Annotated in this window: 105 protein-coding genes and 3 tRNA genes (1 of these 108 only partly in view); 63 read left to right on the top strand and 45 right to left on the bottom strand. The window is 45.6% G+C overall.

Annotated elements, in window-relative coordinates:
- Both nagE and glnS read left to right on the top strand, forming a co-directional pair.
- On the top strand, positions 1 to 370 hold the final stretch of the coding sequence (gene nagE / locus NL646_RS08775; protein WP_005454584.1) for an N-acetylglucosamine-specific PTS transporter subunit IIBC. The gene continues 1202 nt to the left of window position 1, outside the view; the window shows 370 of its 1572 coding nt (coding positions 1203-1572); its start codon lies beyond the left edge, outside the window; the stop codon is at positions 368 to 370.
- A gap of 235 nt (positions 371 to 605) precedes the next feature.
- On the top strand, positions 606 to 2276 hold the full coding sequence (gene glnS, locus NL646_RS08770; RefSeq protein WP_253664098.1) for a glutamine--tRNA ligase: 1671 nt from the start codon (positions 606 to 608) through the stop codon (positions 2274 to 2276).
- A gap of 129 nt (positions 2277 to 2405) precedes the next feature.
- On the opposite strand, the gene fcrX is transcribed toward glnS, so the two are convergent.
- On the bottom strand, positions 2406 to 2855 hold the full coding sequence (gene fcrX / locus NL646_RS08765; protein WP_005489847.1) for a ferric iron uptake transcriptional regulator FcrX: 450 nt from the start codon (positions 2853 to 2855) through the stop codon (positions 2406 to 2408).
- Between the two features lie 199 nt (positions 2856 to 3054).
- Here fcrX and NL646_RS08760 point away from each other — a divergent pair, with 199 nt between their 5' ends.
- Positions 3055 to 3558: a DUF4442 domain-containing protein gene (locus NL646_RS08760; protein ID WP_017448749.1), complete on the top strand. Its 504-nt coding sequence runs from the start codon at positions 3055 to 3057 to the stop codon at positions 3556 to 3558.
- Positions 3559 to 3608: 50 nt separating this feature from the next.
- Here the strand turns inward: NL646_RS08760 and fldA are convergent, their stop codons facing one another.
- The 3 genes from fldA to NL646_RS08745 all read right to left on the bottom strand — a co-directional run bounded on the left by fldA (position 3609) and on the right by NL646_RS08745 (position 5292).
- Complete coding sequence (fldA, locus tag NL646_RS08755; RefSeq protein ID WP_005489824.1) at positions 3609 to 4142, bottom strand: flavodoxin FldA; 534 nt, start codon at positions 4140 to 4142, stop codon at positions 3609 to 3611.
- Between the two features lie 48 nt (positions 4143 to 4190).
- Positions 4191 to 4412 carry a DUF2788 domain-containing protein gene (locus NL646_RS08750; protein ID WP_005461613.1) on the bottom strand — a complete coding sequence of 74 codons (222 nt, stop codon included), beginning with the start codon at positions 4410 to 4412 and terminating at the stop codon, positions 4191 to 4193.
- Positions 4413 to 4524: 112 nt separating this feature from the next.
- Entirely contained in the window at positions 4525 to 5292 is a 768-nt protein-coding gene (locus tag NL646_RS08745) for an alpha/beta fold hydrolase (RefSeq protein ID WP_024702835.1), read from the bottom strand.
- A gap of 92 nt (positions 5293 to 5384) precedes the next feature.
- Between NL646_RS08745 and seqA the strand changes: the two genes are divergently transcribed.
- Both seqA and pgm read left to right on the top strand, forming a co-directional pair.
- Positions 5385 to 5927, top strand: coding sequence for a replication initiation negative regulator SeqA (seqA, locus tag NL646_RS08740; protein ID WP_005489857.1), 543 nt, complete (start codon positions 5385 to 5387; stop codon positions 5925 to 5927).
- 94 nt (positions 5928 to 6021) lie between these two features.
- Entirely contained in the window at positions 6022 to 7668 is a 1647-nt protein-coding gene (pgm, locus tag NL646_RS08735) for a phosphoglucomutase (alpha-D-glucose-1,6-bisphosphate-dependent) (RefSeq protein ID WP_017448748.1), read from the top strand.
- Between the two features lie 64 nt (positions 7669 to 7732).
- Here the strand turns inward: pgm and NL646_RS08730 are convergent, their stop codons facing one another.
- Entirely contained in the window at positions 7733 to 8503 is a 771-nt protein-coding gene (locus NL646_RS08730) for a DUF1853 family protein (protein ID WP_020904110.1), read from the bottom strand.
- A 137-nt stretch (positions 8504 to 8640) separates the two neighbouring features.
- On the opposite strand from NL646_RS08730, the gene NL646_RS08725 reads away from it, so the two are divergent.
- Positions 8641 to 9399: a Nif3-like dinuclear metal center hexameric protein gene (locus NL646_RS08725; protein ID WP_253664097.1), complete on the top strand. Its 759-nt coding sequence runs from the start codon at positions 8641 to 8643 to the stop codon at positions 9397 to 9399.
- An 81-nt stretch (positions 9400 to 9480) separates the two neighbouring features.
- On the opposite strand, the gene NL646_RS08720 is transcribed toward NL646_RS08725, so the two are convergent.
- A complete protein-coding gene (locus NL646_RS08720) occupies positions 9481 to 10770 on the bottom strand; it encodes a citrate synthase (RefSeq protein ID WP_005455487.1) in 1290 nt (429 codons plus the stop codon).
- 395 nt (positions 10771 to 11165) lie between these two features.
- On the opposite strand from NL646_RS08720, the gene sdhC reads away from it, so the two are divergent.
- The 8 genes from sdhC to sucD all read left to right on the top strand — a co-directional run bounded on the left by sdhC (position 11166) and on the right by sucD (position 20850).
- Positions 11166 to 11558 carry a succinate dehydrogenase cytochrome b556 subunit gene (gene sdhC / locus NL646_RS08715; RefSeq protein ID WP_005496079.1) on the top strand — a complete coding sequence of 131 codons (393 nt, stop codon included), beginning with the start codon at positions 11166 to 11168 and terminating at the stop codon, positions 11556 to 11558.
- Positions 11552 to 11896, top strand: coding sequence for a succinate dehydrogenase, hydrophobic membrane anchor protein (sdhD, locus tag NL646_RS08710; RefSeq protein ID WP_005455480.1), 345 nt, complete (start codon positions 11552 to 11554; stop codon positions 11894 to 11896). Before sdhC ends, sdhD begins: the two co-directional genes overlap by 7 nt.
- Positions 11897 to 13663: a succinate dehydrogenase flavoprotein subunit gene (gene sdhA, locus NL646_RS08705; RefSeq protein WP_005455465.1), complete on the top strand. Its 1767-nt coding sequence runs from the start codon at positions 11897 to 11899 to the stop codon at positions 13661 to 13663.
- Between the two features lie 14 nt (positions 13664 to 13677).
- Positions 13678 to 14388: a succinate dehydrogenase iron-sulfur subunit gene (locus NL646_RS08700; protein WP_005455467.1), complete on the top strand. Its 711-nt coding sequence runs from the start codon at positions 13678 to 13680 to the stop codon at positions 14386 to 14388.
- A 169-nt stretch (positions 14389 to 14557) separates the two neighbouring features.
- Complete coding sequence (sucA, locus tag NL646_RS08695; protein WP_005496076.1) at positions 14558 to 17383, top strand: 2-oxoglutarate dehydrogenase E1 component; 2826 nt, start codon at positions 14558 to 14560, stop codon at positions 17381 to 17383.
- A gap of 28 nt (positions 17384 to 17411) precedes the next feature.
- Positions 17412 to 18617 carry a 2-oxoglutarate dehydrogenase complex dihydrolipoyllysine-residue succinyltransferase gene (odhB, locus tag NL646_RS08690; protein WP_005455502.1) on the top strand — a complete coding sequence of 402 codons (1206 nt, stop codon included), beginning with the start codon at positions 17412 to 17414 and terminating at the stop codon, positions 18615 to 18617.
- Between the two features lie 194 nt (positions 18618 to 18811).
- Positions 18812 to 19978, top strand: a complete 1167-nt coding sequence (sucC, locus tag NL646_RS08685) for an ADP-forming succinate--CoA ligase subunit beta (RefSeq protein WP_005496074.1) — start codon at positions 18812 to 18814, stop codon at positions 19976 to 19978.
- Positions 19978 to 20850 carry a succinate--CoA ligase subunit alpha gene (gene sucD, locus NL646_RS08680; protein ID WP_005486020.1) on the top strand — a complete coding sequence of 291 codons (873 nt, stop codon included), beginning with the start codon at positions 19978 to 19980 and terminating at the stop codon, positions 20848 to 20850. The genes sucC and sucD overlap by 1 nt, the downstream gene beginning before the upstream one ends.
- A 137-nt stretch (positions 20851 to 20987) precedes the next feature.
- Here sucD and znuB read toward each other — a convergent pair whose 3' ends face one another.
- On the bottom strand, positions 20988 to 21773 hold the full coding sequence (gene znuB / locus NL646_RS08675) for a zinc ABC transporter permease subunit ZnuB (RefSeq protein WP_005455500.1): 786 nt from the start codon (positions 21771 to 21773) through the stop codon (positions 20988 to 20990).
- Positions 21766 to 22554: a zinc ABC transporter ATP-binding protein ZnuC gene (gene znuC, locus NL646_RS08670; RefSeq protein ID WP_025498707.1), complete on the bottom strand. Its 789-nt coding sequence runs from the start codon at positions 22552 to 22554 to the stop codon at positions 21766 to 21768. The genes znuB and znuC overlap by 8 nt, the downstream gene beginning before the upstream one ends.
- Positions 22555 to 22632: 78 nt before the next feature.
- Between znuC and znuA the strand changes: the two genes are divergently transcribed.
- From znuA to NL646_RS08645, 5 genes are all read left to right on the top strand, one after another.
- A complete protein-coding gene (znuA, locus tag NL646_RS08665) occupies positions 22633 to 23511 on the top strand; it encodes a zinc ABC transporter substrate-binding protein ZnuA (RefSeq protein WP_253664096.1) in 879 nt (292 codons plus the stop codon).
- 210 nt (positions 23512 to 23721) lie between these two features.
- Positions 23722 to 27093 carry an AraC family transcriptional regulator gene (locus tag NL646_RS08660; protein WP_253664095.1) on the top strand — a complete coding sequence of 1124 codons (3372 nt, stop codon included), beginning with the start codon at positions 23722 to 23724 and terminating at the stop codon, positions 27091 to 27093.
- Between the two features lie 878 nt (positions 27094 to 27971).
- Positions 27972 to 28199 carry a FeoA family protein gene (locus tag NL646_RS08655; protein ID WP_005455496.1) on the top strand — a complete coding sequence of 76 codons (228 nt, stop codon included), beginning with the start codon at positions 27972 to 27974 and terminating at the stop codon, positions 28197 to 28199.
- Positions 28199 to 30475 (top strand): Fe(2+) transporter permease subunit FeoB, encoded by a 2277-nt coding sequence (gene feoB, locus NL646_RS08650; protein ID WP_024702829.1) that lies wholly within the window; start codon positions 28199 to 28201, stop codon positions 30473 to 30475. Before NL646_RS08655 ends, feoB begins: the two co-directional genes overlap by 1 nt.
- Positions 30472 to 30702 (top strand): FeoC-like transcriptional regulator, encoded by a 231-nt coding sequence (locus NL646_RS08645; protein ID WP_102590531.1) that lies wholly within the window; start codon positions 30472 to 30474, stop codon positions 30700 to 30702. Before feoB ends, NL646_RS08645 begins: the two co-directional genes overlap by 4 nt.
- Positions 30703 to 30820: 118 nt before the next feature.
- On the opposite strand, the gene NL646_RS08640 is transcribed toward NL646_RS08645, so the two are convergent.
- The gene (locus tag NL646_RS08640; protein ID WP_253664094.1) at positions 30821 to 31249 is read right to left on the bottom strand and encodes an HIT domain-containing protein; all 429 of its coding nucleotides are present in this window, start codon (positions 31247 to 31249) and stop codon (positions 30821 to 30823) included.
- 125 nt (positions 31250 to 31374) lie between these two features.
- Complete coding sequence (gene argS, locus NL646_RS08635; protein WP_253664093.1) at positions 31375 to 33108, bottom strand: arginine--tRNA ligase; 1734 nt, start codon at positions 33106 to 33108, stop codon at positions 31375 to 31377.
- A 220-nt stretch (positions 33109 to 33328) separates the two neighbouring features.
- On the opposite strand from argS, the gene NL646_RS08630 reads away from it, so the two are divergent.
- The gene (locus tag NL646_RS08630; RefSeq protein WP_253664092.1) at positions 33329 to 33928 is read left to right on the top strand and encodes a VOC family protein; all 600 of its coding nucleotides are present in this window, start codon (positions 33329 to 33331) and stop codon (positions 33926 to 33928) included.
- A 73-nt stretch (positions 33929 to 34001) separates the two neighbouring features.
- Here NL646_RS08630 and purU read toward each other — a convergent pair whose 3' ends face one another.
- Positions 34002 to 34835, bottom strand: coding sequence for a formyltetrahydrofolate deformylase (purU, locus tag NL646_RS08625; RefSeq protein ID WP_253664091.1), 834 nt, complete (start codon positions 34833 to 34835; stop codon positions 34002 to 34004).
- A 217-nt stretch (positions 34836 to 35052) separates the two neighbouring features.
- Here purU and NL646_RS08620 point away from each other — a divergent pair, with 217 nt between their 5' ends.
- The 7 genes from NL646_RS08620 (at position 35053) to rnd (ending at position 42531) form a co-directional block, all read left to right on the top strand.
- Positions 35053 to 36963: an ATP-dependent DNA helicase gene (locus NL646_RS08620; protein WP_253664090.1), complete on the top strand. Its 1911-nt coding sequence runs from the start codon at positions 35053 to 35055 to the stop codon at positions 36961 to 36963.
- Positions 36964 to 37019: 56 nt separating this feature from the next.
- Positions 37020 to 37721: a tRNA (adenosine(37)-N6)-threonylcarbamoyltransferase complex dimerization subunit type 1 TsaB gene (gene tsaB, locus NL646_RS08615; protein ID WP_017448733.1), complete on the top strand. Its 702-nt coding sequence runs from the start codon at positions 37020 to 37022 to the stop codon at positions 37719 to 37721.
- Positions 37722 to 37772: 51 nt separating this feature from the next.
- Entirely contained in the window at positions 37773 to 38078 is a 306-nt protein-coding gene (locus tag NL646_RS08610; RefSeq protein ID WP_005478797.1) for a hypothetical protein, read from the top strand.
- A 39-nt stretch (positions 38079 to 38117) separates the two neighbouring features.
- The gene (locus tag NL646_RS08605) at positions 38118 to 38675 is read left to right on the top strand and encodes a Slp family lipoprotein (RefSeq protein WP_005496050.1); all 558 of its coding nucleotides are present in this window, start codon (positions 38118 to 38120) and stop codon (positions 38673 to 38675) included.
- 5 nt (positions 38676 to 38680) lie between these two features.
- Positions 38681 to 39535, top strand: coding sequence for an alpha/beta fold hydrolase (locus tag NL646_RS08600; RefSeq protein WP_253664089.1), 855 nt, complete (start codon positions 38681 to 38683; stop codon positions 39533 to 39535).
- Between the two features lie 106 nt (positions 39536 to 39641).
- On the top strand, positions 39642 to 41333 hold the full coding sequence (gene fadD / locus NL646_RS08595; RefSeq protein WP_005455511.1) for a long-chain-fatty-acid--CoA ligase FadD: 1692 nt from the start codon (positions 39642 to 39644) through the stop codon (positions 41331 to 41333).
- 79 nt (positions 41334 to 41412) lie between these two features.
- Positions 41413 to 42531, top strand: a complete 1119-nt coding sequence (rnd, locus tag NL646_RS08590; protein WP_021447616.1) for a ribonuclease D — start codon at positions 41413 to 41415, stop codon at positions 42529 to 42531.
- A gap of 87 nt (positions 42532 to 42618) precedes the next feature.
- Here the strand turns inward: rnd and minE are convergent, their stop codons facing one another.
- Genes minE through minC form a run of 3 tightly spaced genes read right to left on the bottom strand, consistent with a single transcriptional unit; the run spans position 42619 to position 44377 of the window.
- Positions 42619 to 42882 (bottom strand): cell division topological specificity factor MinE, encoded by a 264-nt coding sequence (gene minE, locus NL646_RS08585; protein ID WP_005458079.1) that lies wholly within the window; start codon positions 42880 to 42882, stop codon positions 42619 to 42621.
- A gap of 2 nt (positions 42883 to 42884) precedes the next feature.
- A complete protein-coding gene (minD, locus tag NL646_RS08580) occupies positions 42885 to 43697 on the bottom strand; it encodes a septum site-determining protein MinD (protein WP_005458081.1) in 813 nt (270 codons plus the stop codon).
- A 17-nt stretch (positions 43698 to 43714) separates the two neighbouring features.
- Complete coding sequence (gene minC / locus NL646_RS08575; RefSeq protein WP_024700951.1) at positions 43715 to 44377, bottom strand: septum site-determining protein MinC; 663 nt, start codon at positions 44375 to 44377, stop codon at positions 43715 to 43717.
- 197 nt (positions 44378 to 44574) lie between these two features.
- On the opposite strand from minC, the gene NL646_RS08570 reads away from it, so the two are divergent.
- The 4 genes from NL646_RS08570 to NL646_RS08555 all read left to right on the top strand — a co-directional run bounded on the left by NL646_RS08570 (position 44575) and on the right by NL646_RS08555 (position 48399).
- Complete coding sequence (locus tag NL646_RS08570; protein ID WP_005460544.1) at positions 44575 to 44859, top strand: YcgL domain-containing protein; 285 nt, start codon at positions 44575 to 44577, stop codon at positions 44857 to 44859.
- Positions 44860 to 44903: 44 nt separating this feature from the next.
- Positions 44904 to 45875, top strand: coding sequence for a lytic transglycosylase domain-containing protein (locus NL646_RS08565; RefSeq protein WP_005479026.1), 972 nt, complete (start codon positions 44904 to 44906; stop codon positions 45873 to 45875).
- A gap of 74 nt (positions 45876 to 45949) precedes the next feature.
- Entirely contained in the window at positions 45950 to 46894 is a 945-nt protein-coding gene (locus NL646_RS08560) for a LysR family transcriptional regulator (RefSeq protein WP_005460577.1), read from the top strand.
- A 305-nt stretch (positions 46895 to 47199) separates the two neighbouring features.
- Positions 47200 to 48399, top strand: a complete 1200-nt coding sequence (locus tag NL646_RS08555) for a NupC/NupG family nucleoside CNT transporter (RefSeq protein ID WP_005479028.1) — start codon at positions 47200 to 47202, stop codon at positions 48397 to 48399.
- 68 nt (positions 48400 to 48467) lie between these two features.
- Here the strand turns inward: NL646_RS08555 and folD are convergent, their stop codons facing one another.
- A complete protein-coding gene (gene folD / locus NL646_RS08550; protein ID WP_253664088.1) occupies positions 48468 to 49328 on the bottom strand; it encodes a bifunctional methylenetetrahydrofolate dehydrogenase/methenyltetrahydrofolate cyclohydrolase FolD in 861 nt (286 codons plus the stop codon).
- A gap of 203 nt (positions 49329 to 49531) precedes the next feature.
- On the opposite strand from folD, the gene NL646_RS08545 reads away from it, so the two are divergent.
- Together NL646_RS08545 and NL646_RS08540 are read left to right on the top strand one after the other, a co-directional pair.
- Positions 49532 to 49608 (top strand) — tRNA-Arg (locus tag NL646_RS08545).
- Positions 49609 to 49774: 166 nt separating this feature from the next.
- Positions 49775 to 51466 (top strand): class I SAM-dependent methyltransferase, encoded by a 1692-nt coding sequence (locus tag NL646_RS08540; protein ID WP_253664087.1) that lies wholly within the window; start codon positions 49775 to 49777, stop codon positions 51464 to 51466.
- 95 nt (positions 51467 to 51561) lie between these two features.
- On the opposite strand, the gene NL646_RS08535 is transcribed toward NL646_RS08540, so the two are convergent.
- From NL646_RS08535 to NL646_RS08455, 17 genes are read right to left on the bottom strand one after another with little or no spacing between them, the layout of a single operon-like run.
- Positions 51562 to 52785, bottom strand: a complete 1224-nt coding sequence (locus NL646_RS08535; RefSeq protein ID WP_021452981.1) for a beta-ketoacyl-ACP synthase — start codon at positions 52783 to 52785, stop codon at positions 51562 to 51564.
- Positions 52782 to 53507, bottom strand: a complete 726-nt coding sequence (gene fabG, locus NL646_RS08530; RefSeq protein WP_086581909.1) for a 3-oxoacyl-ACP reductase FabG — start codon at positions 53505 to 53507, stop codon at positions 52782 to 52784. Before fabG ends, NL646_RS08535 begins: the two co-directional genes overlap by 4 nt.
- Positions 53504 to 53968, bottom strand: a complete 465-nt coding sequence (locus NL646_RS08525; RefSeq protein WP_029823415.1) for a hotdog family protein — start codon at positions 53966 to 53968, stop codon at positions 53504 to 53506. The genes fabG and NL646_RS08525 overlap by 4 nt, the downstream gene beginning before the upstream one ends.
- On the bottom strand, positions 53961 to 55148 hold the full coding sequence (locus NL646_RS08520) for a beta-ketoacyl-[acyl-carrier-protein] synthase family protein (protein WP_025625694.1): 1188 nt from the start codon (positions 55146 to 55148) through the stop codon (positions 53961 to 53963). The genes NL646_RS08525 and NL646_RS08520 overlap by 8 nt, the downstream gene beginning before the upstream one ends.
- A gap of 20 nt (positions 55149 to 55168) precedes the next feature.
- The gene (locus NL646_RS08515) at positions 55169 to 55780 is read right to left on the bottom strand and encodes a DUF3261 domain-containing protein (protein ID WP_140278870.1); all 612 of its coding nucleotides are present in this window, start codon (positions 55778 to 55780) and stop codon (positions 55169 to 55171) included.
- Positions 55777 to 58119, bottom strand: a complete 2343-nt coding sequence (locus NL646_RS08510) for an MMPL family transporter (protein WP_253664086.1) — start codon at positions 58117 to 58119, stop codon at positions 55777 to 55779. Before NL646_RS08510 ends, NL646_RS08515 begins: the two co-directional genes overlap by 4 nt.
- On the bottom strand, positions 58091 to 58711 hold the full coding sequence (locus NL646_RS08505; RefSeq protein ID WP_140067102.1) for an outer membrane lipoprotein carrier protein LolA: 621 nt from the start codon (positions 58709 to 58711) through the stop codon (positions 58091 to 58093). The genes NL646_RS08510 and NL646_RS08505 overlap by 29 nt, the downstream gene beginning before the upstream one ends.
- Positions 58711 to 59157 (bottom strand): thioesterase family protein, encoded by a 447-nt coding sequence (locus NL646_RS08500; protein WP_005388315.1) that lies wholly within the window; start codon positions 59155 to 59157, stop codon positions 58711 to 58713. Before NL646_RS08500 ends, NL646_RS08505 begins: the two co-directional genes overlap by 1 nt.
- A complete protein-coding gene (hutH, locus tag NL646_RS08495; RefSeq protein ID WP_070225909.1) occupies positions 59157 to 60710 on the bottom strand; it encodes a histidine ammonia-lyase in 1554 nt (517 codons plus the stop codon). Before hutH ends, NL646_RS08500 begins: the two co-directional genes overlap by 1 nt.
- Positions 60694 to 62400: a glycosyltransferase gene (locus NL646_RS08490; protein ID WP_031416564.1), complete on the bottom strand. Its 1707-nt coding sequence runs from the start codon at positions 62398 to 62400 to the stop codon at positions 60694 to 60696. The genes hutH and NL646_RS08490 overlap by 17 nt, the downstream gene beginning before the upstream one ends.
- Positions 62393 to 62761 (bottom strand): hypothetical protein, encoded by a 369-nt coding sequence (locus NL646_RS08485; RefSeq protein WP_021449611.1) that lies wholly within the window; start codon positions 62759 to 62761, stop codon positions 62393 to 62395. The genes NL646_RS08490 and NL646_RS08485 overlap by 8 nt, the downstream gene beginning before the upstream one ends.
- A 10-nt stretch (positions 62762 to 62771) precedes the next feature.
- A complete protein-coding gene (locus NL646_RS08480) occupies positions 62772 to 64172 on the bottom strand; it encodes an AMP-binding protein (RefSeq protein ID WP_180797593.1) in 1401 nt (466 codons plus the stop codon).
- 4 nt (positions 64173 to 64176) lie between these two features.
- Complete coding sequence (locus NL646_RS08475) at positions 64177 to 64737, bottom strand: hypothetical protein (protein ID WP_025498687.1); 561 nt, start codon at positions 64735 to 64737, stop codon at positions 64177 to 64179.
- Positions 64737 to 64994, bottom strand: coding sequence for an acyl carrier protein (locus NL646_RS08470; RefSeq protein WP_005460583.1), 258 nt, complete (start codon positions 64992 to 64994; stop codon positions 64737 to 64739). The genes NL646_RS08475 and NL646_RS08470 overlap by 1 nt, the downstream gene beginning before the upstream one ends.
- A gap of 15 nt (positions 64995 to 65009) precedes the next feature.
- Positions 65010 to 65270, bottom strand: a complete 261-nt coding sequence (locus NL646_RS08465; protein ID WP_005457487.1) for a phosphopantetheine-binding protein — start codon at positions 65268 to 65270, stop codon at positions 65010 to 65012.
- Positions 65271 to 65283: 13 nt separating this feature from the next.
- On the bottom strand, positions 65284 to 66051 hold the full coding sequence (locus NL646_RS08460; RefSeq protein ID WP_015296424.1) for a 1-acyl-sn-glycerol-3-phosphate acyltransferase: 768 nt from the start codon (positions 66049 to 66051) through the stop codon (positions 65284 to 65286).
- Positions 66048 to 66776 carry a beta-ketoacyl synthase chain length factor gene (locus NL646_RS08455; RefSeq protein WP_140067100.1) on the bottom strand — a complete coding sequence of 243 codons (729 nt, stop codon included), beginning with the start codon at positions 66774 to 66776 and terminating at the stop codon, positions 66048 to 66050. Before NL646_RS08455 ends, NL646_RS08460 begins: the two co-directional genes overlap by 4 nt.
- A 76-nt stretch (positions 66777 to 66852) precedes the next feature.
- Between NL646_RS08455 and NL646_RS08450 the strand changes: the two genes are divergently transcribed.
- The 4 genes from NL646_RS08450 to NL646_RS08435 all read left to right on the top strand — a co-directional run bounded on the left by NL646_RS08450 (position 66853) and on the right by NL646_RS08435 (position 70534).
- Positions 66853 to 67251 (top strand): lipoprotein, encoded by a 399-nt coding sequence (locus NL646_RS08450; protein WP_005460588.1) that lies wholly within the window; start codon positions 66853 to 66855, stop codon positions 67249 to 67251.
- Between the two features lie 10 nt (positions 67252 to 67261).
- On the top strand, positions 67262 to 68347 hold the full coding sequence (locus tag NL646_RS08445; protein ID WP_140067098.1) for a methyltransferase: 1086 nt from the start codon (positions 67262 to 67264) through the stop codon (positions 68345 to 68347).
- A gap of 8 nt (positions 68348 to 68355) precedes the next feature.
- Positions 68356 to 69600 (top strand): NAD(P)/FAD-dependent oxidoreductase, encoded by a 1245-nt coding sequence (locus tag NL646_RS08440; protein ID WP_140067096.1) that lies wholly within the window; start codon positions 68356 to 68358, stop codon positions 69598 to 69600.
- 193 nt (positions 69601 to 69793) lie between these two features.
- Positions 69794 to 70534, top strand: coding sequence for a transglycosylase SLT domain-containing protein (locus NL646_RS08435; RefSeq protein WP_020904060.1), 741 nt, complete (start codon positions 69794 to 69796; stop codon positions 70532 to 70534).
- On the opposite strand, the gene NL646_RS08430 is transcribed toward NL646_RS08435, so the two are convergent.
- The gene (locus NL646_RS08430) at positions 70524 to 71843 is read right to left on the bottom strand and encodes a hemolysin family protein (protein ID WP_005488844.1); all 1320 of its coding nucleotides are present in this window, start codon (positions 71841 to 71843) and stop codon (positions 70524 to 70526) included. The genes NL646_RS08435 and NL646_RS08430 overlap by 11 nt on opposite strands.
- Before the next feature lie 217 nt (positions 71844 to 72060).
- On the opposite strand from NL646_RS08430, the gene NL646_RS08425 reads away from it, so the two are divergent.
- From NL646_RS08425 to NL646_RS08385, 9 genes are all read left to right on the top strand, one after another.
- On the top strand, positions 72061 to 73296 hold the full coding sequence (locus NL646_RS08425) for a DEAD/DEAH box helicase (RefSeq protein WP_020840278.1): 1236 nt from the start codon (positions 72061 to 72063) through the stop codon (positions 73294 to 73296).
- Positions 73297 to 73547: 251 nt separating this feature from the next.
- Positions 73548 to 74210, top strand: coding sequence for a TrkA family potassium uptake protein (locus NL646_RS08420; RefSeq protein ID WP_005460581.1), 663 nt, complete (start codon positions 73548 to 73550; stop codon positions 74208 to 74210).
- Positions 74207 to 75574 carry a TrkH family potassium uptake protein gene (locus NL646_RS08415; protein ID WP_029855899.1) on the top strand — a complete coding sequence of 456 codons (1368 nt, stop codon included), beginning with the start codon at positions 74207 to 74209 and terminating at the stop codon, positions 75572 to 75574. Before NL646_RS08420 ends, NL646_RS08415 begins: the two co-directional genes overlap by 4 nt.
- 295 nt (positions 75575 to 75869) lie before the next feature.
- A complete protein-coding gene (locus NL646_RS08410) occupies positions 75870 to 78854 on the top strand; it encodes a M6 family metalloprotease domain-containing protein (protein ID WP_253664085.1) in 2985 nt (994 codons plus the stop codon).
- A 175-nt stretch (positions 78855 to 79029) separates the two neighbouring features.
- Positions 79030 to 79842, top strand: coding sequence for a sugar transporter (locus tag NL646_RS08405; protein WP_253664084.1), 813 nt, complete (start codon positions 79030 to 79032; stop codon positions 79840 to 79842).
- Positions 79843 to 80020: 178 nt separating this feature from the next.
- Complete coding sequence (locus tag NL646_RS08400) at positions 80021 to 81490, top strand: protein adenylyltransferase SelO (RefSeq protein WP_069498574.1); 1470 nt, start codon at positions 80021 to 80023, stop codon at positions 81488 to 81490.
- Positions 81491 to 81692: 202 nt separating this feature from the next.
- Positions 81693 to 82691 (top strand): TRAP transporter substrate-binding protein, encoded by a 999-nt coding sequence (locus NL646_RS08395; RefSeq protein ID WP_005479018.1) that lies wholly within the window; start codon positions 81693 to 81695, stop codon positions 82689 to 82691.
- A gap of 88 nt (positions 82692 to 82779) precedes the next feature.
- A complete protein-coding gene (locus NL646_RS08390; RefSeq protein ID WP_005479032.1) occupies positions 82780 to 83454 on the top strand; it encodes a TRAP transporter small permease in 675 nt (224 codons plus the stop codon).
- Positions 83455 to 83457: 3 nt separating this feature from the next.
- Positions 83458 to 84819, top strand: coding sequence for a TRAP transporter large permease (locus tag NL646_RS08385; protein WP_005495990.1), 1362 nt, complete (start codon positions 83458 to 83460; stop codon positions 84817 to 84819).
- 47 nt (positions 84820 to 84866) lie between these two features.
- On the opposite strand, the gene NL646_RS08380 is transcribed toward NL646_RS08385, so the two are convergent.
- The 3 genes from NL646_RS08380 to NL646_RS08370 form a co-directional block, all read right to left on the bottom strand.
- Complete coding sequence (locus NL646_RS08380; RefSeq protein WP_021451574.1) at positions 84867 to 85049, bottom strand: hypothetical protein; 183 nt, start codon at positions 85047 to 85049, stop codon at positions 84867 to 84869.
- A 76-nt stretch (positions 85050 to 85125) separates the two neighbouring features.
- A complete protein-coding gene (locus NL646_RS08375; RefSeq protein ID WP_253664083.1) occupies positions 85126 to 86463 on the bottom strand; it encodes a sigma-54 dependent transcriptional regulator in 1338 nt (445 codons plus the stop codon).
- A gap of 4 nt (positions 86464 to 86467) precedes the next feature.
- Positions 86468 to 88270 carry an ATP-binding protein gene (locus NL646_RS08370; protein ID WP_253664082.1) on the bottom strand — a complete coding sequence of 601 codons (1803 nt, stop codon included), beginning with the start codon at positions 88268 to 88270 and terminating at the stop codon, positions 86468 to 86470.
- Positions 88271 to 88316: 46 nt separating this feature from the next.
- On the opposite strand from NL646_RS08370, the gene NL646_RS08365 reads away from it, so the two are divergent.
- From NL646_RS08365 to NL646_RS08330, 8 genes are all read left to right on the top strand, one after another.
- Positions 88317 to 88502 (top strand): hypothetical protein, encoded by a 186-nt coding sequence (locus NL646_RS08365; RefSeq protein ID WP_005482581.1) that lies wholly within the window; start codon positions 88317 to 88319, stop codon positions 88500 to 88502.
- A 293-nt stretch (positions 88503 to 88795) separates the two neighbouring features.
- Positions 88796 to 90100, top strand: coding sequence for a trigger factor (tig, locus tag NL646_RS08360; RefSeq protein ID WP_005460612.1), 1305 nt, complete (start codon positions 88796 to 88798; stop codon positions 90098 to 90100).
- 105 nt (positions 90101 to 90205) lie between these two features.
- A complete protein-coding gene (gene clpP, locus NL646_RS08355) occupies positions 90206 to 90832 on the top strand; it encodes an ATP-dependent Clp endopeptidase proteolytic subunit ClpP (RefSeq protein ID WP_005460620.1) in 627 nt (208 codons plus the stop codon).
- A 71-nt stretch (positions 90833 to 90903) separates the two neighbouring features.
- Positions 90904 to 92184 carry an ATP-dependent protease ATP-binding subunit ClpX gene (gene clpX / locus NL646_RS08350; protein WP_005460618.1) on the top strand — a complete coding sequence of 427 codons (1281 nt, stop codon included), beginning with the start codon at positions 90904 to 90906 and terminating at the stop codon, positions 92182 to 92184.
- Between the two features lie 131 nt (positions 92185 to 92315).
- Positions 92316 to 94667: an endopeptidase La gene (lon, locus tag NL646_RS08345; protein WP_005493728.1), complete on the top strand. Its 2352-nt coding sequence runs from the start codon at positions 92316 to 92318 to the stop codon at positions 94665 to 94667.
- 192 nt (positions 94668 to 94859) lie between these two features.
- Entirely contained in the window at positions 94860 to 95132 is a 273-nt protein-coding gene (locus NL646_RS08340; RefSeq protein ID WP_005382341.1) for an HU family DNA-binding protein, read from the top strand.
- 199 nt (positions 95133 to 95331) lie between these two features.
- The gene (ppiD, locus tag NL646_RS08335) at positions 95332 to 97191 is read left to right on the top strand and encodes a peptidylprolyl isomerase (protein WP_078531612.1); all 1860 of its coding nucleotides are present in this window, start codon (positions 95332 to 95334) and stop codon (positions 97189 to 97191) included.
- A 150-nt stretch (positions 97192 to 97341) separates the two neighbouring features.
- On the top strand, positions 97342 to 97626 hold the full coding sequence (locus NL646_RS08330) for a ComEA family DNA-binding protein (protein ID WP_021449594.1): 285 nt from the start codon (positions 97342 to 97344) through the stop codon (positions 97624 to 97626).
- Between the two features lie 90 nt (positions 97627 to 97716).
- On the opposite strand, the gene rrtA is transcribed toward NL646_RS08330, so the two are convergent.
- Positions 97717 to 98268, bottom strand: a complete 552-nt coding sequence (gene rrtA / locus NL646_RS08325) for a rhombosortase (RefSeq protein ID WP_253664081.1) — start codon at positions 98266 to 98268, stop codon at positions 97717 to 97719.
- 3 nt (positions 98269 to 98271) lie between these two features.
- Here rrtA and NL646_RS08320 point away from each other — a divergent pair, with 3 nt between their 5' ends.
- Positions 98272 to 98886, top strand: coding sequence for a tRNA-uridine aminocarboxypropyltransferase (locus NL646_RS08320; RefSeq protein ID WP_005482520.1), 615 nt, complete (start codon positions 98272 to 98274; stop codon positions 98884 to 98886).
- Positions 98887 to 98892: 6 nt separating this feature from the next.
- Here NL646_RS08320 and NL646_RS08315 read toward each other — a convergent pair whose 3' ends face one another.
- The 3 genes from NL646_RS08315 to NL646_RS08305 all read right to left on the bottom strand — a co-directional run bounded on the left by NL646_RS08315 (position 98893) and on the right by NL646_RS08305 (position 102129).
- Complete coding sequence (locus tag NL646_RS08315; RefSeq protein WP_041954079.1) at positions 98893 to 100227, bottom strand: anti-phage deoxyguanosine triphosphatase; 1335 nt, start codon at positions 100225 to 100227, stop codon at positions 98893 to 98895.
- Between the two features lie 12 nt (positions 100228 to 100239).
- Positions 100240 to 100824, bottom strand: a complete 585-nt coding sequence (yfbR, locus tag NL646_RS08310) for a 5'-deoxynucleotidase (RefSeq protein WP_005482513.1) — start codon at positions 100822 to 100824, stop codon at positions 100240 to 100242.
- Positions 100825 to 100914: 90 nt separating this feature from the next.
- Positions 100915 to 102129, bottom strand: a complete 1215-nt coding sequence (locus NL646_RS08305) for a pyridoxal phosphate-dependent aminotransferase (RefSeq protein WP_005456922.1) — start codon at positions 102127 to 102129, stop codon at positions 100915 to 100917.
- Between the two features lie 216 nt (positions 102130 to 102345).
- Here NL646_RS08305 and NL646_RS08300 point away from each other — a divergent pair, with 216 nt between their 5' ends.
- The 7 genes from NL646_RS08300 (at position 102346) to NL646_RS08270 (ending at position 109915) form a co-directional block, all read left to right on the top strand.
- The gene (locus NL646_RS08300) at positions 102346 to 103653 is read left to right on the top strand and encodes an isochorismate synthase MenF (RefSeq protein WP_253664080.1); all 1308 of its coding nucleotides are present in this window, start codon (positions 102346 to 102348) and stop codon (positions 103651 to 103653) included.
- Positions 103650 to 105365 carry a 2-succinyl-5-enolpyruvyl-6-hydroxy-3-cyclohexene-1-carboxylic-acid synthase gene (menD, locus tag NL646_RS08295; protein WP_253664079.1) on the top strand — a complete coding sequence of 572 codons (1716 nt, stop codon included), beginning with the start codon at positions 103650 to 103652 and terminating at the stop codon, positions 105363 to 105365. The genes NL646_RS08300 and menD overlap by 4 nt, the downstream gene beginning before the upstream one ends.
- Positions 105352 to 106146, top strand: coding sequence for a 2-succinyl-6-hydroxy-2,4-cyclohexadiene-1-carboxylate synthase (gene menH / locus NL646_RS08290; protein WP_253664078.1), 795 nt, complete (start codon positions 105352 to 105354; stop codon positions 106144 to 106146). The genes menD and menH overlap by 14 nt, the downstream gene beginning before the upstream one ends.
- 26 nt (positions 106147 to 106172) lie before the next feature.
- Complete coding sequence (menB, locus tag NL646_RS08285; RefSeq protein WP_005482536.1) at positions 106173 to 107039, top strand: 1,4-dihydroxy-2-naphthoyl-CoA synthase; 867 nt, start codon at positions 106173 to 106175, stop codon at positions 107037 to 107039.
- 126 nt (positions 107040 to 107165) lie between these two features.
- Complete coding sequence (gene menC, locus NL646_RS08280; RefSeq protein ID WP_005456942.1) at positions 107166 to 108155, top strand: o-succinylbenzoate synthase; 990 nt, start codon at positions 107166 to 107168, stop codon at positions 108153 to 108155.
- Positions 108140 to 109582, top strand: a complete 1443-nt coding sequence (gene menE, locus NL646_RS08275; protein WP_253664077.1) for an o-succinylbenzoate--CoA ligase — start codon at positions 108140 to 108142, stop codon at positions 109580 to 109582. Before menC ends, menE begins: the two co-directional genes overlap by 16 nt.
- A 144-nt stretch (positions 109583 to 109726) precedes the next feature.
- Positions 109727 to 109915: a hypothetical protein gene (locus NL646_RS08270; RefSeq protein ID WP_020904044.1), complete on the top strand. Its 189-nt coding sequence runs from the start codon at positions 109727 to 109729 to the stop codon at positions 109913 to 109915.
- Here NL646_RS08270 and NL646_RS08265 read toward each other — a convergent pair.
- The 3 genes from NL646_RS08265 to NL646_RS08255 all read right to left on the bottom strand — a co-directional run bounded on the left by NL646_RS08265 (position 109908) and on the right by NL646_RS08255 (position 113451).
- Complete coding sequence (locus NL646_RS08265) at positions 109908 to 110840, bottom strand: YeiH family protein (RefSeq protein WP_253664076.1); 933 nt, start codon at positions 110838 to 110840, stop codon at positions 109908 to 109910. The two genes, NL646_RS08270 and NL646_RS08265, sit on opposite strands and share 8 nt — an antisense overlap.
- A 128-nt stretch (positions 110841 to 110968) precedes the next feature.
- Positions 110969 to 112843: an MFS transporter gene (locus NL646_RS08260; RefSeq protein WP_253664075.1), complete on the bottom strand. Its 1875-nt coding sequence runs from the start codon at positions 112841 to 112843 to the stop codon at positions 110969 to 110971.
- Between the two features lie 17 nt (positions 112844 to 112860).
- Positions 112861 to 113451 (bottom strand): TetR/AcrR family transcriptional regulator, encoded by a 591-nt coding sequence (locus tag NL646_RS08255; RefSeq protein WP_005456899.1) that lies wholly within the window; start codon positions 113449 to 113451, stop codon positions 112861 to 112863.
- A gap of 289 nt (positions 113452 to 113740) precedes the next feature.
- Between NL646_RS08255 and NL646_RS08250 the strand changes: the two genes are divergently transcribed.
- Positions 113741 to 114613 carry a Tim44 domain-containing protein gene (locus NL646_RS08250; RefSeq protein ID WP_005495957.1) on the top strand — a complete coding sequence of 291 codons (873 nt, stop codon included), beginning with the start codon at positions 113741 to 113743 and terminating at the stop codon, positions 114611 to 114613.
- A gap of 473 nt (positions 114614 to 115086) precedes the next feature.
- On the opposite strand, the gene NL646_RS08245 is transcribed toward NL646_RS08250, so the two are convergent.
- Together NL646_RS08245 and NL646_RS08240 are read right to left on the bottom strand one after the other, a co-directional pair.
- Positions 115087 to 115171 (bottom strand) — tRNA-Tyr (locus tag NL646_RS08245).
- A gap of 81 nt (positions 115172 to 115252) precedes the next feature.
- Positions 115253 to 115337 (bottom strand) — tRNA-Tyr (locus tag NL646_RS08240).
- Between the last annotated feature and the right edge of the window lie 6 nt (positions 115338 to 115343).

The raw sequence follows: 115343 nt of genomic DNA, 5'->3' as shown, positions 1-115343 counted from the left end.
CTTCTTCACATTCAGCTTCGCAATCCGCGCGTTTAACCTAAAATCGCCAGGCCGTGAAGATGATGATAGCCAAGCAGCAGCACCAGCAGGTGAAGCAAAAAGTGGTGACCTAGCTCGTCAATACCTAAAAGCGCTAGGTGGTCATGACAACCTAACTTCAATTGACGCATGTATCACTCGTCTACGTCTAACTCTGAAAGATCGTTCAGTAGCTGATGAAGAAGTGTTGAAGAAACTAGGTGCGAAAGGTGTTGTTAAACTAGGTGAAAACAACCTTCAAGTTATCCTTGGTCCTCTAGCAGAAATCGTTGCTGGCGAAATGAAAGCAATCGGCGCAAACGAAGACCTATCGAATGTAAAACTACCATAATTACATCGAACTGATATTTGATTAGAGACCTCCTTCGGGAGGTCTTTTTTTGTTTCAGTGCTTTGAATCTGCTGTGCATTCACGCGAACTCGATAAATATTGCCGTTTTAGCGCGAGTTCTTGTTGTCTAATGGCTTAGAATTGTGGATCATTAGAAACAATGTACTCTGTAAAACCATATCGGATACAGAGTTCCGTTTTCTCTGACAATACTTATATTTTTGAGGTGCTATAGATGAGTGAAGCTGATGCTCGTCCATCAAACTTTATTCGCCAGATCATTGATAAGGATCTAGCGGATGGCAAACACACTAGCGTGCATACTCGATTCCCGCCGGAGCCAAATGGCTACCTGCACATCGGTCATGCTAAGTCTATCTGTTTGAACTTCGGTATTGCTCAGGACTACCAGGGTCAATGTAACTTACGTTTCGACGATACAAACCCTGAAAAAGAAGACATCGAATACGTTGAGTCTATCAAGAAAGATGTAAACTGGTTAGGCTTCGAGTGGGATGGTGAAGTATGTTACTCATCAAACTACTTCGACAAGCTTTACGAATATGCAATTGAATTGATTAACAAAGGCTTAGCGTACGTAGATGAGCTAAGTCCAGAGCAGATTCGTGAGTACCGTGGCACGCTAAAAGAGCCAGGTAAGCCAAGCCCATACCGCGACCGTTCTGTTGAAGAAAACTTAGCGCTATTTGAAAAAATGCGCGCAGGTGAATTTGAAGAAGGTAAAGCGTGTCTTCGTGCGAAGATCGATATGGGTTCGTCATTCATGGTTATGCGTGATCCAGTGCTATACCGTGTACGTTTTGCTACTCACCATCAAACGGGTGATAAGTGGTGCATTTACCCAATGTACGACTTCACACACTGTATCTCTGATGCGCTAGAAGGCATTACGCACTCTATCTGTACGCTAGAGTTCATGGACAACCGTCGTTTGTACGACTGGGTATTAGACAACATCACAATTGATTGTCGTCCTCATCAATACGAGTTCAGCCGTCTAAACCTAGAATACACAGTGATGTCTAAGCGTAAGCTAAACCAACTAGTAACCGAAAAATTGGTTAACGGTTGGGATGATCCTCGTATGCCAACAGTATCTGGTTTACGTCGTCGTGGTTTCACACCTGCGTCAATCCGCGAATTCTGTAAGCGTATCGGCGTGACGAAGCAAGAAAACATGATCGAGTTTAGCTCGCTTGAATCTTGTATTCGTGACGACCTAAACGAAAATGCACCTCGTGCGATGGCTGTGTTGGACCCTGTTAAAGTTGTTATTGAGAACTTTGAAGAGGGCGCTGTAGAAAATCTAACGCTGGCTAACCATCCAAATAAACCTGAAATGGGTGAGCGTGAAGTACCGTTTACTCGTGAAGTTTGGATCGAGCGTGAAGACTTCCGTGAAGAAGCGAATAAAAAGTACAAGCGTCTAGTTCTTGGTAAAGAAGTTCGTTTACGTGGTGCTTACGTGATCAAAGCTGAGCGTGTTGAAAAAGACGCGGAAGGCAACATCACAACGATTTACTGTACTTACGATCCCGAAACGCTAGGCAAAAACCCAGCAGATGGTCGTAAAGTTAAAGGCGTAATTCACTGGGTATCTGCGGATAAAGCGCTACCAGCAGAAATTCGCCTATACGATCGTTTGTTCACTGTTCCAAATCCTGCAGCAGCAGAAGACTTCGCTTCAACCATTAACCCTGATTCACTCGTTGTGATCAACGGTTTCGTTGAGCCAAGCCTGGCATCTGCAGAAGCAGAGCAAGGCTACCAGTTCGAGCGTATGGGTTACTTCTGTGTGGATTCTAAAGATTCAACTGCAAATAACCTAGTGTTCAACCGCACGGTTGGCCTACGTGATACATGGGCGAAAATTGAGAACCAATAATCTCAATCGTTACCTATAGAAAAATGCCAGCAATTGCTGGCATTTTTGTTTTTGGATTAAGCAAAACAAAAAGTACAGATACAAAAAACGCCAGCTTTAACTGGCGTTTATTTTTAATCTACAAGCAAATTATTTTGCAGGTTTGTGCGCATCTGGGTTTTCTTTGCAACCACCGTCACTGCATTTACCGTATAGGTATAAGCTGTGGTTTGTTAGCGTCACATTGTACTTAGCTGCGATTTCGCGTTGGCGCTCTTCAATGATGTCGTCAGAAAACTCAATTACTTCACCACAGTCTAGACATACTAGGTGGTCGTGGTGATGTTGAGTTGACAATTCGAAGACTGACTTGCCACCTTCAAAGTGGTGACGAGTAACAATACCTGCATCGTCGAATTGGTTTAGAACGCGATAAACAGTTGCTAGACCTATCTCTTCACCTAGATCAATCAGCTTTTTGTACAAATCTTCAGCACTGATGTGCTGGCAGTCTGGCTGCTGAAGTACTTCTAGAATTTTTAGCCTTGGAAGGGTAACTTTTAGACCCGCATCCTTCAGCGCCTGATTATTATCTGACATATACTTTCCCGTTGGATCATCTGCAGCGATTTAACAGAATTCAATATTCCTACCATTATAGGCGAAGCGCTAAAAACATTAAACCACGAACTTCAAAGGGTTAATAGAATCTTTTTGTAAATTGGAAATGGGTCGATTATATTACAGATCTGACCAGTTACAATTTTGTAACATGAGCTTAGAGAGGGCACGGACTGCAATGAATAAGCGACTCGCGAAGATTTATAAACCAGGGATTGTGAAATTTGCGTTGAATGTATGGCCACCATTTTGGGGGGCCGGAATTAAAATCTTACATATTTCTGAAGACTTCCGAATGGTTAAAGTTCGTTTGAAACTTCGCTGGTGGAACAAAAATGCCAATCGTACACAGTATGGAGGCAGTATTTTTTCCTTAACCGATCCCATTTACTCTCTCATGTTGATGGGTATTCTACGTGAAGAGTATTACGTGTGGGATAAAGAGGCGAGCATCAACTTTATCAAGCCAGGACAAAGCGATTTGTTTGCTGAGTTTAAGATCACGGATGGCATGCTAGACGAGATCTATCAGATGACTCGAAACGGCGAAAAGTGCTTTCCTGAATTCATTACGCATGTAAAAGACAAACAAGGGAATGTGGTATCTGAAGTTCAGCGCAAGTTATATGTGAGAAAGAAGCCTCAATATCGAGAAGAAGAGGCGGTAACGGAAGCGCCTTAATTTAATGCTATAAAAAAGACCTCTAATCGGAGGTCTTTTTTAATACTTACTTAGCCTTCTAGCTCAGCTAGGCACATTTCTTCGTAAATCTGCTTAACCCAGTTTTCGACGCGTTGGTCAGTCAACTCAGGTTGACGGTCTTCATCAATACATAGACCTACGAATTGGCTGTCGTCGCCTTCAACAAGTGCTTTTGAAGCTTCAAACTCGTAGCCTTCAGTTGAAGTATGACCAAGAATTGTGCCGCCTTTAGACTCAACGATGTCACGCACTGTACCCATCGCATCGCAGAAGTATTCTGCGTAGTCTTCTTGGTCGCCACAGCCGAAGATAGCCACTAGCTTAGTAGAGAAATCGATCTGCTCAAGTTCAGGGAAGAAATCATCCCAATCACATTGTGCTTCGCCGTAGTACCAAGTAGGGATACCTAGAAGAAGAAGATCAAAGTTATCAATGTCTTCTTTGCTGCTTTTCGCGATGTCTTGAACGTGAACTAGATGTTTGCCTAGTTGCTTTTGAATCATCTTTGCAACGGCTTCAGTATTACCTGTGTCGCTACCGAAGAAGATACCTACACTTGCCATAGAGTCTATACCTTTACATTGTTTGTTATGGGCAATGGTACTGAGGGTTTAACCTAACCCCGAGCCTTCCCAAGTGAGCTGAATAATACCTTTTGCAATAAAGCCAGCACAGCCTAGGAAAAGGACTAACCATACAATACGACGGCCAAAAACAGGTACATTGCCTTGCTTTAGCACATCTTTTATTGCCATCCCGATGAAAAAGAAGATAGCAGCAAAAAGAAGATCGAGCCCAATAGACTCGAGCATATCCATATAGTCGTAAAGCATTTTAGTCCTTCATGCCGAAAAATCTTGGGCGCACTATACCACTGTTACACAGCATTGTTAATGCACTACAAGGAGGGTTATTTCAATAATCTATTGTTGCTTTTCGAATTTGTTAACTCGAAATGTATTTCCGGATCACTCGCATCACTTCAGCTGGTTTTTCTGCGTGTAACCAATGGCCTGTGTTGGCAATAATGTGTGCTTTAGCTTGTTTGAATTGTCGTTGTACTGACGGTTGGTGCTCTGGCATTAAGTAGTCCGAATCTCCGCCTTTAATGAAGAGTGTCGGGATCTCGGTAGGAGCAATATCTTGCCAGCCAATGATCTCAGCATAGTTACTTAATAAACTGTTGACGTTAAATCGCCAAGCCATATGGTCTTCGTTTTTAAACAGCGATTTTGAGAGAAATTGCCTAACGCCATCCATCTCAATGTGTTGAGCTAATATTTCTAACGTTTGTTGACGGTTCGCAGGTTTTTCTTTGATAACGGCCAGCAAACCATCAAATACGTTGTCGTGACGATTGGTCTGGTAAGCTACTGGTGCCATGTCCAATACGACCAACTGTTTCACAAGATTTGGTGCTATATCAGCGAGTTTCATCGCGACTTTACCGCCCATTGAATGGCCGACGATTATCGATGGCTCAACGTTTAAGTGCTGAAGAAGCGTCGCGACATCTTGTGCCATGTCAGTGTAGTTATGAGTATCAGAGTGGAAAGAGAGACCGTGATTGCGTAGGTCGATACTGATCACTGAGTGATCTTCAACAAGATCACGAGCCAATAGGCCCAGATTACTTAAACTACCAAACAATCCGTGAATCAAAACAACTGTTTGGCCTTGGCCTTCCTGCTTATAGTTGAGTAATGCTGACATTTTATCTTATTCGTGATGGGTTTAACGTGGAGTATCCGAAAGGATCTCGTTATAATCCCCCAGAGTTTAAACATTGAGAATGTGAAAAGCGAATGAAAACAATTGAGGTTGATGAGGATCTATACCGTTACATTGCTAGCCAAACTAAGCATATCGGTGAAAGCGCCTCGGATATTTTGCGACGCCTTTTAAACCTTGATGGTCAGTTGCAGGTAGCAGAATCAGCACCAGCAGTAGAGAAGCCACAAGGGATTGTAGTAAGTAAAGATGCGGGCAAAGCAGAATCTATTGATGTAGTGAAAGAGATGCGTTCGCTGCTAATTTCTGATGAGTTTGCCGGTCTAAAAAAAGCGATTGATCGCTTTATGTTAGTACTATCGACCTTACATAAGTTAAATCCAGAAGGCTTCGCACAAGCGACAAACGTAAAGGGACGTAAACGCGTTTACTTTGCAGACAATGAAGAAACCTTACTGGCCAATGGTAACACCACCAAGCCTAAAGCCATTCCAGGTACGCCGTTTTGGGTTATCACAAACAACAATACCAGTCGTAAGAGACAAATGGTTGAACAAGTGATGACGCACATGGAGTTCCAACCTGACTTGATAGAAAAAGTAACAGGTTCAATCTAAGAAACCTGATAGAAGCCTCATAATGCGTCGCAGTTAGCGGATATTATGAGGCTTTTTTGTAATTTTATTATTTTTAAAAGAAAGGATGTCAAACATGGCTATGCACCCTCGTGCTGGGCAAAAAGCGCAGCAGGAAGATCTCCATAATATTCCAGCGTTAGTTGCTAACTACTTCTTACTTCAGCCTGATGCTAATAATGCGGAACATAAGGTTCAATTCGGTACTTCTGGTCACCGTGGCACAGCAGACAAGCAAACTTTTAATGAAAACCACATTCTTGCTATCGCACAAGCAGTTGCAGAAGTACGTGCCAAGCAGGGGACTACAGGGCCGTTGTTTGTGGGCAAAGATACCCACGCGTTGTCAGAACCTGCGTTTTCAAGCGTAATCGAAGTTTTGATTGCGAATGGTGTAAAAGTCATCGTACAGCAGGATAATGGCTACACACCAACACCTGGCATTTCTCACGCTATCTTAACTTACAATCTAAAGCATGATGAGAAAGCGGATGGCATCGTTATCACACCGTCTCATAATCCACCACAAGATGGCGGTATTAAGTACAATCCAACACATGGCGGTCCAGCAGAAGCAGAATTGACTCAAGCGATTGAAGATCGTGCGAACGAGATCATTGCTGGTGGCCTAAAAGATGTGAAGCGTCTAGCGTTAGCAGAAGCGAAAGCATCTGAGCTATTCGTAGAGATGGATTTGGTGAAGCCTTACATCGATGACTTAGTAAATGTTATCGATATGGAAGCGATCCAGAAATCGAAGTTGAAAATTGGTGTGGATCCACTTGGTGGCAGCGGCATTGATTACTGGCGTCAAATCGGCCAAGCATACAACTTAGATCTGACCTTGGTCAGCGAAGCGATTGATCCATCATTCCAGTTCATGTCGCTTGATAAGGACGGCGTGGTTCGTATGGACTGTTCTTCTCCATACGCAATGGCTGGTCTGCTAGCCCTGAAAGATGAATACGATCTTGCGTTTGGTAATGATCCAGACTATGACCGTCATGGTATCGTGACGCCGAAAGGTTTGATGAACCCGAACCATTTCTTAGCGGTTTGTATCGACTACCTATACCGTCATCGTGATGCGTGGAGTACAGATGTTGCGGTTGGTAAGACGCTGGTTTCAAGTGCACTTATCGACCGAGTAGTAGCCGATTTGGGTCGTGAACTGTGTGAAGTGCCTGTCGGCTTCAAGTGGTTTGTCGATGGCCTTTACACTGGCAAGTTTGGTTTTGGTGGTGAAGAGAGCGCAGGTGCCTCTTTCCTACGTAAAGATGGAACACCATGGTCAACAGATAAAGACGGCATCTTACTATGTTTGTTAGCGGCAGAGATTACTGCGGTAACGGGTAAAAACCCACAAGAGTACTACGAAGAGCTTGCCGCTAAACATGGTGAGTCTAAGTACAATCGTATTCAAGCGGTAGCGAATGGACCTCAAAAAGACGTGTTGAAGAAACTGTCGCCAGAAATGGTTGCAGCAGAAACACTGGCAGGTGATCCGATTACGGCGCGTCTAACACACGCTCCTGGTAACGGTGCGGCGATTGGCGGATTGAAAGTGACGACTGAAAATGGTTGGTTTGCTGCTCGTCCATCGGGTACGGAAGACATCTACAAAATCTATTGTGAGAGCTTCAAGGGTGAAGAACACCTAAAACAAATTGAAGCTGAAGCACAAGAAATTGTGAATCAAGTATTTGCAGCTGCAGGCTTGTAATTAAACCTACTCTGACAAAAAGGCGACCAGATGGTCGCCTTTTTTACAACTCGTCGTTAACTCTCTATTTATGAGCGTTTGGATTTTGTGGCCAATTATCTGGCACGATGAACCAGAACTCTCCATCTGCTGTTTGTGCATGCTCAAATCGCTCCATTGGTTTTTCAATCGGCTGAGAAAAATCATCCGTACCAATAGCCCAGTTGGGTTTGCTTAAGTGGTAAAGCGGTTTATTGATCAAACTCCATTGGCTTTGATAACACCAATATCCACTGATTTGGCTTGGATTGAGAGCAAAGCCTAAGCACTCTTTCGGTGGTACTTCATTAGAAAATGGATTGATGTAAAGTCGCCCTTGCATCAACAAGCGTTCCTTTGGAGACTGATCCAGAGGAAGCATTTGTCTAAATTCAGGCCTTTCGCTCATTTTCAATTGGTGGGAGAGCATTCTATCCAGTTTTGTATGCAATTGATCGTGCGCGTTAGGGCCATACCAAACACCTTCATGTAAAAGATAAAACTTAATCGCTACTTCCCAATGTTCTAGTTGGTCCAATGTTCTATTTTTAAGTATGAGATCTATCGCACCGATGGTTTTTCCGTCGCTATCGTTGAGTTGAATTTCTTCTGCAACAATTTCATATTGTTCTGAATTCGCAAGTGCAGCGGTACATAAATGCTGATACAAAAAACCTAGTCTCGGGTTCCCTTGGTACTCTTCAGATTCATCCAGAGGTTTAATCGATAAGTCTTCCAATGTTGCGAAAGGAGGGAGCAACTGAAAAAGAGGAGGAGAAGAGGTGATCCATTGATAAAGACGTTGCAGTTGATTCATCCTGATTCCTTAATGATGTTGATAAAGCAGCGAGCCTCGTTATTGTAACTAAATTTGGTTAGTAGAATAGGGTAGCTAGCATCAGTGTCATAGTTCGATATACACTTTGAGGTACTCGCTCGAAATTGGAAGTGATAATGAATAATTTACAGTTAGAAAAGATTCTCAACAGCAAACTCTCGCCCGAGTTAATTAAAGATTACGCGCCAAATGGCTTACAGGTTGAAGGCTGTCCACAGATCAAGCGCGTAGTTACTGGAGTAACTGCTTCTCAAGCATTAATTGATAAAGCGATTGAACTCAGAGCCGATGCGTTATTGGTCCACCATGGTTATTTTTGGAAAGGGGAGCCAGAACCCATTCGCGGTATGAAAGGTAAGCGCATTCGTAGCCTAATTAAAAGTGACATTAATCTGTACGGCTACCATCTACCGCTCGACATTCATCCTGAACTTGGTAACAACGCAGAGCTTGCTCGTCTTCTTGATCTTGAAATCGACGGTGGGTTAGAAGGTCATCCGCAGTCTGTCGCCCTGTTTGGACGCTTGAAAAAACCGATGACTGGTTCTCAATTTGCGAGCAAGATCAACCAAGTCCTTAATCGAGAGCCTCTACATATCGCTCCAGATAATGCGGAGAAAATGATCGAAACAGTTGGTTGGTGTACTGGCGGTGGACAAGATTTCATTGAACTTGCGGTTCAGCATGGATTAGATGCATTCATTTCTGGCGAAATTTCGGAGCGAACAACTTACACCGCTCGTGAGATGGACATCCACTATTTTGCTGCGGGTCACCATGCAACAGAGCGTTATGGCATCAAAGCACTTGGTAAGTGGTTAGCCGATGAATACGGTTTAGATGTCGAGTTTGTGGATATTGATAATCCAGTGTAGCGTGTATTTTTATCGTTAAAACTAAAAAGGGTTGAGACTTACATCTCAACCCTTTTGTTTATCTGATAACTCTAGTAACGATTATTCGCGCTCATGAAGCGGCGAAAATTCACGTTGCGTCTCGCCTTTGTAAAGCTGACGTGGGCGACCGATACGGTTTAGTGGGTCGCTGTGCATCTCGTTCCAGTGGGCAATCCAACCAATAGTACGAGAAATCGCGAAGATAACCGTAAACATTGATACAGGAATACCGATCGCTTTCAGAATGATACCTGAATAGAAATCTACGTTCGGGTACAGTTTCTTAGAAACAAAGTATTCATCAGAAAGAGCGATACGCTCAAGTTCCATTGCTACGTCCAGTAGAGGATCTTTAATGTTCAGCTCTTTTAGAACTTCGTGACATGTTTCGCGCATTACGGTCGCACGTGGATCGTAGTTCTTGTAAACACGGTGACCGAAGCCCATCAAACGGAATGGGTCATCTTTGTCTTTCGCACGTTCCACGTACTCTGGAATGTTATCCACGCTGCCGATTTCTTCTAGCATCTTCAGACATGCTTCGTTTGCGCCACCGTGAGCTGGGCCCCAAAGTGATGCGATACCAGCGGCAATACATGCGAATGGGTTTGCACCAGAAGAACCGGCTAAACGGACTGTTGATGTCGACGCGTTTTGCTCGTGATCTGCGTGAAGTGTGAAGATTTTATCCATCGCACGAGCAACAACAGGGTTCACTTCATACTCTTCACATGGGTTAGCAAACATCATGTGTAGGAAGTTTTCCGCGTAGCTCAAATCGTTGCGTGGGTAGATAAATGGCTGACCAACAGAGTATTTGAAACACATTGCAGCCAGAGTTGGCATTTTAGATAGCAGACGATAAGCCGCAATTTCACGGTGCTCGTCGTTATTGATATCAAGTGAATCGTGGTAGAAGGCTGCAAGAGCACCAACCACACCACACATTACTGCCATTGGGTGAGCATCACGACGGAAGCCATGGAAGAAGCTTGCGATTTGCTCGTGTACCATTGTGTGACGAGTAACAGTCGTTTTGAATTGCTCGTATTGTTCTCGGGTAGGGGCTTCACCGTAAAGAAGGATGTAACATACTTCTAGGTAATCTGCGTTATTGGCTAATTGATCAATCGGGTAACCGCGGTGCAAAAGAATACCTTTGCCGCCATCGATGTAAGTGATTGATGATTCACAAGATGCAGTGGCAAGAAAACCTGGGTCAAAAGTAAAGTAACCATTGGCTCCCAGTTTACGAACGTCAATTACAGGTGTACCTAGCGTACCGTCCATAATTGGCAGTTCGATTGGCGCTTGACCTTCAACATGAAGGGTCGCTTTCTTATCCGCCATAACAATCTCCTTTGTTTATTATTTAATCCGTCCAGGATGTTTATGTGCCATTTTTGTACTGTTGTTAAAGCTTAAAGTCAATTTTTCTCCATCTTTGTGTGCACTTGTTATGATTTTTCTCATGAAAATCGTTAAAAATCTGTTCTATGTAGCATAATTTGTTACACCAATTGTATTAGAATGTTGCTCGCCGTATATTGGCAAAGAAAATTTTAGTTAAATCCTTATAAATTCGGGGCTAGAAACAAAAGTGAGGTTTGTTTGTGGACTCCGGTTGTTAACAAAGTGTTTACAATTATCTCTGAGCTTATTGCGATAATTTGTTAATCAAATGTTAACTTTTGTACGTTTGGAAGCTGAAATTGGTTATAACAATAAATGCTCAATGGAGCTGAGTGAGCAAGCCCGTGAAAGAAAGAAAGTCAAGACCTGTTAATTTAGATTTACAGACCATTCGCTTTCCTATCACAGCAATCGCATCGATCCTGCACCGTGTGTCTGGGGTAATTACGTTTGTTGCGGTGGGTATATTACTTTGGTTACTGTCCATTTCTCTGTCATCCCCTATGGGTTTTATGGAAGCCGCAGATATCGTTGATGGCTTCTTCGTAAAATTCATCCTGTGGGGTATCCTGACTGCACTTGCCTACCACATCGCTGGTGGTATTCGTCATTTGCTGATGGATCTAGGTCATTTTGAAGAACTAGATTCAGGCGCGATGAGCGCGAAAGTTGCCTTTGGTGCAACTGCAGTATTATCACTATTGGCGGGGATCTTGGTATGGTAAAACACGTATCTTCATTTGGTCGTAATGGTGTACACGATTTCCTACTGATTCGTGCAACGGCCATCATTATGACGCTATACACGATTTATCTGGTTAGCTTCTGTGCATTTTCAGATATCTCTTACGCATCATGGACCCAATTCTTTGGTGGTACTTTCACCAAAGTCTTCACCATGTTGGCGCTTGCATCTGTTCTGATTCATGCATGGATCGGTATGTGGCAAGTGTTCACCGACTACATTAAGTGCGCGAAACTTCGTGGTGCACTTCAACTTGGTGTGATTGCCGTTTTATTCGGTTATGTCTTCTCTGGTCTATTTATTCTGTGGGGTGCGTAAGTGTCTATTCCAGTTCGTGAGTTTGATGCCGTAGTAATCGGCGCTGGTGGTGCAGGTATGCGCGCTGCACTACAAATTTCGGAACAAGGCCTTTCTTGTGCTTTGTTGTCTAAAGTATTCCCAACCCGTTCTCATACTGTATCTGCTCAAGGCGGTATCACAGTTGCGCTTGGTAACTCGCATAAGGACGATTGGCAATGGCACATGTACGACACAGTAAAAGGTTCTGATTACATTGGTGACCAGAACGCGATTGAATACATGTGTAAAAATGGTCCTGAGTCAGTTATCGAGCTAGAAAAAATGGGTCTTCCATTCTCTCGTTTTGATAACGGTACCATCTACCAACGTCCATTCGGCGGTCAGTCAAAAGAGTTTGGTGGTGAGCAGGCGGCGCGCACAGCAGCTGCAGCAGACCGTACAGGTCACGCTCTTCTTCATACGCTTTACCAACAAAACGTCAAACATAAGACAACCATCTTTTCTGAATGGTACGCTTTGGATCTTGTGAAAAACCAAGATGGCGCAATCATGGGTTGTACTGCGATCTGTATGGAAACGGGTGAAATCTGTTACTTCAAATCGAAAGCAACAATTCTAGCTACTGGTGGTGCAGGTCGTATTTACGCATCGACAACTAACGCGCACATCAACACGGGTGATGGCGTTGGTATGGCACTTCGTGCAGGCGTTCCAATGCAAGACATGGAAATGTGGCAGTTCCACCCAACGGGTATTGCTGGCGCGGGTGTTCTTGTGACAGAAGGCTGTCGTGGTGAAGGTGGTTACCTTCTAAACAAAGACGGCGAACGCTTTATGGAACGTTACGCTCCAAACGCGAAAGACCTTGCTGGTCGCGACGTTGTTGCTCGCTCTATGATGATTGAAATCCGTGAAGGCCGCGGTTGTGATGGCCCTTGGGGTCCACATATCAAGTTGAAACTTGATCACCTTGGCAAAGAAGTACTTGAATCACGTTTGCCAGGTATCTGTGAACTGTCTCGTACATTCGCACACGTTGATCCAGTGAAAGAACCAATTCCAGTAATTCCAACTTGTCACTACATGATGGGTGGTGTTCCAACTCAAGTTTCTGGTCAAGCGATTAAGCAACTTGCGGATGGCAGCGAAGCGGAAGTTCAAGGTCTATACGCTTGTGGTGAAATTGCTTCTGTATCTGTACACGGTGCAAACCGTCTAGGTGGTAACTCACTACTAGACTTGGTGGTATTTGGTCGTGCAACAGGCCTACACCTAGGTGAGACTCTTGCTGCTCAAGTTGAAGCTCGCCCTGCAACTGAATCAGACATCGAAGCTTCTCTAGCGCGCACTATGCGTTGGGAAAACAGCACTGGTGGCGAAGATCCAGTACAAATCCGTAAAGACCTACAACGCTGTATGCAAAACAGCTTCTCTGTATTCCGCGAAGGTGATGCAATGGCGACGGGCCTAGAAGAGTTGAAGGTAATTCGTGAACGTCTGAAAGATGCTCACTTAGCCGACAAATCTTCTGAGTTCAACACGCAACGTATTGAGTGTCTAGAACTAGATAACCTGATGGAAACCGCGTTCTCAACAGCAGTTGCAGCAAACTACCGTACAGAAAGCCGTGGTGCTCATGCTCGCTTCGACTTCCCTGAGCGTGATGATGAGAACTGGCTATGCCACTCTATCTACAACCCGGAAACCGAAGCGATGACAAAGCGTGATGTAAACATGACGCCAGTACACCGTGACGCGTTCCCACCGAAAGTACGTACATACTAAGGGAGGATATGAATATGAAACTGAACTTCTCTTTGTACCGTTACAACCCGGACGTAGATACTAAGCCTTACATGAAAGAGTACACACTTGAGGTAGACGAAGGCTCAGACATGATGGTGCTTGATGCATTGATTCTGCTAAAAGAGCAAGATCCAAGCATCGCATTCCGTCGTTCTTGTCGTGAAGGTGTGTGTGGTTCTGATGGTTTGAACATGAACGGCAAAAATGGTCTGGCATGTATCACTCCATTATCGGCTCTACAAGGTGACAAGATCGTCATTCGTCCTCTACCGGGTCTACCTGTAGTGCGCGATCTTATCGTTGACATGACGCAGTTCTATGATAACTATGCAAAAGTTAAGCCTTTCTTAATTGATGACGGTGCTCTACCGCCATCACGTGAGAACCTGCAATCTCCAGATGAGCGTGCGCATTTAGATGGATTGTACGAATGTATCATGTGTGCATGTTGTACAACTTCTTGTCCGTCATTCTGGTGGAACCCAGATAAGTTTATTGGCCCTGCAGGCCTACTTGCGGCTTACCGCTGGTTGATTGATAGCCGAGATACAGCAACAGATGAACGTTTGTCTGATCTTGATGATGCATTTAGCGTTTTTCGTTGCCATGGCATCATGAATTGTGTAAGTGTTTGTCCTAAGGGACTAAATCCGACGAAAGCCATCGGTCACATTAAGTCGATGCTGGTGAATCGCTCGGTTTAATTACTCGCAAGCCATAAAGTTGCAGTAAAGTGAGCACGCAACGTACTGACTTTGCTGCAGCCTTCAAGCACGAGTAAAAGGATACTAAAATTGCCGGCTATTTCGGTCGGCTTTTATTAGCTCGGCGTAAGACCGAAGCAAACGTGAAAACTACTGGTTAAGGGAAAATATGCACAACGGCGTGATGAAGGCATGGCTCGAGTCTTCACACTTGGCTGGCGCCAATGCAACGTATGTAGAGGACCTCTACGAACTGTATCTAAGTGATCCCGATCTGGTAAGTGAGGAGTGGAAACGTGTTTTTGAGGGCTTGCCTAAGCCATCAGAAGAAGTGGCAGAACAGCCGCATTCACGTGTCCGTGACTACTTCCGACGACTCGCTAGAGAAACAAAGCATTACAATGTCCAAGTTAGTGATCCAGATGTCGATGCAAAACAAGTAAAAGTTCTACAGCTTATCAACGCATACCGCTTCCGCGGACACGAGGCTGCAGAATTGGATCCACTAGGTCTGTGGCAACGTCCACCTGTGGCGGAGCTAGACCCAGCATTTCATAATCTTACCGAAGACGACTTCGAAGAAACTTTCAACGTAGGTTCTTTTGCTGTTGGGCAAGAAACCATGAAGTTGAAAGACATCTACGCAGCCCTCAAGAAAACTTACTGCGGTTCCATCGGTGCTGAATACATGCACATGACTGACACAGAGCAAAAGCGTTGGATCCAACAACGTCTTGAGTCTGTCGTAGGCCAGCCATCATTCAACCAAGATGAAAAACGCACGTTCCTTGAAGAGTTGACTGCAGCGGAAGGCCTTGAGCGTTATTTAGGCGCAAAATTCCCTGGTGCGAAGCGATTCTCTCTTGAAGGTGGTGATGCGCTTATCCCAATGACGAAAGAACTGATTCGTCATGCGGGTAAGAGTGGCATGCGTGAAGTGGTTATTGGTATGGCTCACCGTGGTCGTTTGAACATGCTGGTGAACGTACTGGGTAAGAAACCACAAGATCTATTTGATGAGTTCGCGGGTAAGCACGATGAAACGTGGGGTACCGGTGACGTTAAATACCACCAAGGTTTCTCTGCAGACTTCGCAACTCCTGGTGGCGATGTTCACTTAGCGCTTGCGTTTAACCCATCTCACTTAGAAATCGTAAACCCAGTGGTTATCGGTTCCGTGCGTGCACGTCAAGACCGTTTGGGTGACAACCACGGCAGCAAAGTTCTTCCTATCACTATTCATGGTGACTCTGCGATTGCTGGCCAAGGTGTAGTGGCTGAAACGTTCAACATGTCACTTGCTCGTGGTTTCTGCGTTGGCGGTACGGTTCGTATTGTTGTAAACAACCAGGTTGGCTTTACAACGTCTAACCCGCGTGACACTCGATCAACCATGTATTGTACTGACATCGCTAAGATGGTTCAGGCTCCGATTTTCCACGTTAACGCCGATGATCCAGAAGCGGTTGCTTTTGTTACTCGCATTGCATTGGATTACCGCAACGAGTTCAAGCGTGATGTCGTGATTGATTTGGTTTGTTACCGCCGTCATGGTCACAACGAAGCGGATGAACCGAACGCAACTCAGCCGTTGATGTACCAAAAAATCAAAAAGCACCCAACTCCTCGTAAACTGTACGCCGATGTTCTGATTGATAAGAATGAGTCGGATATTGAAACTGCAACGCAGTTGGTGAACGAGTATCGTGATGCACTTGACCGCGGTGAAGTCGTGGTGAAAGAGTGGCGTCCGATGGCATTGCATTCTGTAGACTGGTCTCCTTACTTAGGACACGAGTGGGATATGCAATGGGAATCGACCTACGATAAGCAACGCCTTGTCGAACTAGGTAATCGTTTATGTCAGTACCCGGAAAGCCACAAGCTGCAAAGCCGAGTAAACAAGCTGTACAACGATCGCTTAGCAATGATGACAGGTGAGAAGGCTATTGACTGGGGTATGGCTGAAACATTGGCTTACGCGACATTGGTAGACGATGGTAAGCGTATCCGTATTTCTGGTCAGGACTCAGGTCGTGGTACTTTCTTCCATCGTCACTCAGTTCTTCACAACCAATCAGATGCAAGCACTTACATCCCGCTAGCGAATATCCATGACAAGCAGGGGCCTTTCCAAGTTTTTGACTCTGTGTTGTCGGAAGAAGCTGTTCTTGCATTTGAGTACGGTTATGCAACAGCTGAACCTGGCGGTTTAACCATTTGGGAAGCGCAGTTTGGTGACTTCGCTAACGGCGCACAAGTGGTTATTGACCAATTCATTTCGTCTGGTGAGCAAAAGTGGGGACGTTTGTGCGGCCTGACGATGCTTCTGCCTCATGGTTACGAAGGCCAAGGTCCGGAGCACTCATCTGCTCGTCTAGAGCGTTACCTTCAATTGTGTGCTGAGCAAAACATGCAGGTCGTTGTACCATCAACGCCAGCTCAGGTGTACCACATGATTCGTCGTCAAGTAGTACGCCCAATGCGTCGACCATTGATTGTAATGTCTCCTAAATCATTGCTTCGTCATCCTCTTTGTACTTCGACTCTAGAAGACCTTGCAGAAGGTACGTTCCAAGCAGCGATCCCTGAAGTGGATAACTTGGAGCCAAGCAAAGTGAAACGCGTCGTGTTCTGTTCGGGTAAGGTGTATTTCGACCTTCTTGAGCAGCGTCGCAACAACGAGCAAGAAGACGTAGCAATCGTGCGTATTGAGCAGCTTTACCCATTCCCGATGGAAGAAGTACAAGCGGCTATTGCTCAATACACTAACGTCGAAGACTTCGTGTGGTGTCAGGAAGAGCCTCAGAACCAAGGTGCTTGGTACTGTAGTCAACATAACTTCCGTGCCGCTATTCCTGCAGGTGCAGATCTTAAATACGCAGGTCGCCCAGCTTCTGCTTCGCCAGCAGTTGGCTACATGTCGGTGCACTTGAAACAACAAAAAGCGTTGGTTGAAGACGCTCTGAACGTGAACTCAAAAACTTCGGACTAAGAACTAGAAGTTAAAGGAAGAAACAGATATGACAATTGAAATTCTGGTTCCAGATTTACCTGAATCAGTTGCTGATGCAACCGTGGCGACATGGCACAAACAACCAGGCGACACCGTAGAGCGTGATGAAGTTCTGGTTGATATTGAAACTGACAAAGTTGTACTAGAAGTGCCAGCTCCAGAAGCCGGCGTTTTAGAAGCCATTCTTGAAGTAGAAGGTGCAACGGTACTTTCAAAGCAACTTCTTGCTAAATTGAAAGCCGGCGCTGTTGCGGGCGAGCCAACCGCAGACAAAACAGAAGCAACAGAAGCTTCTCCAGATAAGCGTCACAAAGCGACACTGACTGAAGAAAGTAATGATGCACTTAGCCCTGCCGTTCGTCGTTTACTTGCGGAACATGGTCTAGAAGCACACCAAGTTAAAGGTACTGGTGTTGGCGGTCGTATTACTCGTGAAGATATCGAAGCGCATCTAGCAAACGCTAAAGCGGCTCCAAAAGCTGATGCTCCAGCAGTTGAAGCACCAGCAACCGCTCGTAGTGAGAAGCGTGTGCCAATGACTCGCCTACGTAAGACGGTTGCAAACCGCCTATTGGAAGCGAAAAACAGCACCGCAATGCTAACGACGTTTAACGAAGTGAACATGAAGCCAATCATGGATCTTCGTAAGCAATACAAAGACCAGTTCGAAGAGCGTCACGGTATTCGTCTTGGCTTCATGTCTTTCTATGTGAAAGCAGTGACAGAAGCACTAAAACGTTACCCAGAAGTAAATGCATCAATCGATGGTGATGATATCGTTTACCACAATTACTTTGACATTAGCATGGCGGTATCAACGCCACGTGGTCTAGTAACTCCAGTGCTAAAAGACTGTGACAAGCTTGGTTTTGCAGATGTTGAAAAAGGCATCAAAGAGCTAGCGATCAAAGGTCGTGATGGCAAGTTAACAGTAGATGAGTTGATGGGGGGTAACTTCACTATCACTAACGGTGGTGTGTTCGGTTCTCTAATGTCTACGCCTATCATCAACCCACCGCAATCGGCAATCCTTGGTATGCATAAAATCCAAGAACGCCCGATGGCTGTAAACGGTAAAGTTGAAATCCTACCGATGATGTACCTAGCGCTATCTTACGACCACCGTTTGATCGATGGCCGTGAGTCAGTTGGCTTCCTAGTAACGATTAAAGAGCTACTAGAAGATCCAGCGCGTCTCCTATTAGACGTTTAATATCGCTAAAACGTCTAGTTACCTTGGGTGGCTAGACGTTGAAAATTTCAATGGCTAGACTAGCTCAACGTCTGGCCTTCATTTGAATCACTCAGTGATTTACTTGAGAAGACCCTACAGACGTACAAGCAGCCAAGACTGCAGCGTTATGGAAATAATAAATCCCTCAAGGGAAAAACAAACGGAATATCGAAATGAATTTGCATGAATACCAAGCCAAACAGCTGTTTGCAGAATTCGGTTTGCCTGTGCCAGAAGGCTACGCATGTGATACACCACAAGAAGCGTTTGAAGCAGCAGGCCGTATCAGCACAGCAAAGAAAGTAGTCAAGTGTCAGGTTCACGCTGGTGGCCGCGGTAAAGCGGGTGGCGTAGAGCTTCACGACACTAAAGAAGGTGTAAAAGAGTTTGCGCAAAAGTGGCTAGGTAAAAATCTAGTAACTTACCAAACAGATGCAAATGGTCAGCCAGTTACAAAAATCCTTGTTGAAGAAGCGTCAAACATTGCCAACGAACTTTACTTAGGTGCGGTAGTTGACCGTGCTAGCCGTAAGATCGTTTTCATGGCTTCTACAGAAGGCGGTGTGGAAATCGAAAAAGTTGCGGAAGAAACGCCGGAGCTAATCCACAAAGCAGCCATCGATCCACTAGTAGGCCCTCAAGCTTACCAAGGTCGTGAGCTTGCGTTCAAACTTGGTCTTGAAGGTGACCAAATCAAACAATTCGTTAAGATCTTTATGGGTCTTGGCACTATGTTCTCTCAGTACGACCTTGCTCTACTAGAGATCAACCCGCTTGTGATTACTGCTGAAGGCAACCTGCTATGTCTTGACGGTAAGATCAACATCGACTCAAACGCACTTTACCGTCAGCCTAAGCTACGTGAAATGCACGATCCATCACAAGAAGATGAGCGTGAAGCGCACGCAGCTCAATGGGAACTGAACTACGTAGCACTAGATGGCAACGTTGGCTGTATGGTTAATGGTGCAGGCCTAGCAATGGGTACGATGGATATCGTAAACCTACACGGCGGCAAACCAGCGAACTTCCTAGATGTAGGTGGCGGCGCAACTAAAGAACGCGTTGCTGAAGCATTCAAGATCATCCTATCTGATGACAACGTGAAAGCGGTACTCGTAAACATCTTCGGTGGTATCGTTCGTTGTGACATGATCGCAGAAGGTATTATTGGCGCGGTTAAAGAGGTAGGTGTAAACGTACCTGTTGTTGTTCGTTTGGAAGGTACTAACGCGGACCTTGGTCGCGAAGTTCTTGCTAATTCTGATGTTGATATCATTGCTGCTGAGTCGCTAACGGATGCTGCTCAGAAAGTTGTTGCTGCTGCGGAGGCTAAATAATGTCTGTATTAATTAACAAAGACACTAAAGTAATCTGTCAGGGTTTCACTGGTGGTCAAGGTACTTTCCACTCAGAGCAAGCTATCGCATACGGTACGCAAATGGTTGGTGGTGTGTCTCCAGGTAAAGGTGGCCAAACTCACCTAGGTCTACCTGTATTCAACACAGTACGCGAAGCAGTAGAAGCGACTGGTGCAACTGCAACAGTAATCTACGTTCCAGCACCTTTCTGTAAAGATGCAATCCTAGAAGCGATTGATGCGGGTATCGAGCTAATCGTAACCATCACTGAAGGTATTCCTACAACAGATATGATCGACGTGAAAGTGAAGCTAGAAGAAACTGGCGTTCGTATGATCGGTCCTAACTGTCCGGGTGTTATTACTCCAGATGAGTGTAAGATCGGTATCATGCCTGGTCACATCCACAAGAAAGGTAAAGTAGGTATCGTATCTCGCTCTGGTACTCTGACTTACGAAGCAGTTAAACAAACTACAGACGAAGGCTTCGGTCAGTCTACGTGTGTTGGTATCGGTGGTGACCCAATCCCAGGTTCAAACTTCATTGATATTCTAAAACTGTTCCAAGAAGACCCAGAAACTGAAGCGATCGTAATGATCGGTGAAATCGGTGGCACAGCAGAAGAAGAAGCGGCGGCGTTCATTAAAGAAAACGTAACTAAGCCAGTTGTTTCTTACATCGCTGGTGTAACTGCTCCTCCAGGTAAACGTATGGGCCACGCTGGTGCGATTATCTCTGGTGGTAAAGGTACTGCGGAAGACAAATTTGCTGCACTAGAAGCGGCAGGCGTTAAGACGGTTAAGTCTCTAGCAGACATCGGCCAAGGTCTACGTGAAGTAACGGGTTGGTAATTTCTGACTCGTCAAATAAAAAGCCTGGCATTGCCAGGCTTTTTTGTATCTGATCTTGTATTGATTTTGTATGTAAGCTTGCAATAGCACTGAGAATTCTTAATCACCAGCTCCGTTTGCTTAACCTGTGCTTATAACTAAGCTTTCCGCTGAATCAGTTGGCTCAGCATAAACAAAGAAGTCGCACTGATCACCACTGATGGGCCTGCTGGTGTGTCGAAGTGCCAAGACAGACTCAGTCCCATTAGAACTGAAATCGCACCTATGATGGATGCGAAGAATGCCATTTGTTCTGGTGTAGAAGACAACTTGCGCGCTGTTGCTGCTGGGATGATCAGTAGTGAAGTCATGATAAGGGCACCGACAAACTTCATACCTACCGCAATCACTACGCCCACCATCAGCATCAAGACCAGACGAATTAAATCTGTGTTCACACCTTCTACAGCGGCTAGCTCTTCGCTGACGGTACTTGATAATAACGGTCGCCAGAATATGTACAAACATGCACTAACGGCAATTACGCCGGCATAAATAAACATCAAATCTTCTGGTGATACAGCTAATAAATCACCAAATAGGTAACTCATTAGATCGACACGAACATTGTCCAAAAAGCTTACTGACACCAAACCGATAGACAAAGAGCTGTGAGCCAGAATTCCGAGTAGGGTATCTGTGGCCACCAGTTGCTGCCTTTGCAGTGTTACAAGGAGTACCGCTAATGCTAAACAGCAGACTAGCAGCGCAAGATAGAGGTTAACGTTCAGTAAGAACCCGAGAGCGAGCCCCATTAACGATGCATGGGCAAGAGTGTCACCGAAGTAGGCCATTTTGCGCCATACAACAAAAGACCCGAGTGGACCTGCGATGATTGCAATACCAATACCAGCGAGAATAGAAGGTAGAAGAAACTCAATCATGGTGATGATGTCCGTGGCTATGGTTAGAGCACGAGGTAGCGTCGCCCGATACTGGAGAGCCAGACAAATCGTGATGGTGATGCTCGTGGTCGTGATGATAAAACGCGAGTGATTCTCTCGCTGCGTTACCAAACAATGCTATGTAAGAAGGATGCTGAGTGATCGTTGCTGGTGATCCCGAACAACAAACGTGGTGGTGCAAACAAATCACATCGTCTGTTTTTGCCATGACCAAATGCAAATCATGAGATACCATAAACACAGCGCAATCGAAGCGGTGACGGATGCTTTCAATCAAATCGTATAGATCGATTTGTCCTTGAACATCAACACCTTGAGCTGGTTCATCAAGAACCAACAAGTCAGGGCGTTGTAGCAGCGCGCGGGCGAGTAGGACGCGTTGGTTTTCACCACCGGAAAGGCGGTGCATGTTGCTCTTAATTAAGTGCTCTGCGCCAACTAGTCTTAATGCATCAAGGCATTCTTGTTTGCTGTACTTTCCTGCTAAATTTAAGAAACGGATAACGTTTAGCGGCAAAGAGTCGTTGAGTTTCAGTTTCTGAGGCACATAACCAATTTTTAGCTTTTTCGCTTTAACCAATTTTCCGCTAGTCGGCTTTTGAAGCCCTAAAATGACTTTAACTAACGTGGATTTTCCCGCTCCGTTGGGACCGATTAGGGTTGTGATTTTGCCCTTTTCTAATTCCATGCTGATGTTATCAAGAACTCTGCGATCATCGAACTCGACGCACAATTGTTCAAGACTGACTAATGAAGACATGAATGAAACTCATTTGCAAAACTATAATGTTATAATGTAACATTATCGCACTTTCTACGCCATATCCCAAGTAAAACTATGAAAAGAGCTTTAATTCTTGCTGCTTCAGCAATGTTAACCTTGCCAGCGCAGGCGATAACAGTACTTACAAGCATTAAACCGATCCAACTGATGGTGACTGAACTGACGGAAGGCGTCACTACTCCTGAAGTGCTAGTTCAGTCAAACGCATCACCACACGATTATTCGCTGCGACCTTCTGATGTAAAAAAAGTCGCGTCTGCGGATTTGGTGATTTGGTATGGTCATGATTTGGAACCGTTTCTTGAAAAAGTCGTATCAAATAGATCTAGTACACTGACGCTAAGCGAAATACCAAATCTAGCGCTTCGTGAGTTTGATAGTGCGCATTCGCATGATCATGACGGTCATGACCACGGTAGCCACGACCCGCACTTTTGGTTGGGTATTAAACCGGTTAAACAGGTCGCCCAAGCTGTTGTGAACAAATTGGTGGAAATCGATCCAGCTAATGCGAAAACGTACAGCAACAATCTTGTTAAATTTGAAGAACAGCTTGCGGCTAAAGATAAGGAAATAGAGCAGCAGTTAGCACCAGTGAAGAACCAAGGATACTTCGTTTTCCATGATGCGTACGGTTATTTTGAAGAGCGTTACCAGTTAAATAATCTAGGACACTTTACGGTGACTCCCGACCGAAAGCCGGGTGCCAAGACGCTGATTCAGATCAGAAAAACATTGGGAGCAGGTAACGTGGCTTGTGTGTTTTCTGAGCCTCAGTTTACACCAGCCGTTGTCGAGAGTGTGTTGCGTGGCAGCAATGTGGCCAAAGGCGAGCTTGACCCATTAGGCAGCACGATCAAAGTGGAGCGAGGCAGTTACTTTAACTTGTTAGGCAACATGGCTGACAGCTTTGAGCAATGTTTGGCTAAATAGGGGTAATTAGTTGTAGTTTTGCGGATGAAATGTCTCTTTTACGTGATCTAGCAGTAAGAATTACAACCTTTGGCAAGACGAACCTTTTCTATAAAAGGAATTGAGATATCATTATCAATAATTAGCGGCTCAAAATAACCCTACTCACAAGAGCTACGGAAGGCCTATAGGGAGTTGAGTTGATATAAATTGATATATAAGGTTTTCGTCTTGCTTCGCCAACTTGTCCTGATTTTCTGGGGACTCTTCATATCATCTCAAGCATTTGCGCTGAACAACGCAAATGCCATATTTTACCCTTTGCCTACTCAGGTTAAGGGCACTTTTATTGCTGCGAAAAAATTGTTCTTGGGCGAACAAGGTGGGCTATGGATTCATGATGTACATGGCCGCGTTCTTTTTTATGACGGCCAGAATGTTCTGCCAAAATCAGGCAGTTTTTTGCAAACGACCGCAAAGCAGCTTGCGTATCATCAAGGGTCATTCTGGACCTTTGTCGAAAATGAGGTTTATCAGACCTACCCAAACAAAGAAAGGCAGTTGGTCTTTAGCCTTAACCCCGGGTCGCAAATTAGAAAAATAGGTTCATCAGGTGATTATATTTGGGTAAGTGATGGCGCACATTTTTATACCTACAACATCAAAACCAATGAACTTGATTCATTTTCACTGCTTCAACTTTATCAACATAGCAATAATAGTTATGTGTACATCAATGATGCGATTCTGGTCGAAACCAAATGGGCGTTGGCTACAACATCTGGTGTCTATCTCTCTGAAGGTAATAAATTTGATCATGTGATTTCATCCGGTCAAAACTACATTGAAAAAGTGTATTACTCGCATACGAGACGCGAGATATTGGTCGGCACCTTAAAAGGCGCGTTGATCTTCAATATTTACGAGCCGAACAAAGAGATCGTCAAAATTGGCGGCTCCCACGTACTGACGTTTTCAGAGACCAATCAAGAGTATTGGGTTGGTACTGAGCACGGTTTGTATCTCTACTCGTTTTTAACTGGTGAAGTTACTGAAGTTGAGCCTGCGAGCTTCTTAGAGTTAGAGCTCGATAGCACTAAAATTTATTCCTTACTTAGCGACAACATGGGCGGAATGTGGATAGCGACCAACCAAGGCATTCGTTATTACTCTTTGTTCAGCAAAAAATTTGAGCGAGTCACCTTTAGTAGTTATGACTCGCAAACCTTATCTGGTCGTATCAGACAAACGGTAACAGGGCCAGATGGTGTGCTTTGGTTTGCCGATGACCGCAAACTGTATCGTTCTGGCGCGGAAGGGATTGTAAAAGTATTAGAATTAGATTCTCAAATTAACGAATTTGCGTTCCAACGAGGCATGTTATGGCTTGCCACTTCAAAAGGCTTGGAGATATTCCAATTGGAGGGGCTGAAAAAGGTTAGCTTCCCTTATTTACAAGTAATGGCTGGGCATGCTGTTGAGCATATTGCTCTAGACGACACAAACCGTTTGTGGGTATCCAGCGGTTACCAACTTTACAACGTTGATATCGACAAGCAATCCGTCAGAAACTTTGGTAGCGAATGGATCGTGAGTCAGTACTTACCAGCTAAAGTGACGCGCCTATATGATACCGAAGATAAGCTTTTTATTGGTACGGACCACGGTATTTATGAATACGATGATGAACGTATTCGTTTCAATCGTTTCTCGGAAAAATATGGCGAGTCGCTAGATATAGTGACAGCGGCGGATGGCTCTCAGTGGTTTGCCTTCTCCTATGGGTTGTTTAAAACAGTGGCTGGTGGAGAAGCCAAGCAAGTCTTAGAGATGAGTGTTGCGAATGCTCGTCCGGCGTGTTTGATCAGTGATGCGAAAGGTGTGTGGCTTGCATCTTCTGTTGGGTTGAGTTACTACCGATTGTCCGGTGAGTTAGTTAAACATTATTCATCTGCATCGGGCTTGATTAATAATGAGTTTATTCCTGGGATATGTAGCGTAGTGAAACGCACAGAAGATGGTGAACGTGAACTTGTTTTAGGCTCAAAATATGGATTAGTTAAAGCGGAGGCTTCAAAACTATTGGTGTCAAACCCGCCAGAATCCCGCTTTATTGTTAGCCAAGTGATGCTTGAAAACGATGTAATCCAAGTGGGGAGTTCCGACCTTGATGGGATTAAACTACCTTATGGCTCTTCGCTGAGTTTCCTCTTTGGCATCATGCCTAAACCGGATAGCCAGAACCTGTACTACCGCTTAAACGAAGACGATCGATGGCAGACCTTAGAAGGGGGGCAGTTAACCTTAGAGCACCTCAACTCTGGGGAATACCACCTTCAAGTGAGTAACGAGTCACAGGTAACGGCGGGCGTTGTTGGCTTAGAGTCTCGTTTTGAAGTGCTTAAACCATGGTATCTATCCCAGCTTGCGATATTAGGCTTTCTCGTCTCAATTTCTACGCTTATCGGCCTTATCATGTACTGGCGTTCACGATATGTTATGCAAGCAAACCGAGAGCTTGCTGCTCAGGTCACTCTAAAGACCAACCAACTAAGGCATCAAAGCCGCGTATTATTGACGAGTAATCAACAATTAAGAAAGCAAATTCAGGTTAGAAATCTATTAGTTGACCATGTTGCTCAGTCTATAAAAACCAGCGTCGATTATATCTCGTCAAAATTGCCAGTGGAGAGAGACTCCATCACTCAGGATCACGTATCAAAAACTTACTGGCAGCTAAATGAGCTTAAAAGTGCTCCAGGTGATGCGAGTAACGGCAGTCAAAACTACAACCTAAGCCAAATTACGCAATCTGTGGTGGATGTGTGGCGAGACGATTTCGCCAAAGCGGGGATCTCTGTGGAGTTAGAGGATGAGAACAAGTCTAGCCGTATTGCTCTAGAGAGTTTTAATCTGGATGTTATCTTCAACAGTATCTTTGCCAACATCATCAAGCGCTCTTTCCGAGGTCAAGCCGTAAAAGTGATGCTAGAAGAGGGACGGGACATTGTCTCACTCAGCTTTTTGGATTACGGAACGCAATTGCCAAATAAACTTTCTCTAAGTCGTCCTGCGAATAACAATGTGGACTTGAGTATCGACAATCTTTCGCAACTGGTTACGGTGAGTGGAGGGCACTTAGCGGTGTTCACTTCTGATGCGCAGAATAAAATTGAGATTACTTGGCCGATGGCAAAAGAGTTGAGCCATGTTGAGGAAGTTTTACCAGAATTTGTGCCAGAAAACATCGTCGAAGAGAAAGCCAGTCCAGAAAATGAGTGGCTACAAAAGGTCTATCAGTTAGTTGCTGAGCATTACCATGACCCTGATTTTGGCACTGCGACAGCGGCTAAGATGTTATTTATGTCTGAACGTAGTTTACAACGCCGCTTTAAGTCGGCCTCGTCAAGAACGTTAAAAGATTATTTAACGGAGGTACGGTTAGAAACTGCTTGTGAACAGTTACTCGCAGGTGAAAAAATCAGTGAAGTGGCTTTCAATTGCGGTTTCAATGATCCCTCTTACTTCAGCCAGAAGTTCAAGTTGCACTTTGGTTTACCTCCATCAAAGTTCGCGATGGAACAAGACAGTCACGCAAATTAGCCTCCAATCTTTCGAGCATCGTTAATAGTTACAGCATGGATGTTATCTAAATCACCTCCTCACGTTTAGCGGCGTGATTCGTTCTGATACCGCAAATAAACCATTCTAGTCGCCTCGGGTTACGCAGCGTTCTGTTTTTTGAGTTGTTCTGAGTAAGTAAAGCATCTGTACTTTCTTAAGTAGTTCGCAGCACCAAAGAGCTGCAATGCCTTTGTGTTGTTAGGCTAGAGTTTTTTTGCCTAATTTAGGCGTTGTGATAGGTAAGTGAAACATCAATGCACAGTGTTGTAGCAGTTTGTTTTCGCCAAACAGCACATATAAATAGGATATAGAAAGCTTAACTAAAGTGCTTCTAGTTACAGGAGGTTGGTTGTTAAAGGTTTAAATCGGGAGTAGAAAAGAAGTGAAAAAAAATATCGTGGTATAGCCGGGGGGACTATACCACGGGTGTCAATGACACCTTCGCTTGCTGCCGGAGTGACATGTTGCCATGCCACCTCTGGAATTCTTTTAAGAGGTTGCCCTCTCGATGGAATAACTATACGAGACCTTACTTATTTTTCTTATAAAAATAACGACAGGTTGATATGAGAAAAGCGACAATGTTGATTTTTTATTTTAAGTCATTGATTTTAAATCGGAATATTTATTCTGCTTAGGCGGTGTTAAGTTTTTGTTTCTTTTTTATGGTTTTCAAAATGTCGATTTTGACGAAAATGACGAGGTGAAACTTAACGGAGTTAACGTTCAAAATATGAAAGGCAATTATGGAATCTTTGATTTCACACAATGAATGGAAGGGTATAGAGGAGTATTATCGCAGCCTAAATACTCTTAAATAATAATATTTATCATTAGCAATACTCTTAAGGGCCACTATGAAATTATCAGAAATTAAACCTGGCGATACGGTGACAATTCGTTTGTTAGATGGTCTTTCATCAGATATTAGAAAAAAGCTTATGGTAATGGGGCTACTTCCGAACACAGAAGTTAAGGTGATCAGACGCGCGCCGATGGGAGACCCGCTACAAGTTGAGGTACGCGGTGTATCTGTTGCATTAAGAGAAACCATTGCTCAAAAAATTGAAGTGGAGCGAGTGTAATGCAGTATCAAGTTCTTACTGTAGGTAACCCAAACAGCGGTAAAACTACTCTTTTTAATGGTTTGACTGGTGCCAAACAGCAAGTCGGTAACTGGGCTGGCGTGACTGTTGAGAAAAAAACGGGTCAATTTAAGCACGCGGGTGATGAGTTTTTACTGACGGACTTGCCGGGCATTTACTCTCTGGATAGCGGTAACGATAGTAACAGTATCGATGAATCCATCGCTTCTCGTGCGGTGTTGACGCACCCAGCTGATTTGATCATCAACGTGATTGATGCCACCAGCTTAGAGCGCAGTCTATATATGACGCTGCAACTTCGTGAGCTTGGTCGTCCGATGGTTGTTGTTCTCAACAAAATGGATGCGTTAAAGCGTGAACGTCAGATGATCAACATTGCTGAGTTAGAAAAGACGCTAGGTTGCCCAGTGATCAGTTTGTCTGCCACTAATAAAGCACAAGTTGCTGAGTTTAAAGAAAAACTCCACAAAGCCATAGTTCAGGGTGTTGCGCTAAAAGACCGCTCTTTGAATTACGGCGATAAGATGGAAGCAGCGATCGAGCATATTTCTTCTCTATTTAACGATCAAACCGTTTCTCATCGTGCATTAGCGATCCGTGCTCTAGAAAAAGACACGATGGTTCTCAATAGCCTGTCCGATCTTGATAGAAGCAAAGTATTAGAAGCGATTGCGACTTTAGATTTGGATATTGATTTACACGTTGCGGATACCAAATACACACATCTGCACGAACAATGTAAAAAAGTTCGCCGCAGTGAAGGCAAACTCAGCCGCAGTGTTACCGAAAAACTTGATCAGTTTATTTTGAACAAGTGGGTGGGGATTCCATTCTTCTTTGTTGTGATGTACCTAATGTTTATGTTCTCGATTAACATTGGTAGTGCATTTATCGATTTCTTTGATATCGGCGTTGGCGCACTTTTGGTTGATGGCGGTCATCACCTATTGGATGGTCATTTGCCAGTTTGGCTTGTGACGGTTATTGCCGATGGTATTGGTGGCGGTATCCAAACGGTAGCGACCTTTATTCCTGTCATTGCGTGTTTGTATTTGTTCCTCGCTGTGCTTGAGAGTTCGGGTTACATGGCTCGCGCTGCGTTTGTACTCGATAAAGTGATGCAGAAAATCGGCTTGCCGGGGAAAGCGTTTGTGCCGTTGGTTCTTGGTTTTGGTTGTAACGTGCCGTCAATCATGGCAACACGCACTCTAGACCAAGAACGTGAGCGTAAGTTAGCGGCATCAATGGCGCCATTTATGTCATGTGGTGCTCGTTTACCTGTATATGCACTGTTTGCGGCGGCGTTCTTTCCTGGTTCTGGTCAAAACATTGTCTTTGCACTTTATCTATTAGGTATTGTGGCTGCGATCTTCACCGGTCTTTTCTTAAAGCACACTCTTTACCCTGGCAGCAGCGATAGCTTAGTCATGGAAATGCCGGACTACGAATTGCCAACATTGCAAAACGTCGTGATCAAAACTTGGCAAAAGCTTAAGCGCTTCGTGCTAGGTGCAGGTAAAACCATCGTTGTGGTTGTTGCTATCCTGAGTTTCCTAAACTCGTTGGGTACAGATGGCAGCTTTGGTAATGAAGACAGTGAAAATTCTGTACTTTCTAAAGCGGCACAAGTGGTAACGCCAGTGTTTGCGCCAATTGGTATTCAAGAAGATAACTGGCCAGCAACAGTTGGTATTATTACCGGTATTTTCGCCAAAGAGGCGGTCGTTGGTACGCTAAACAGTTTGTACACGTCGCCAAGTGATGGTGAAGAAGCAGAGTTCGATCTGATGGGGAGCCTAAAAGATGCGGTAATGAGTATTCCTGAGAACCTTGCGGGCTTGAGTTACTCTGATCCATTAGGCATTGAAGTGGGTGATCTAACAGATTCAAATGCAGTTGCAGAAGAACAAGAAGTGGATGAGTCTATCTTCGGCAACATTAAGTCTCAGTTTGTTTCTGGTCATGCAGCGTTTGCTTACTTGATCTTCATCTTGTTGTACACACCATGTGTTGCTGCGATGGGGGCGTATGTACGTGAATTTGGCCATAACTTCGCACGTTTTATTGCGGTATGGACGATGGGTTTAGCTTACCTATGTGCAACGTTCTACAATCAGTTGACGCATTTCTCTGAAAGCCCAATTACCAGCGGTGTCTGGATGTCAATTATTGTTGCAATCTTCATTGGAACTTATCACGTATTTAAACGTATTGGTAAAAAACAACATGGTGCGTTAGAGGCGCAAGTCGCATGATTTTAAATGAGCTTTATCAATATATTGCAGACAAGGGGACGGTCTCACAGTCTGAGCTGGCTAAGCTGTTTGGAATGAGTGAAGATGGTGCGGATGCAATGTTAAGCGTGTGGATCAAGAAGGGTAAAATTAGCCGCTTGGTTGATACCAATAAAGCTCGAGATGTGATGCGTGTGCGTTATGCCGTGACAAAACAAGACGAGTTGTCACTCACTGTTACTATGTAGTGGTTTATCAACCAAAGTTTGCAAATAATAAAGCCGCGTCATTTCTGATGCGGCTTTTTTCGTTTCTAATCAATAGCCTTGTCGCTGGCAAGCAAATCTCATAGCGGCTGAATATTAATTAAGCTTTATGGAAGATCGAGCTTAGCGACAACACATTTCCAATGCGTTTGAGAATCTCATCTTGTTCTTCTTCGCTACGAAACTCGCCGCTTGTGTTTCCCCAAATCGGTCCTGGCCATGCAACGTCGTCCTTAAAGCGTGCGATATGATGAATGTGTAGCTGCGGCACCATGTTACCAAGTGCGCCAAGATTCAACTTGTCAGGGCGGAAAGTCGCTTCGAGCGCTTGGCTTACCGCTTGTGACTCAAGTAAAAACTGTTGCAGCTCTTTCATCGGTAAGTGGTGCAATTCTTTTAAGTTGGCACGTTTAGGAACTAAGATGACCCACGGCACTGCATTATCTTTATGTAGAAGTGCAACGCAAAGAGGGAAGTGGCCGATTACTGTGGTGTCTTTTGCCAATTGAGGGTGCAGTTCAAAACTCATTGTGGATATCCGATTCATTTCAATTTGAATTAGTATACGTCAGATAAAACAAAAGGTTGACGCTTTCACGTCAACCTTTGCAATCATTCAGCTTGTGCTACTTAAGTTATCAACTTAAAAGCGTCTTACATGCGCTCTAGCGTTTCGATACCTAGTAGCGATAAACCTTGCTTGATGGTTTTCGCTGTTAGGGCTGCCAGTTTTAGACGGCTTTGCTTAACGGCTTCATCTTCTGCTACTAGAATTGGGCATGCTTCGTAGAAGCTTGAGAATTGACCCGCTAGTTCAAATAGGTAGCTACACATGATGTGCGGTTGGCCTTCACGAGCAACAGATTGAACTGCTTCTTCAAATTGTAGAAGTTTAGCGATAAGCGCTTTTTCTTTTTCGTCAGTGATTTGGATATCACCTTGAAGTTCATTCATCGCTACACCAGCTTTAGCAAAGATGGAGGCAACGCGAGTGTATGCGTATTGCATGTACGGCGCTGTGTTACCTTCAAATGCTAGCATATTGTCCCAATCGAACACGTAGTCAGTAGTGCGGTGTTTAGATAGGTCAGAATATTTAACCGCTGCCATCGCCACTGTTTTAGAGATCTTCTCTTTCTCTTCAGCATCTAGCTCTGGGTTCTTAGATTCTATCAACTGTGCAGCACGAACTTCGGCTTCATCAAGAAGGTCCGCCAAACGAACCGTACCGCCCGCACGAGTCTTGAATGGTTTACCGTCTTTACCAAGCATCATGCCGAAAGCGTGGTGCTCAAGAGATACTGACTCAGGTACGTAACCCGCTTTACGAACGATAGTCCAAGCTTGCATTAGGTGCTGGTGCTGGCGAGAGTCAATGAAGTAAAGTACGCGGTCTGCGCCTAGTTCTTCGTAACGGTATTTCGCACATGCGATATCCGTTGTGGTGTATAGGAAGCCGCCGTCGCGTTTCTGAACGATAACGCCCATCGCTTCGCCGTCTTTGTTCTTGAACTCTTCTAGGAATACAACTTGCGCGCCGTCATCTTCAACCGCAAGACCTTGTGCTTTTAGGTCCGCTACGATCTTAGGTAGCATGTCGTTGTACATGCTTTCGCCCATTACGTCATCACGAGTTAGAGATACGTTTAGACGATCGTAGTTGCGTTGGTTTTGGATCATGGTTACGTCAACCAGCTTCTTCCACATTTCTGCGCAGAATTCATCGCCGCTTTGCAGTTTCACTACGTAGTTACGTGCTTTCACCGCGAATTCTTCATCTTCGTCGTACAGCTTTTTAGATTCACGGTAGAAGCCTTCAAGGTCCGCCAGTTCCATAGAAACTTCGCCAGACTCTTGTTGTACACGCTCAAGGTTTGCGATAAGCATACCGAACTGAGTACCCCAGTCGCCGATGTGGTTCGCGCGGATCACTTTGTGACCTAGAAACTCAAGCGTACGTACTACCGCATCACCGATGATAGTTGAACGTAGGTGACCAACGTGCATTTCTTTTGCAACGTTTGGTGCTGAGTAGTCAGCGACGATAGTTTGAGCTTCTTCAGCTGCAACGCCAAGGCGTGAGTCAGCCAGTGCTGCGTCAGCTTGTTTCGCTAGGAACTCTTCGCTTAGGAAAATGTTGATGAAACCAGGGCCAGCGATTTCTGTTTTGCTCGCAATACCATCCAGGTCTAGAACATCCAGTACTTTCTGTGCAAATTCTCGAGGGTTAGTACCCAGTTTTTTAGCAACGCCCATTACGCCGTTTGCTTGGTAGTCACCAAATTGTGGCTTTGCTGATTGACGAACAGCAGCAGGGCTTCCTGCAGGTGCGCCAGCGGCTTCTAGAGCCTGAGATACTTTGTCATTAATAAGTGCTTGGATATTCACACGCGTTTCCTTCAATTCAAGGACGAAGAACTCGGCAAAATAGGCGCCGAGTTCTGTTGGAGTTCACAAAAATGGGGCTAATGATAACAACTTTATTGCTTTTCATACAGAGAGGATTTGGGGAAATTTTTACTTTTTCGATTGAATGGAAATGTCGCTTTGTTTGCGTTTACTATTGCGCTCAGAGTAAAGAGATAAATCGCCCCAAAAGAGAGCCACAATGACTATTCAACTTGTTGAAAAACGCCTTACGCCTGAACTAATGCTCCAAGACTTAGATGTCTTCATGGGCAAGATTGAAGAGCTTGCAATCTTGTTAAAACTGGATCTGAGCTTTGCTCAAGCTGACCATATTGCATTGCGTATTAATGACCTTGAAACGGCAAAAGCTGTGCATGAGGCATGGAATCAATACGGCAAGGTGATTTCACAAGCGAAAATCAACGGTCGTCCAATTATCGTCATCGAATTCGACACAGCACTCGAAAGCCGCGGCTGGAAGATTGAGTGTCTGGAATTGCCATACCCAGCCGAAGGGAAAACCTATCCAACCGAAAGTTGGGAGCACGTGGAGTTTGTGATGCCATCTCATGCGGAAACCGCAGACGAGTTTTTGGCGGACTTGAAACATACTTATCCAGCGTTTGGCGCGCGTTTTGATGAGTTAGAAGAATTGGGTGTGAAGATCAAACTATCGAGCCCGAAAGGGGAAGGTGAACGCTTGAACAACCCAACCGTGGCGTTTAAGTACCAAGGTATTTGTATCAAGCTGCATCCGCATTCGCTCAAGCGTATAGTGGAGTCTGAGCAGGCGGAATAAGCAAATTTTGAACGACTAGAAAGAAGAAAGGGTTGCAAATGAGCAACCCTTTCTTTCATTCAAATGCGTGAACTTAAAGAATCACTGTCTTATTCCCATAAACAAAAACGTGGTCGTTAATTACCTTATTCAGAGCTTTACTCAAAACATTCTTCTCAACATCGCGGCCTGCTTGAGCCATATCTTGTGCGCTGAATGTGTGATCGACTGGAATAACATCCTGCTTGATGATCGGGCCTTCATCTAGGTCGTTTGTCACGAAGTGGGCTGTTGCGCCAATAATTTTTACGCCACGGTCGTAAGCTTGCTGATAAGGCTTAGCACCGATGAAAGCAGGCAAGAAACTGTGGTGAATGTTGATGATCTTATGGCGGTATTTGTCAACAAACGTTGGCGTGAGAACGCGCATGTATTTCGCTAGCACCAAGTAATCTGCATCGTATTGATCGATCACCTCTAGCATCTTTTTCTCGTGTTCTTCACGGCTTAGATCTTCGTGCGTCACATAGTGGTAAGGGATATCAAAACGTTCAGTGAGGCCTTGCAACTTATCGTAGTTACCCACCACGGCGGCGATTTCTACATCTAAACTGCCATCGTAATTTTTCATCAGAATATCACCTAAACAGTGTGCTTCTTTCGTTACGAGAATCACGATGCGTTTACGGCGAGAGCCAATGAGAGTGCGTTTTGCACCTTGCGGTAGAGCTTGATCTAAATCGGCAAGAAACGTTTGGTCGTTGAAGTACCCCTCCAACTCCGTTCGCATGAAAAAGTGCCCACTGGTGTTATCAACAAATTCGTTATTATGAACGATGTTTAGCTGATGTTTGTAACAGATATTAGTAATTTTAGAGATCAAACCCGGTGCGTCAGAGCAATGGGTCAACAGTGTTTTCTTTTCCATAAATCAGATACTTCCATGCATTATTTTTCTAGCGTACGAAATATGTGTTTTCCCCAAAAGGGTCAACCGTACTGCAATCTGACTTCATAAATAATCTATTCTTGCCATGGTTTCAACAAATTATCTGTGTTGGGCCGTAAGCTGGCCATCTTACGGGCTGATGTCTCTCCCAAACGTCTGATATACTCACGACAATTTTTCTAACCAGATGTCAGGCATGATCGCAAAAACATTTTCCTCTGATGGCGCTTTAGGTAAAGCGATTCCGGGTTTTCAGGCTCGTCAGCCACAAATAGACATGGCTGAAGCCGTCAGTAGTGCGATCAAAGAACAAAGTCAGTTGGTGGTAGAGGCCGGAACTGGTACCGGTAAAACATTTGCTTATCTTGTTCCAGCGTTGTTGAGTGGCAAGAAAGTCATCATCAGTACTGGCTCGAAAAACTTGCAAGAGCAGTTGTACCATCGTGACCTACCGCTGATGGTCAATGCGCTCGGTTTTTATGGTCAAGTGGCGTTATTGAAAGGGCGTTCCAACTATTTATGTTTGGATCGCTTAAGTCGCCAGATGGTAGAAAGCCACACCAACGAATCCGACCCAACATTGTTGACTCAATTGGTGAAGGTGAGGTCTTGGTCCTCAGAGACAAAAACCGGTGACTTAGGTGATTGTGAAGATTTGCCTGAAGACAGCATGATCATCCCAACGATTACCTCGACAAACGATAACTGTTTGGGGAAAGAGTGTCCCAGTTATACTGATTGCTTTGTCTTGAAAGCTCGTAAACGTGCAATGGATTCTGACATCGTCGTGGTGAACCATCACTTGTTTCTTGCGGATTTAGCCATCAAAGAGACAGGTTTTGGTGAGTTGATCCCAGAAGCTGATGTCTTTATTTTCGACGAAGCTCATCAGCTACCAGACATTGCCAGTGAATATTTCGGGCAATCGGTATCGAGTCGCCAAATTCATGACCTCGCCAAAGACATTGAAATCGCGTATCGCACCGAAGCAAAGGACATGCGTCAGCTGCAAAAAGTTGGGGATAAACTACTTCAAAGTGCGATGGATATGCGCATCGTTCTGGGTGAGCCGGGTTTTCGTGGCAACTGGCGAGAAGCGATGCAGTCTGAATCCATTAAGCGCGAATTGGTTCGTTTAACTGACAGCCTAGATCTGGCGATTGATGTGCTCAAATTGGCACTTGGTCGGAGCCAATTGTTGGATACGGCTTTTGAGCGTGCGAACTTGATCAAAGGTCGAATCGATCGTGTGTGTGATGTTGACATCACCGGCTACTCTTACTGGTACGATACGTCACCGCGTCATTTTACTCTGCATATTACTCCGTTATCGGTGGCAGATAAGTTCCATGAACAAATTGAAATCAAGCAAGGTGCCTGGATCTTCACCTCGGCAACGCTTGCGGTCTCTGGTGACTTTAAGCACTTTACCGATCGTCTCGGCTTAAAACCTAAACAACAGTTTTCGCTGCCATCGCCATTTGATTATGAAAAGCAGGCTCGCCTTTGTGTGCCTCGTTATCTTCCTGAGCCAAACAGCCCAGGTTTAGCAGACAAATTGGTGAGAATGTTAGCACCAGTCATTGAAGAAAATGACGGTCGTTGTTTCTTCTTATGTACTTCTCACAGCATGATGCGTGAGTTGGGAGAGAAGTTCCGTGAGGTGTTCGATCTTCCGGTTCTTATGCAAGGTGAAATGAGCAAGCAAAAGACTCTTGCAGAGTTTATGGAGCTGGGTAACGCTTTGCTTGTGGCGACGGGGGCGTTTTGGGAAGGGATCGATGTTAGAGGTGACGCATTGAGCTGTGTTATCATCGACAAATTGCCGTTTACTGCCCCGGATGATCCGCTGCTAAAAGCCCGAATTGAAGATAGTCGATTGCGTGGTGGTGAGCCGTTTGCTGAAGTGCAAATCCCCGATGCGGTGATCACTTTGAAGCAGGGCGTAGGGCGTTTGATTCGAGATCAGAAAGATCATGGTGCATTGATCATTTGTGACAATCGCCTTGTCACCCGTGACTATGGCGGCACGTTCCTTGGAAGCTTGCCTCCGATCCCAAGAACACGAGATTTAGAACGTATCAAAGCGTTTCTTAAAGCAGAATAATTAGTCGCAGCCTGTGCTGTGATGTAACCAAATAAAATAGAGTTTTAGAGAGTTAAATGAGCGCAAAAATTCTTGCTATCGATACCGCAACTGAAAACTGTTCAGTTGCACTACTGGTTAATGACCAAGTGATTTCACGCAGCGAAGTGGCACCTCGTGACCACACGAAAAAAGTGCTGCCAATGGTTGACGAAGTGCTGAAAGAAGCGGGTCTAACTCTACAAGACTTGGATGCACTAGCGTTTGGCCGTGGCCCTGGTAGCTTTACTGGTGTTCGTATCGGTATTGGCATCGCTCAAGGCCTAGCATTTGGTGCAGAACTGCCGATGATTGGCGTTTCAACATTGGCTGCGATGGCACAAGCAAGCTACCGCCTGCATGGTGCAACTGATGTCGCTGTAGCGATTGATGCGCGCATGAGCGAAGTTTACTGGGCACGTTATTCTCGCCAAGAAAACGGCGAATGGATGGGTGTTGATGAAGAATGTGTGATTCCACCAGCTCGTTTGGCGGAAGAAGCACAAGCTGACTCTAAAACGTGGACAACAGCTGGTACAGGTTGGTCTGCGTATCAGGAAGAACTGACAGGCCTGCCGTTTAACACTGCAGACAGTGAGGTATTGTACCCTGACTCACAAGACATTGTGATTTTAGCTAAGCAAGAACTAGAAAAAGGCAATACGGTTCCTGTTGAAGAATCTAGCCCAGTTTACCTGCGTGATAACGTGACTTGGAAGAAGCTTCCAGGCCGCGAATAATTAGGAAAAAAATAAAGACGGGGCGGTAGCCCTGTCTTTTTATGGAGCGTTATGGCGTCGATTAATGGTTTACCTCCTTCACTGATACCCGGTACCAACCGTACCAATAAAGTGGGTAAAAAAGGGCAGGTAAAGAAAGCTCAAAATAAGCAGTCCGTTGGTCAACCTTCAAAGGTGGCAAACGCAGTCGCGCATTCCATAAAACAAGTTGATGAGTCCCAAATTCATCGTGCTCAAGTACAATATGATTTGCCGGAAGGTAATGCTCGCAAAGCCATGGAGCAGTACATGGATGTCATGAATCGAGCAAAAAAAGAGGAACTGGCTCAGCTACTGGGTGTCGATATCTATGTATGAATTTCCTCGAATTGGTATTAATAGATTAAATGGTGGTTTATGAAGGTTTTTGGACGGTTGTTTTTGGTTTTGGTTGCCGCTTTTGGCTTGTCTGCATGCAGCTCTCTTCCTGAAGAGTTGAACGCTAGTACAGAGCAAGTCGTTACCGACTATAAGGCCTTTGCTGAGTCTCAAGGAGAGGTCACGAATGATGTTCGCCTTGGTGGTATCATTGCGAAAGTGGACAACTTCAAAGACAAAACACGCCTAGAGATCGTCAATCTACCTATCAATAAATCGGGCAAACCTGATATTGACCAAGAGCCTACGGGTCGTTTCGCCGTGTATTTTGATGGCTACTTAGAACCCGTTGCATTTAGCCAAGGCCGTTTGGTGACCATTGTGGGCAAAGGGGCCGGTGAAGAAGAAGGCAAAATCGGAGAGCATGAGTACGTATTCCCATTAGTAAAAGGGCAGGGGTATCGCCTATGGAAGATTGAAGAACGAGTGAGAATGTATGACTCTCCTACGTATTTCTATCCATGTTATTCCATCAACTGCCGCATGCTGCGTAATGATTTTCCACAAGATGGTAAAGTAATCAAACAGGTGAAATAAACCAGATGCATGAGCGCCGATTTACTCTCTCTATGGGAGAAATGGCCGCCCTTGAAATAGGTAATGAAAAAACGGCTGACTTGTCAGTCGTTTTTCTTCATGGGTGGCTAGATAATGCCGGAAGCTTCAAAGCGTTGATGGAGCAAATTCATCAATTGAACCCGAAGCTGCATTTGTTAGCTGTCGACCATTTTGGCCACGGCTTATCCAGTCACAAATCCCGCGACAATTATTACCCTTTTCATGATTACATTGCCGATATGTATCAGTTATTGGACAAATTATCGCCAAACAGACTCATGTTAGTGGGGCATTCTCTTGGTGCTTTAATCGCAAGTTGCTATAGTGCAGCGTTTCCTGAACAGGTCGAAGCATTAGTGCAGATTGAAGGTACGGGCCCTTTAACGGAACCTCCTTCAAATAGTTTACAGCGTCTTCGCAATGGTGTGTTAAGTCGAATCCGACAGCAAAACAAACCAGAGCGTGCGTTGGCATCTTTCGATCTGGCGTTAAAATTGCGCATGCAAGCCAACCAATTGAGTGCTGATCAGCTTTTGCCCATTGTGGAGCGAGGGACTGAGTATCGCGACAACAAATGGTACTGGCGACATGATGCCAAGTTAAAGTGTGATTCACTTTACCGCATGGCTCGCGAGCATGCGAATTCGATCACCAGTCAAATACGTTGTCCTCATCTGATCGTATTAGGCGATCAAGGATTTCAGCATTTACCATCTAACCAAGTTGATTGGGGAGAGAATCCACCGCAAGTGGTTTCTGTCGCAGGTGGTCATCACTGCCATTTAGAGCAAATACTCGAAGTCGCAAAGCGAATTCTTGGTGTAGTTAACAAAATTTAAACAAGTGTTTGAGAGTTGCGTGCTCAAGCACGTTCGCTGTGCTGTAATAGCCCTCAAAATAAAAAGGACGCTATTTTTTAGCCAGTTATAAACGAGGAGTAACATCGTGGATAAACCATGGCTTTCACGTTATCCAAGTGACGTACCTGAAACCATCAATCCAGAGCAATATGAGTCTTTGGTAGAAATGTTCGAGCAGTCTGTACAAAAGTATGCAGACCAGCCAGCATTCATGAACATGGGCTCGGTAATGACCTTCCGCAAATTGGAAGAGCGTAGCCGCGCATTTGCCGCTTACCTGCAAAACGAACTGAAATTGCAAAAGGGTGACCGTGTTGCTCTGATGATGCCAAACCTACTGCAATACCCAGTAGCGCTGTTTGGTATTTTGCGTGCAGGTTGTATCGCTGTAAACGTAAACCCTCTCTACACTCCTCGTGAACTTGAACACCAATTGAACGACTCTGGTGCCACGACGATTGTGATTGTGTCTAACTTTGCCAATACACTAGAGCAAATCGTAGATAACACACCTGTGAAACACGTGGTGCTAACTAGCCTTGGCCAAATGCTGCCACGTGCAAAAGGTACGATTGTCGATTTCGTGGTGAAATACGTGAAGGGCATGGTTCCTAAGTACGATCTACCGGGCGCAATTTCAATGCGTAAAGCGCTGCGCAAAGGTCGTCGTCTGCAATACGTGAAGCCGTTTATGTCTGGTGATGATATTGCATTTCTGCAATACACTGGTGGTACTACGGGTGTCGCAAAAGGTGCAATCCTAACGCATCGCAACATGATTGCTAACGTGCTTCAGGCGAAAGGGGCTTACGGTCCAGTACTTTCTCCAGGTCGTGAATTAGTGGTAACCGCATTGCCGCTTTACCACGTGTTCGCACTGACAGTGAACTGTTTGCTGTTTATCGAAATGGGCGGTCGTAACTTACTGATTACCAACCCGCGTGATATTCCCGGCTTTGTAAAAGAGCTGCAAAAGTACCAATTCACAGCGATCACAGGTGTGAATACCTTATTCAATGCGCTAGTGAACAATGAAGATTTCCATGAGTTGGACTTCAGTAATCTTCGCTTGGCTGTTGGTGGCGGTATGGCAGTTCAACGCGCTGTTGCTGAAAAATGGCTGAAGACCACAGGCTGCTACCTGCTTGAAGGTTATGGACTTACTGAGTGTTCACCGTTAGTTGCGGCTTACCCGCATGACTTGGTTGAGTACAACGGTTCTATCGGTCTGCCAGTTCCTTCGACAGAAGTTCGTATGGTTGATGAAGAAGGCAATGTACTGCCAAATACTGGTACAGGTGAGCTACAAGTTCGCGGCCCTCAAGTAATGCAAGGTTACTGGCAACGTCCGGAAGCAACCAAAGACACCATTAACGAAGACGGTTGGCTATCAACGGGTGACATCGTTAAGTTTGATGACGAAGGCTTCCTGCATATTGTTGACCGTAAGAAAGACATGATCTTGGTTTCTGGCTTCAACGTTTACCCGAATGAAATCGAAGACGTTGTCGCTCTGCACGGCAAAGTTCTTGAAGTGGCTGCAATTGGTCAACCGCATGAAGTGTCTGGTGAGTTGGTGAAGATCTACGTTGTAAAACGTGACCCGAGCTTAACCAAAGAAGAAGTGATTGCACACTGTCGTCAGCATCTAACGGGCTACAAGGTTCCAAAACTGGTTGAGTTCCGTGAAGACTTACCGAAGACCAACGTAGGTAAGATCTTACGTCGTGTACTTCGTGAAGAGAACGACGCAGAACTGGCAAAGAAAAGCGCGTAAGCCGATTTCATTGAGTCGCCAGAATTAAAAAATGATAGAATGCCAGCGTTTTGCTGGCATTTTTTATAGCGAGAAGCATGTGAATTATCAGATTATTACTAAAAACAAAGACCTAGAACAAGTTTGTGCTCAAGCAAGAGACGCAGATGTCGTAATGCTGGATACCGAGTTCGTACGTATCAGGACTTTTTATCCGCAACTAGGTTTGATTCAGCTTTTCGACGGCAAGCACTTGTCCCTTATCGATCCGACAGAATTAACGGACATGACATCTTTCATCGAACTATTGAAAGATGCATCGGTACTTAAAGTGCTTCACGCCTGTGGCGAAGATTTAGAAGTATTCCAAAATGCATTTGGTTGTACGCCATTTCCAATGGTCGATACACAGTTAATGGCGGCGTTTCTTGGCCACGGGCTGTCAACAGGTTTCGCAACGCTGGTGGAAGAATACTTAGGTGTTGCGTTGGACAAGAGTGAATCTCGCACCGACTGGATGGCTCGCCCTCTCACGCAAAAGCAACTCGATTATGCAGCGGCAGACGTTCACTACTTGTTGCCACTTTACGAAAAATTGCTCGATAAAGTCACTGAAGCTGGTTGGTGGGAAGCGGTGCAGCAAGAGAGCGACTTATTGGTTTCCAAACGCATTCGCGAAACCAACGAAGAAAATGCGTACCTTGATATTAAAGGAGCGTGGCAACTTAAACCGTCAGAGTTAGCTGTGTTAAAGCCGCTAGCAACTTGGCGTTATCGTGAAGCAATCAAGCGCGACTTAGCACTAAACTTCATTTTCAAAGAGGGTGATTTGCTAACGGTTGCTCGTTTAGGTTTAACAAGCTTTAAAAAGATGGAAGCGGAAGGGATGGATAGCCGCGCGGTCAATCGTCACGGTACTAAAATTGCGGCCATCGTGAAAAAGGCTAAGCAAACGCCACCAGAAGAATACCCAGCTAAAATTGATCGCCTGATGGATTACCCTGGCTATAAGCAGGTTTTCAAAAACATGAAAGATGTCGTGAAAAGTGCTGCGCAAAAATCAGGGTTAGCGACCGAGTTTTTAGCATCGAAAAAGCAGATTAACCAGCTCATCAGTTGGGTGTGGAAGAAGGATCGTGACCCTGCGCGCTTGCCTGATGTTATGCAAGGTTGGCGTCTAGAGTTATTGGGCGAAAAAATGAATAAGGCGTTGAAATAAGCGTAAACTAAAAAGGTTGACCAAATGGTCAACCTTTTTTCGACACGTACATTGTTGTGCGCTGCATATTGCGTTGAGAATAAAGCCTTACTTCTCGTCGTCAGGCAGTTTCACGTTGAGCTCAAGTACAGAAATGTCGTCATCCTTATGCTCAAAGGTTAAATCAACCATGTTCGGGTCAATGTCTACGTATTTACTGATCACCTTCAGAATGTCTTCTTTAAGCTGAGGTAAGTACGAAGGCGCAGGGTCATTTTGGCTGCGGCGTTCAGCCACGATGATTTGTAAGCGCTCTTTCGCCAGACTTGCAGACGTTTTTTTCTGCGGGCGGAAAAATTCTAATAATGACATGTCTAGCCTCCGAACAGTCGTTTAAAGAGTCCTTTCTTCTCCTCAGTAAGGAAACGAAATTCAACTTGATTGCCTAGTAAGCGATCAACAGTGTCAGAGTACGCCATGCCCGCATCGGTGTTTTCGTCGAATGTGACCGGCACACCTTTGTTTGATGCGTTAAGTACCGCTTGGCTTTCAGGAATCACGCCCAATAGTGGGATGTGTAGGATTTCTTCTACGTCTTCCACACTCAGCATTTCACCTTGGTTTACACGCGTAGGGTTGTAACGTGTCAGTAGAAGGTGTTGCTTCACTGGCTCTAGCCCTTGTTCAGCGCGTAGAGACTTAGAATCTAGGATGCCTAGAATGCGGTCTGAGTCGCGTACTGAAGATACTTCAGGGTTAGTCGTTACAATCGCTTCATCTGCGTAGTACAACGCCATGAGCGCGCCTTGCTCGATACCCGCTGGTGAGTCACAGATGATGAAATCAAAGCCCATTTCATCTAGCTCAGTGAAAACTCGTTGCACGCCGTCTTTCGTTAGCGCATCTTTGTCACGAGTTTGGGATGCTGGAAGAATGAAAAGATTGTCTGTGCGCTTATCTTTGATTAGCGCTTGGTTTAATGTCGCTTCGCCGTTAATGACGTTCACAAAGTCATAAACTACACGGCGCTCACAACCCATGATTAGGTCGAGGTTACGCAAGCCGATATCGAAATCGATCACCGCGGTCTTATTCCCTTTCAGAGCAAGACCAGAGGCGATGGCTGCGCTTGAAGTGGTTTTACCAACGCCACCTTTACCAGACGTTACTACAATAATGCGTGCCATTTTTTTTCCTTTTTAGACTAAATCGTGAGTACTTCTAAATGTAATGATTCTTCGGCTTTACTGATCATCACTTTCTTTTGCCAGTACTCACTCTCAATTTGATCGCTTAACCAGTAATCGCCCGCAATGGAGACCAGTTCAGCTTGTAAATCGTGGCAAATAATACGCGCTTCCTGCTGACCACTTGCGCCTGCAATAGCACGGCCGCGCAAGGTGCCATGAATATGAATAGAGCCATCTGCAATCACTTCTGCGCCAGCGCTTACGTGCGCTAGTACGACTAAATCACCGTCTTTTGCGTAAATTTGCTGACCAGAACGAACAGGCGTACGCACAACTTTAGTCGGCGCCATTTTCGCTGGAGCTTGGCTAGGTGATTTACTTGCAGACATGATGGCGAAGCCAGCTTCTGAGGCAAGGTTTTGTACACGTTTGTCTTTACTGCCCGTTATACCGACTGGAATAAACCCAGCATCTGCGATGCCTTGTTTAAGCGCAGGGAAATCAATGTCGCCTTGTACTTTTGCTATATTGATTACCAAAGGCGCGGATGCGAAGAAAGAAGGTGCTTGAGAAACTTTTTCTTGCAAAAATTCGACAGTATTTGCGATCTCATTGTCAGAAAGGTGTAAAACTGACAAAGTAAAACTGCTACCTTTAAGGTCTGGTGAATGGGTCATCGTGGACTTCTTGCCTCTGTTGAAAGAGCGTTGCCTTAAACTAGGTCTGTCATGTTATATTTCATCCTTTGACGCAGCAAGTTCTCTAGCAGGCAAATAGGCGAATTAATCTCAAATTTGCAATTAAGTTTGCGAGAATTTTACGTTTTCAACTCAATCCGTATTCAAAGCGGGTAAATCAGCATAAAAGGCGTGTCATGCTTTGTTCTATTTATAAAAGCTCGAAAAAAGAAGGTACTTATCTCTATATCCCGAAAAAGGATGATTTTTCACAGGTTCCTGACACCTTAATGCAGATGTTCGGTAAGCCTATTCCTGTCATGACGATTAAACTTGATGGTCGTAAATTGGCACAAGTAGATATCGAAAAAGTGAAGGCTTCATTACAAAATGATGGCTTCTTTCTGCAGGTTCCTCCACCGCCGGAAAACCTATTAGAAAAGTACAAAGAACAAAAAGCTCAGCAAAAGAACGAACAGTAACTCGGCTTCTTTCTGAGACTTCTGCCTTGCTCAAGGAGGGCAATATGAAAAAAATACTGGCTACAATGCTTAGCGTTGGCGTATGTACCTCAGCCTTTGCAAGTAGCGAGGGTTTTGAAGAATACTTAGATAAATTGCGTGCAGAAGCGCGTAACCAAGGTATCTCAGAGCAGGTAATCAGTGCCGCTTTCGCAAATGTTGAATACAAACCGAGAGCAGTAACAGCAGACCGCAACCAACCAGAGAAAAAACTGACGTTGGATGAATACATTCCTCGTGCAGTCCCTGAGTGGAAAGTAAAGCAAGCCAAAGCACTATACAAAGAGCACTATGCGGAGCTTAAGCGCATAGGCGATCAATACGGCGTGCAACCTCGCTTTATTGTTGCGCTCTGGGGTGTAGAAAGTAACTTTGGCAAGTTTACAGGTAACTTCCGCGTAATTGATGCGTTGTCGACGATGGCATTTGAAGGTCGTCGTGAAGAATTTTTCCGCAAAGAGACCATGGCGGCGCTGCAAATCCTTGATCAAGGCCATATCGAGCTAGATAATTTTAAAGGTTCTTGGGCTGGTGCGATGGGACAGTGTCAATTTATGCCAAGCTCTTTCCTACGTTTTGCCGCCGATGGTAACGGAGACGGAAAAAAAGACATCTGGCAATCAGAAGCGGATGTGTTTGCGTCTACCGCTAACTACTTGAGCGAGTCTGGCTGGGACGATAAGTTTACTTGGGGGCGCCAAGTGAAAGTGCCGAAAGGGATTGATCGTAGCCTAGAAGGACGCGGGGCAGAAAAAGGCAAATATCTTCAGGAGTGGAGTAAACTTGGCATCACGAAGTACGATGGCAGTCCATTACCTAAACTGAATGAAGATATCCAAGCATGGCTTATCATGCCTGACGATGAAAACGGTCGTACGTATCTGGTTTACAATAACTATAACGTACTGATGAAGTGGAACCGCTCTTACTACTTCGCGCTTGCCGTCAGCCATCTTGCTGATCGCATTTCATTCTAGTTCGTTAGTAAATACTGTTTTATAGGGGCTCTTCGGAGCCCTTTGTTTTTCCCACATTCTTATCGAGGTACTGCGTGTTATCTGAACGTGCTGCGCAAATGGTGATCTTTTCTGCATTGATCAAACATAAAAACTTTACTGCGGCGGCGAAAAGCCTTGGAGTGTCAGTATCTCACGTCAGCAAACAGCTTAGTCAGTTAGAGGAATCTCTTGGCATCAAGCTTGTTCAACGCACCACGCGTAGTTTTACGCCTACCGAAGCGGGAAAAACGTTTTATCATCATTGTGAACAAGTGGTGCAGGCGGTGAGTAGTGCGACGTTAGAAATGGAAAGCCAAAGGGATGAAGTGGCTGGGCTGGTTCGCCTCGGGTTATCTCAATCATTTGGAACGCTGCACATCATTCCTGCGATTCAAGAGCTGCGTGAGTTGTATCCACAGCTTCAAGTGGAAGTGCATTTGTTTGACTACAAGGTCGATATGCTGGCGGAAGGGCTCGATCTGTGGGTAACAAACAATGAGCACCTACCAGAGGGCTACATTGCGCAGCGTTTGACTGACTGCCAGTTTGTGGTGGCAGCATCGCCGGATTATTTGCTTAAGTATGATACTCCGACTGAGCCGAACGACTTGTCTTTGCACAACTGCTTGATCTATCGCAGTTGGGAGCGTGATTACACAGGATGGGCATTTACCAAGGGACAACAAGAGCTCAACGTAAAAGTCTCCGGCAACTACTCTGTCGATTTAGCAGAAGCCGTACGTGACGCTGCGATTGCTGGATGGGGGATTGCGTATCTCGCTACGTACTTGCTTGGTGATGAGTTCAGAACGGGTAAGTTGATTCAACTATTGCCAGACTGGAAAGCGAGCCAGTCGATGCCATTTTATGCGGTGTACCCGAGTCGTCAGCACATGCCGAAAAAAATATCAGCCGTTATCAACTTTATTAAACAGAAAATTGGCAACCCGTGTCACTGGGATCAGCGCCTCGCACCTTACATCTCTATTCCCAAGTAGATTCACTAATAACGTTCAAGAGGTGTTTCTAGTCGATTTCCTCTAAGCAAAACATTTTTCGACTATTCAGTGGTTGTATAAGGTGATTTGTCTCACAAAATTTTTCCAAATCTAGAAACATCTTTTCCATATGGAAATAATAAAAACAAGCAAACGTTTATCTATAATAAATTCAATTAGTTATTTGTGTGGTTAATTATTGTTCGCTTGAACTTTTCACACTGTTAACATCCTCAACTTGCGCCATTTTGAGTCCGCTATACAATCCGGTGCCTTCCATATCCCCCTTCTGTCGGATTCATTTTATGAACTCAATTATTGGTATCGTAGCCATACTATTCGTAGCATGGCTACTTTCTACAAATAGAAAAAATATAAAGCTGAGAACAGTGGCGTTTGCGTTTGCTTTACAGGTGCTGTTTGCATTGTTGGTTTTATATGTACCAGCAGGACGAGATGCGCTGAATTCAGTAAGCAGCGTCGTGTCGAATTTGATCAACTACGGTCAAGAAGGCATCGCGTTTTTATTCGGTAATTTGGCGACAGGGGGCTTCACCTTTGCGATCAATGTACTGGGTATCATCGTTTTCTTCTCCTCTCTTATCTCCGGTCTTTATCACATTGGTGTGATGCCAAAAGTTATCAACTTCATTGGTGGTGGTATTCAAAAGCTTCTTGGCATTGGTCGTGCTGAGTCTTTGTCTGCAACGGCGAACATTTTTGTCGGCACTATCGAAGCGCCACTTATGGTGAAACCCTACCTAAAGCACATGACTGATTCGCAGTTCTTTGCGGTAATGACAGGTGGTTTGGCATCAGTAGCTGGTGGTACGTTGGTAGGTTATGCCTCGTTGGGTGTTGATCTTAACTACCTTATCGCTGCTGCCTTTATGTCTGCGCCCGCAGGCTTGTTGATGGCGAAAATTCTCATGCCAGAAGATGTGAACAAAGCACCAGATATCGACATTAGCCAAGTGGAAATTCCACGCGCAACTAACGTGGTTGAAGCGTTAGCCGATGGCGCAATGGCGGGTGTTCGCATCGCTGTGTCTGTAGGTGGTACGTTGTTAGCGTTCATCAGCGTAATCGCGTTGCTGAACGGCATGCTAGGTTGGGTTGGAGACCTTATTGGTACGCCACTAAGCTTTGAGCTTATCTTAGGCTACGTATTTGCACCTGTCGCATGGTTGTTAGGTGTGCCATGGGAAGAGGCGATTACGGCGGGCTCGCTTATCGGTAACAAGATCGTGGTGAACGAGTTTGTTGCTTTCATCCAACTAGCAGAAGTGAAATCTCAGCTAAGTGCTCACTCTCAAGCTATCGTGACTTTCGCACTGTGTGGTTTTGCAAACATCTCTAGTATGGCAATGCTGATCGGCGGATTGGGTTCTTTGGTACCAGAGAAGCGTGCATTTGTTTCTAAGCATGGTTTCCGCGCGATTATTGCCGGCGTTATGGCGAACTTGATGAGTGCTTCTATTGCGGGTGTGATTTTAAGTCTGTAATTGAAATAGATATCTAAAATTAGCAAAAAGGCTCCTTGCGGAGCCTTTTTCGTATCTCAATATTGATGTTATTGTTCAGTATGGAACTGCTCGCAAGCCAACATCGTGTTCTCAATCAAGCTTGCTACGGTCATTGGGCCAACACCACCAGGAACCGGAGTAATGAAGCTCGCGCTTTCGCGTGCTTTGTCGTATTCCACATCGCCCACTAGCTTGCCTGAATCAAGACGGTTAATGCCTACATCGACAACCACTGCGCCTTTTTTAATCCACTCGCCAGGGATGAAGTTTGGCTTACCTACCGCGACCACAACAACGTCAGCTTGACGTACGTGGCTTTCTAGATCTTTGGTAAAGCGGTGGCATGTCGTTGTTGTACAACCAGCAAGCAGCAGCTCAAGTGTCATTGGACGACCAACAATGTTTGATGCGCCAACCACAACCGCATGTTTACCACGAAGCTCGATGTTGTAACGCTCGAGTAGGGTAATGATGCCTTTAGGCGTACAAGAGCGAAGCTTAGGAATACGCTGCGCAAGACGGCCAACGTTATATGGGTGGAAGCCATCCACGTCTTTTTCTGGATGAATGCGTTCTAGAACGTGTGTGGTATCAATACCAGCAGGAAGTGGTAACTGAACTAAAATGCCGTCAATTTCGTTGTCGTTGTTCAACTCATCAATAAGAGCAAGCAGCTCCTCTTCAGATGTTGAAGCCGGAAGGTCAAACGACTTGGATACAAAGCCAACTTCTTCACAAGCGCGGCGTTTGCTGCCCACGTAAACTTGAGATGCTGGGTCTTCACCAACCAGAACAACTGCTAGGCCAGGAGCGCGTAAACCTGCTGCGACGCGAGCTTTAACACGTGCTGCAACTTCGGATCGAACAGTTTGGGAAATGAGAGTTCCGTCTATATTTTGAGCAGTCATGACTTTCCTTATAAATTAAGAAGGCAAATTATCTGCGGCGCATTGTCGCAGAAATTCTAATTAACATCCATACGCAAACGTTTGCCTTGTGGTGTTTTTGAACATTAAACGTTTTAATGGACTTTTTTTAGGCATTCAGATCAGAATGTTATGAAAACCCGTTGATTTACCCGTTTGAACTCGTATAATCCTGTCCCTGTAGCGCGCCCTTAGCTCAGCTGGATAGAGCACGTCCCTTCTAAGGATGTGGTCATTGGTTCGAATCCAATAGGGCGTGCCATTTATTCTAAAAAGCCCCGATAACTCTTTGAGTTGTCGGGGCTTTGTCGTTTTAGAACATTCGATATTAATCGCTACGTCACCTACAACTTTTGACTGAGATTATAGCTATTGCAATCTCTAGCAATTAACATGAGCTCATATTAGTTGCTTTCCTGTTTATCTTTATGCCTGCCACGTCTAGATTTTATGAACAACACGCAGATTGTTTAGCGGAGCAATACACTTCGCTCAAGTTTGAGGATGTCCACGCGAGCTGGAGAGCTTTCTGGCCTCAAGCCAGAGATCGCGTCTTAGATGTTGGGGCTGGCTCTGGTCGAGACGCTAAATGGATGGCTGAACATGGATGTGAAGTTATTGCGATTGAACCTGCTCAAGCGCTTCTGAGATTTGGTAAGTCTTACTGTGGTGATTCAGTTACTTGGCTTGAAGATGGGTTACCTAAGCTTGAGAAAGTCATTAATCTTGGCTTTCGCTTCGATTTAATTCTTGTTAGTGCGGTATGGATGCATCTTGCGCCTACGCACCGTGAACGCGCATTTCGCAAACTTGCGAATTTGCTAGCGCCCAATGGTCGATTGGTGATTAGCCTTCGTCACGGTGACTTTTCTGACGGTCGTAAAGCTTATCCGGTATCGGTTGAAGAGCTTGAAAAGTTTGCAAAGAATAGCGCGTTAATGGTGAGAAACGTATCTCTCGATGATGACCAGTTACAGCGAACAGGTGTATCTTGGCAAACTGTAGTTATGTCTTTGCCTGATGATGGTTCTGGTGATCTGAATAAGGTTCGTCACATTATCGTCAATGATTCCAAATCGGCTACCTATAAACTCGCACTACTGCGTACTTTACTACGAATTGCAGATGCTCATTCTGGTGCAGTGGTTGATCGTAGTGACGGTAAAGTTGCCATCCCATTAGCATTAGTCGGCTTATATTGGATTCGTCAATTTAAGCGTTTAATCGATAAAGAGAACATCCAGCAGAACTCGAACTCGTCTAAAGGACTAGGATTTATCAAGCCGGAAGGTTGGGGTAGACTTTCCCATTTAAGTCCTGATGATCTTGCTATAGGCGCGACATTTTTTGGTGAAGATGCAGTGGCGCTGGATAAAGCAATAAAAGACAGCTTAAAAACCATAAAAGATGGCCCCGTCACCTTTACCTATCAAGGTGATAAATCAAACCCTTACTTTGAAATGATTCGTTCAGCTAAGAAGCCAAAAAGTTCAATTGTTGTGGATAGCGAGTTCCTCAAAAGTTATGGGCTGTTTGTGTTGGATGAAAGCCTTTGGGATTGTTTTCGATTGTATAACTCTTGGATTGAGCCGCTGGTGGTCAACCAGTGGATTATGGAAATGCAACGATTTCGGTCTAATCAAGAGCGGGGTATTCCACTGCAAACGTATCACGATTGTTTGGTCTGGATTGATAAAGACCATGATACGCGAGTGGTGCGAAAGAGAATTGAACAGTTGAAGCTCAGCCATTGCGACATTGTCAGTGTATGGAGTGGAAGCAAATTACGAAATGAGTATCACGTTGATCACTGTTTGCCTTTTGCTTATTGGCCTAACAATGATAAGTGGAACTTGCTACCAACTTCTAAGGCTGAAAACCTGAACAAACGTGATCGTATTCCTGCTAGCTATCGATTAAACGCATCTAAGCCGCGAATTTTGGATTGGTGGCAGCTAGCTTGGGGAGAGACGGATAGTTTGAGTCGGACATTTTTTACCGAGGCTTCATTGTCGCTACCTAATGTGCCAGCATCTTGCCAAGATTTTGAGCATGTCTTTGAAGCGATGGGATTACAAATTCGTGGTGTTAAAAGTCGCCTGTGTATCGCGGAATGGTAATATCTCGTTTGCTATTACCTCGTGATAAATGAAGTTTGATTGGTAACTAACAAAAAAGCGCTGGTTAACCAGCGCTTTTGCATTTACTAAGGGCATTACATCTTTTTAAAGATGATGGAGGTGTTGATGCCGCCAAAGGCGAAGTTATTACTCATCAAATATTTCACGTCCAGCTCTCGGCCTTGTCCGGCGATGTAGTCTAAATCGCCACATTGCTCGTCGAGGTTTTCTAGGTTGAGCGTTGGGTTGAACCAACCCGTGTGCATCATTTCTAAACCTAGCCACGCTTCAATTGCGCCACACGCGCCTAGTGTGTGGCCAAAGTAGCTCTTGAGTGAACTGATTGGCACTTTGCCCAGAGCATTCGCTGTTGCGTTGCTTTCTGCAATATCACCGCGGTCGGTGGCAGTGCCGTGAGCAGATACATAGTCGATCTTCTCAGCAGGAATGCCCGCGTTTTGCAAAGCCATTTCCATACAGATTTGCATGGTTTCCATCTGTGGTTGAGTGACGTGTGCGGCATCACAGTTGCTGGCAAAACCGATGATTTCTGCATAGATTTTCGCGCCACGAGCGACGGCGTGTTCGTACTCTTCCAGAACCAGCGTTCCCGCACCTTCACCAATCACCAAACCATCGCGATCGGAGTCATAAGGTCTTGGTGTGCTTTTCGGGTCTTCATTCTTCAGACTGGTGGCAAAAAGGGTATCGAAGACAGCGGATTCCGTTGGGCACAATTCTTCAGCGCCACCAGCAACCATGACCGTTTGGTAGCCGTGTTTGATCGCTTCGTAGGCGTAGCCGATTGCTTGGCTGCCGGAGGTACATGCACTACTGGTTGGGATCACTCGGCCTTTCAAACCGAAAAATAGACCAACGTTCACTGCCGTCGTATGCGGCATCATCTGCACGTAAGTCGTTGCGGTGATCGCTTTAGTGGTTTTCTCATTCAGCATGACACCAAATGCGCCGATTGCGTCAGTACTGCCTGTTGATGAGCCGTATGCGATACCCGTTTGGCCATTGGTGAGTACGTCGTTACCAATCAAACCTGCTTGGCTCAGTGCGTTTTCTGTTGCGACGGTCGCCAATTTAGAAACACGCCCCATGCCGCGTACTTGCTTGCGCTTGTAGTGCTTTGGCAGTTCAAAATCTAAAATTGGTGCCGCGAGCTTGGTGTTCAAACCATCATACTGTTCGTAAGAAGGCATGTATTGCGTCGCGTTCTGGCAGTCACGCAGTTTTGGCTCGACAGATTGCCAATCGTTACCAAACGCAGTCACGCCCGACATTCCGGTTACAACGACTCGACGGTTCATACTAGGCCTCCGTTTACCGAAATGACTTGGCGAGTTACATAGCCTGCGATGTCAGACATAAGGTAACTGACTAAACCAGCGACTTCTTCTGGTTCTCCCATGCGGCGCAAAGGAATTTGCGGCATCGCGTGTTCTTTTACGTGTTCGTCTACCATGCCTGTGTCGATAAGTCCCGGTGCAACGCAGTTAACGGTGATTTTGCGTTTTGCCAGTTCAAGTGCGAGTGATTTTGTTGCACCAATTACGCCCGCTTTTGCTGCGCTGTAGTTGGTTTGACCACGGTTACCCATCAGGCCAGATACTGATGCAAGGGTAACAATTCGACCACCTTTACGCTTTTGCACCATTGGCATAACACAAGGGTGAAGAACGTTGTAGAAGCTATCTAGGTTGGTATGAATCACGCCATCCCATTCTTCTTCGGTCATCGCAGGGAAAGCGGTATCTTTTGTGATGCCAGCGTTGTTCACGACGCCATAGTAAGCGCCGTGGGCGACGATATCGGCTTCTAGTTTCTCACGGCAATCTGCACGGTCACTGATGTCGAATTGGATAAGACGACCGCTACCACCATGTTGTTCGATGGTGTCTAGGGTATTTTGTGCGCCTTGTTGATCGCCCATGTAATGGACGATGATTTGGAAACCATCTTTGGCTAATTGAACGGCAATGGCTTTACCGATGCCTTTGCTGGCACCTGTAACGAGGACTTGTCGGGTCATTGTTGACTCCTGATTTTCATTTCTTGTAATTTTTCTTCTGATGGAACGTAAACGTTCAATTGGCAAGTCGCTACAACAGTTCCTTGTAGCTCAATACGGGCAGAAAATACCGCCATACCATTATCTTCCATGACTTTTTCGGCATACACATCGAGCACTTGTCCGCGAGAAAACGCATCGCATTCAGACGTGTATCGACGGCTACCAAGTAAAAAGCCAATCGGTGGCGCTTGTTCTTTCATTAATGCGTGGTAACCAGACCACGCTGCGACAGATTGCGCCATAAACTCGATGCCAACGTAAGCAGGCACGGTTTGAGAGGCCGAGTCGAAGAACGGGTTGTGTTCTGCGATATCAACCTGGCAGTGAATCGTATCTTGTTGAATATCCATAGCACGATCAACCAAGATCATTGGTTTGTCGTGTGGCAAAAGTTGTTCGATGGGAGGAAGTTTAGTCATGAGCGTAACCAAAAATAAGACTAATATTGTTGCCACCAAAAGCAAAAGAGTTACTGAGAATCGCTTTGTTGCCAAGTTTGGTTGGCGTCTCAACTAACGATATATGGATATCGTCTGCCTTGGTTTCGCAGTGTTGCATTGGCAAGTCAAGGTTGTACTTGAGAATATGCCAAGCGATAGCGGCTTCCGTCGCACTTGCTGCACCTAATGTGTGTCCGGTAAGTGGCTTTGTAGAGCTCACAGGGACGGAGTCACCAAAGCAGCGGTGGATGGCTTTGCTTTCCATCGCATCATTTAACGGTGTTGCTGTGCCATGCGCGTTGATGTAACCAATGTCTTGTGCTGTTAGTCCTGCATTGGCCAACGCTTTTTTCATCGCTTCTTCTGCGCCTACCCCTTCTGGATGTGGTGCGGAAATGTGGTGTGCGTCTGAGCTATCGCCAGCTCCGAGAAGAGCAACGGGCGCGGGTGTTTTGCTTAGCAACATTAATGCTGCGGCTTCACCGATATTAATGCCGTTGCGATGTTGGTCAAACGGTTTACAAAGAGTATCGGATAGGGCTTCTAAACCGTTAAAGCCGTTTAGCGTTAGGCGACAAATGGTATCCACGCCACCCACAATGACCGCATCAACAATACCAGAGCGAATCAGGCGTTGCGCGGTTAAAAAAACACGACCACTAGAAGAACAGGCGGTTGAAACTGAGTAATGTGGCCCGCTTAAATCAAAGTAGGCGGCAATAAAATCGCTGCAGTTGCCAAGCTCTTGTTTGGTGTAATGGTAGTCGGCAGGAAACTCGCCGTTTGCCAGCTTCTCTCCAAACGCGATTTCGCCATCTGAAATGCCAGATGTGCTGGTGCCGATCACGACCGCGATACGGTCACGGCCATATTCAGCAATGGCGTCATGCACGTCGCTTTCAATTTGCTGCAAAGCCGAAAGTGCGAGGCGGTTGTTTCTTGTATCAAACCGGCTGAAAGCTGGTGGTAATTGCGGTAACGGTTGTGCAATTCGACCGATTACTGTTTGTCGGCCTGAATTCAAAATGTCTTGGTCAACCACCATGTTGGATGGTTTCGCTCCCGATAAACACTGGTGGATGATGGCGTCATCTTGTCCCATTGCGGAGTGGAAACCACAGGCCTGAATATACAAAGGTTGAGGAGAGCGATTAGGCATATTGTTGTTCTAAATTGTTCTTAATTAATCTGATGTTGCAGTGTCTGAATAGAAATTGAAAACTGATGCTTGAGGTGGTGAAAGTCAATCTTACCCTCTAATTTGTTAGAAGAACTGTATTGAATCTCAATGATCTTTTCACCGTCGCTATCAAAGATGACGCGAGAATTATTTTTATCAATCATTTGCCACCTTACCTCATTTAACGATCCTTCCCAAGCGGAACTCGGCCAGAGCGTGATCATCAGGTTAAATAATACCTGTTCTGGCTGCGGTAGCGTACCTTGCAAACCGTTGAGTACTTCGGTTTGGATTTGTTCTCCATCGTAAGACAACGAGAGTACTCGCGTCCCCCAAGATGAGAAGCCTGCCAGTACCACTTCGTTGCTAGTCACTTGCAGTTGCACCGGAAGTTGCTCAGATGTGGGTTTGCCATCAATTACCCAAGAGGCCGTAATCAATTGGCTGGCAGCCAGCTGGTAACCTAAGCTGGCTGGAGTCGGTAAGTTAACTTGGGTGTTCTCAGCAATATCGACTTGAGGCGTCGATTGGTGAGGTACCAAGCTGCATGCACTTAAAAACAGACTCAGTACGATTAACGTCGCGCAGCGAAAAGCATGGTTAAAAATCATGACGTCGTTTCCTCTGTTTTAATCGCAATCGGAGAGAGCAGCCAAGCAACAAAAATACCGCTTAACACCGTAATGCCGAAACTGTGAATCGCGTGAGTTTGGCTTAGTGACAGCAACCCAAATGACAGCACAGTGGTTATTGCCGAAAGGGTGATCGCCAATAGTGTGCTCACGCTGCGGGCTTTCTCGGCAAAGAACAGAGTGTAATCTATCCCGATACCAAGAATGAGCACCAAGCCAAGCAAGTTGAACAGGTTTAATGTTGTTCCCATCGCGACAGCAGTTGCCAGACCGCACGCGCAAGCAATCAATGATGGCAGTAAAACTCGCCAACTGTGTTGCAGACCGTACCGCTTGATTAACACCAGAAAGATCACAGTACTGGCGGCTGCCAACAGCTCCATGATTTTGATTCGGTATTCACCAAATAGGGCGGAAATTTCTTCTGCTTTGTTTAGGTAGACAACGTCAGGCTGCGATTTGGCAAAAGACTTAACAACGGCGGAGTCTTGCAATTGGTTTAACACCACTACCGTTGCCGATTTTCCTTTAATTTTACCCAAATGGAGAAAACGCACAGGCGCTGATACTGGGTTTTGCAAGTACTGATCAACCGTGACAGGGATAAAGTCGGCGTCCATTTGGGGCTTTTTATTTAAGCGCAGTCCGGATGCAAGTGGGCTGGATTGTGTCGCGTAAAGGTCGTGAATCAATTGATAGTCTTGTTGCTGACGTTCAACTGAGCTCAAGTAGCGGCTCAGACTCTGGTAGCTTTCGATGGTGCTGTCTGCTTTCCACGCTTCTAAAGTTGGCGTCAAAGACTCCAGCTTTTTCATTAGGTTTTCGTCATCGTCGGCGGTAACGACCAACATTTGCTGCGAAGATTGCATGCCACTGAGCGTCGTAATCAAGGTTTCTTGCTGCTTGAGATCTTTCGGCATCGTTTGCAGCAGACGAATGTCGTCATCGTAGTTCAATTGCAGCAAGAAAAAACCACTCGCAACCACACATAACATCGGTAATCCGACTTTAATTCGAGGTTGATTCCAAAGTGTTAACCATTTCGCCAACAGTGATTGTCCCGGTAAATTCGAAATGGTGCGCGATGGGTTACGAGCCAGTATCGGATACCAAGCTACCACTGTGATGTAAGCGGCAATCAGACCAATGGATGAAAACAGCGCAAGCTGCTGCAAACCAGGAAACGGCGCCACTAACATGCCCAAATAGCCGATCAAACTGGTGATTAAGCCAAGTGTGATCGCTATGAAAATATGCTTTAACCCTTGCTCGCTATCCCATTCATTTCCCGCCGCAAGGCGTTCGGTTAGGTAGTGGAATGCGTAGTCGATAGACACGCCGATTAAACTTGCGCCAAACACTAAGCTGAACAGATGGACTTTTCCAAAAATCCACGTCGTAACGGACAACGCAACGAGCAAACCAATGGTGATGGAAAGCAGTGCGAGAGACAGTGGCATCACACTACGAAAGACCAACACGAACAATGCAATGATACCGAGCAGAGAGAACACACCGATGGTACTGATCTCCGATTTGGCACTTTGCGTACCAAAGTCGGCGTAAAACAGAACGCCAGTATGTGAGACTTCAGCGCCATATTTCTGCGTGACGTTTTGTTCTAGCGCTTGAATATCAGGGACTGCAAGCTGCCCAGTTAGGCTATAAGGCGACTCTTTTAGCTCGGCAGTAATAAGCAAGTATTGAGAACCGTCTTTTTCGACGGACAGATAGCCGTTATCCAACCGGAAAGAGGACGATTGCTGGGTAACTTGGCTTAGATAATCCCGAAATAGCAAGAAAGGGTCATTTTGTAACTCTTGCCCAGTCACCCCAGAAAACGGGTTGTACAGAGACTGAATCACATGCTGCACTTGCTGTTCTGGATTTTGGCTTAAACGCTCTCGTTGTTCAGGTGTCAGCAATTGGAAGCGGTGCTTAAAGTAGTAACTTGCCCAAGCTTGCTGTTCTTGAGGTGAGATCTTTCCCAACACATCGCGAAAATGATTACTCTGACGCAACCCCTTATCAAATTCAGCGGCCGCTGCAAAAAGGGCATTTTTGTCCGGCGCTGTGATCACGAAAATGACTTTGTCGCTCATACTTGCCGAGACCGACTCAAAGGCTTGCTCAGCCACCGGGTTTTGTTGGTTCTTCGGCAGCAGTTTTAAAATGTTGGTCTCAATCGGAGATTCTGCACTCCAAACCCATTGTTTGAGTAGCAACGCGCCCGCTAAAACAACGAGATTGAGCCAAACCAGAGCAAAGGTGTGAGTGCCGAGACTGAGTTTAGAAACGGAATTGAGCGTCTTCGGCATCCGTGAGTTCCTGAGGTAGAGAGGTCTGGTTCGTAAACGTGATTTCGGTCTTATCGCCACGCAGCTCTTGTAGGGTTAGGCGATCAATGTGCGTTTTACCGGAAAGAGTGATGGATTGAAACACCGCATTTAATGGCGACTGTTTGGGCACTAAAACGAGCTGCCACTGATTGTTCTCAACTGAAAAATCGAGTGTGAATTGTTCTTGCAGTGCAGAAGTATCCCCGTGGAACACGGATAAAAACACATGGCTAAAGTAGAACGCCATTGGGTTTTCTTCTGCAGAGATCGTTTTCGGAGCTTGGTCGGCAAAAGTCTGACGAAGTTTGTTTTCCGTCAATACCAAATTGACTGCGAAAGGTTCTGTTTGTTGCCACAACAAGCCATGTGTTTTGCTCAGTGTGAATTGACCTTTAGAGGTTAGAGGTTGACTGAACATTTCCAGATGACGCTGCTGCGTAAAATCTCCGCGTACGATTTCATGCTGAGACAACTGCTGCTGAAGCGATGCCAAATCCGTTACATTTGCAGTCGGTGTGGCCAGTGCTGGAACAGAAAATATCAACAAAAAAGAGAGTAACCACTTATGCATTAGTTCAGGCTCCCATGGTTGTGCCATTGCTCTACTTTATCTAAAAAGACTGCTGGAGAAACAAAGCACATCTCTTGCTTTTCAATGGATACGGCGACTTGCGTTGTATGCGCTTTGCACATACGTTGATTCGTTTCGGCGTCGTAAATCACGTAATCCACACGTAAGCGGTTTTCCCACTCAGTGAGTTGCGCGGTAATACGAATGGTGTGATTAAACGGAATCGCCTTCACGTATTTAACGCGCGTGTCGATGATCGGCCACATGTACCCAGAGTCTTGCATATCGCGATAGCTGTATTGGATCTTCTCCATCAGCACACGACGCGCTTCTTCAAAATATCGAAAGAAGTTGCCGTGATAAATCACGCCCATCGGGTCAGCATCTTGAAAAGAGGTGACCATAGTCACCTCCGCTTCTAATGGGTAGAGAACCTGCTCTTGCATTATACCTCCACGTAGAGTGGCCAATGACGTTGCTGAATGCGTTCAATGAAATGACGCAAATCTTGTTCCAATGGGCGATCTTCAATCACAAATTCAAACTCGCTCAGTACGGCGTCACGAATTACTCGCAAACTCTGACTCATGTGGTGTTCGTCCAATTCGTTATGACGGCGACGAATCTCAACCGCTTGAACGCTTGCTAGGAGTGAAGCCGCAGCAACTTGCTCTGTTAACTCAAGTACGCGTAAGCAATCACGAGCCGCAATGGTGCCCATGCTCACTTTGTCTTGGTTGTGACACTCGGTTGAGCGAGAAAAAACGCTCGCTGGCATGGTGTTTTTCAACGCTTCTGCCGTCCAAGCTGAGATACCAATCTGAACCGCTTTAAAGCCGTGGTTGATCGGTTTACGCTCGCCTTCTGCACCGGTTAAGTTAAACGGCAGGCCGTTATTGAACTTGTAATCCATCAGTTGCGCCATCTGACGGTCCAGCAAATCAGCTAAGTTGGCAATGTTCACTTTCAACGTATCCATCGCCATTGCGATATGACCACCGTAGAAGTGACCGCCGTGCAGAACGCGCTCGTTGTCGCCATCGATAATTGGATTGTCGTTGGCACTATTTAGTTCATTCTCAATCAATTGACGTAGCCAAGGCAGTGAGTCTTGCACCATGCCAATTACGTGTGGCGCACAACGCAGCGAGTAACGATCTTGCAGTCGGTCGCTATTGCGTGGCGGACGTTCAGCATTGAGATCATCACGCAGCCAAGCCGCAACTTGCTGTTGACCAGGGTGAGGTTTTACCGCAAACAACGCTTCATCAAAGTGGAAGTCATTACCTTGCATACCCACAGAGACCATCGCGGTAATCTTGGTGCAAAGCTGCGCTAGGTATTCTGCGCGTTTGTAGGCAAGACAGGCGAGGGCAGTCATCACGGATGTACCGTTCATTAACGCCAAACCTTCTTTTGGTTTTAGGCGAATTGGCTCAATGTCCAGCTCTGCAAACACTTCTTGTGTTGGTCGCACATCGCCTTTGTAAAGCACTTCACGCTCGCCAATTAAGGTCGCCGCTAGGTAAGACAGAGGCGTTAAATCGCCGCTTGCGCCCACCGAGCCTTCTTGTGGAATACGCGGCGCAATATCGTGATTGATAAGCGTAACGATTTGGTTCAACAGATCGTGAGACACGCCAGATACGCCTTGCGACAATGAACATAAACGGGTTGCCAGCACCGCGCGAGCTTGCTCATGAGAAAGGATTTGACCTAAGCCACAGCCATGGAAGCGCGTAAGGTGCAACGGAAGTTCATCCACAAGAGCGGGTGGAATCGCCACAGTACATGAATCGCCGTAACCCGTAGTCACGCCGTAAATAACGCCTTCTTCTTTCAGTAATCGTTCCAGAAACGCCACGCCACGATCAATTTTCGCGGTAAATTCTGGCGAGGTGTTCATGTTTGCCTTTGCACCTTGAGCAATGGCAACGACATCTTCGATGGTTAAAGATTGGGCACCAAAAGTGATGTTGTGATTATTGTTGTTTGTCATGTGGCTGATTACTTAAAGTCCAGAAGTTAAAAAAGTTGTACCACTGTAACGGCGCTTGCAGTGTGTGGTGTTCTAATCTGTGTGCGTACTGTTGAACAACGTGTTCTAGTGCCTGCTGACGCTCCTTGCGCGGTAGCGTGATTTGGTCACTAAAGTGTTCAAAGTACACATTAAAATGCGGAGTGTTTGCTTCATCGTCGCGTAGGCCGAAGAGTAGATAAACCGGCGCTTTTAATACCGAGGCCAGCATGAATGGGCCTTGCGGAAATGGCGCTGGTTTACCAAGAAAATCTGCCCAAACGACACGATTTTCTTTGCTGGTAGAAGTGCGATCTCCAACGATCACCACCCATTCGCCTTGCTCGATTTTTTGTTGAAGCAGAATCGCGGTGTCTGGTCCCATTGAGCTGACTTGAATCAAATTCAGTTCCGAGTTTGGGTTTACCGCCTTCATTACCGCATTAAATTGTTCAGCGTGTTGGGTAAATACCAAGGCGTTGATTTTGACATGAGAGTGTCGACGACCAAGCGCGCGGCAGAGTTCGATATTGCCAAGGTGTGAGCCTAAAATGAGCACGCCTTGTTTTTTCTGCGCCATCTCTTCGAAATGATGCTGGCCGTGAATGGTTAGGTTGTCGACATTAAAGTCACCTTGCCATGCTGCCAGTTTGTCGAGCATGGTTCGCCCAAAAGAAAGCAGATGATGATAGCTGTCCAACTGTTTTGGTAGTGCGATGTTCTGCTGCGCTGCGTAGCGCTGCAAGTTTTGCAGGTAAATCTCAGACGCTTCGCGGGCTGATTTACCCGTGAAGTGGTAGTAGCGCATGACTAACTTTAAAATCAGGTCGAACGCTTTTCTGCCGAACAAGCGGTAAACCGCGAGCAAGGTTTTGATGCCTAAAATCGTGCCTTGTTCTTTTCGTTTCGACCAGTGGGCATTGCTGTCATCTGTGTGACGGCGCTTTCTGGCGAGTAGCGAAGGAATGCGCGGCAACATGCCAAAAAATAGGCGAGTGTGCATCCAGCTTATCTTGACGTTATCCCACAATGCGTCGAAGTGGGAAATGCCACCTTCAGGGTAGATCACGCGCGTTGGAACAAAATCAATATCGACGCCTTCCCAGTACATTCGCACCAGAATTTCGATATCAAAATCCATGCGTTTGCCGATGTTGTACTTGTTCAACACGGCGACCGTTTTCGCCACTGGGTAGGCGCGGAAACCGCACATGCTGTCTTTGATAGACAGTGACAAGGTTTCTATCCACACCCAAACGTGCGTAGCGTAGCGACCATACAGACGGGCTTTAGGTACGCTCTCGTCGTATATCGGTTGGCCAGAAATCAGGTTATCTGGTTTTGTTTCGCTGGCGCTGAGCAATTTGGGTAGTGCTTCTAGGTCGTGTTGACCGTCTGCGTCGATTTGAATGGTGTGCGTAAAACCAAGCTGGTGAGCTTGATGTAGGCCAGCCATCACCGCGCCACCTTTGCCTTGGTTTTCACTCAGACTAATCAGTTTTATCAGCCCTTGCTCACTCAATGCTGAAAGCGCTTGTTTGGTGTCTTCATTGCTGCCGTCGTCCACGACCAGCACTGGCAAATCGAAAGAGGATAACGACGCAACCACGTCTGCAATTGTGCTGCCGTGGTTGTAGCAAGGAATTAAAAAGCAGGGACGGTAATCACTCACGTGACTCACCCAGTTTCATTTTGCCTGAAGAGTGAGTCACCAAGGTTTCACCGTTTTTCGATGTGTACTTAAAGGTCAATTTCTCGCGCTCATTGTCCCAAGAGAGTGAGAGACAAACGTCGGCGTTTGGCAGAATCGGCTCTTGAAATTTGATGACTTCCATTCCTTTAAATACCTTGGGGGTGTTCAAATATTGAACGGCGTAGAACAACGCCCAGTCAATTTGTGTGACGCCGGGTAAAAGAGGAAAGTGACTGAAATGACCTTGGAAATCTAAGATGTCAGCATCCACACGCAGCGACAGCTCCGCGGTGTGGTCACTCACTTCAATATTCTGAATAGTTGGTTTTCTTTTATCCATGTTACTAGCTTTATTGGAATAGTTTTTCAATTTCAGCAACTTGGCGTTTGCCTTGGCTGTTCAATGGAATTTCGTCGACCACTCGGAATTTTCTCGGGATAGCGATCGGTTCTAGCCAATTGCGCAGTGCCTTGCGAAGCTCAAGCCAAAACTTGCCTTTACCAAGTTCATCAAGCACATCGCTGCCTTTATCGCTAAGTACGATGATCGAGACTAACGTGAGGCGACCAGATTCTTCCATTGGGATCACCACGCTTTCTTGAACCCACGGCAGTTGCTCTAAACGTTTTTCCACTTCGACAAGAGAAATACGCTTTTCTTCGACTTTGACGATTCGGTCAGTGCGTCCACGCAATTCAAAAGAAATACTATCATGGAAATAGCATTCATCCGCAGTTTGGTACCAAGTGTTTTCATCAATGTGTGGCGAGCGGAGCTTTAAACAATTTTCATGGTTAAGCTCGGCTTCAACACCAGGGAATAACGTCCAAGGAGTGCTGGCTACGTGCTGCTGACGGTAAGCGATGCCGCCGGTTTCTGTGCTGCCAAAAACTTCAATAGGAAGTGACCCAAACAACAGCTGGCTGTGTTGCGCGGCTTGGTTTGGCAGGGGGCCTCCAGAAGAAAATACGCACCGAATCGCCACCGGATTGTGCTCTTCACTGAGTCGTTTTAGTAACGCAGGGCTGCTTACTAGCGTGGTGTCAGCATCGGCGTGATGGACAATTTGCTCAGGGAATTCGAGGTTGTGCGCTGAAAATGGACGTGCAGAACACAAAGGCCACAATACGCGAAACAGCAAGCCGTAAATGTGTTGATGAGAGACGGTGCTTTCAACGCGTGTGTTGGCAACCGTGTCGCCCCACAGGTTATCTAGAATAGCAACTTCGATATCGAGCTGTTTCAGCGTTTTTGCAATGGCTTTTGGTGTGCCGCTTGAACCCGAAGTGAATAGCGTTACCGGTATTTCCGCCAGTTTCAATTCACGCCAAAAATAAGGTTGTTTGGCCTCTGGCTCGTTAATCAAGGTGATGCCTACCAATGATTGAGCTTTTACTAGGAGTGAGCTCACCTGTTCTGAAACAGAAACATCGGCATCATGCAACAATAAATCGTAATGCTCGCTGAGTTCTTTGAGTGCTTCTGGTTGGTAGTTACCAGGCAATACAATGGATTTTCCTGCGTGACAACAAGCAAAAAAGCCAACGGCAAATAGGTAGCTGTTGCCAAAACACAACGCAATGTTTTGCGTTGGCTGGGTTTCTAACTGCTGAGCAAGCGTTGCGACGTGCTTCTGGAAATCACCCCAAGTGATAACTGTGTCGCGATCGTAAGAGACAGGGGATTGCTCATACCTCTTTGTGCTAAGCAATGTCGCCAGTGAGGTAAAGCTCGAATACGTTGTATTCATACGATTAGTGTTCCTTTCGAACAAATTGACGCACGATCCATTCTCCGGCGAACAAGCTACCAGCAAGTAAGTAGCTAATCAGACCGTTATACAGCGTCCATATTTTTACTGGCAGGAAACAGGTATAGAGGGCAAAAGCGGCATTCAGTACAAAAAAAACGCACCAAACCATCGTCACTTTGCGAGTGTAAGCAACGCCGCTTGGCGGTAGTTCTGGTTCTTGTAAACGCGCGAGCCTTTCAATGATCGATTGAGGCTGTTTGAGACTAAATGCGAACACGCACAACATGCATATGTTCACAACCACAGGGTAAAACTTAAGCCACCCGTGTTGTTTAAACACCATGCCAAGCGCAACAAGAAGAATACCGACAGCGCCCGTGGTGAGCGCTAGGAATTTAAACTCTTTAAGTGGGGTCTTATTTGCGACGAATAAACGCAAAAGCAACGCAGCAATTAACAAGCCCCCAACTAAGTTCAAGCCAAATTTATCTATACCGAAGTAAACGGCGAAGGGGTAGGCAAACAGTACAATTGCAGACAGACCAGTCAGCAATTGGCGCATTAACTTTCCTTCAATAGCTCAGTGACTGCGTTAACGACATCGTCAACAGTTCTTACTGTACTAAATTCAGCAGGTTTGATTTTTTTACCAGTGACATTCTGTAGGTGCACGACCAAATCAACCGCGTCAATGCTATCTAGATCGAGATCTTGATATAAGTGCGCGTCAGGTTGGATGTCGTCTGCGTCGATTTCGAACAGCTCAACAAGCGCATCTTTAACTTGTTCAAATACTTGATCTTTATTTACATCAGTCATGAATATACCTACAACTTATTCATTAGTTTGAGAAGAAACGTATTTCGCTAGGTTTGCTACAGAAGCAAAGTGTTCGCGCGTATTTGAGTCGTCAGCATCGATGACGATGTTGTATTGCTTTTTAATTGCTAATCCAAGCTCAAGTGCGTCGATAGAGTCTAAGCCAAGTCCATCACCAAAAAGTGGCGCATCCGTTTCAATATCGTCTACGGTTAAATCTTCAAGGTTCAAAGCATTAATAATAAGTTGCTTAATATCGTTGTGTAACTGTTCCACTGGGACCTGCTTATCAATAAAAGTTTTCTGGAAAAATGTTGTCAGCTAAGTGCTGTTGTAAGCGTCGAGCCGCTATCGTTGGTGACGTAGTTTGCTTTATAAAGGGCTCAATCTCAACTTTATCCTTAACTTCAATTTTGAAAAAGGGCTTTGTTGTTGGCACCTGATACCATTTTTTCTCTTTTGTGAGAAAGCTCGGTGTCACCGTAATATGTACGACTCTTAAATCTCGTTCTGTTCTTACTGCAATTTGCGCCGCGCCACGTTGCAACTTAGGTTTTATGCCTGGTGTTGTTCTTGTGCCTTCAGGAAATATAAGCAACACGTTGCCTTTATTAAATCGTTCTTCACAAAGTGCTAATAAATCATCTGGCGCTTCGTTTGGAATATATCCGGCCGCTTTTACAATATGCTTCATAAAAGGATTCGACCAAATTGCGGACTTTACTAAACAATCACAGCGATTTAATTGTGAGGCGATTAAAACGTAATCAATTAAACTCGGATGATTGGCAACAATTAAACAATTTCGATCTTGTTGAAGAAGGTCTGCGCCAATAATTTCATAATCAATCGCCCCGCTGAACTTCATTAATTTACAGAATGTGTTGAAAGAATATTGAATCGCGCCTTGAACTTTATATTCACGTTCAGTTTGGTCAGAGACAAAAATACGAATAGTTGGAATCACGATAAAGCTCAGCGCTAAACCACCCAAACCAAATACCGAAAAACAGAAACCCGTGGCGAGCACGCGCCAATACTGATTTAAGCGATTCATTGTTTGCGCCATTCCCAAGATTGCTGTGGGGCATGGATGGTCCACTGAGTTTTGTTTGACAAGTAGTGCTGCAAAAACGCTAAGCCTTGTGGCAAAAGGTGGCCTTGTGTTTCTACGCTGTGGCTGCTGCGCAACGTAAAATCATCACCGTTTGATAGCACCAAACCTAAGCCAAAGCCCGGATATTGCTGCTGTTCAAATTCGGTGTAGGAGTCAGGTAAAGGTTCATCAAAGTCGACAAGCAGAACTTTCTTATCTGGATTGTCTGCTAAAAATAGCCACGCTTCTAATATCGCGCTTTGGAATGTATTTTCCGATGCCGCAATCGAAGTGAGAGGGATTGGCTGCTTGGTTGCGATGGTCGCTAAACCTGCCGCGGTATTGTGCACTGATTGAGAGAACGCCATTGGAGAGGCTTCTTCGCCACTGATGATGTCTGCAACCAGCGCGACACTGCGATGCAGTTCGCCATGACGGCTAGAAAACACCAGATAGTCGACCTGATGTTGCTTTAATAATTCGATGGCCGTTTGCACTGCAAGTTTACTTAATGGACTCATTCTTCTGCGCATCATTGCAGGAATATCCGCCACATTTACTTTGCCATCTTGTGGCCAATTTCCGCTTGCAGCCCATTCTTTCCATTCATCAGGTTGAGATAAACCTAGTGAATTCGCTGTCCACGCATCAATATTGAACGAAATTTTGATCTTCGAGTTTGGCATATTTGGTTAAATTGTTTATTTTACAGCTCGATACAATTTGGGCTTCACCCGAATTCATAATAAAAAGGAAATTCTTATGTCGCGCTTTAAGCTGTACATCTCATTATTATTAACTTTGCTTCTTGTCGGTTGTGGACGTGTACAACCTGTATTGAGTGTGGAGGATACTCCAGTTGCGTATGATCTTCAAAATAAACAAGTAAAAATGGCGATTGTGCAATCCGCAACTAACCGTGGTTGGACGATTGAAGAAGTTAGTCCGGGTGTATTAATTGCGAAAATTCACGTTCGTACACACTCTGCTGAAGTAAAAATTCCATACAACAACAAATATTATTCAATTATTTATCTCAACTCAGTAAATCTCAAAGCAAGTGATGGCAAAATTCACCGCAATTACAATCGTTGGGTAAACAATTTAAATGTTGATATTCAGCGAGCACTTGCGTTGTTGGGCACTCAGTCTCAGCAATAAAAATTATTAAATGCAGTTAGGTTTTTTCGTGTTAAATCAAAATAATGATCCTTTTAATGCTTTTGAAGCAAAAACAGAAGCTCAAAAATTATCTTTTGCCCCTATCGTTTTCCATACCGCGAGAACGCTCAGAGATTTGGGTATATTAGCGGCGCTCGATAGCGCTGGTTCAAAAGGCATGAGCGCCATTGATATCGCCGAAAAAACAGGCGTGTCAGAATATGGTGTCAAAGTGCTGCTAGACATGGCGATAAGTGCGCACATTGTTTTGTGGGAAAAACCTAACTACTCACTGGCCAACCTCGGGTTCTACTTGTTGTACGATGGCATGACCCAAGCAAACATGGATTTCACGGCCGACGTTTGTTATGCCGCGATGATGCACTTGACTGAAGCAATCAAAGACGGCAAACCTGCTGGATTGAAAGAGCTGGGCGATTGGGAAACCATCTATCAAGGATTGTCGACATTACCTGAGCAAGCTAAGCAGAGCTGGTTTAAGTTTGATCACTTCTATTCGGATCGTTCTTTCCCATTGCTGCTTAAAGAAGTGTTTACCAATGAGCCAAAACATATTGTCGATATCGGTGGCAATACGGGTAAATGGGCAATGCAGTGCTGCAACTACGATAAAGATGTGCATGTGACCATTGTTGATTTGCCGCAGCAATTGGAAGTCGCGATGTCGAACGTGGCAGAGAATCAGCTCAGCGAGCGCGTGCATCCGTATCCTGCCAATATGCTTGATAAAGCCCAAACATTGCCTGATCATGCCGATATTTGGTGGATGAGCCAGTTCTTAGATTGTTTCTCTCCAATTGAAATTTTAAATATTTTGAAGAAAGTGAAGGCGCAGTTGAGCGCGGGCGATACCGTTTACGTTCTCGAACTGTTTTGGGATGCGCAGAAATACGCGGGCGCGTCATACAGCTTAAATGCTACCTCGCTTTACTTTACCTGCCTAGCCAATGGTAATAGCCGTTTCTACCGTAGTGATGATTTCCTAGAAATTGTTGAAGCAGCAGGTCTCTCTGTTGTGGAAAGAACGGACAACATTGGCCTCGGACATACCTTATTAAAACTCCAAGCAAGCTAGTATAAAGAATGAAAACAGAGCACAAGCAAGTTGTCGTCGTTGGCGCAGGTCCTTCGGGTTCCACCGTTTCTGCGTTGCTAAAATCCCGTGGTATTGATGTTGTCGTGATCGAAAAAGCGACGTTCCCTCGTTTCTCAATTGGCGAAAGCTTACTTCCAGCTTGTATGGAGGTGGTTGAACTTGCCGGAATGACAGCGGCGGTGAAGCAGCATGGCTTCCAATTCAAAGATGGTGCGGCGTTCCGTCGTAACGGGGTCTACACCCACTTTGATTTCACTGACAAATTTACCGCAGGACCAGGCACCACATTTCAGGTTCAACGCGCCAGCTTTGATAAAGTGCTCGCTGACAGCGCCGCGGAGCAGGGCGTCGATATTCGTTATCAGCATGAGCTGGTTAGCTTGGCGTTTGAAGGCAAAAAATCGCGCTTAGAAGTGGTTGGACCCGACAAGCAGGCGTATCAAATCGAAGCCGATTTTGTTTTGGATGCGAGTGGTTTTGGCCGAGTGCTGCCGCGTTTGCTGGATCTGGAAGAACCTTCTTGCCTTCCACCAAGAAAAGCGATCTTTACGCATATCGAAGATCATATTTCACCACAAGAGCCAGAGTACGATCGCAACAAAATTCTGATTTCAGTCCATCCTGAAAATCACGACGTATGGTACTGGCTAATTCCATTCTCGAATGGTACGTGTTCGTTTGGTGTGGTGGGTGAGCCTGATTTTTTCGAGCAATACCCAGAAGATAAGCTTGCAGCTTTGCAGCAGTTGGCTAATGAAGAGCCGGGTTTGGCATCTTTATTGCGAAACGCGAAGTACCCAAATCCTGCAGGAGAGTTGGGTGGCTATTCAGCGAACGTCAAACGCTTAGCCACAGAACACTACGCGCTGCTTGGTAACGCGGGCGAATTTTTAGATCCGGTATTCTCATCGGGTGTCACTATCGCGATGAAGTCGGCTCAATTTGCTGCTGATTGCGTTGTGCGTCAATTGAACGGCGAAGTGGTTGATTGGCAAGAAGAGTACTCAGAACGCTTGATGGTTGGTGTCAACACGTTCCGCACTTATGTGGAAGGATGGTACAACGGCACGCTTCAAGACGTGATTTTCTACCAAGCTCCAAATCCACGCATTAAACAGATGATCAGTGCAATATTGGCTGGTTACGCGTGGGATACCGAGAACCCATACGTCAAGCAAAGTGAACAACGCTTGTCGACGCTGGCTGAGTTAGTACGTGGCGAAGGTTTTTAAATTACTAAGAAAAAGCCATTAAAAACATCTCATTAGCCCCATCTGTGATTCATAGATGGGGCTTTTTATTGCCTTGATTTTAATAAGGTTATTCATTTTTTTGGTGGGTTATTGAACGTTGAAATTGCTCTAAAGGTGACTTTGGTCACATAAATGTTTGCTATAGCTGATATTTCTATAAAACCTGTAGGAAATGGATTACATTTTGGGAGTGTTCCCTCAACTTGGTTATGTCGTGAAAAAGGTATCTAAGCGACTGTATAGATTAGTAAAGTTTAAAAAACGGCAGCCACTCAAAGCTGTATTGTTTTCCTTTACTTCCATGTTGAAGGGCAGGCAGCAGCGCCTCATTAAAATGCTTCCTTTTTATCCTCAACGTTCCCATCGATGTATTTTTTCTCCCGAGCCATTTCAAGAGCCTTCTGAGCATGTTTTGGCGTGGGGACAGCGAGTCAGCCCAGCATTCAAAAGCAAAGTGGTCGAAATTTGCTCTGAGCTAGAAATCAACCCGAATCATCTAATGGCTTGTATGGCCTTTGAGACGGCTGAAACGTTCAGCCCTAGCATTAGAAACGGCTCTGGGAGTGGGGCGACAGGTCTGATTCAGTTCATGCCCGCAACCGCGAAAAACTTGGGGACGAGTACTAAGCATCTCGCCATGATGAGCGCCGTTGAACAGCTCGATTATGTGAAAGCTTACTTTTGGCCTTATCGACACCGAATGTCTTCGTTGGAAGATGTTTACATGGCGATTCTCTACCCCGCGGCAATCGGGAAATCACCCTCACACGTGCTGTTCAAACAAGGTTCGATCGCTTACCGACAAAATGCAGGCATCGATCGTCACAGCAAAGGGAGCATTACGTTGAGTGACGTCTCTTACAAAGTTAGGCAGAAGCTGGCGAAAGGTTTGCAGCCTAACTTTATGGGTTAGCGTCGCCATCGTTGGTGTCGGTGGTTGTTTCCGACTCTGTCTCTCGGCTCACTTTAACTTGCACAATCCGGTGATGTTTGACGTTTAACACCTCAAACTGCCAGCCCTCATAGTCGACCAACTCTCCTGCATGTGGAAGGCGTCCTAGCCACCAAGTTAAAAAGCCATTGAGGGTTTGAAAACCTTCACTCTCTTCGCCTTCAATTGTGGTCAATCCCAGTTTGTATTTGAGTTCGTTGAGAGGAATCAGCGCATCCATCAGCCAACTGCCGTCTTTTTGCTGCTTCGCCCAGATTTGTTCTGGTGCCATTCCTAATTCGCCAGCGATGGACTTGAGCAAATCGTATAAGGTGACTAAGCCTTGCACGTCACCATATTCATCAACAATAAACACCATCTCTGCGCTGGTTTGTTGCATGTAGTTCAGCAGAGGCAAGCCTTTCATCGATTCCGGTACAAAGCGCGGATGTTTGAGCAGTTTACCGAGTCTCGAAACAGACAGGTGGTCGTACTCATCAAGCAATACTTTTGAGGAAATGGTGCCGATGATGTTATCTAAACCGCCTTTGCACACTGGCCAAACTGAGTGTTGAGTTTGACGTAGGTGTTTGAGAATCGCATCCAGCGGCAAGTTGGTGTCCAAAAAATGGATGTCGCAGCGCGGCGTCATTAAAGACAGGGCTAAACGATCATTGAGGTGCAGTAGCTTGCGGATCATCAGTTGTTCTTGCGGTTCGATGGCTCCTGATTCCGAACCTTCATTGACGACGGCAAAGATGTCTTCTTCTGTGACGATTTCGCCTTGGTTTTCGTTTTGGCGCAGAAGTTTAAGTAACGCGTCTGTCGACACAGTAAGTAAGAACACAAAAGGTCTGGCGAGTTTGGCTAGCCAATGAATCGGATAGGCGACAACAATTGCGATGCTTTCTGCGTTGTTTTGTGCAAAACGTTTTGGCACGAGCTCGCCGATGATGATCGCGAAGTAAGTGATCAAAATAACAACGCTGGTGGTCGCAAGAATGGTGGCGACTTCGCGTTCTAGCCCTTGGGCAACGAGCCAGTGTTCAAAAGGAATGGACAGCGTCGCTTCACCAAAAATGCCACTGAGTAGACCGATGGCAGTAATGCCGATTTGGATAGTCGAAAGAAACTGGGTAGGGTTGTTTTTTAGTTCTAAAGCGAGAGCAGCAGGTGCGTTGTCTTCGGCCATCATTTTTAGTCGGCCGCTTTTCGCCGCGACTAACGCGATCTCAGACATAGCGAAAATGCCGTTTAGTGCGATCAATCCAACAAGCAATAAAATGTCCATGGAGCCTTCCAGTAATGCACACGTTAGCAGCATAACGAGATTCTCTCGCGAGAAACGTGAGGTTGTGAATAATTCAACGCGTCATGCCAACAGAATGTCTTATTAAAAGGATAGAGTTCATTTGTTGAATGTGGTTTTCGCGTCCAGACGAATGATTCTGTTACTTGACTGGGATTCTGATAAACTACGCGCCCATTTCCTCTTTAGAGACGTTTCTATGCCATTTTCTAAGCTTGGTTTAAGCGCACCAATTACGGATGCCGTAACGGCGCTGGGTTACGAAAAACCGACTTCTATCCAACAAAAAGCGATTCCAATTGTGCTGCGTGGCAGCAACTTGATCGCGGCTGCGCAAACAGGCACGGGTAAAACCGCCAGCTTTGTGTTGCCAATCTTAGAAAAGCTCAGCCAAGGTGAGACGCAACGTAAAAAACGCGCTCGTGCCATCATTCTTACGCCAACGCGCGAACTGGCTCTGCAAGTGCATCAAAGTATTGAAGCGTACGGGAAGAACTTGCCACTGCGCTCAATGGCGATGTTTGGTGGCGTGGAATATGCGCCGCAGAAGCAAGCGCTGATTGAAGGCGTAGATATTGTGGTGAGCACACCAGGACGTCTGATTGATTTATACGGCCAGCGTGCGATCCATTTTGATGAAGTGGAAATGCTGGTACTGGACGAAGCCGATAAGATGCTTGATATGGGCTTTATCGACTCGATCGATAAGATCATCGATTGCATGCCAGAAGATGTTCAAAGTTTGCTGTTCTCGGCTACGTTGTCGAACCCAGTTCGTGATTTGGCCAAAAACGCGATTGTAGATCCTGAAGAGATTACGATTGCAAAACATAGCGCATCTAAGTCGAACATCAAGCAGTGGATTACCACCGTCGATAAAGACATGAAGTCATCGCTTTTGAGCCACATGCTGAATGAAAACGACTGGTCGCAAGTGCTGATCTTTATTGAAACAAAACACGGCGCGGCCAAATTGGTTAGCCAGCTTGAGAAGCGCGGCATTGTGGCTGAAGCGTTCCACAGTGGTCGCAATCAGCGTGTTCGTCAGGAACTGATTGAGAAGTTCAAAGCGGGTGAAATTCAGTATCTGGTTGCAACCGGTGTTGCCGCGCGTGGTATTGATATCGACAACTTACCAGTAGTGATTAACTACGATTTACCATTCCCTGCGGATGAGTACGTACACCGCATCGGGCGTACTGGCCGTGCTGGCGCGCAAGGTGAAGCGATCTCTTTGGTATCAAAGGATGATTTCAAAAACCTGTGCATGATTGAAAGCCGTCTGGGCCACTTGCTTGAGCGTGTTGAAATCGAAGGTTTTGCTCCAAGAAAGCCCGTGCCGATTTCGATTTTGAATTACGTACCTAAGAATAAGCGTAAACCGCAAGACAATCGTCCGCGTCGTGAGAATTCTGAACAACGTGACGCAAAATAGTCTGCTGACACATTGAAAGCAAAGCCGCATTCGTGCGGCTTTTTTGCGTTTAGAACCGTCGAAAATACAATGGATTTTGTCTGGTTTGTCGGTCGTGATGAGGAAAAAAGTTAAATCGTGTCATACGCTTAACACTCAAAATGCAAATAACTGCGTAAATGTTTTGTCAAATTTCTGTCCTCATATTTGCAGAAGGACAGGAATAGGCGCAGACTTTCGCGCTTGCTAATGAATGCATAAATGAGGCACGAATGAAAACAGGTGATAAGCAATTCGCTGTTATTGGTCTTGGCCGATTTGGTTTGGCGGTATGTAAAGAATTACAAGATTCTGGGTCACAAGTCTTAGCGGTCGACATCAATGAAGATCGAGTGAAAGAAGCTGCAGGTTTTGTGAGTCAGGCCATTGTGGCAAATTGTACTCATGAAGAAACGGTCGCAGAGCTCAAGCTCGATGATTACGACATGGTGATGATTGCCATTGGTGCAGACGTGAATGCCAGTATTCTTGCTACTCTGATAGCAAAAGAGGCGGGTGTAAAATCGGTATGGGTAAAAGCTAACGACCGATTCCAAGCTCGCGTTCTGCAAAAAATTGGCGCAGACCACATCATCATGCCAGAGCGCGATATGGGCATTCGTGTGGCGCGCAAAATGCTGGATAAACGCGTACTCGAATTTCATCCATTGGGCAGCGGATTAGCGATGACAGAGTTTGTTGTTGGCTCGCGTTTGATGGGTAAAACGTTAAGCGATTTGGCGCTGTGCAAGGTCGAAGGCGTGCAAGTGTTGGGCTTTAAACGTGGCCCTGAAATCATCAAAGCGCCTGATATGAGTACCACGCTTGAAATCGGCGATCTCATTATTGTGGTTGGCCCGCAAGACAAGTTGGCAAACAAGCTGAAATCATTATGACGCAATTTCATCAGAGAGGCGTTTTTTACGTCCCAGACGGCAAACGAGATAAAGCGAAAGGTGGCGAACCGCGCATTATATTGCTGAGCTTTCTCGGAGTGTTATTGCCTTCTGCTGTTCTGCTTACGCTACCGGTTTTTTCGGTTTCTGGTCTGTCTATTACTGACGCGTTGTTTACCGCGACTTCAGCCATCAGTGTGACTGGGTTGGGTGTGGTCGATACCGGCCAACATTTTACGCTCGCGGGTAAAATTCTTCTGATGTGTTTGATGCAGATCGGCGGCTTAGGGCAAATGACCTTATCTGCGGTGCTGCTCTATATGTTTGGGGTGCGCTTGAGTCTACGTCAGCAAGCGTTAGCCAAAGAAGCACTTGGCCAAGAAAGGCAAGTCAACCTGCGTCGTTTGGTGAAAAAGATCGTCACATTTGCGCTGGTGGCAGAGGCGATTGGTTTTGTCTTCCTCTCGTATCGTTGGGTGCCAGAAATGGGATGGCAGACGGGCATGTTCTATGCGCTGTTTCATTCTATTTCGGCTTTCAACAATGCTGGCTTCGCTCTCTTCTCTGACAGCATGATGAGTTTTGTCAACGATCCGTTAGTGAGTTTCACCTTAGCTGGTCTGTTTATCTTTGGCGGCTTGGGTTTTACTGTGATTGGTGACGTTTGGCGACATTGGCGTAAAGGTTTCCACTTCTTACATATTCACACCAAAATCATGTTGATTGCCACGCCGTTACTGCTGTTGGTGGGAACGGTGCTGTTTTGGCTTTTGGAACGTCACAACCCCAACACCATGGGCTCGCTCACTACTGGCGGGCAATGGCTGGCCGCTTTCTTCCAATCAGCCAGTGCGCGGACAGCGGGTTTTAACAGTGTTGATTTAACGCAGTTCACGCAACCGGCATTACTCATCATGATCGTTTTGATGTTGATTGGTGCGGGTTCGACCTCTACGGGTGGCGGTATCAAGGTGTCTACTTTTGCTGTCGCGTTTATGGCGACGTGGACGTTCTTGCGTCAAAAGAAACACGTGGTGATGTTTAAGAGAACGGTAAACTGGCCAACGGTAACAAAGTCACTGGCAATCATTGTGGTGAGCGGAGCGATTCTCACCACCGCGATGTTTTTGTTGATGCTGACGGAGAAAGCTTCTTTTGACAAAGTGATGTTCGAAACGATTTCAGCTTTTGCAACGGTTGGGCTTACTGCAGGTTTGACAGCAGAGCTTTCAGAACCAGGTAAGTACATCATGATCGTCGTGATGGTCATTGGCCGTATTGGGCCTTTGACGCTCGCTTATATGTTAGCGAGACCAGAACCAACCTTGATTAAGTACCCAGAAGACACGGTTCTTACTGGTTGATTTGTCAGTAATATGCAAAATGAACGTAAAATAACGCTTTGAATTTAAAGTGATATTTTAACTTTTTTGAGCGTCGATTGGTCATCGGCGCTCAAACATTTATAAATAACGTGGTCTTCTGCTCAAATTTTCTTTTTGATCCCCTTGTCAGCATTCCCTTATCCTTTCATTTCTGTACCATTCATTCACTTAATTTATATCTAATGCGTAAATAACCATCAGGTAACCGCTCATTAAATTGATGGGTATCTGAGTTCGTTTTACGCATGGTGAATTGAAAAGATGGAGCCGTACTTTGAAATTCCACACATTTGCCTTGACCATGCTGACTGCACTTGTTGCCGGAAACAGTATGGCAACGACCCCACCATCGCCAATTTGGCATCCGATCACGCTGAGTGACGGAAGCAATAGCGAGGCGATTTTACGCGGAACTGCTGATTTCCATTGGTTTGAAGACAAACAAGGCAATGCCTTGATTCAGGAAGATGGTGTTTGGTTTTTTGCTCAGATCCAGCGTAATTCAGACACCCTTGAGTTGCTCTCGACTGGTATTGAGAAAACCCAATCCAGTGATGCGCCTGATTCAGCGAAGTTTCGTCCTGACGTGCAAGTTAAGCCGGAGCTGTCTTCGTTAAAAGCGATTGAACCTATGGCTCGCCAAAACTTATTGCGCACGGCACAAGGTTATCAGGCGATGAGCAGCTCGAGCGTGAAACAGCAGCCTTTGTTGGTTGTGCAGGTTTCTTTTAACGATCAAGCGATGGTGCACAATTTCGAGCAACGTGTTTTCGACACGAATGGCCAAAGCGTTGTGGATTACTTTGATAAAAACTCTCAAGGTAAATTTAAAGTCGTCCCAGCTATCGAGAGTTACGGCACCGCGAATGATGGTGTGATCAATGTGACTGTGGCGCAAAGCCACCCAAATTGTCACTCTAGTTCTAGCGACACCACATGTACGGCCAAGCTGAACGCCGTGTTTACAGAGGCCTACCAAAAACTGGATCCGTACTTCAATCTTTCTGCTTACGACAGTAACCAAGATGGAACCGTTGAACCTTCAGAGTTGTCAGTGATGTTTATCTTTGCTGGTGGCGACCGTTCAACCGGATTCCTTGACCGTCCTGCTATCTGGCCACACAAATTCTCTCACAATGATGTCACGCTAGATGGCAAAAAGATCACTGACTACTGCGTGTTTGCTGACTACCAAGTTGATCATCAAGCGACGTTGGGTGTGATCGTACATGAGCTTGGCCACTTAATGCTTGGCTTGCCGGACTTGTACGCAAGGAACAGTGACGCCTCGATCGGTTCTTGGGGCGTGATGGGTGCTGGTTCATGGGCGAAGAAACCGGGTGATTCGTACTCAGGTGATACGCCCGTTAACATGAGCGCATGGAGCAAACACGCGGCTGGTTTCGTTGTACCAACGATCACTCATGAAAGCCCGACGCCTATTTCTGTGAATAACGACGACGTCAAATTGGTGTATCTCGACCCATACTTAAAAGAGTTTGGCCCACGCGTGTATTTGGAAAACCGTACCTTTAGCGGTTACGACCGAGCATTGGCGGCAGAAGGGGTATTGGCGACGTCTGTGAACGTCCAGAACCGCTTTAACGATGTTGGCGCGATGCAGGTTCAAATCATGCAGGCTGATGGTCTGAATGAGTTAGAAAATGATGGAAGCAGTGATGCCGGCGATTTGTATCCTAACGGTAGCACTGAGATTTCCGACACTTCTAATCCAGGACTTCAAGCAATTGCTGGGTTTGAAACTGGTGTTCGTATTTCTAACATTGCTAGCAGTACGAATGGCGGCAGTTTCTCCCTTGAGCAAGCGAGCGAGCCAAACAAATCGGCTTGGCTGAACTCTCTCTATCAAGGTTATGTGTTTGCTAGTAGCACAAATACGCTGGCGGTTTCACTAGATTTAAATAACGCTACAGAACTGGATGGTATTCAGCTGTACGCGCAAAGAAGCAGCCTTCAAAGTGACATGACTTACCGAGTATGGCGATTCCCATTCTCAGGTAATGCGGGTTACCGTTTGGTGTTAGACCAAGACAGCGCTGAACTGCTACAACAAGGTTCTTTCCAAAAATCATCACGAATCTTATTCCCTCAGCCAAGCCAACTAAGTGCTGGTCAGCATCTGTTGGTGGTGGAATTGGAAGGCGGTGAGTTTGAAGCGAACTTTGATTTCGGTCGTGTTCTAAAAACAGAAAAATCCTCTTTACCTGTGATGTGGACAGGCAGCAATAGCGACATGTACACATTTGGTTTGAATCAGACAGGCTTCTCTTTCGTGCCGTTTGCCGCACTGCTGAATGTGGATGCGAGTCATGTCGTTGAGGCAAAAGCAGACTCATTGCAAACCGATAAGAACAAGTCAATCGAACTGAACTTGATGGACAATGACTTTATGGCCGTTGGTTATCAGTTCAATGTGGACATCGTTCAACAACCAGAACATGGCACCATTTCGGGTAATCAGTACCAACCTGAAATGAACTTTGTTGGTTTGGATCGTTTTCAATATCGTTTGTTGTCGATTGATGATGCCTACTCATCTTCAATCGTGAATGTTCAGGTGGAAGTGCTTGGCAGCAACGAAGCGCCAGTTGCCGTGATTAATGTTGATAATCAAGACATGACGGTTGGGCAGCGAGTCACGCTGTCTGCGTTAAATAGTACGGATGCCGATGGTGACGTGTTGAGTTATCGATGGGAGCAGTTGGCTGGCACTTCAGTTTCTCTTGGCAATGCAACCAGTGTTAGCGCAAGCTTTACGGTGCCTCAAGGTGCTAAAGCGGGTGAGGTTCTAACATTCCGTCTTACGGTGGCGGATCCAAGTAACGAAACTTCCAGTGTGACCATCGATTTAACCGTGCAAAACTCAGCTCCAATTACGCTAGCGGATACGGCGACAGTCGCCGTCGGTGAAAGCATTGTGATTGATGTAGCGAGCAATGATTCGGACGTGAACGGCGATAAACTGGTTGTACAAAGTGTACAAAACTTAACGGGCGTAGGAATCGCGAGTGTAGAGAACGGAAAAATCCGCTTTCAAGCACCGGATAGTCCGGCTGACGGCATCAAGCTGCAATACACGGTTTCGGATGGCAAAGGTGCTACTGCAACGGGTGAAGTGACCGTGACGGTTGTTGCTTCTTTGAAAACAACGACGTTTAAAAACTCGGAGGGTGGCGGCAGTGTTTCTTATTGGGCTCTGATGTTACTCGCTGTATTGGGCTGGCGACGCCGCGTCTAAAACGGTATTAAATTTACGGTATAAGCCACTCGCATCGAGTGGCTTATTTTTTGTGTCTGATTTATTTCGATTTTGCTCTCATTATCTTATGAGATGTGTTTCTCATTATTTTTAAAGCGATTTTTCTACTCTGCGGTTACCCTAAGGGCAGATTTTTACAAATTAAGGATGTTGTATGTCAACCGAGGACTTTTCTGTTTCGGCAGTATGCCGAGAAGCGGCAGTGATGGTCAGAAGGAACCTACTCGCAATTGTCATTGCTTGTATTCCATTAATCATCGTGCACTCAATTTTTGTGTTTATGTATCCTAAAATGACGGGGCAAGATCAAGCGAGCGTCCAAGAAGGAAACATCACGGGATTTTATTTCGTCACAATCGTTTTATACCCACTTGTTGCTGCGATGGCTGCTGTGCGTGTGCACCGGATTTATTTGGTTGGCGATTACATGCACTCGGCGTTGGATGTGTTTCGTTTGTCTGCCCGAGAATTCCGTTTCATTGGCTGGTGGATATTGTTTGGATTGATGATGATGCTCGTCATTGGTATCCCAATCTTTGTATTGTCGTTTATCTACATTGCAGAAAGCGGTGAACCCGACTTTGTCGCCATGGCGTTTATCACAACAATTGCAAGCATTCCTGGCTATTGGGTGATGGCGCGTTGGTCGTTTGTGCTGCCTGCGACCGCAATGGATCATCAGCCGCGCAGTTTGCGTCGTTCATGGAACCAAAGCAGACCATACAACAAGCAAGTATTCATTTTGATGGGACTAATTCCATTAGGTGCAGGATTGCTCAGTCAGCTCATCTTTAGCCACTTTACGAATTTCTTCATGCTGGGTTTTGTTGGTGTGGTCTATGGCATTTTCGGCGCGTACCAGCTGGCATTGTTATCGTTGAGCTATAAAACGGTAGTGGATATCGAACGCGCTCGTTTTGATACGCCACCAGAGCCACCAAAAACGGGTGAAGAATTTTCCGCTTAATCAATTTGATCGTTTTTACATACCACCTCCGTTTGTGAGGTGGTATGTAGCGGGTGAATACCTTTCCTGCCGTCTTCGCGTTATCCACGCAAAATACCCATGCCCATTTCATGGCTGAATGACAGTGACGTTCACACGTATACTGACAACAGTACTTCTTTTTATTAAGGAACCCCACATGTCCATTTGGCAACGGGTCAGTTTCACCCATCGCTTTAGTCAATTACCGTCAGCTTTCTATACTTTGGTCGAGCCACAACCCTTGGATAATACTCGCTGGGTTGCTTGGAATGGTGAGTTTGCGCAGCAGTTTGGTTTACCAGCAGCGCAAAACGATGAGCTATTGGCGGTTTTTTCTGGGCAAAGCGAATTCGAACAGTTTCGTCCTCTGGCGATGAAATACGCAGGGCATCAGTTTGGCGTCTACAACCCAGACTTGGGCGATGGACGTGGATTGCTGTTGGCGGAAATTGAGCATCAAAATGGCACTTGGTTTGATATTCACCTTAAAGGCGCGGGGCTAACACCCTACTCGCGAATGGGGGATGGCAGGGCAGTGTTGCGCTCAACCATCCGTGAGTATCTATGTAGCGAAGCCATGGCGGGGCTTGGGATCCCGACGACTCGTGCTCTTGGCATGATGGTTAGTGACACGCCTGTTTATCGCGAGAAAACAGAATTCGGCGCAATGTTGATTCGTATGGCGGAGACCCACGTGCGTTTTGGCCATTTCGAGCACCTTTTCTATACCAATCAATTGGCAGAGCAAAAGTTGCTGGCGGACAAAGTCATAGAGTGGCACTTTGCTGATTGTGCGTCGGCAGAGAAGCCATACGCTGCAATGTTTGGTGAAATTGTTCAGAAAACAGCGGACATGATTGCTTACTGGCAAGCGTATGGGTTTGCTCATGGCGTGATGAACACCGATAACATGTCAATTCTCGGGCAAACCTTTGATTACGGGCCATTTGGTTTTCTCGACGATTATGAACCGGGGTACATTTGTAACCATTCTGATTATCAGGGGCGTTATGCGTTCGAGCAGCAACCGCGAATTGCCCTGTGGAATCTTTCTGCTTTGGCACATGCCTTATCACCGCTCGTCGAACGAGAAGATTTAGAAAAGGCACTGAGCCAATTTGAAGGGCGTTTAAGCCAGCAGTTTAGCCGCTTGATGCGCAGTAAGCTGGGTTTGAAAACAAAAATTGCAGAAGACGGACGTTTGTTTGAGTCGATGTTTGAACTGCTTAATCAGAATCATACCGACTACACGCGATTCTTTAGAGCGTTGTCCAACCTCGATAAACAGCCAGCGCAAGAGGTCATCGATTTGTTTATTGATCGGGAAGCCGCCCAAGCTTGGCTTGATTTGTATTTGGCTCGATGTGAGCTGGAGGTAGATGAAATTGGTGAGCCGATTTCAGCCGAGCAGCGTTGTGAACAGATGCGCCAAGCCAACCCGAAATACATTCTTCGCAACTACCTTGCGCAATTGGCTATCGATAAAGCTGAGGAAGGTGATTTCAGCGAAGTTCACCGTCTTGCTGAGATACTTCGCCATCCATACGATTCGCAACCAGAGTTTGAAGCGTATGCCAAACTGCCGCCAGAGTGGGGGAAAAAGATGGAGATCAGCTGCTCCTCATAAATGGGTCATTTCCCACCCATATCCTTTGGGTTTGTGGGTGGATTTCCCTCCTTTTGGCTCTCGCTTGTCAACTTTAATATTTTAATGGATTGATTTTAAATAAAAAAATAGTTGGTCTGTTAATTGCTCTTTGATGAACATCCGTACCCATCACCTTAACTTCATGGACGGGATGGGATGTGATTTATCAAGGAGAATAATAATGTTAAAGCCTCTAACCCTACTATCTGTCTCTGCTCTTGCTGTTACCAGTTTTAATGCCGCTGCGAATTGTGACCCAGGTGAAACGGTCATCAAATTCAGCCACGTGACTAACGCGGACAAACACCCAAAAGGCATTGCTGCTTCGTTGCTTGAAAAACGTGTCAACGAAGAAATGAACGGCAAAGTGTGCATGCAGGTGTTTCCAAACTCAACGCTTTACGATGATGACAAAGTGTTGGAAGCTCTTCTAAATGGTGATGTTCAACTCGCTGCTCCTTCTCTTTCTAAGTTTGAGAAATTCACCAAGAAGTATCGCCTTTTCGATCTGCCTTTCTTGTTTGATGATGTCGCTGCGGTTGACCGCTTCCAAAACTCTGAAGCGGGAGAGAAGCTGAAAAACTCAATGAAACGTCGTGGTCTACAAGGCATTGCGTTCTGGCACAACGGTATGAAGCAAATGTCTGCCAATAAACCTCTGATGGTGCCAAGCGATGCGAAAGGACTTAAGTTCCGCGTCCAAGCTTCTGACGTTCTTGTTGCCCAGTTCGAGCAACTTGGCGCAAACCCTCAAAAAATGTCCTTCAAAGAAGTTTACGGCGGTCTACAAACGAAGGTTATCGATGGTCAAGAGAACACTTGGTCAAACATCTACGGTAAGAAGTTCTTCGAAGTTCAAGATGGCATCACGGAAACCAACCACGGTATTTTGGATTACCTCGTTGTGACGTCGAACGATTTTTGGCAGAAGCTACCAGAAGATCAGCGTGAACAGCTCAATACCATCATTCAAGAAGTGACTGTTGAGCGTAACGCGGAATCGACCAAAGTGAACTTGGCGAATAAAAACAACATCATCGAAGCGGGTGGTGTGGTTCGTACGCTAACGCCAGAGCAGCGTCAAGAGTGGGTGACGGCTCTGCAACCAGTGTGGAAAAAGTTTGAGAAAGACATTGGTTCTGACCTGATTGAAGCGGCTTTGGCTTCAAACCAACAATAACAAAAACGATATCCATTCGCCCTCGGACTCTCTCTAAGCCGAGCTGAGGATGAGGGCTTTTTCTCTTTACTGATGACGTGATGTAATTATGGAACCGACTTTTTTTGCCAAGGCTGGACGAATCACCGATGCCATTGAAGAAACCTTGATTGCTTTCTTCTTAGGTGCGATGACATTGCTGACGTTTGCTAATGTCATTTTTCGCTATGTCTTTAACGATAATATTCTCTGGGCGTTAGAGCTCACCGTATTCATGTTCGCATGGATGGTTTTAGTTGGCGCTTCGTACGGTGTGAAAAAACACTTTCACATTGGCGTGGATGTCATCATCAATATCGTACCTGAAGGGCGCCGTAAACTCCTTGCGCTAGTCGCAGCGGCCTGCTGCCTAACCTTTTCGATTCTGCTTTTGATTGGTGCTTGGAATTATTGGTATCCCTTTGCGACAGAGCGCGCATGGTATGAAACCGACGATATCCCAATGCCTGAGTTTTTACAGTTCTTAGCGGATTGGCTTAATGAAGGCGAGCGCTACGAAAAACTGCCACGCTTTATTCCTTATTTCGCTTTGCCGCTTGGTATGGCGATGCTCACTTTCCGTTTTTTACAAGTCACTTGGCAGATCGCTACAGGTAAGCTGGATCGCTTGATTGCAGGGCATGAAGCTGAGGAAGAACTGGAAGCCTTAAAAGAAGAAATGAGTGAAGCTGGCGATGCCATGACTCCTCGTTCCTCGAACGATTCTGAGCACAAGGAGCGCTAAGCCATGGATATTTTACTACTGTTTTTAATGGTGATTGGCTTCATGCTCATTGGTGTGCCAATCGCAATTTCTCTGGGTCTTTCCAGTGTTCTTTTCTTAATGCTGCATTCCGATGCTTCTTTGGCATCAGTTGCTCAAACGCTGTTTAACGCCTTTGCTGGTCACTACACATTGTTGGCGATACCTTTCTTTATTTTGGCCTCAAGTTTTATGTCGACAGGTGGCGTTGCAAAGCGAATCATCCGATTTGCGATTGCCATCGTCGGTTGGTTCCGTGGTGGTCTCGCCATGGCTTCCGTTGTGGCATGTATGATGTTTGCAGCACTGTCCGGCTCTTCACCAGCAACCGTGGTCGCTATTGGTAGTATCGTCATAGCGGGGATGATCAAAAACGGTTACTCGAAAGAGTTTGCTGCGGGTGTTATCTGTAACGCAGGTACTTTGGGGATCTTGATTCCGCCATCGATCGTGATGGTGGTGTATGCTGCTGCGACCGATGTGTCAGTAGGGCGTATGTTCCTTGGGGGTGTGATCCCGGGTTTGCTGGCTGGCGTGATGTTGATGATCGCTATCTACATTGCGGCGAGGATTAAGAATCTACCTAAGCAACCATTCGTGGGATGGAAAGAAACGTTTGATGCCGCCAAAGATGCGAGTTGGGGCTTGTTGCTGGTGGTGATCATCCTTGGCGGTATCTATGGCGGTATTTTCACACCAACAGAGGCTGCGGCAGTTGCGGCGGTGTACTCATTCTTTATCGCGAACTTTATATATAAAGACATGGGACCATTTGCTGATAAGCAAAACACCAAACCAGCGATCGTCAAAGTGATTCAGACCTTTGTCCATGAAGACACCAAGCATACCTTGTATGAAGCAGGTAAGCTTACCATCATGCTGCTGTTTATCATTGCTAATGCACTGATCTTAAAACACGTACTGACTGAAGAACGTATCCCTCAGATGATCACGGAATCGATGCTGTCTGCGGGGCTTGGGCCAATTACGTTCTTGATAGTTGTGAACTTGTTGCTCCTGATCGGCGGTCAGTTTATGGAGCCTTCGGGCTTATTGATCATCGTTGCTCCTTTGGTGTTCCCAATTGCCATTGCGCTGGGCATCGACCCAATTCACCTCGGTATCATGATGGTAGTGAACATGGAAATCGGCATGATAACGCCACCAGTCGGGTTGAACCTGTTTGTAACGGCTGGGGTGGCAAGAATGTCGATGATGAATGTTGTAAAAGCGGCATTGCCATGGGTGGGCGTCATGTTCTTGTTCTTGATAATTGTGACTTATGTACCTTGGGTATCAACCTGGCTACCAACGACCTTGATGGGGCCAGAAATAATCACTAAATAACACATTTTCAGGATTACATTCACGCAACCAAAAAGAGGTGTGAGCAATCACACCTCTTCGTCTATGGATTTAAAATCTTGTTTTCTCGGATCGGGATGGACTCTGCGCTCATAGCCGTGCCACTTCTTTTTGTTTTTACGTCGGTCTTCACCGGAGCGCCTTTCTTCTTGATACTGGCCGTCTACCATCACTGTATCGGTAATGATCGGTATCCTCACTTTTTCATTCATATCCATATGAGCCCAATAATTGCCTTAGAAAAATTATGATTCAAGTTGGATATAATACCAATCGTGCGAACCTGTTTTATTTATAGAGCTCTTTATCTATCTGATAGCGTTGCATTTTGTCATACAGCGTTTTTCGAGGCACATTCAACTGTTCCATCGTTTGTTTGATGCTGCCATTGTTTTCCAGTAGCGCATTTTCTATCGCTGCCTTTTCAAACTCCGCCACTTGTTCTGCAAGGCTACTGGTTGAGGCGGGGATGGAACTTGGTTCACCTAATTGGATGAGTTTACCTAATAAAACGAAACGCTCTGCTGCATTGCGCAGTTCTCGGACATTTCCCGGCCAATCGTGAGCCATTAGCTGAGCCAAATCTTGTGCTGAAAGACTTGGCGAACTTTTACCATAGCGCGACGCCGCGACTAAAAGAAAATGATGGAAAAGGGCAGGGATGTCTTCCTTGCGTTCACGTAAGGGAGGCAAATCTAGCGTAACCACGTTGAGGCGGTAGTAGAGGTCTTGACGAAATGTACCTTGTTCCGCCGCACGTTTAAGATCCACTTTCGTTGCCGCGACAACGCGAATGTCGAGAGGTAAAAGTTCGTTTGAGCCAACGCGTTCAATCACGCGCTCTTGCAGGACGCGCAACAAACGAATTTGTGCCTGAATTGGCATCGATTCGATTTCATCTAAGAAGAGTGTGCCGCCCTGCGCAAATTCAAACTTACCAATACGCCGACTGTCTGCACCAGTAAATGCGCCTTTTTCGTGACCATAGAGTTCGCTTTCAATTAAGTTTTCTGGCACCGCGCCACAGTTCACCGCCACAAAGTTATTGTTTCTACGAGAACTTTGTTCGTGCAGTGAGCGGGCGATAAGCTCTTTACCTGTACCTGTTTCGCCAAACAGCAGAATATCGGCATCTGTATCAGCAATGTGGGTGATGGTTTCTCGCAGCGTTTGGATGCTGGTGGTTTCACCGATGATTCGGGGGCCAAGCGTTTGGCTCGCTTTGAGTGATTGACGAAGTTTCTCATTTTCGTTCGTCAGTTGGCGTTTTTCAATGGCGCGTTTTACGGTTTCAACCAAGTGTTCTGGCGCAAAAGGTTTCTCTATAAAATCGTAGGCCCCTTGGTGTAACGCATTTACGGCCATTGAGATGTCACCATGGCCTGTAATCATGATGACTGGCAGGTTTGGGTCGCGTTGAACTAACGTGGTTAACAAGTCCATGCCTGAAATACCGGGTAAGCAGATGTCGGTCACAATCACACCAGCTTCGTCGCTTTGTTTCATGGCTAACAAGGCGGATTCCGCATCGGAAAAAAAAGTCGCTTCGATATCGGCTAGCTCAAACGTTTGTTCTATTGCTAATCGAAGGTCGGCTTCATCATCAATAAAAAACACCTGACACATTATCTTATCCTTCTGATTGTTCGGTGCGTTGGCATATTGGCAAGCACAATGAGAATCGAGCGCCACCTTGGGCTCGGTTGTGAGCACTCAAGCTGCCGTTCATACCAGCCAATATTTGCTGAGATATAGAAAGTCCTAATCCCAATCCATTCTTTTTAGTTGTTAAAAACGGTTCGCAAAGTTCGGACAGTGTGTGCGAACCAAGCCCAGGGCCATTGTCATCGACATGAATCATCACTTTGTTTTCATCCGTATCCGTTTCAACGAGCAACCACACTTGTTTATCTTGTTGTTCTTTTACGGCTTCAATTGCGTTTGTCAGCAAGTTAACCAGAACTTGCTCCAATTGAATGGTATTGATTTGAACCTCGATGTCGTCAGTAGGAAGTTCGGTAGCAAGTAGAACACGAGCAGATTTAAAAGCGGGTTTCATGAGCTCTTTTGATGAGGCTATCACGGGCAACAGGCGTGTTTGGGTAAGCTCATTGCCGCTGGCCTTTTTGGCAAACGAACGCAATTGCTGGCTGATGTTTGCCATTCTGTCTGTGAGGGCTGAAATGCGAGTGAGATTATCTTCCACTCGATCATACTTTTCTTTCTGAAGGAACAATTTTCCATTCTCAGCAAAGCTACGAATGGCTGCCAACGGATTATTCAGCTCATGGCTGATGCTTGCTGACATTTGACCGAGAACTGCCAGCTTAGCCGCTTGAATCAACTCATCTTGGGTTAAACGCAGTGTTTGCTCCGTTTCGGTTCGCTGCGCAATTTCAGCCTGTAACTCTGCTGTTCTCGCCATGACTTGAAATTCTAACTTCTGATTCGCTTCTTGTTGGATTCGTTCTAACTGCAAATGGCGTTGTTGGCGGTGATAAATCAACTGGCCAATCAAGAACAAAACCGTAAAGGCCAACGTAAGCACAACGATATAGCCCATCGTAACCCAAACGATGGATTGTTTTGGCGAAAGCACACGAATCGTTAGCTTTAACTCAGGTAAAGGCAGTGAAGAGACAACCAGCGTCCCTTTATTGTAGGGGTAGCCTTGTTTCAGTTCAGAATTTGGCGCATTCAAGTTGCCGACAAAGCCCAATGTCGTAATCGGTGTGTCGAGATATTGTCTACTCGTCCAAACTTGCTTTTTATCTGCATCACTTAACGGTTGTAGGCTTTTGAATAGCCAATCCTGCCGGCTGCTCATAAAGACAATATTGTGAGGGTCGCTGGCCACGAACACGCTGTCAGGTTGTTGCCAGTTATCTTCAATTTTACTCAAGTCCATTTTTACGACCACGATTCCCAACACGCCGCCAGCATAAATTATTGGATATGAGTAGTAATAGCCACGTTGGCCGGATGTTGAGCCCTGAGCGTAATATTGGCTGCTTTCACCGCTGATGGCTTGTTTGAAGTAAGGTCTAAAAGCAAAGTTGCGTCCAATAAAAGAGCGCTTTTTACGCCAGTTACTTGCTGCAATGGTCGTGCCCCATTGATCAATCAAATAAGTATCTGCCGCTTCAATAACGTTGTTCACCGATTCTAGATAGCGATTGGTGATTTCGAGTTGAGCGCTATTTGAAGGATTCAGTAGAGCTTCAAAAAGAGGATCATCTTTGGCTAAAAGATTGGGTATATGGGCGTATTTATCGAGCTTATTTTTGATGTGGCTAGAAAATTGTTCGAGCTGTGATTGGTGTTTATCTAGCAAAGATTGATAGCTGTGTTGCCACACCCAGCGCCCGCCCACAATGGCGCACAGGAAATATAAGGCGAAAAAAATCAGTAAAATACGATTTCGTTGAGACATCCTTGCATTCCTATTACACGTCCTTTTTATGCCTTTAGAAATGTTAATGGGTTGTAGGGATGATGGGGGATTTAGTTTTCAACTCTGTGGAGTAAAACAAGAGCAAGATCTCTTTTTACGCTTTTCAATAAAAAAAGCAGTCGATTCTCTTGAAAAAGTCGCTATTGTCCCCATTCTAGATATGCTGACGCGCTCATTGGGTGTTTTAATCCCATTTTTGGCAAAAAAATGAGTCAGCTTTCGAGAATTTAGCGCAGACAATGTCCACATAGTGGCTATTGGCTCGACAGGGTTGCGACAGATCGCTAGAATGTCGCGTCTAAAAATTCTGTCCTGAGGCTAATAGGAGATACCTTTGATATTTCTGTCGAAGATATCACTGATTAGTCTGGTGCTGAGAATCAGCATCAATACTCGATTTTAAATTAGGTGTTCGGACAGAACACTACACAAGGATGAAGCGTTAACTTAAAGAGTTACGCTCATACGCTCGGATAACCGAGCCACTTTAGAGGTTTATAAATAATGCAAGTTACTGTTGAAACGCTAGAGGGCCTAGAGCGCCGTCTAAACATTACTGTTCCAGCTGCAAACATCGAAGATGCTGTAACAGCTGAACTACGCAACATCGCTAAAAACCGTCGTTTCGATGGTTTCCGTAAGGGTAAAGTGCCTCTAAAAATGGTTGCTAAGATGTACGGCAAAGCAGTACGTCAAGACGTTCTTGGTGAAGTTATGCAACGTCACTTCATCGAAGCGATCGTAAAAGAGAAAATCAACCCAGCTGGCGCTCCAACTTTCGCTCCTGTAGAAAACAAAGAAGGTGCAGACCTAGTTTTCACAGCAACTTTTGAAGTTTACCCAGAAGTTGAACTAAAAGGCCTAGAAAACATCACTGTTGAGAAGCCTCTAACTGAAGTTAAAGAAGCAGACGTAGAAGAGATGATCGAAACTCTACGTAAGCAACAAGCAACTTGGGTTGAAGTTGAAGAAGCAGCAGAAGCTGGCAAACGCGTAAGCATCGATTTCGTTGGTTCTATCGACGGCGAAGAGTTTGAAGGCGGTAAAGCTGAGAACTTCCCACTAGAAATGGGCGCTGGTCGCATGATCCCTGGTTTCGAAGACGGTATTGCAGGTAAAACTGCTGGTATGGAATTCGACATCGACGTAACTTTCCCAGAAGATTACCACGCTGAAAACCTAAAAGGTAAAGCGGCTAAGTTCGCAATCAAAGTGAACAAAGTTGAAGCTCGTGAACTTCCAGAACTAAACGACGAATTCGTTGCTAAGTTCGGTGTTGCTGAAGGCGGTGTAGACGCACTTAAAGCTGAAGTACGTAAGAACATGGAACGCGAACTTAAGCAAGCTGTTAAGACTCGCATCAAAGAGCAAGCAATCGAAGGTCTAGTTAAAGAAAACGAAATCGACGTTCCTGCTGCACTTATCGAGCAAGAAATCCACGTTCTACGTCAACAAGCGGCACAACGCTTCGGTGGTAACCCAGAAGCAGCTGCACAGCTTCCACGTGAACTGTTCGAAGAACAAGCTAAGCGTCGCGTAGTTGTTGGTCTTCTACTAGGTGAAGTAATCAAGTCTGAAGAGCTAAAAGCGGACGACGAGAAAGTGAAAGCTCTAATCGAAGAAATGGCTACTGCATACGAAGATCCATCAGAAGTTATTGCTTACTACGAGCAAAACGAGCAAATGATGAACAACATGCGTAACGTAGCTCTAGAAGAGCAAGCAATCGACGCGATCATCGCTAAAGCACAGGTTACTGAGAAAGAAGTAGGCTTCAACGAGCTACTTAACCAACAACCTGCTGCTTAATAAGCAATATCTTGCGTAGAAGGTTGACTTAACGTTAACTATTCTGCTAACAATGGTCCGTATGATAGTCATCATCCGGGCCATTTATTTTAGGGACATAAGAATATGAGCTACCAAGAAAAAAATGCAATGTCGCCAATTATGGACGCACTAGTACCAATGGTGGTTGAACAAACTTCCCGAGGCGAGCGTTCTTACGACATCTACTCACGTCTACTTAAAGAGCGCGTGATTTTTTTAACTGGTCAAGTGGAAGACCACATGGCAAACCTTGTCGTGGCTCAGCTACTTTTCCTAGAATCTGAAAATCCAGATAAAGACATTTTCCTATACATCAACTCTCCAGGTGGCAGCGTAACTGCAGGTATGTCAATTTACGACACAATGCAGTTTATTAAACCAAATGTAAGCACTGTATGTATGGGCCAAGCTTGTTCTATGGGCGCATTCCTGCTTGCAGGTGGTGCAGCTGGTAAACGTTACGTTCTTCCTAACTCACGTGTGATGATCCACCAACCACTAGGTGGTTTCCAGGGTCAAGCTTCTGATATCCAAATCCATGCTCAGGAAATCCTGACCATTAAACAGAAGCTAAACAACCTGTTAGCAGAACATACTGGCCAGCCTCTTGAAGTGATTGAACGCGATACCGATCGTGACAACTTCATGTCAGCAGAGCAGGCTGTGGAATACGGTATCGTGGATGCAGTGTTGAGCCATCGCGGCGCGTAATTTAGCCAGCGCATTTTGGCAAAAATTGATATACACTCATTCATGAAGAGTAAAGGCTAAGAGGTTAGCGAATGACAGATAAAAGCAAAGAAAGTGGCAGCGGTAAATTGCTGTACTGTTCTTTCTGCGGCAAAAGTCAGCACGAAGTTCGCAAGCTAATCGCAGGTCCGTCAGTTTACATTTGCGACGAGTGTGTCGACCTATGTAACGATATTATTCGCGAAGAAATCAAGGATGTTCTCCCTAAGAAAGAATCTGAAGCGTTACCAACGCCAAAACAGATCCGTGAACACCTTGACGACTATGTGATCGGACAAGATTACGCGAAAAAAGTGCTCGCAGTTGCGGTATATAACCACTACAAGCGTTTACGCAATGGTGATACAACGAGCGAAGGTGTGGAGCTTGGTAAAAGTAACATCCTTCTAATTGGTCCTACAGGTAGTGGTAAAACGCTGCTTGCTGAGACGCTAGCTCGATTCTTGGATGTGCCATTCACAATGGCAGACGCAACCACACTAACCGAAGCTGGTTATGTGGGTGAAGACGTTGAAAACATCATCCAGAAGCTTCTGCAAAAATGTGATTACGATGTAGCGAAGGCTGAACGCGGCATTGTTTACATTGACGAAATTGACAAAATTTCTCGCAAAGCTGAAAACCCATCAATTACGCGTGACGTATCTGGTGAAGGCGTTCAGCAAGCGCTATTGAAACTTATCGAAGGTACGGTTGCTTCAGTTCCACCTCAAGGTGGTCGTAAGCATCCACAGCAAGAATTCCTACAAGTGGACACGTCTAAGATCCTGTTCATCTGTGGTGGTGCATTTGCTGGTTTAGATAAAGTTATCGAACAGCGTGTAGCTACGGGTACTGGTATTGGCTTTGGTGCAGAAGTGCGCTCGAAGAACGAAACCAAAACCGTCGGCGAACTGTTTACTCAGGTTGAGCCAGAAGATCTAGTGAAGTATGGTTTGATTCCAGAATTCATTGGTCGTCTTCCTGTGACAACAACACTGACAGAGCTTGATGAAGAAGCGTTGATTCAGATCCTATGTGAACCGAAAAACGCACTGACCAAGCAGTATGCAGCATTGTTTGAGCTAGAAAACGCAGAGCTTGAATTCCGTGAAGATGCCCTTCGTGCTATCGCGAAGAAAGCAATGGAACGTAAGACAGGTGCTCGTGGTTTGCGTTCAATTCTGGAAAGTGTTCTGCTTGAAACCATGTACGAACTGCCATCTGCGACAGATGTAAGTAAAGTCGTGATTGATGAATCCGTCATCAATGGTGAGTCAGAACCACTGCTTATTTACAGCAATGCCGACAATCAGGCAGCTGGAGCAGAATAAATCCAGCCATGAATGAAAAAGGAGGTAAGTAATTACCTCCTTTTTTTATTTCTCTTATTGAATCCAAACAATTAGCCCCCATATACTGCCTTAAGTAATACGTTAAACGTGAAAGCGGAAGAGAGAATTATATGAACTTGGAACGTTCCGAGCGTATCGAGATCCCGGTATTACCTCTACGTGACGTAGTGGTCTACCCGCACATGGTGATTCCATTGTTTGTTGGTCGTGAGAAATCGATTAGCTGTCTAGAAACGGCGATGGAAACAAACAAACAAGTTCTGCTTGTGGCTCAAAAACAAGCTGACACTGATGAACCAACGGTTGATGACCTATTCGAAGTGGGTACGGTAGCTACCATTCTCCAACTTCTAAAGCTCCCTGATGGCACAGTAAAAGTACTGGTTGAAGGTCAGCAGCGCGCAAAAATTAATCATTTCAAAGAAAGTGATTTCTTCTTAGCTGAGGCGGAATTCATCGTAACACCAGAATTGGATGAACGTGAGCAAGAAGTGATTGTTCGCAGCGCAATCAACCAATTCGAAGGCTTCATTAAGTTAAACAAAAAGATTCCACCAGAAGTGCTAACGTCACTGAATGGTATCGATGAAGCGGCACGCCTAGCTGATACGATTGCGGCACATATGCCTCTTAAACTTGTTGACAAACAACAAGTGCTTGAAATTATTGATGTTACTGAGCGTCTAGAGTTCCTAATGGGCCAGATGGAATCAGAGATCGATTTGCTACAAGTTGAGAAACGCATTCGTGGTCGCGTGAAAAAGCAAATGGAGAAGTCTCAGCGTGAGTACTATCTGAATGAGCAAATGAAAGCGATTCAGAAAGAGCTGGGTGAGATGGAAGACGCTCCTGATGAGTTTGAGACTCTGCAAAAGAAGATCGACGAATCAAAAATGCCGCAAGAAGCACGTGAAAAGACAGAGCAAGAGCTGCAAAAGCTTAAGATGATGTCTCCAATGTCCGCAGAAGCGACCGTGGTTCGTAGCTACATCGACTGGATGGTAAGTGTACCTTGGACTAAGCGTTCTAAAGTGAAGAAAAATCTTGCGAAAGCGGAAGAGATTCTAAACGAAGACCATTATGGTCTAGAGCGCGTGAAAGAGCGTATTCTGGAATACTTGGCAGTTCAAAACCGCATTAACAAGCTAAAAGGTCCAATCCTTTGTCTTGTTGGTCCTCCAGGCGTGGGTAAAACATCGCTTGGCCGCTCAATTGCATCTGCTACTGGCCGCAAATACGTACGTATGGCCCTAGGTGGCGTGCGTGATGAAGCAGAGATTCGAGGCCACCGTCGTACTTACATTGGTTCATTGCCAGGTAAGCTGATTCAGAAAATGTCGAAAGTTGGTGTGAAAAACCCTCTCTTCCTTCTGGATGAAATCGACAAAATGTCTTCAGACATGCGTGGTGACCCGGCTTCAGCGTTGCTTGAAGTATTAGACCCTGAACAAAACAACTCATTCAACGACCACTACCTAGAAGTGGATTACGACTTGTCTGATGTGATGTTTGTTGCAACGTCTAACTCGATGAATATTCCTGGTCCGTTGCTTGATCGTATGGAAGTGATTCGTCTATCCGGTTACACCGAAGATGAAAAACTAAACATTGCGAAGCGTCACCTTGTTGAAAAACAAGTGCAACGTAATGGCTTGAAACCAAACGAGATAGTCATCGAAGATTCAGCAATCATCGGTATTATCCGTTACTACACTCGTGAAGCGGGTGTGCGTGGTCTTGAGCGTGAGATTTCTAAGATCTGCCGCAAAGCAGTGAAGAACATCCTGCTAGATAAAGACATCAAATCAGTGACGGTAACGATGGACAACCTAAAAGAATACTTGGGTGTTCAACGTTTCGATTACGGGAAAGCTGATGAAAGCAACCGAATTGGTCAAGTTACTGGTCTAGCTTGGACTGAAGTGGGTGGCGATCTATTAACGATTGAAACTCAATCTATGCCAGGTAAAGGCAAGCTTACTCAAACAGGTTCACTGGGCGACGTAATGCAAGAGTCTATCCAAGCTGCAATGACCGTGGTGCGCTCTCGTGCAGATAAACTGGGCATTAACTCAGATTTCTACGAGAAAAAAGACATCCACGTTCACGTGCCTGAAGGTGCGACGCCGAAAGATGGCCCAAGTGCGGGTACAGCAATGTGTACTGCTTTGGTATCGGCTCTTACAGGTAACCCGGTAAAAGCTGAAGTTGCGATGACGGGTGAGATCACCCTACGTGGTGAAGTATTACCAATCGGTGGCTTAAAAGAGAAGTTACTTGCAGCACACCGTGGCGGCATAAAGACAGTGCTTATCCCGAAAGATAACGAGCGTGATCTGGAAGAGATTCCTGAGAATGTTATCGCAGATCTGCAAGTTATCCCTGTTCAGTGGATTGATGAAGTACTTAAAGTTGCACTAGAGCGAGACCCGACAGGCGTTGAGTTTGAAGCTAAAAAATAGTGATGTGCAGCAAAAATAAGTAAAAGTTTGCGCTGATAAGCCTAAAAAGGCTTGTCAGCGTTTTTTTTGGGCGCTAAGTTAGTTTCGATAGCTGCCAGCCCTTGAAAAATAAGGGTTGGAGCATATTTTCTTAACTATGGAACGAAAAGTCATCACAAAAATAATCACAGATGGCACAAAGGGGAAATCACAGTGAATAAAACTCAATTAGTAGAACAAATCGCAGAAAATGCAGACATCTCTAAAGCGTCAGCGGGTCGTGCTCTAGATGCATTCATCGAAGCAGTAAGTGGCACACTTCAGTCTGGTGATCAAGTTGCTCTAGTTGGCTTCGGTACATTCAGTGTTCGCACTCGTGCTGCACGTACTGGTCGTAACCCAAAAACTGGTGAAGAAATCCAAATCGCAGAAGCAAAAGTACCAGCTTTCAAAGCAGGTAAAGCACTGAAAGACGCTTGTAACTAATTAAAGCGTGATTCTGTTGCCGGCCATTTGAATAACTTTTGCTCAAACAATAAGTTTCGAACAAAAATTTACAAACTTCGAGCCGAACTTTTTTAAATTATGCGCATCATACTGATGCGCATTTCTTTTTCTGATATTATCGCGTCATTATATTTTCTATTAGAAGCCGTACGCTTCAATTGTGGAGAGCAGTTAAATTATGATGGATCGACTACGCGAAGGCGTGAATAGCATCGCGGTCAAAATTATCCTTGGACTTATCATCCTGTCTTTCGTATTTGCCGGTGTAGGTAGCTACCTAGTGAATGGCAGCAACAATTCAGCAGCGAAAGTAGGTAACACCGAGATTCCTCGTGGTGAGTTCGAGATGGCTTACCAAAATGAGCGCAATCGCATGCAAGCTCAATTGGGTGACTACTTCTCTCAAATGTTGGCTGACCCTGCATACGTTGAATCTTTCCGCAAATCAGTGCTTGATCGTATGATTAATGACGTATTGCTTGACCAACAAGCTGAAGCACTTGGCTTACGAATCAGCGATGCTCAAGTTCGTAGCATGATTCTTGAAATGCCTCAGTTCCAATCTAACGGTCAGTTTGATCAAGAAATTTACCAAGCATCGCTACGTCGTGCAGGTTTCTCTCCTGATTCTTTTGCTGAGTACATGCGTCGTGAATTGGTGCGTGAGCAGCTTCTAACAGCGCTTCAAAGCAGTGAGTTTACTCTTCCAGGCGAAGTTCAATCTCAGGGTAAACTGTTTACCCAAACACGCGACATCCGCACTGTAACCATCGATTTGGCAGAGTTTGCGAAGAAAGTTGAGTTAACTGACGAAGAAATTCAAGCTTACTACAAAGCAAACCCAGATAACTTCACTCGTCCAGAGCAAGTGAAAGTGTCTTACGTTGAGTTGTCTGCTGAAGCACTTAAGAAGCAGATTCAAGTAACAGATGACGACGTTAAGAAATACTACGACGAGCATCTAGACAAATACTCTTCAGAAGAGCAACGCCGAGTGGCGCACATTCTTGTTGAAGGTGATGATGAAGCAAAAGCACAAGCTATCTTAGATGAATTGAACGCAGGTGCAGATTTTGCTGCGGTAGCGCAAGAGAAATCTGATGATTTCGGTAGTGCTGAAAACGGCGGCGACTTAGGTTGGATCGAACGTGATGTTATGGATCCTGCTTTTGAAGAAGCTGCGTTTGCACTTAAGAACCCAGGTGACATGTCTGGTCTAGTAAAATCTGACTTTGGCTACCACATTATCAAGCTAGAAGAGCTGAAAGATGCCGTTGCAAAACCATTTGATGAAGTGGCTGCGGAGATTAAGCAAGAGCTAGTAGACCAAAAAGCGGTGGATCAATTCTACGAGTTACAAAATGAGCTTGAGCGTGTTGCTTTTGAGTACCCTGATTCACTAGATGATGCTTCTAAAGCCATTAACCAAGAAGTGAAGACAACAGATTTCATCTCTCAAGTTGATGCTCCTGAGGTTCTACGCAACCAAGCCGTTATGCAAGCACTACTGAGCCCAGAAGTGAAAGAAGACGGTCTGAACTCTGAAGCGATTGAAGTTGCGCCTGAGCACATTATTGTTGTTCGTGTTGAAGATTCTCGTGACGAAACAGTGCTTCCATTAGCTGAAGTGAAAGACCAAGTTGTGGCGGAACTATCTCGCGTTAAAGGTGAGCAAGGTGCCCTAGAGCTAGGTACAAAAGTGGTAGCTGCTCTGAATGAAGGCAATACGGCTGTTCTTGCGGAAAACAACCTAACATTTGGTGAGCAAGAGACCGTTGACCGTCGCTCGCCACTAGCAACTACCGTCTTTGCAATGGCGAAGCCAGTAGATGGCAAACCTGTCTACGGTCAGTCGAAAGACCTTGAAGGCAACATCGTAGTGATTGAACTGGATGCTGTGAAAGCGGAACTAGATAGTTCGCTAGAAGATCAAGTTGCGATGCAAATGCAACGTGCATCATCTCAGCAGGATCTATCTTCTGTTCTCGCTGTATTGCGTGCTAACACAGACATTGAGTACTTTGTTGTGAGCAACTAAGCACTAATTATGTAATTTGCATGTTAACTAAAACGGGTCGCGTAAGCGGCCCGTTTTATTTTTGTTTAAACAAACTTCAATGACGATGAGTGTTTGCCTACATTAGGGCGGATTATTTCAGAGCGTTAATTTGGAGTGTATATGTTCAATATGAAATGGATTTTAACCTTGTGTTTAGTGGTGTTCGCACCACTCAGTTTGGCCGCTGATACCAAGGCTGATAAATATGAAGGAATTGAAATTACGGTCAATATCAATACTGCTTCTGCAGAAGAGATAGCAACGATGCTGAAAGGTATTGGCGAAAAGAAAGCGCAAAGCATAGTTGACTACCGTACCGAACACGGCCCATTTAAAACAGCAGCTGATTTAACCAATGTAAAAGGAATTGGTGAAGCAACCATCAAGAAAAACGAAGACCGCATTCTTCTATAAACGCGGGCTTCGACCACTGTATTCTTAATGAGTTTTCGTTTCCGGTTACTGCTTTCCCGAACCAAACCCTCTTTCGTGGTTCGGGATTTTTTATCCAAATATACGGCGATGGAATCCTTTCTCTACTAATGCCATACCTAAGCCTCCCATTGCACCAAACAGATGTGCATCAACAGCAACACGAGCGCCTATCATTGCAGCAGTGCTGGTTGAAGGGCCATAAAATTGCTCCCATGCGATTTTCGCAATAAGTCCGGCGGCTAAGAGTAGGCTACTTCTTCTGTTTTCAAACACTTCTCTGAGAGCCCAAAAACCAAACAAACCGTGTAAGACGCCAGACAAGCCGACATAGACTGACATGCTAGTCAGTAAGTTCATTGCGCCGACAAAGGCACAAAGCAAAAGAAAAACAATCGAGAAGTTGCGTGCACTAGGACGGAATATAAACGCGATAACCCATAATCCTGCCAAGTTCATTCCAAGGTGGGCAAAGTTGGTATGCGTGAGATTTCCTGTTACGATTCGCCACCATTCACCATGACGTATGTTGTAAGCGTGCCATTCGGTGAGGCTCGCCATTGGTTCGAATTGTAGTACTAAGCAGATAACGCTGATGATGGTCAGCAATGTATAAAGGTTCACTCTATGTCTCGTTATTGTTCTCAGTGTGGAAAATCGCGCAAAGCCTGTATTTGCCAATGGATCGTACCGCTAGCAAGCGGGGTTGAACTTATCATTCTTCAGCATACGAGTGAAGCGCATCGTCCACTTGGTACGGCACGGATTCTCAATTTGAGTTTAAAGAACTGTACTTGTTTGATTGGCGAGGATTTTTCTGACGACGCACAGTTAAACGCGTTACTCACCGATGAAGCGTATCAGCATTTTATCCTTTATCCGTCGGAGCAATCACAGTGCCTTTCAGACATTGCGTGTACCGAGAGCGAGCGCACAAGAAAAACACGCTTGATTTTGCTCGATGGCACGTGGAAAAAAGCCTATAAAATGTGGCAGCTTTCCACCAACTTGCACACTTTAACCACAGTAAAGCTTCCCGAGGATTTACAAGGTCACTATACAATTCGTAAAGCGCCTTCAGACAACAGTCTTTCGACAGTGGAAGCAGGGTTTTATGCGTTGAGTTTATTGGAGCCGGATAACGACTTCTCGCCGCTACTCAATGCTTTTGACAGGATGATTGAATTTCAAATCGCCCAGATGCCTCCGGGCGTATTTGAAAAGAATTATTTGAACAAGTAGAACAGTCTACAAAACAATAGAAGAGAACAATTGGCGGTGTAGCTTTTGCGCATGACCATCGGTCATTGCGGATATGTAATCGGCAATGACTCGCATTTTGCCACTATCGCTAGTTGCACTCTGCCAAAGCTCTTTTGTGTGTATTGGCAACAATCGTTCAGGATCGGCACTTAGTGCTTCGAATATATCCATGATGATTTGTTGCCCTTTGTATTCGACAATCTGTACCTGCGGCACTTGAATGACATACTGACTGACGAAATGTTTAAGCACATCTAGCGCTTTCGCCATATGCGGTTCTAAACAAGCATTCCATGCCAGTAAAGGGTTTTGGAATGGTTCATCAACCACTTTAATAGAGATGCTTGTAAGTAGGGCATTGACCATACCGCCAATCGCATCTTTGCGTTGGTGATGTTTACCGCTAAACAGCATTTGTCCAATAGAGCCGATATGTTCTTCAAACCAAGGATCACCGCAATCAGCTAACTGACTTGCAGCACCTTCTTGCCATTGTTGACGTGTGACCATACCCAGCACAATGGCATCTTCTAAGTCGTGCACGCCATACGCAATATCATCGGCGAGCTCCATAATGGAGCAGTCGAGGGATTTAAAGCGCGTTTTGCTGTGCTCTAAATCGGAGTCTGGTCGATAGCGCATTTGGCTCAACAGGCTTTTGTCATTCTCGCTGAGTGGAGCGATAACCCAATCAAACAGATCTTTATCACAATCGTAGATGCCTTTCGCTGGGCTCCATTCTTTGGCTTTTAATCGGCGTTGATGTTCTGCAGGGTTTGGCAGCTTGACTGAACGAGTCTGACTGATGAGTGCTGGGTATTTGATCAAACCTAACAAAGTTCGGCGCGATAGATTCATCCCGAAGTGCTCAGTGTATGGCTCCAATTTGGTCACAATACGAAAAGTCTGCGCATTGCCTTCAAAGCCACCATGGTCACGCATCATATAGTTCAATGCGACTTCGCCACCGTGTCCGTATGGTGGGTGGCCGATATCGTGCGCGAGACACAGAGAGTCAATCAAACTGTCCGAGGGCAATAGTTCTTTAAATTCAGACTGTTTCTTTTTAAGTTGCGCGACAATACCCGTGCCTAATTGGGCCGCTTCTAACGAGTGAGTAAGTCGACTTCTATGAAAGTCTTCCAAGCTGTTGCCATGAACTTGAGTTTTCGCTTGTAGGCGTCGAAATGCCGCAGAGTGCAGGATTCTCGCTCTATCACGTTGATAGGGGCTGCGGTGGTCATCACGGCGGATTTTATGCTCATCATCGTGGCGCTCTTGCCACAAAGAGTGTAATTCAAACGACACGTTTATCTCCATAAACTAAACTGGCTAACTGATTTCATCCAGCGATAGCTCAAAGCTTGGGGCGAATGTATTAAGGAAGTATTCCATTTCTGGCGTTTTACGTTCTTGTAAAGTGACGTCTAGGCGCTTTTTCGCTAAGGCAAACTCATGGTTACCTGCGCTTAGTTCTTCCAAACATTTTAAGTACGCACAGATGGAGTCGGCCTGTTTTACTATCTGAGAGTCTTCTTCGTGAGACGAATGAGAAAGTAGAAATGGGGCAAAATCTTCCTGAAATTCTTCCGGCAACATAGAAAGTAATTTGTGCTCGGCAGCGGCTTCTATCTTCTTATATTCTTTTGCGATTTCGGGATTGTAGTACTTAACGGGAGTAGGCAAATCACCAGTGAGCACTTCACTTGAATCGTGATACATCGCGAGAAGAGCAATGCGTTCAGGATTAAGCGTGCCGCCGAACTTTTTGTTTTTAATTAACGCGAGTGCGTGAGCGACAAATGCGACTTGTAAGCTGTGTTCCGAAACGTTTTCTGGTGATACAGAGCGCATCAAAGGCCAGCGTTGGATAAGCTTCATTCGTGCCAAGTGGGCGAAAAAATGGCTTTCTTTCATGGCTTTCTCCGTTTCTGGTATAAAAAAGGAACTCACTAGGAGTTCCTCTAAGCATATGAGAGATCAACACTAATTACTACCAGTGATTCTTTACTGGCTGTAGGTTGATAGGAATCGCTCGAAGCGTCCGATTGCGGTTTCCAGGTCTTCAACGTGTGGCAAAGTCACAATGCGGAAATGGTCTGGTTTTGGCCAGTTAAAACCTGAGCCTTGTACTAGCAGTACTTTTTCCTGTTTCAAGAAATCGAGCACCATCTGCTGGTCATTCTTGATGTTGTACATCTTGGTATCGATTTTAGGGAATAAGTACATGGCACCTTTGGGTTTCACACAAGATACCCCTGGGATCTGGTTGATCAGCTCGAACGCGCGATTACGCTGCTCTAGCAATCGGCCACCAGGTAAGATCAACTCATTGATACTTTGGTAGCCACCTAGCGCGGTTTGAATCGCATGTTGCATCGGCACGTTGGCACAAAGACGCATAGAGGAGAGCAACTCTAGACCGTTAACGTAGCCTTGTGCTAAGTGTTTTGGACCAGTTAAGAACATCCACCCACCGCGGAAACCACATACACGGTAAGCTTTCGACAAACCATTGAAGGTCATCACAAGTACGTCTTCCGTTAGCGTCGCAACAGAAGTGTGTGTTGCGCCATCGTAAAGCACTTTGTCGTAAATCTCGTCAGCGAAAATGATCAGCTTGTGTTGGCGAGCAATCTCAATCACTTCAAGCAAGAAGTCACGACTATATACAGCACCTGTTGGATTGTTCGGGTTGATCAGAACAATACCGCGGGTCTTCGGCGTGATTTTCTTTTTGATGTCATCAAGGTCTGGATACCAATCCGATTGTTCATCACACAAATAATGAACGGGGTTGCCACCAGACAACGCTACTGATGCCGTCCACAATGGGTAGTCAGGCGCAGGGATGAGCATTTCATCGCCGTTGTTTAGCAACGCTTGCATTGCCATCACGATCAGCTCAGACACGCCATTACCGACGTACACATCTTCTACGTCTAAAGAACGAATGCCTTTGCGTTGGTAATGTTGAACCACCGCTTTACGCGCAGAGTAAATGCCTTTGGAATCACAGTAGCCTTGAGAGGTCGGTAGATTACGAATTACATCTACAAGAATCTCATCAGGGGCGTCAAAACCAAATGGGGCAGGGTTACCAATGTTCAACTTTAGGATTTTATGCCCTTCTTCCTCCATGCGCTTAGCATGTTTGAGTACAGGACCCCTAATGTCGTAGCAGACATTGTCGAGTTTTGACGACATCCCGATATTTTGCATTGTATAATTCCTAAAAATTCGTTAATTTCTTTATTAAAATACAATAATTTGTTTTTTATTAGAATATAAATCTGTAAATTATCCGTTTGCAGGCTAACTTTTGCTCGCTTGCTATCACAGGATTTTGCAAAAGATCGCATACGACCTTGATTTGCTTTGGGTCTAAACTTAGAGTAGCCGTCAGTTACCTTTATCCTCACATACTTCGAGGTTGATTTGTCAGAGTTCCATCAAGCCGTAAAAAGAATTATCGAGCGAGTTCAGCACACGGAAGGCAATCAAGTACGTCTGGTCGAGCCCCTCAGCGAAAAACCGAATTTCGCATTTATTGATTGGCTTGATGCACAACCACTTTTCCCCAAGTTTTATTGGCAATCCCGTGATACTCGTGAAGAGGTCGTCGCGCTAGGACAGTTGCACTCTTTTGTTGAGCCGGGTCCTGCCTATACCATTCTTGGTGAAGGGCAGCGAGTATGGGGCGGGCGATCGTTTGATGGCCAGCACGAAAAAAATCGTCGTTGCATGCCTTCTTTTTTCTTTTTGCCTCAAATTGAACTGATTCGATTTGATCAGCAGTGGTCACTTGCGGTTAACCTAACTGAAGACAAAGCGCGCACGCTTGCAGGCTTGATAAAGCTTATTTGCGATGTCGCCGCTTTACCTCCGATCTCGTCACACATTCGCTCGATTGTTCATACTCCTGTCAAATCCGAGTGGGATGCGCTGGTACATAAAGTTCTGACTGGGATTGAGAATGATGAGTTTAAAAAAGTTGTGTTGGCTCGCTGCTCTACTGTCCAACTGGATAACAGGTTGAGCGCTGCACAACTGCTTAAAGCGAGCTATTTGAACAACCATCACAGCTTTCATTTCTTGCTGAGTTTAGACAGCAAACACAGTTTTATGGGTTCTACGCCAGAGCGTTTGTATTCTCGTGTTGGACATGAGCTTCATACCGAAGCTTTAGCGGGCACTATTGGCCGCGGCGACAATGCCACTCATGATATGGAGTTGGCGAACTGGTTATCTCAGGATTCAAAAAACTTAAACGAAAACCAGTACGTCGTGGACGATATCGTGGAACGCCTTTCTCCTCATTCCGAAATGGTAGAAGTAGAAACCGAACCGAGATTGGTGCGTTTACGTAAGGTGCAGCACCTCAAGCGCAATATTCATGCAAGCTTAAAAACAGGCACAAATGGCGTACAACTGCTTTCTGCATTGCAGCCGACGGCCGCAGTGGCAGGTTTGCCTCGTAAAGAGTCGATGCAGTTCATCCTTGATAACGAGCCGTTTGCTCGTGGCTGGTATGCTGGCTCTATGGGTTACATCAGCCATGAACGCGCAGAGTTTTGTGTGGCAATAAGAAGTGCATTGGTGCTTGGCGATCAAGTTCAGCTGTTTGCTGGAGCGGGTATTGTTCCTGGATCAGTTGCTGAACACGAATGGGCTGAGTTAGATAAAAAGATGTCGACGCTGTTAACGTTGATTTCCGATCATCCGCCGCTTGGAGTGGCATCATGAGTTACGATCAAGCGGTTCTCAATCGAATTTGGTCAGAGACCATTTTGACTGAGCTTCACCGATTTGGTGTGAAGCATGTTTGTATCGCGCCGGGATCGCGTTCGACTCCTTTGACTTTAGAAGCGGCGGAACAGCCAAATTTTTCCATTCATACTCATTTTGATGAGCGTGGATTAGGTTTTATGGCGCTTGGCTTGGCGAAAGCGAGCCAAGAGCCGGTAGCCGTTATCGTGACTTCTGGCACTGCGGTCGCAAACTTGTTGCCTGTGGTAGCAGAAGCTAAATTAACGGGCGAAAAACTGGTTTTGCTTACTGCTGACCGCCCTGTTGAACTCGTCGGTTGTGGCGCAAACCAAGCAATTAATCAGCTTGGGATTTTTTCGCATCATGTATCGGCAAATTTGAACTTGCCAAGTCCGAGTTTAAATACGCCGCTCAACTGGTTACTCACTTCGGTTGATGAGGTGATGTTTAACCAGCAGTTACATGGCAGCGCGGTTCACATTAACTGCGCCTTTCCTGAGCCGCTGTATTCTGACGGGGAAAAAAGCGCTTACCAAAGCTACCTGAACAGTGTCGAAGCGTGGCGCAAAGGCGGTCAAACATATACTCAACGATTCGTCAGTCCATCATTTCGTGACATTCCATTTTGTGCTGATAGAAAAGGAGTGGTTGTTATTGGCAGCTTACCTGCTGATCACGCGCAAGTGGCAAAAGCGTTTGCACAGCAAATGGGGTGGCCTGTATTGGCGGATCCGCAAAGTGGAGTTAGCTCCCATTGGTCACATTATGATTTGTGGTTACAACAGCCTAAGTTGGCTAGCCAACTCGACGAATGTGATTTGGTGCTCCAGTTTGGTAGCCGCATCATATCTAAGCGATTGAACCAATGGATTAATAAACAGGTGTCGCAAAGCCAACAAGGCCGAGATGTTCAGTACTGGTTTATCTCGCCAAGTTTAAGCCGAGATAACCAAACACACCTTCCGCAATTGCATTGGGCTGCATCACCTAAAAGTTGGGTCGAGCGTGTTGATGTTAAGAGCTCAAGTACTCAAGGGTGGGCTGATGGATTGCTGACCGATATAGCCCATGTTCGCGCTCACATTCGCGATGAGTTTCTGTCTTCATCAGCTTCAACGCTTAATGAAATCGCGTTAGCGGCTGACATTGAAGAGCGAACGCAGAACGTCGATGTCTTTCTCGGTAACAGCTTGTTTGTTCGATTAGTCGATATGTTTGGCCGATTAAATACTGAGGTGTTTACCAATCGCGGAGCGTCGGGTATTGATGGTCTATTTGCCACAGCTTCTGGTGTGCAGCGCTCACGAGGCAAGCCGCTATTGATGTACATCGGAGATACATCGGCGCTTTATGACCTCAACTCGCTCGCGCTGTTTTCTCGTAATGATCTGCCGTCAGTACTTGTGGTCACAAACAATGATGGTGGTGCGATTTTCGATATGTTGCCAGTGCCTCAGGAGCATCGCACTGCGTACTACCAAATGCCCCACGGTTATCAGTTTGAACATGCAGCTAAGCAGTTTGGCTTAAAGTATGAAAAGCCAACTACATTACAAATGTATCAAGCAATGATTGCCGAGCACCTGTCGAGCGGCCAAGGCACACTGCTGGTGGAAGTTCAAACCCCACCAAGCCAAGCCGCAGAGTTGATAAAGGCATTTAATAAGAGCCTGCATGCTTCACTCTGAGCGTCTCTCTCCAACTAAAAAACACCAAAGTGGTGAGCTTCCCACTCTGGTGTTTTTGCATGGCCTTTTAGGAAGTGGTGCTGATTGGCAAGCTTGTTTGGATGAGCTGACTCAGTTTGAACGAGTCGTTATAGACCTTCCTGGTCATGGTCGCAGCCAGTTTACAAAGTGCAACGATCTCGATGATTGCTGCAAACTTCTTAATTCCACACTATCTTTATTATTTCCTCCGCAACAACCACTTATTTTGATTGGCTACTCAATGGGTGGAAGAATCGCAATGCACGGTCTTGCTGGTGAGTGCTTCTCAGATCTCAATATTGTCGGCGCGATTGTGGAAGGGGGAAACTTCGGGCTTCAAACAGAGTCAGAGATACAGGCAAGATTGCACAATGACCAAAAATGGGCACTGCGCTTCGAGAGTGAACCACTTGAACGTGTTTTGAGCGATTGGTATCAACAAGCGGTGTTTTCTTCACTAAACCATGAGCAAAGACAAACATTAATTGCCAAGCGAAGTGCTAATCTTGGCTCGGCAATTGCGAACATGTTGATGGCAACATCGTTAGCCAAGCAGGCGTATTTACTGCCCGCACTGCAACAACAGCGCATACCCATTTATTATGTGTGTGGCGTGAAAGACAAAAAATTTAGCCAACTGGCACAAACAAGCGGGTTGGCGTATCGACAAATTGAAGGCGCAGGACATAACGTTCATCAAGAGCAGCCAAAGCAGTTTGCGATGCACATTAAGCAAATAATTCATTCTCACTTTCAGTGAGAGCAACGAGAACAATGGGAATCACCATGGCTAAAACAGTAGGCATTTCTGAAGAAGAACTTTACGCTCCGGTTCAATGGAAAGATTGCGGCGAGAAATACGAGGATATTCATTACCACAAGTCTGAAGATGGTATCGCGAAAATTACCATTGCACGCCCTCAAGTGCGTAACGCGTTCCGCCCTCAAACGGTAAAAGAGATGATTGATGCGTTGGCAGATGCACGCTACGACTCAGGTGTTGGCGTTATCATCCTAACTGGCTTGGGTGAAGATGCATTCTGTTCTGGTGGTGACCAGAAGATTCGTGGCGACTACGGCGGTTACAAAGATGACCAAGGTACGCATCACCTAAACGTATTGGACTTCCAACGTGATATTCGTACGTGTCCAAAACCTGTTATTGCTTCCGTAGCGGGTTGGGCTGTTGGCGGCGGTCATGTACTGCACATGATGTGTGACCTAACAATTGCAGCGGACAACGCACAGTTTGGTCAAACGGGCCCTAAAGTGGGTTCATTTGATGGTGGTTGGGGCGCGTCTTACATGGCCCGTATCGTAGGCCAGAAGAAAGCGCGCGAAATCTGGTTCTTATGTCGTTTCTACAACGCGCAAGAAGCGTTAGACATGGGCTTAGTCAACACGGTTGTGCCTCTAGAAGATCTAGAGAAAGAAACCGTTCGATGGTGTCGTGAAGTTCTTCAGCATAGCCCAATGGCGCTACGCTGCCTGAAAGCGGCATTGAACGCGGATTGTGATGGTCAAGCTGGTCTTCAAGAGCTTGCGGGCAACGCAACGATGATGTTCTACATGACAGATGAAGGACAAGAAGGTCGTAACGCATTCAACGAGAAACGTCGCCCAGATTTCGACAAGTTCCCTCGTAACCCATAATCCGTAAATAAAGAGGAGCCAGAGTGCTCCTCTGCTTCGTTTTTAGTCCCGAGCGCCTCGCCCTCAGGGAGGATGGTTCGTTCTTATAGCCAGCAAGCTTGGGTTGTACGTAATAGGACAGGAATTATGCGTAAAGCAAAGATTTACCGTTACTGCCTTCCAATGGACAGTGGCGTAATACTGCGTGATAACAAGCTGACGGAACGCATCGGCTACATTGTTGAGCTATCTGATGGCGAGAACACGGGATTAGGTGAAGTCGCACCGCTTTTTGGTTTTAGCTTGGAAAGTACCGAAGAGGCTGGCATTCAGTTACAAGAACAGGCTGAACGCTGGGTCGCGGGTATACCGGTTGATTATGCCAATATGTATCCTTCGGTTGCGTTTGGCTTATCTATGGCTCAATTGGAGTTAGAAGGTGGTTTGCCGACGCAAGGCAAATATCAAACTGCTCCACTGTGTACGGGCGATCCCGATGAGTTGATTCCAAAACTCAACGAGATGGAAGGTGAGAAAGTGGCGAAAGTTAAAGTGGGTTTGTATGAGCCCATTCGCGACGGCATGCTTGTGAATCTCTTCCTTGAATCTATCCCTCAATTAACGCTTCGACTGGATGCGAACCGTGCTTGGACTCCCGAAAAAGCGCAGCAGTTTGCTAAGTACATTACACCGTCTCTTCGCCAACGAATTACGTTTTTGGAAGAGCCATGCCGAGCTCCTGGCGACAGCATGTCTTTTGCCATTAATACTGGTATCGCGATTGCATGGGATGAAACGCTGCAAGATGCCGTTCGTCGAGAAGACTTTAGCCTTGAAGATCTGACAGGCGTGAAAGCGATCATTATCAAACCGACATTAATCGGCTCCGTCGATTTCTGCATTAAATTGATCGAAAAAGCAAAAGCGTTAGGAATGAAAGCGGTGATCAGCTCAAGCATTGAGTCGAGCCTTGGCTTGAACCAATTAGCACGTTTGGCGCAATGGCAGTTGCCTGATGAAGTTCCTGGTTTGGACACTATCGGGTTGTTCAAAGCGCAGCTAGAGCAAGGTTGGCCAAAGTGCGAACTTCCTGTGCTTCCTTTGTCTGAGCAGGAGTTAGTGTGGCATTCAGCATAGAGCCATTCTCTACAGAACATAGTGCGATTCCACCTTGGAAGTATTGGGCTCAAACGAGCCCTTTTTCTATTGCACTCGCAACACCTCAAGAAACATTGAATTGGCAACAGCTCTCGCTTCGTGTTACTCAATACGCGCAATCGCTCTTGCAGCAAGGTGTTACGCGCGATGATGTGGTGACTCTGGTAGGGAAGAACCAAGTTGAAACAGTATTGTTTTATTTAGCTGCGCAACAGTTAGGCGCTATCACCGCGTTGACTATGCCTCAGCCAATCGAGGCGCTACAAGGTAAGCTCTGCACACTGTACGGCGATCATCAAACACGTTTTGTTTGGTTTACTCCGGATTGTGAGTTCGCTTACTCTAGCGAAGAGAAAGCAGCATTAAATGCGATTTTTCTCACTTTGCCTACGGTAGATACCGTGGTTGAAAAAACTGAGGATGACTATCAGCACGACAGGTTGGCTTCGATTGTGTTTACCTCAGGCTCAACGGGGGCACCGAAAGCGGTGGTTCATACGCATCGACAGCACCTCGCTTCGGCAGAGGGATTACTTTGTGAGTTCACCTTCCATCAACAAGACACTTGGTTGTTGTCGCTTCCACTTTATCATGTTTCCGGCCTTGCGATTGTCTATCGCTGGTTGTTTGTTGGCGCAACATTGAAAATCGGCACGGGAAGACTGGCAGACGATATCTTCGCGGTTTCACACGCCTCTTTAGTGGCGACTCAACTTAAACGCTTGCTAGATGATGATGTTGAACTGTCACTGACGCACGTTTTGCTGGGGGGCAGCCATGTGGCTCATGAGTTGGCGGTAAGAGCCACAGAAAAAGGCATCGAGACGTGGCTAGGTTATGGTATGACCGAGGCAGCATCTACCGTTACGGCAAAACAGATCAATGACGTAAGCAATGCTGGGCATTTACTAAAAAATCGTAAGATTAAGCTGGTTGATGAGCGCATTTACATTGGTGGACAAACGCTAGCTTCAGGCTATTTTCACCAAGGTCAAGTGACGGCATTCGTGGACGAGGGTGGTTGGTTCGACAGTAAGGATCTCGGTACTTGGCAAGGAGATGAGTTAAAGATCATCGGTCGGGCCGATAATCAATTTATCTCAGGTGGAGAAAACGTTCACTGTGAGGAAATAGAAGCAGTATTGAACCAAATCCCAAGCGTCATTCAGAGCATTGTCGTGCCAGTCGAAGATGCTGAGTTCGGTCATCGTCCTATAGCCGTTATTCAATCAGAAGCGTTACTGAGCCAACAGGAATTCGAGCAATACTTGCGGAAAAAGCTTGAGAAGTTTAAATGGCCAATCGCTTACTATTTGATGCCACAAGCCTTGTTAGAAGGTGGAATTAAAGTCTCGCGTAAAGCGGTAAAAGAGTGGCTGCTTTATGAGTTAGATAATCAACGTTAAATAGCTGGTGCTCATTTGCCCGGCGGAAATGAGGCGAAGATTAGTCAATTTTGCTATGTGTTAGTCGGAAAGGGAATTTCGTAACCTTATAACTCTGAATCATAATCATGTCTTAACGTAGAGCAGAAAGGCATAAGCTTCAGAATGGTGAAATTGGTTTTATTGATAGCAGTGGTATTACAAATTGGCATCGCAATCAGCAGTGAAGGGCTCACTCGCTCGTTAGCGGAATTGACGGCGTTTTTAATCGCTATCGCGTTGGTGTTTGCGCTCAAGAGTGACAAACCAGAGTCAACCTCCGACCAACGCGATAAGTCGACAACGATTATCTAAGTACTAGCCAGCTTAGTGATGTGGTGGAAATTAATACCCATAAAGTCACACCAAACAACAGCGGTTTAGGACCCGAAGATTTCAGTTTCGAAATCGAAATACTACATCCTATCAAGAATAAGCACACCACCAGAGCTTGCTTCGCAATGGTAAAAATACCGTGATACACCACCTCAAATTGTGGAAAGAAATCACTAAAGGCGATGGCCGCGCAATACCAGAAAATGAAGTAAGGAATCACTAACTTTTTCGAACCGTTCTCTTTGTTCCCACGTGAGAAAATCACGGTGCTAATCAAAGCAACAGGAATGATCCACAAGGCTCGCGCCAGTTTGAGCGTGGTTGCAGTTGTCAGTGCCTCTTCACCGTAGGCAGAGGCAGCGCCAACAACAGACGAAGTATCATGAATCGCAATTGCCGCCCATGTCCCAAAGGTGTGTTGGTCTAGGTTTAACGCATGACCAATGACGGGGAAGATGAACAACGCTAGAGAGTTGAGTACAAAAACGGTAGCGAGTGCCAAACCTATTTGTTCATCTTTGGCTCTGATTGCTGGTGCGACCGCAGCAATTGCGCTGCCACCACATATCGCAGTTCCGGATGAAATGAGATACGCAGTCGTCGTTTCGAGTTTGATTACTTTGGCGATGAGTGAGCCAATGACGAGTGTGCCGACAATCGTAGCGATAATTAGCCCGATACCATCTGACGTGACAGACAATGCCTGTTCAAAATTGATACCAAACCCTAAACCGATAATAGAATAAGAAAGCAGTTTTTTGGTGAAAGAGGCGATGGGTGACTCAGTAGGAACTAAGCCAAAGCTGGCAAGTAAGAAGCCAATAACAAGTGCAATAGGGGATGACACAAAAGGAGTTAAGCAAAAAAGCAGTGCCAGTCCAAAGGGGATGTACTTTCTGTTCAAGATTTATGATTCATTGTCGTTAGTGAAAGCGAGAGTATATCGCACTGTATCTGGTCAGTTTGTCTTAATGATTTGAACACACGTTCAGATAATCTAAACGTGTGCTCAAATAATTCTCAACGTTTTGTTTATCGCCAATCTCCGCGCAATGCGTGTACTTTTTCGAACATAGTTTGTGCGGTGGCTGAGCTAGGATCTACCGGTTTGCCAGCTTCAATTTCCAATTTGGACCAGAAGCGAGTCGGGAGCCCTCTGCATGCTCGTCCTTTAGCGCGGCTAAAATAACTACCCCACAATCCTTTCAATGCCATCGGAATCACAGGTACTGGGTTTCGACGCAGAATAATGTCGATGCCACGCATGAAGTCGTTCATTTCGCCATCGGAGGTCAATCGCCCTTCAGGGAAGATACAGACAATATGGCCTTCATTGAGAGCTTCTTCGACGTCGTTAAATGCTCGACGAATAGAACTTCGGTTGCTAGCAGAAATTGGTATCACGCCAGCACGGCGTAAAAAGCGTCTTAGCGGCGGCAGGTTGGCGTAATCTTCTTCCATCACAAAGCGAATCAAACGAGGGCATACGGCACTCAGTAACAGGGCATCCATGTAGCTCACATGATTGCACACAATCAATGCACCACCATGCCCAGGTAAGTTGTGCAGATTTTTGTGTTTAACACGATAGATGGTGTGCGTGAGCATCCACATTGCAAAGCGAACCACAAAAATCGGGATTTGTAGAAAGATATATGCCGCGACTAAGAAATTAAGCACTGCAAGAAGCGCAAACAATTGTGGAATACTCATCTCTACTACGCTTAGGCATATAATGCCAAGGATCGCGCTGCCCACCATAAATAGCGAGTTAAAGATATTCAGACCTGCTATCACTTGCGCTCGTTCAGTCTCCTTCGCTCGGTGCTGCATTAAGGCATACAGTGGGACGATAAATAATCCGCCCGATGCTCCTATCATGAGCAGATAGAAAAACAGTGGCCAGAAAGGCTCGAAACGAACAAATTCAATGAAGTTTGCGAACTCAGGTAGCTCAGTTGGTACTGATGTCGCCATTAAGTAACCGAAGATGGTGATGCCTAAGGCACCGATTGGCACGATGCCCACTTCGATTCGATGATTTGAGATCCAGTTGCAAGCCAGTGAGCCTAGAGCAATCCCTACAGAGAAGAGGGCAAGTAAGAAAGATACGGCGCTTTCTGTACCGTTCAGATAGACCTTGGTGAAGTTTGGGAACTGAGTAAGATATGCAGCACCGAGAAACCAAAACCAACTGATGGCCATGATGCATTGAAATACGATGCGATCGGATTTCGCGATCGCCAGCGTGTGCTTAGTTTGCTGATAAGGTCGCCAACGGAATTTAAGTTCAGGGGCACTTGCCGCAGCAAATGGAATCGAGCGACTGGATAAGTAACCGAGCAGGGCAAATAGAACCACGCAGAAAGCGGCCAGATATTTCGCGTTGTCAGCAGAAGCAATAATGCCTGCACCGAGCGTGCCGATAAGAATGGCGATAAATGTCCCGGCTTCAACCAAGGCATTGCCCGGTACCAGTTCCTTAGCGTTTAATTCCTGAGGAAGAAGCGCGTACTTGACGGGGCCGAAGAACGCGGATTGCGTACCCATTAAGAAAAGCAGCAGAAGTAAGACACCATAGCTTTCTGTTATAAAGCCAACGGCGCCTAGCAGCATGATAGCGATTTCAAACAGTTTTACTTTGCGAATAAACCACGATTTCTCGTATTTATCCGCCAAAACTCCAGCAGAGGCAGAAAAAAGGAAGAATGGAAGAATGAATAAGCCAGCTGCTAAGTTTATGAATAAATTACTAGAAATGGGTAATGCGCTAGAACCAGCGAAAGCGACAAACAGCAACAAAACGTTTTTAAAAATGTTGTCGTTGAAAGCGCCAAAAAACTGAGTAACAAAATAGGGCAGGAACTTTCTTTGCGTAAGCAAGGACGGCTGTCTGTCGGATGACATGGATAATCCTTTGTTTGTTACCAGTTCATGATGTAGTTAGAAAGCAAGTTACTGATTAACTCTTTACCATCTACAGGCTCACTTGAGAAAAACTTGTCATCAACGCTAAGAAGAGTAATGCCGTGTACGCCAGCCCATAGTACGCGACTCGCTTGAATGACTTCGGATTCCGTACGTTGAGGAGCGATTTGTGCGAGTAATGATTCGAGCATGCCTGTCATGCCATCAATACGTTTCGCATGCCATTCTGGAAGTTCGGCACCGTTCATGTTGTGTTCGAAAACCAATTGCCAACGGTAAGGATGTTTTTGCGCGAAATCGTGGTAGCAGTATGCAAGTTCAAAAAGTGCTTGATGAGCATCTTTACTGCTTTTTGTTGCATTTAGCGCTTCCTGCGATAACTCATCTAAAGTTTGAGCCACGGCATGAAGTAGCAACAAATTATAGTTACCAAAAATATTCACCAAGGTGCTTGGCACGTAACCAATCATGTTAGCGATCTTACGAAGGCTAAGTTCGTGGTAAGAGTTCTCATCTAAAAAATTTTTGACCGTCGTTAAGGTCAAGTTAATCAACTCTTCTCTGGTGTGATCGTTTCTGCGCGCCATACTCTCAAACTGCTTTATTGAACAACGTTCAATATGATAGACAGCTACTTAATGAGCGTCAACCGCGCAATCACGTCAGAAGGCGACATGTTTGGCAATATTCTGATACATGTCAGACTCTTTAGATTGTTTTCATAAGGTGACATACGGAGTATGATGAACCAACAATCATCTTTGGCGTGCTACTGCTTGTATGTACAAGGTTTGGAGCACAATCTGAGATGTACCCAAACGGCTTCTTTTACCTGAGGTTGCGTGGGTATAACAATCGTCAACTTTAAGGATAACGATGAAACGTTTATTTTCTATTGTTGCTCTATTAATGTTTACCGTTGCTGTCACTCCTATCGCAGAAGCGAAGAAGTTTGGTGGTGGTAAGTCTTTTGGTAAGAGCTACAAAACAGCACCTGCACCTAAACAGCAGCAACAAAACACCAATACGATCGGTAAAGAGCAAACGACCAAGTCTTCTAGCAAGAAAGGTTTGATGGGCGGTCTATTAGGAGGCCTTCTAGCTGGTGGTCTACTTGCTGCGTTCTTCGGTGGTGCTTTTGAAGGTATCCAGTTTATGGATATCCTAATCATTGGTTTAATTGCCTTTATTATCTTTAAGCTTATGCGCGGAATGTTAGGTGCGAAGCAGGGCAGTATGAACCAGCAACGTCAACAACCGGCATTTGGTGGTAACGCGTCAAAGTTTGAACAACCGAACATGCAGAACTTTGAACAACAACCAAATACAAACGCAGGCGGTTTCACCGGTTTTGGTGCTCAAACAGATGTACCACACAATTACCCACCGGGTTTCGATCAAGCTGCGTTTATTAACGGTTCTCGTGAGCACTACCGCATTTTGCAAGGTGCGTGGAACCACAACCAACTAGACACTATTGAAGAATATGTTTCTCCAAGTCTATTTGAAGATCTGAAAGCTGAGCGCGCGAAGCTAGAAGGTGAGCAGCACACTGATGTGATGTATGTCGATGCAGAGATCGTTCGTGCTGAATACGATGCGAACAAAGCACAATTAAGTTTGCAATTTAGTGGCCGTTACCGTGATGCTGCAGAAGGTGTAGAGGAAGATATTGAAGATATCTGGCACCTAGAGCGTGACCTAACGGTACCGAATGCACCTTGGTTGATTGTTGGTATTCAAGGTTAATCACCAAGCTCGTTCAATTTAGTCTTAATTAAATCCCGCTATTTAGCGGGATTTTTTGTATCTGTTAATTGTTGGATGAGCGGAGATAGCTCTACAGGTAAAAGCGAAAGGAAATGCTCCGTAGCTAAGCACAATACAACTTAGTCGTTTTATGATTTAGCAGTCTAATGACTTAGCCATTTGGTATCTGGGATAGCTCAGTTAGTATTTTGTTGTGTCTATTCTTGAGAGATTTAGAAAGTTAATACTACTCAGTGTCTTGTCGAAGAACTCTTACCTGTTAAAAGATCGGTTCTAACGTTGAGTTTGGCTTAAAGCAATGTGTCGGTATTGGTTGAAGATCTTAGCTACATTAGGAGTTCGTAGAACATGAATGCGACACAGTGGGGCAAGCGAGAGATTGTTAGAATGGGTGTTGATCTTACGATGTATAGAACGAAAAAAGCCAGCTCGATGAGCTGGCTTTTTCAATATGGTGGAGGGGGACGGATTCGAACCATCGAAGGCGGAGCCGGCAGATTTACAGTCTGCTCCCTTTGGCCACTCGGGAACCCCTCCAGAGTATTTTTATACTTAGAAAGTGTTTTCCCAACACGGCTTTCCAAGTGTTTTCTCATGACATAATCACAAGAAAGAATATGGTGGAGGGGGACGGATTCGAACCATCGAAGGCGGAGCCGGCAGATTTACAGTCTGCTCCCTTTGGCCACTCGGGAACCCCTCCAGGGTG

The organism is Vibrio sp. Y20_XG_PY13 (assembly GCF_024181925.1).
Classification (GTDB): domain Bacteria; phylum Pseudomonadota; class Gammaproteobacteria; order Enterobacterales; family Vibrionaceae; genus Vibrio; species Vibrio parahaemolyticus.
The sequence above is the reverse complement of the archived record's forward strand: the minus strand, read 5'-3'. Positions and strand labels throughout refer to the sequence as shown.

Coding starts and splice junctions, on each gene's coding strand:
- menD (WP_253664079.1), top strand. CDS start 103,650: ATGAGTTACGATCAAGCGGTTCTCAATCGAATTTGGTCAGAGACCATT.
- sucC (WP_005496074.1), top strand. CDS start 18,812: ATGAATTTGCATGAATACCAAGCCAAACAGCTGTTTGCAGAATTCGGT.
- minD (WP_005458081.1), bottom strand. CDS start 43,697: ATGGCACGCATTATTGTAGTAACGTCTGGTAAAGGTGGCGTTGGTAAA.
- NL646_RS08600 (WP_253664089.1), top strand. CDS start 38,681: ATGCATGAGCGCCGATTTACTCTCTCTATGGGAGAAATGGCCGCCCTT.
- sdhD (WP_005455480.1), top strand. CDS start 11,552: ATGGTAAAACACGTATCTTCATTTGGTCGTAATGGTGTACACGATTTC.
- NL646_RS08395 (WP_005479018.1), top strand. CDS start 81,693: ATGTTAAAGCCTCTAACCCTACTATCTGTCTCTGCTCTTGCTGTTACC.
- NL646_RS08645 (WP_102590531.1), top strand. CDS start 30,472: ATGATTTTAAATGAGCTTTATCAATATATTGCAGACAAGGGGACGGTC.
- NL646_RS08455 (WP_140067100.1), bottom strand. CDS start 66,776: ATGCCAAACTCGAAGATCAAAATTTCGTTCAATATTGATGCGTGGACA.
- NL646_RS08380 (WP_021451574.1), bottom strand. CDS start 85,049: ATGAATGAAAAAGTGAGGATACCGATCATTACCGATACAGTGATGGTA.
- NL646_RS08365 (WP_005482581.1), top strand. CDS start 88,317: ATGGGTTGTAGGGATGATGGGGGATTTAGTTTTCAACTCTGTGGAGTA.
- NL646_RS08450 (WP_005460588.1), top strand. CDS start 66,853: ATGTCGCGCTTTAAGCTGTACATCTCATTATTATTAACTTTGCTTCTT.
- NL646_RS08700 (WP_005455467.1), top strand. CDS start 13,678: ATGAAACTGAACTTCTCTTTGTACCGTTACAACCCGGACGTAGATACT.
- NL646_RS08375 (WP_253664083.1), bottom strand. CDS start 86,463: ATGTGTCAGGTGTTTTTTATTGATGATGAAGCCGACCTTCGATTAGCA.
- folD (WP_253664088.1), bottom strand. CDS start 49,328: ATGACTGCTCAAAATATAGACGGAACTCTCATTTCCCAAACTGTTCGA.
- seqA (WP_005489857.1), top strand. CDS start 5,385: ATGAAAACAATTGAGGTTGATGAGGATCTATACCGTTACATTGCTAGC.
- NL646_RS08750 (WP_005461613.1), bottom strand. CDS start 4,412: ATGCTTTACGACTATATGGATATGCTCGAGTCTATTGGGCTCGATCTT.
- NL646_RS08460 (WP_015296424.1), bottom strand. CDS start 66,051: ATGAATCGCTTAAATCAGTATTGGCGCGTGCTCGCCACGGGTTTCTGT.
- NL646_RS08405 (WP_253664084.1), top strand. CDS start 79,030: ATGTCAACCGAGGACTTTTCTGTTTCGGCAGTATGCCGAGAAGCGGCA.
- menC (WP_005456942.1), top strand. CDS start 107,166: ATGCGTAAAGCAAAGATTTACCGTTACTGCCTTCCAATGGACAGTGGC.
- NL646_RS08525 (WP_029823415.1), bottom strand. CDS start 53,968: ATGACTAAACTTCCTCCCATCGAACAACTTTTGCCACACGACAAACCA.
- menH (WP_253664078.1), top strand. CDS start 105,352: ATGCTTCACTCTGAGCGTCTCTCTCCAACTAAAAAACACCAAAGTGGT.
- fcrX (WP_005489847.1), bottom strand. CDS start 2,855: ATGTCAGATAATAATCAGGCGCTGAAGGATGCGGGTCTAAAAGTTACC.
- NL646_RS08400 (WP_069498574.1), top strand. CDS start 80,021: ATGTCCATTTGGCAACGGGTCAGTTTCACCCATCGCTTTAGTCAATTA.
- odhB (WP_005455502.1), top strand. CDS start 17,412: ATGACAATTGAAATTCTGGTTCCAGATTTACCTGAATCAGTTGCTGAT.
- fldA (WP_005489824.1), bottom strand. CDS start 4,142: ATGGCAAGTGTAGGTATCTTCTTCGGTAGCGACACAGGTAATACTGAA.
- NL646_RS08305 (WP_005456922.1), bottom strand. CDS start 102,129: ATGCAAAATATCGGGATGTCGTCAAAACTCGACAATGTCTGCTACGAC.
- glnS (WP_253664098.1), top strand. CDS start 606: ATGAGTGAAGCTGATGCTCGTCCATCAAACTTTATTCGCCAGATCATT.
- NL646_RS08315 (WP_041954079.1), bottom strand. CDS start 100,227: ATGGAGATAAACGTGTCGTTTGAATTACACTCTTTGTGGCAAGAGCGC.
- fabG (WP_086581909.1), bottom strand. CDS start 53,507: ATGACCCGACAAGTCCTCGTTACAGGTGCCAGCAAAGGCATCGGTAAA.
- NL646_RS08440 (WP_140067096.1), top strand. CDS start 68,356: ATGAAAACAGAGCACAAGCAAGTTGTCGTCGTTGGCGCAGGTCCTTCG.
- NL646_RS08620 (WP_253664090.1), top strand. CDS start 35,053: ATGATCGCAAAAACATTTTCCTCTGATGGCGCTTTAGGTAAAGCGATT.
- znuA (WP_253664096.1), top strand. CDS start 22,633: ATGAAAAGAGCTTTAATTCTTGCTGCTTCAGCAATGTTAACCTTGCCA.
- znuB (WP_005455500.1), bottom strand. CDS start 21,773: ATGATTGAGTTTCTTCTACCTTCTATTCTCGCTGGTATTGGTATTGCA.
- NL646_RS08480 (WP_180797593.1), bottom strand. CDS start 64,172: ATGAATACAACGTATTCGAGCTTTACCTCACTGGCGACATTGCTTAGC.
- tsaB (WP_017448733.1), top strand. CDS start 37,020: ATGAGCGCAAAAATTCTTGCTATCGATACCGCAACTGAAAACTGTTCA.
- NL646_RS08430 (WP_005488844.1), bottom strand. CDS start 71,843: ATGGACATTTTATTGCTTGTTGGATTGATCGCACTAAACGGCATTTTC.
- NL646_RS08565 (WP_005479026.1), top strand. CDS start 44,904: ATGAAAAAAATACTGGCTACAATGCTTAGCGTTGGCGTATGTACCTCA.
- sucD (WP_005486020.1), top strand. CDS start 19,978: ATGTCTGTATTAATTAACAAAGACACTAAAGTAATCTGTCAGGGTTTC.
- NL646_RS08485 (WP_021449611.1), bottom strand. CDS start 62,761: ATGGATAAAAGAAAACCAACTATTCAGAATATTGAAGTGAGTGACCAC.
- menB (WP_005482536.1), top strand. CDS start 106,173: ATGGCTAAAACAGTAGGCATTTCTGAAGAAGAACTTTACGCTCCGGTT.
- minE (WP_005458079.1), bottom strand. CDS start 42,882: ATGTCATTATTAGAATTTTTCCGCCCGCAGAAAAAAACGTCTGCAAGT.
- NL646_RS08370 (WP_253664082.1), bottom strand. CDS start 88,270: ATGTCTCAACGAAATCGTATTTTACTGATTTTTTTCGCCTTATATTTC.
- NL646_RS08745 (WP_024702835.1), bottom strand. CDS start 5,292: ATGTCAGCATTACTCAACTATAAGCAGGAAGGCCAAGGCCAAACAGTT.
- minC (WP_024700951.1), bottom strand. CDS start 44,377: ATGACCCATTCACCAGACCTTAAAGGTAGCAGTTTTACTTTGTCAGTT.
- NL646_RS08470 (WP_005460583.1), bottom strand. CDS start 64,994: ATGACTGATGTAAATAAAGATCAAGTATTTGAACAAGTTAAAGATGCG.
- NL646_RS08250 (WP_005495957.1), top strand. CDS start 113,741: ATGAAACGTTTATTTTCTATTGTTGCTCTATTAATGTTTACCGTTGCT.
- NL646_RS08500 (WP_005388315.1), bottom strand. CDS start 59,157: ATGCAAGAGCAGGTTCTCTACCCATTAGAAGCGGAGGTGACTATGGTC.
- NL646_RS08520 (WP_025625694.1), bottom strand. CDS start 55,148: ATGCCTAATCGCTCTCCTCAACCTTTGTATATTCAGGCCTGTGGTTTC.
- NL646_RS08515 (WP_140278870.1), bottom strand. CDS start 55,780: ATGATTTTTAACCATGCTTTTCGCTGCGCGACGTTAATCGTACTGAGT.
- NL646_RS08390 (WP_005479032.1), top strand. CDS start 82,780: ATGGAACCGACTTTTTTTGCCAAGGCTGGACGAATCACCGATGCCATT.
- hutH (WP_070225909.1), bottom strand. CDS start 60,710: ATGACAAACAACAATAATCACAACATCACTTTTGGTGCCCAATCTTTA.
- NL646_RS08540 (WP_253664087.1), top strand. CDS start 49,775: ATGCCTGCCACGTCTAGATTTTATGAACAACACGCAGATTGTTTAGCG.
- NL646_RS08555 (WP_005479028.1), top strand. CDS start 47,200: ATGAACTCAATTATTGGTATCGTAGCCATACTATTCGTAGCATGGCTA.
- NL646_RS08655 (WP_005455496.1), top strand. CDS start 27,972: ATGAAATTATCAGAAATTAAACCTGGCGATACGGTGACAATTCGTTTG.
- NL646_RS08505 (WP_140067102.1), bottom strand. CDS start 58,711: ATGCATAAGTGGTTACTCTCTTTTTTGTTGATATTTTCTGTTCCAGCA.
- NL646_RS08270 (WP_020904044.1), top strand. CDS start 109,727: ATGGTGAAATTGGTTTTATTGATAGCAGTGGTATTACAAATTGGCATC.
- clpP (WP_005460620.1), top strand. CDS start 90,206: ATGAGCTACCAAGAAAAAAATGCAATGTCGCCAATTATGGACGCACTA.
- clpX (WP_005460618.1), top strand. CDS start 90,904: ATGACAGATAAAAGCAAAGAAAGTGGCAGCGGTAAATTGCTGTACTGT.
- znuC (WP_025498707.1), bottom strand. CDS start 22,554: ATGTCTTCATTAGTCAGTCTTGAACAATTGTGCGTCGAGTTCGATGAT.
- NL646_RS08255 (WP_005456899.1), bottom strand. CDS start 113,451: ATGGCGCGCAGAAACGATCACACCAGAGAAGAGTTGATTAACTTGACC.
- NL646_RS08720 (WP_005455487.1), bottom strand. CDS start 10,770: ATGGCGGATAAGAAAGCGACCCTTCATGTTGAAGGTCAAGCGCCAATC.
- NL646_RS08640 (WP_253664094.1), bottom strand. CDS start 31,249: ATGAGTTTTGAACTGCACCCTCAATTGGCAAAAGACACCACAGTAATC.
- NL646_RS08425 (WP_020840278.1), top strand. CDS start 72,061: ATGCCATTTTCTAAGCTTGGTTTAAGCGCACCAATTACGGATGCCGTA.
- sucA (WP_005496076.1), top strand. CDS start 14,558: ATGCACAACGGCGTGATGAAGGCATGGCTCGAGTCTTCACACTTGGCT.
- NL646_RS08475 (WP_025498687.1), bottom strand. CDS start 64,737: ATGCGCCAATTGCTGACTGGTCTGTCTGCAATTGTACTGTTTGCCTAC.
- yfbR (WP_005482513.1), bottom strand. CDS start 100,824: ATGAAAGAAAGCCATTTTTTCGCCCACTTGGCACGAATGAAGCTTATC.
- NL646_RS08535 (WP_021452981.1), bottom strand. CDS start 52,785: ATGAACCGTCGAGTCGTTGTAACCGGAATGTCGGGCGTGACTGCGTTT.
- ppiD (WP_078531612.1), top strand. CDS start 95,332: ATGATGGATCGACTACGCGAAGGCGTGAATAGCATCGCGGTCAAAATT.
- NL646_RS08445 (WP_140067098.1), top strand. CDS start 67,262: ATGCAGTTAGGTTTTTTCGTGTTAAATCAAAATAATGATCCTTTTAAT.
- NL646_RS08605 (WP_005496050.1), top strand. CDS start 38,118: ATGAAGGTTTTTGGACGGTTGTTTTTGGTTTTGGTTGCCGCTTTTGGC.
- tig (WP_005460612.1), top strand. CDS start 88,796: ATGCAAGTTACTGTTGAAACGCTAGAGGGCCTAGAGCGCCGTCTAAAC.
- NL646_RS08725 (WP_253664097.1), top strand. CDS start 8,641: ATGAATAATTTACAGTTAGAAAAGATTCTCAACAGCAAACTCTCGCCC.
- NL646_RS08630 (WP_253664092.1), top strand. CDS start 33,329: ATGACTATTCAACTTGTTGAAAAACGCCTTACGCCTGAACTAATGCTC.
- feoB (WP_024702829.1), top strand. CDS start 28,199: ATGCAGTATCAAGTTCTTACTGTAGGTAACCCAAACAGCGGTAAAACT.
- NL646_RS08420 (WP_005460581.1), top strand. CDS start 73,548: ATGAAAACAGGTGATAAGCAATTCGCTGTTATTGGTCTTGGCCGATTT.
- NL646_RS08260 (WP_253664075.1), bottom strand. CDS start 112,843: ATGTCATCCGACAGACAGCCGTCCTTGCTTACGCAAAGAAAGTTCCTG.
- NL646_RS08415 (WP_029855899.1), top strand. CDS start 74,207: ATGACGCAATTTCATCAGAGAGGCGTTTTTTACGTCCCAGACGGCAAA.
- NL646_RS08610 (WP_005478797.1), top strand. CDS start 37,773: ATGGCGTCGATTAATGGTTTACCTCCTTCACTGATACCCGGTACCAAC.
- NL646_RS08435 (WP_020904060.1), top strand. CDS start 69,794: ATGGATTACATTTTGGGAGTGTTCCCTCAACTTGGTTATGTCGTGAAA.
- NL646_RS08570 (WP_005460544.1), top strand. CDS start 44,575: ATGCTTTGTTCTATTTATAAAAGCTCGAAAAAAGAAGGTACTTATCTC.
- NL646_RS08510 (WP_253664086.1), bottom strand. CDS start 58,119: ATGCCGAAGACGCTCAATTCCGTTTCTAAACTCAGTCTCGGCACTCAC.
- NL646_RS08320 (WP_005482520.1), top strand. CDS start 98,272: ATGTCTCGTTATTGTTCTCAGTGTGGAAAATCGCGCAAAGCCTGTATT.
- NL646_RS08330 (WP_021449594.1), top strand. CDS start 97,342: ATGAAATGGATTTTAACCTTGTGTTTAGTGGTGTTCGCACCACTCAGT.
- NL646_RS08760 (WP_017448749.1), top strand. CDS start 3,055: ATGAATAAGCGACTCGCGAAGATTTATAAACCAGGGATTGTGAAATTT.
- lon (WP_005493728.1), top strand. CDS start 92,316: ATGAACTTGGAACGTTCCGAGCGTATCGAGATCCCGGTATTACCTCTA.
- NL646_RS08730 (WP_020904110.1), bottom strand. CDS start 8,503: ATGAATCAACTGCAACGTCTTTATCAATGGATCACCTCTTCTCCTCCT.
- pgm (WP_017448748.1), top strand. CDS start 6,022: ATGGCTATGCACCCTCGTGCTGGGCAAAAAGCGCAGCAGGAAGATCTC.
- NL646_RS08385 (WP_005495990.1), top strand. CDS start 83,458: ATGGATATTTTACTACTGTTTTTAATGGTGATTGGCTTCATGCTCATT.
- purU (WP_253664091.1), bottom strand. CDS start 34,835: ATGGAAAAGAAAACACTGTTGACCCATTGCTCTGACGCACCGGGTTTG.